Below are 115,343 nucleotides of genomic sequence, written 5' to 3'. Positions count from 1 at the left end.
CCTACGGTGCCAGATATAATCGGCGACCAAAAGGACCACCATGATCCACGTCTGCTCCCTCGCCGCCCTGCCTGAAACCGTTCGCCTCACCGGGGCCAGCCATGTGCTGACGGTGATGGCCAATGTCGAGCAGGTGGTGCGGCCGTTGTCGGTGCTGCCGGCCAATCATCTGAAAGTCTCGATGGATGACATCACCGAGGAACTGGACGGCTTCGTTGCGCCCTCGGAAGGACATATTGAACAGGTGCTGAACTTCGTCCGCGGCTGGGATCGCAGCGCGCCACTGGTCGTGCATTGCTATGCCGGCATCAGCCGCTCCACCGCGAGCGCCTTTGCCGCGGCATGCTTGCTCAATCCGCATCGCGACGAGATCGAGATCGCGAAGAAGATCCGCGCGGCCTCGCCGATCGCCTCGCCCAACCGTCGCATCGTCGAGCTCGCCGATCGCGCGCTCCGTCGCGACGGCCGCATGCTGCGCGCGCTCGACGAGATGGGTCCGGGCGCGATGATGGTGGAGAGCCGTCCGTTCGTGATCGAGCTCGAATGACCTCGCAAAACGCCTTTCCCGGATGAGCGACAAGCTGCTGACGCCGATCGAGATCGGCCTGACTGCCGCGATCGTCGCGATCGAGGCCCACGAGCCGCTGATCCTCACCGCGCGCGGCAGCGACGGTCTGGCGGGCCTGCCCTTCGGCCCGTTCGATGCACTGACGCATCGCACTTTCGAGATCGGCCTGCGCGCCTGGGTCGAGGCGCAGGCGGGCTTGAGGCTCGGCTATGTCGAGCAGCTCTACACTTTCGGCGATCGCGGCCGTCATGCGGAGGCCGCCGATACTGGCGCGCATATGGTCTCGATCGGCTATCTCGCGCTGACTCGCGCCGCTGACAACGGCGTTCATGCGGCCGGTGCATCGTTCGAGCCGTGGTATCGCTTCTTCCCCTGGGAGGACTGGCGCGAGCAGCCGCCGGCGATCATCGCCCGCGACATCATTCCGGCACTCGCCCAGTGGGCCGACGAGGAGACGCCCGAGACGATCCGTGCGCTGCCGCGCAGAGATCGCGTGCGGCTCAATTTCGGCCTCGAGGGAGCTAGCTGGGACGAGGAGCGCGTACTCGACCGCTATGAGTTGCTCTACGAGGCCGGGCTGATCGAGGAAGCGCGGCGCGACGGCCGTCCTGCGGCATTAGCGCGCAAGGCGCTTCCTGCGCTTGGCCTCTCGATGCGGTTCGACCACCGCCGCATTCTCGCCACCGGAATTGCCAGGCTGCGCGCAAAGCTGAAGTATCGCCCTGTTATCTTTGAACTTTTGCCCGCCGAGTTCACACTCACGGAATTGCAGCACACGGTGGAGGCAATCTCCGGCCGGCACCTGCACAAGCAGAATTTCCGTCGCCTGGTGGAAAACGAGGCTCTGGTCGAACCGACCGGCGTGATGTCGACACAGACCGGCGGGCGGCCGGCAGCACTGTATCGCTTCCGCCGCGAAGTGCTCCAGGAGCGGCCGGCGCCCGGCTTGCGCGTCCGCTCCCGGCGCTAGGAGCATGACTCCGGAAGAGTGGAGACCCGCTTCTCCGATCAGGATCATGCTCGAGAGAGAAAATAGATCGCGCGATTGGGCTGATACGGCCGGTCGCCTGGAGGTCTTATGTTCGACGCCCCGTTCGACGTCTTCGCGGTGATGATCGCAATCGCCGCCTTCCTCATTGCATTGAAAGCGTCCAACCAGGCGACCGACCTGCGCCGACGGCTTAGCGTGCTGGAAGCCAACCTGCATGCGCCGCGGCCGATCCAGCCGCCCCCGCTGACGCCACAGCAGGCGATGGAGCAAACACCAGCGCCTGCCGCACCGAGCACGGCGGAGCCGCCCACACCTGATGTTGAACTGGCGCCACCGCTCGTCGCCGATCAGGCCGCGCCGCCGCCGATCGAAACGGATGCAACTCAGGCCGCGCCACCGCCGCCGGCCGCAGGGCCGGGTCTCGAAGAGCGTCTCGGCACCCGCTGGGTGGTGTGGATCGGCGGCCTTGCGCTCGCGCTCGGCGGCTTCTTCATGGTGCGCTATTCGATCGAGGCCGGGCTTCTCGGCCCCGGTGTGCGCGTCTTCCTCGGCGGCCTGTTCGCGTTTGCGCTGCTTGGCGCCGGCGAATGGACGCGGCGCAATGAGGGCATCGCCGAGATCCAGGCGCTGCCGATCGCCAACATCCCCGCGATCCTCACAGCCGCCGGCACGGCGGTGGCGTTTGCCACCGTCTATGCTGCCTATGCGCTCTACGATTTTCTCGCGCCCGCCACCGCCTTCGTGCTGCTTGGCCTCGTTGCGCTCGGCACGCTTGCTGCTGCGTTGCTGCATGGCCCTGCACTCGCCGGCCTCGGCGTTGTCGGCGCCTTCGTCACGCCGATCCTCGTCTCCTCGGACGAGCCGGACTATTCGGCGCTCTACATCTATCTGGCGATCGTCAGCGCGGCGAGCTTTGGTCTCGCGCGCATCCGGCTGTGGCGCTGGCTTGCGGTCACCACCATCGTGTTCGCATTGCTGTGGACCTTCCCCGGGCTGGACCACCGGGACCTGACCGGGCCGCACCTGTTTCACGTCATGGCTGGCTTCGTCCTCGCCGCGATGCTCGTCGTTTGCGGCTTCATGTTCGGCCCTGACATCGACGAAGGCCGGATCGAGCCGATTTCCTCCGGCTCGCTCGCTGCCTATCTGTTCGGCGCGATGCTGGTCGTGCTGGCGAGCTTCCATAACAATGTCGTGCTGATCTTCTTCACCATGCTCGTCGCGGCGACGCTGCTCGTTGTCTGGCGGGCGCCTGCCGCCACCGGCGCACTTGGCGCCGCGGCAGCCATCGTCTTCATCGTCTTCGCCAACTGGGCGGTACGTGCCAATCCGGACATGCTGGAGCTACCCGGCGGTCCCATGCCAGGCGTCGGACCGAACGCGACCGATGCCTCGGTGACGCTGCACCTGCTGATGGCGGCAACTTTCGCGGCGGGCTTTGGCATCGCGGGCTTCCTGGCGCAAGGGCGGTCGACCTCCGCGATCATTCCGGTGGTATGGTCCTCTGTCGCGACGTTCACACCCGTCGCATTGCTGATCGCCGCCTATGCGCGCATCGCGCATCTCGACCGCTCGATCCCGTTCGCGATCCTCGCCGTGCTGCTCGCTGCCGCCTTTGCCGCCGCGACCGAAGCGCTCTCCCGGCGCGAGAACCGGCCCGGCCTTGCGATCTCGATTGCCCTGTTCGCAACCGGCACGCTCGGCGCGCTGGCGCTTGCACTGACCTTTGCGCTGGAGAAGGGCTGGCTCACGATCGCGCTGGCGCTGATGTCGCTCGGCACCGCCTGGATCTCCATCCAGCGGCCGATCGCCTTCCTGCGCTGGCTCGCCGCGATCTTTGCCGCCATCGTCACCGCGCGCATCGCCTACGAGCCGCGTATCGTCGGCGATGCCGTCGGCACCACGCCGATTCTGAACTGGCTGCTCTGGGGCTACGGCGTGCCGGCGCTGTCGTTCTGGGCGGCGAGCCGCTTCCTGCATCGCCGCGGCGACGACGCGCCGCTGCGGATGGTGGAAGCCGCCGCGATCCTGTTCACCGCGCTTCTCGCCTTCATGGAAATCCGTCATTTCGCGACCGGCGGCGACACGGCATCGCCGCCCTCGCTGCTCGAATTCGCCCTCCAGGTCTGCGTGACGCTCGCAATGGCGATCGGGCTCGAACGGCTAAGGCTGCGCAGCGGCAGCATCGTGCACAATGTCGGCGCGATCGTGCTCACGGTGATCGCAGGCCTCATCAGCGTGTTCGGCCTCCTGCTGCTGGAGAATCCGTGGCTGCTCAGCAGCATCGACGTCGGCGGCCTGGTGTTCAATCTGCTGCTGCTCGGCTACGCGCTGCCGGCGGTGCTCATGCTGCTGCTCTCCTACGCGGTGGCAGGACATCGCCCCAAAGCCTACGCCAACACGATCGCGGGCAGCGCATTGGTGTTCGCCCTCGTTTACGTAACGCTGGAGATCCGCCGTTTCTATCACGGACCGGTGCTGCTCTACGGCGCGACGACGGGTGCCGAACAATACACCTATTCGATTGGCTGGCTCGGCTTCGGTGTGGTGCTGCTCGGCGTCGGGCTTTTGGTCAATTCGGAGCGCGCGCGACTGGCATCGGCCGTCGTCATCGCGCTGACGATCCTGAAAGCCTTCGTCATCGACATGTCGACGCTGACAGGCGTGTGGCGCGCGCTGTCGTTCATGGGCCTCGGCATCGTGCTGGTCGCGATCGGCTGGCTCTACCAGCGGATTCTGTTCCGCCGGCAGGCGCCGCCAGCCGTGACGCCGACGAGCGCGTGATGATCAGGCCGCGCGCACCGACTCCAGGAAGCTGGCGACCTCGACCTTGAGGCGCGTGCTGTCGGACGCAAGCGATTTCGCGGCTGACAGCACCTCTGTCGAGGCCGAGCCGGTATCGATCGCGCCGCGCTGCACGTCGGTGATGTTGGAGGAGACCTCCTGCGTGCCGACCGAGGCCTGCTGCACGTTGCGCGAAATCTCCTGCGTGGCGGCGCCCTGCTCCTCGACGGCCGCGGCGATAGCCGACGACACTTCGGACAGCCGCTCGATGGTGCCCGCGATCTCCTTGATCGCGCTGACGGACTCCTGCGTGGCCGTCTGGATGCCCGAAACCTGGAGGCCGATCTCCCCGGTCGCCTTCGCGGTCTGTTCGGCAAGCGCCTTGACCTCGGACGCCACGACGGCAAAGCCGCGGCCCGCTTCGCCGGCACGCGCGGCTTCAATCGTCGCGTTCAGCGCCAGCAGGTTGGTCTGTCCCGCGATCGTGTTGATGAGCTCTACGACGTCGCCGATGCGCGCGGCCGCCTGCGACAGCGCGTTGACGCGCTCGTTGGTGCGCGCCGCCTGGTCGACGGCCTCCGCCGCCATGCGCGCCGATTCCTGCACCTGCCGGCTGATCTCGGTGATCGACGATGACAGCTCCTCCGACGCCGACGCGACGGACTGGACGTTCGTGGATGCTTCCTCGGATGCCGCCGCAACCACGGTCGCGAGCTCCTGGCCGCGCTGCGCGGTGCCGCTCAACGTGCTCGCGGACGCCTCGAGCTCGGTCGACGCCGAGGACACGGTCTCGACGATCTCGCCGATCATGGCCTCGAAATTGCGTGTGATTCCGTCGACGCGGCGGGCTCGCTCGATCTTGGCCTCGGCGTCGCGCGCCGCCGCCTCGTCGGCCGCCTTTTTCGCGATCAGCGCTTCCTTGAAGATCTGCAGCGCATCTGCCATCGATCCGATCTCGGTTCGCGCGCCGCGATGCGGGACTTCTGCCGAGAGCTCGCCGTTGCCGAGCGCCTGCATCGGCCGGACGATCGAGGCGATGCCGCGCGAGACGTCCTGCACCAGGAAATAGGCGGCTGCAATCGCGATCAGCACCGACGTCACGATGATGCCGAGCAGAACACGGAAGGCGATGGTGTAGCTGTCGGCGGCCTTCCTGGTTTCCGCCTCGGCACCCTTGTTGTTGAGCTCGATGTCCTGCTGGAGCAGCGGATCGGCGGCCTGCGCCATCTTGGCGACCTTGGTCTGCAACAGCTCGTTGGCGTCGGTCGGGAAGTGGCCGACACTCTTGCGCGACAGCGTCATCACCTCCTGCACGCCATTCAGATATTCGGCCCAGGCCTTGGTCCACTGGTCATAGAGCGCACGCTCTTCGGGCGAGGTAATCAGGGGCTCATAGCTCTTGCGCGTCGTCTCGATACGCTCGCGCAACGACGCCATCCGCTTCTCGGCGGCCTCCTTGCCCTCGGCGCTGTCCTGCATCAGGTGCAGGCGGAGCGCGACCCGTAGCTCGTTGATGTCGGCGCGGAGCGATCCCAGCGCGCGGACGCTGGGCAGCCAGCTCTCGGAAATCTCGACCGTATGCGCGTTGATGGTCTGCATGGTGCTGATCGCCATCATGCCGACGCCGGCGAGCGCGAGCACCAGAGCACTCAGCACGGTCAGTATTTTCAATCGGATCGACAATTTCGACATTGCAATAATCCCGACAGATGGACGGTACGCAGGCGGACGCAGTCGTTACCGCTCCGATCGACAAAACGGACGATCGGATGGGTTCAGTTCGACAAATGCTGGCTGGTTCTTGTTGGGTCGAAGATGCACGCTGAGTTCCAAGCCACGGTTAATTTGAAACTCCGTAGTAATACGGCCCAATTGCGGGGATGATGCCTGCTTGGGTTTTCTGGATCGTTAACCCTGCGATTGTTTCGCTGCCGCTTTCCATCATAAACGCACGGCCGCCGCGGCAAAGCGCGGCGGCCGGAAGGGATCACTGGGGCTGCCGCTCAGACCTGCGAGGTGTGCCGAGCCCTCACGCGGCGCGCACGGTGCCGAGAAATTTTCCGACTTCGAGCTTGAGCCGGTTGCTGTCGCCCGCGAGCGACTGCGCGGCCGCCAGCACCTGCGTTGAGGCCGATCCGGTTTCGCCCGCCCCGCGCTGCACGTCGGTGATGTTGGATGACACCTGATGCGTGCCCTGCGCAGCCTGCTGCACATTGCGCGAGATTTCCTGAGTCGCCGCGCCCTGCTCTTCCACTGCAGCCGCAATGGTCGAGGAGATCTCCGACAGCCTTTCGATGGTGTCGCTGATGTCGCGGATGGCGCTGACCGACTCCTGCGTCGCCGTCTGGATACCGGAGATCTGCTGACCGATCTCGCCGGTCGCCTTGGCGGTCTGTTCAGCCAGTGCCTTGACCTCGGAAGCCACGACGGCGAAACCCCGACCGGCCTCGCCGGCGCGCGCCGCCTCGATGGTGGCGTTGAGCGCGAGCAGATTGGTCTGGCCCGCAATGGTGTTGATCAGCTCGACCACGTCGCCAATGCGGGTAGCCGCCTTGGACAATTCGCTGACGCGCTCGGTCGTGGTGCGCGCCTGGCCGACCGCCTCATTGGCGACGCGCGCGGACTGTTGCACCTGCCGGCTGATCTCGGTGATCGACGATGACAGCTCCTCCGTCGCGGAGGCCACCGACTGCACATTGGTGGAGGCCTCTTCAGACGCCGCTGCGACCATCGTGGTCAGTTCCTGCGCGCGCTCCGCAGTGGAAGTGAGCGTCGAAGCCGACGCTTCGAGCTCGGTCGCGGCTGAGGACACGGTGTCGACGATCTCGCCGACGGCGGCTTCGAAGCTGCTGGCGAGCTTGTGCATTTCGGCCTTGCGCTGCGCGGCGGCAATCTGGTCCTGCTTGATCTTGGCTTCGGCCTCCTCACGCGCCTTCTGCTCGGACACGATCTTGAACTTCTCGACGGCCTCGGCGACGCCACCGACCTCGTCCTTGCGACCGAGCCCCGGCAGCACCACGGAGAAATCGCCGCCAGCGAGCTTGTCCATGGCCACCGTGAGCGCGCGGATCGGCCGCGCAATGGTCGTGAAGGACATCAGCCAGGAGCAGATCAGGACAAGCGCGGCGCAGATGCCGACCACCGTTCCGATATGTTCGCTGGACGCCATCTCCTGAAGGGAGCCGGCGATCTCCTCCTCGCTCTTGTGTCTCGCGAAGTCGGCGATCTGGCCTGCCAGCCCGTCCATTTCGGTAGCGGTCGGCAATGTGATTTCGCGCGAGATGCGCATGCTCTCTTCGGTGAGCTTGGCGATACGGGCGGCATCTGCGCTCGTCGCGGCGATCATCTCGCTCCGGATCGCGGCGATCTGCTGCGCACCCTTCAGATAATCTGCGGAGAGATTCCTGAGCTTTTCGATCCGCGCGCGGTTTTCCGCAGACTGTGACAGCTTGAGCATCGCATCGACGGCGTTGCCCAGCGACCTTGACCGCTCGACCAGAGACTCGTTCGCCTTTTGCAATTCACCTGCATTGTTGCCGAGCCGAATATCCCGGACGGCGAGCTGCATGCTGCGCACCCAGAGCCTGGCTTCGACGGCATCCCGTGCCAGCTCCTGCTGCGCGAAGGCCGCCTGGTTGGAATGACGCACATTGCCGTTGCCTATGATCTGGCTTGCGATCATGGCGACGACCAAAAGGATACCGAATGCCGACGTCACCGCCAGCTTGGTACCGATCCGCAAATTCTGGACAAAGCTCAGCATGGGCACGTTTCCCGGATATGCGCGGCCAAGTCATTGTCGGCCACCCTCGGCGTTGATCGCCCTTGCCTAAAAGCTGAGCGCCGGGAATTCCGATTTGATTAACAGCGCGCGCCGGAAAACTACGGGAATTGAGGAAAACCTCTTGAAAATCAGCACGGAACGCGCGCTTAACAAGTTAACCACACGCGGCGGTAGGCCGCTCGGATTCTAGGCAGTGGAGCTGCGCTCCTTCACTGCCTCACTGGCCAGGCTGATGCGAAACACGAGCTGCTTGTTCTCGTCGAGGAGATCCATATGCCATTGCGCGTTGGGCTTCAGGCCGCGTGCGATGCCGCCAAGCAGGTTCGCGCAAACCTCCGTCATCTCGCTCCAGGCGGCCGCACGATTCTCGAATTCATAAGCGTGATCGGATGCGCCGCAATAGCGGCCGGTGCTGATCCGAAAGTAATACCGCGCCATCGTCGAACCCTCTTGTCGGGCCGCCCCCCCCCGCTGGCCGTCACGCAAGGCTTCGGCGCGAACGGCTACCAAGGCATGAAAACCGCCGCCCGTATGACTACGGCGCGGCGGCAAACACAGCTCGTCAGGTTTCAACGATAAACGGCGCGGAAAGCTTACGCGCCTGACAGGCAAAGCTCAGTCGGTCGAGCGGCGCAACTCGAGCGCGCCGTCATTCTTCGGCGCTTCGGGCTTCGCTTGCGACTTCACCGGCTCGATGCGGCCTGTCTCGACACGCGGCGTCTCGACACGTGCGGCAACTTCGGTTGCGGATGCGCTGACGGAGCCGGTCGTGCCCGGCGCGCGCAGCGATCGCGGCCGCGCCACCGCACGCGCCATCAGCATCTGATTGCCACCCTGGTGGTGGAAATCGCAATAGGCAAAGCCCATGCCCGAGACCGAGCCGCGGAAGCTGCGGTCATCGGTCTTTTCGAGGTTGAAGCAGGGTTCGAATGGAATGCCCTTGATCGAGGCGCAGACGTTCTGGCCACGAATCTGGAGCGTGTTGCCCGGCAGACGGATGTGGCGAACGGGACCGGCGCCCGAGAACTGCACGGCGCCTGCGGCGCCGAGATCGTCGAGGATGCGGCCTGCACCGCGGGTCCCGTCGAAACAGGTGAAGGCGAACACCTTGCCCGCCACGAACCGGCGCGCCTCGTCCGCGTTCATACTTCCTGCAATGGCCGGCGCAACCGTTGCCGCCGCCGTGACAGCTCCCAACACAATACGCGCAAGCATGCTCTTACTCCGACAACCCCAGTAGCGGGCAAGCCTGAACCCTTTACCCGCTGCTTACCATACTAACCGTGGCGACATTGAAGCAGCTTGGTTGGTAAAGTCTGAACGCCGTTAGAGAATTTTTACCACGATGCGGCCGCGGACCTCGCCCGCGAGAATCTTCGGCCCCCACTCGATGACCTGGTCGAGCGGAATTTCTTTAGTGATTTCAGCTAGTTTCGTCCGATCAAGATCGGACGCCAGGCGTTGCCAGGCCGCCTTCCGCGGCTCCGGCGGGCACATCACCGAATCGATGCCCAGAAGGCACACCCCGCGCAAAATAAATGGCGCGACCGAAGACGGCAGATCCATGCCGGCGGCGAGACCGCAGGCTGCAATCGCTCCGCCATACTTCGTCATCGACAGAAGATTTGCGAGCGTGGTCGAGCCGACACTGTCGACGCCCCCGGCCCAGCGCTCCTTGGCGAGCGGCTTTGCGGGCGAGGATAGCTCGTTGCGATCGATCACCTCGGCCGCCCCCAATTCGCTGAGATAGCCCGCTTCCGTCGCGCGACCGGTGGAGGCGATGACGTGATAGCCGAGCTTTGACAGCACGGCGGTTGCAACCGAGCCGACGCCACCGGCCGCGCCCGTCACCACCACGCGGCCGCTCTTCGGCGAGATGCCCTGCTTTTCCAGCCCCAGCACCGCGAGCATTGCGGTGAAACCGGCGGTGCCGATCGCCATGGCATCGCGCGCCGACAGGCCCTGCGGCAGCGCGACCAGCCAGTCGCCCTTCACCCGCGCCTTCTCGGCATAGGCACCGAGATGCGTCTCGCCCATGCCCCAGCCAGTGCAGACGACCTTGTCGCCCACCTTCCATTGCGGATGGGAGGACTGCTCGACGGTGCCGGCGAAATCGATGCCGGCGATCATCGGGAAGCGGCGCACCACCGGCGCCTTGCCGGTGAGCGCGAGGCCGTCCTTGTAGTTCAGCGTCGACCACTCGACGCGCACGGTGACGTCACCGTCCATCAGCTCGGCTTCGTCGAACTGCGTGAGCACGGCAGAAGTGCCTTTGTCCGCCTTGTCGATCCGGATCGCCTTGAACGTTGCCACGGCAAAACTCCCTGACTTGTTTTGGGGATGTTTAGCCGATCAGGCAGGCTGTGCAACCGCTCTGGCGACGGGTTTCTCCACGATCGGGAGATTGATCAGCGCGGACAGCACGCCGAACAGGATCGAGAGCCACCAGATCGGCGTATAGGAACCGAAGCGCTCGAACACGATGCCGCCGAGCCAGACGCCGAGGAAGCCGCCGACCTGATGGCTGACGAAAGCAAAGCCATAGAGGGTTGCGAGCCAGCGCGTGCCGAACATCAGCGCCACCAGCGCCGAGGTTGGCGGCACGGTCGAGAGCCACATCAGGCCGGACACCGCGCCGAAGGCGATCGCCGAGAACGGCGTGATCGGAAACGAGATGAAGGCGAGCGTTGCGAGCGCACGAATGAAATAGATCGTCGAGAGGATGTAGCGCTTGGGCAGATAGTTCTGCAGCCAGCCAACGCTCAGCGATCCCACCATGTTGAAGAGCCCGATGGCTGCGATCACCCAGCCGCCAACATGCGTGGAGATGCCGCGATCGACAAGGAACGCCGGCAGGTGCACGGTGATGAAGGCAAGCTGGAAACCGCAGGTGAAGAAGCCCAGTACGAGCAGCACATAAGAGCGATGGCCGAACGCCTCGGCGAGTGCCTTGGTGAAGGATTGCTCGTCCGCGGCCGTCGTGCTGGATGAGCTCGCAACGGGCGGCGTGGACAGCGCGAGCGAGAGCGGAACGATCAGCAGCATCAGGCCGGCGAACACCGTGAGCGCCTGCTGCCAGCCGAAATTGTCGATCAGCGCGACGCCGACGGGCGCGAACAGGAATTGCCCGAACGAGCCGGCCGCAGTGCCGGCGCCGAGCGCCAGCCCACGCTTCTCGGCCGGCAGAAGCTTGCTGAACGCCGACAGCACGAGATTGAATGAGCACCCGGCAAGCCCGAAGCCGACCATGACTCCGGCGCCGATGTTGAGCGACAACGGCGTCGAGGAATAGCGCATCAGCAACAGGCCGCCGGCATAGAGCACGGCGCCGACGCACATCACGCGAAACAGGCCGAAGCGATCGGCGACCGCGCCGGCAAATGGCTGGCCCAGTCCCCACAACAGATTTTGCAGGGCGATCGCGAGGCCGAAGACGTCGCGACCCCAGGAAAATTCATGGCTCATCGGCTGGACAAAGAAGCCGAGGCTCGAGCGCGGGCCGAAGCCCAGCATGCCGATGGCGCAGCCACAGAGAATGATGATCGCTGGCGTGCGCCAGGAAGAAGGTGAAGTAGGAGAAGTGGAAGAACGCGAAACCGGACCAAGGTCGCCCACGCTTGCCGACATGCATTTTCCCTTTTCTGCGGTTGGCGGGGTCCGGAATAGGTCACCTCGCCGGATTGGGTTAATGCATTTGCATGAAAATCCCAAGAGGGAAGCGAACATTGCAGCCCTGCAAATCGCGCGCGGAGTACGCGCACGGGAATGTGTCCGGATGAGTCTGGCGGCCGGCAGCCTCCCGTGCTATGTTTGATCTGCTCATATTGAGCATATTAACGTGAGCCGCCGACTCTTCTCCGAGCTGCGGATGTTGTCCGGCAAAAGCTGATGCGGCTCCCAAACCCAACCGGCCTCGAAAGGCCGGATTTCTAACAGCCCACATATACTCATATTGAGTATATTTGAACGGGAGGCTTCGATGCCAATCTTTGGAATTTACGGCCCCGACGATTTTGCCAAGCGGCCGCAGGGCCACACCGCTCCCACCGCACGCAAGCCCGTCGGCAATCGCGGCCCTGCATTACCGCGGCCTTTGCTGGAATGGACACCGGAGGTCGAGCAGGCCACGGCGCATCTCTACGAGCGGGTGAGGCACGTGATCCCGTCGATCGAGTGGCCGCTGATGGCGCCGGCCATCAATGCGATCAACGAGCTGAAGCAGGCGCGCGGCGCGGTGATCCTCGCGCACAACTACCAGGCGCCCGAGATCTTTCATTGCGTCGCCGACATCGGCGGCGACTCGCTCCAGCTCGCGGTCGAGGCGACCAGGGTGAAGGCCGACATCATCGTGCAATGCGGCGTTCACTTCATGGCGGAGACGTCGAAGCTGCTCAATCCGGACAAGACGGTGCTGATCCCGGATTCCCGCGCCGGCTGTTCGCTCGCCGCCAGCATCACGGGCGCGGATGTGCGCCTGCTGCGCGAAAAATTTCCCGGCGTGCCCGTCGTCGCTTATGTCAACACCTCGGCCGAGGTGAAGGCGGAAGTCGACATCTGCTGTACCTCGTCGAACGCGGTGCAGGTGGTCGAAAGCCTGCGCGCGCCGAGCGTGATCTTCCTGCCCGACCAGTACCTCGCAAAGTACGTCGCCTCGAAGACTGACGTGAAGATCATCGCCTGGAAAGGCGCCTGCGAGGTGCATGAACGCTTCACCGGCGAGGAGTTGCGCAGCTTTCGCGAAGCCGATCCGTCCGTGCAGATCATCGCGCATCCGGAATGCCCGCCTGATGTTTTGGCGGAAGCCGATTTCACCGGCTCGACTGCCCACATGATCAACTGGGTGCGCGAGAAGCGGCCGAAGCGGCTCGTCATGATCACCGAATGCTCGATGGCCGACAATGTGCGCGCCGAGCTGCCCGAGGTCGAGATGTTGCGCCCCTGCAATCTCTGCCCACACATGAAGCGCATCACTCTGTCCAACATTTTGGACAGCCTGCTGACGCTCAGTGAGGAGGTGACGATAGATCCCGCCATCGCCGAACGCGCCCGGCGTTCCGTCGAGCGGATGATCAATTTGAAGAACTAGCGCAACACACGAAGCCGTCGTCCCGGACAAGCGAACGAAGTGAGCGCTGATCCGGGACGACAGTTGAGTGAATGGAGACAGCCATGCCAAACACCATCCACAACCTCACCCGTACCACCGACGACGTCGTCATCGTCGGCGGCGGCCTCGCCGGGCTGTTCTGTGCGCTAAAGCTGGCGCCGCGACCCGTGACGCTGATCTCGGCCGCGCCGCTCGGACAGGGCGCATCAAGCACCTGGGCGCAAGGCGGAATCGCGGCAGCCGTCGGCGAAGGCGACAACCCGGAGGCGCATGCTGCCGATACCGTCGCGGTCGGCGGCGGTCTCGTCGATGAAGACGTCGCGCTCGGAATCGCACGCGAAGCAGCGCCACGCATTCACGATCTCCTCAGCTACGGCGTCCCCTTTGACCGCGATCTCGAGGGCAGGCTCGCCGTGGGGCGCGAAGCCGCGCATTCGGCCCGGCGCATCGTGCATGTGCGCGGTGACATGGCGGGCGCGGCGATCATCGCGGCGCTCAGCGAGGCCGTGCGGCGCACGCCGTCGATCCGTCTGATCGAAGGCCTTGTCGCCGAGGCGCTGCTGACCGAGGACGGCGCCGTCACCGGATTGCAGCTCCGCGACGCCAGCAATCCGGCGGCACGCCCCGTCATTATCGCTTCTCCCGCAGTGGTTCTGGCAACCGGTGGCATCGGCCATCTCTACGCCGTCACGACCAATCCACTGGAAGCAAGCGGATCAGGGCTCGCGATCGCGGCACGGGCCGGAGCCGTCATCGCCGATCCGGAGTTCGTTCAGTTCCATCCGACCGCCATCATGTCCGGCCGCGATCCAGCGCCGCTTGCGACCGAAGCGCTGCGCGGCGAAGGCGCAACGCTGATCAACGGCAAAGGCGAACGCTTCATGACGGCACGCCATCCGCTCGCCGAGCTGGCGCCGCGCGACATCGTCGCGCGCGGCGTGTTCGCGGAGATCGCGGCAGGCCGCGGCGCGTTCCTCGATGCGCGGGAAGCGTTGGGTGCGCGCTTCGCCGAAAGATTCCCGACCGTCCATGCAAGCTGCATCGCGGCAGGCCTCGATCCGGCAACGAAGCCGATCCCGATTGCGCCCGCCGCGCACTACCACATGGGCGGCATCGCGGTGGATGCCCGCGGCCGCACGTCCATCGACGGGCTCTGGGCCGGCGGCGAGGTCTCGTCGACTGGCGCGCATGGCGCCAACCGGCTCGCCTCGAACTCGCTGCTGGAGGCCGTCGTCTATGCCGCGCGCATCGCGGAGGACATCGCCGGCCGCGCAATCCCCTCACCGGCCCGGCCGCCGGAAGCGCTGGTGATGCCCCGCAATGCCGCCATCGACAAGCGAGCCGAGACCAGCCTGCGCGCCATGATGGCGGCGCATGTCGGCGTGATCCGCGATCACAACGGGCTTGCAGAGGCCGTGCAATATTTCGCGGCGCTCGAACGCGATGCCGGCAGCGTTGCGCTTCGCAACATGGCGACCACGGCGCTTCTCGTCGCAGCATCCGCCTTCACGCGGCACGAGAGCCGCGGCGCGCATTTCCGCTCCGACCATCCGGCCGAGGCGCCTGCCTTCGCAGAGCGAACCATGACGACACTCGCCGCGGCGATCGAGGTCGCCGAAGCGCTGACCGAACAACCTGCGCGGCGGGCGGCGCAAGCCATGATCGCCTGACGGAGACCCTTGTCATGACCCCAGCTTCCCTGCTCCATCCCGATGCTTTCCTGTCGCCGCTCGCGATCGATGAGGCCGTGCACCGCGCACTCGACGAGGATCTCGGTCGGGCCGGCGACATCACCTCGCTTGCGACGATCCCCGAGGCCAACACGGCTCACGCGATCCTGGTCGCGCGTCAGACCGGCGTGATCGCTGGACTGCCGTTGGCGCTGGCAACGCTGCTAAAGCTCTCCGACGCGGTCGAAGTGCAGGCCCACGTCCGCGATGGCGCGAAAGTGAAGGCCGGACAGCGCGTGCTGACGATCACCGGCGCCGCTCGCGCCATTCTCACGGCCGAGCGGACCGCGCTGAACTTCGTTGGCCGGCTCTCCGGCATCGCAACGCTGACGGCCGACTACGTCCGCCAGACCGAAGGCAGCAAGATGCGGATCTGCTGCACGCGCAAGACCACGCCTGGGCTGCGTGCGCTGGAGAAATACGCTGTGCGCTGCGGCGGTGGCTTCAACCACCGCTTCGGCCTGGATGATGCGATCCTGATCAAGGACAACCATATCGCAGTCGCCGGCGGCATCCGCCCCGTGCTGGAGCGCGCCCGCAGCCATGCCGGCCATCTCGTGAAGATCGAGATCGAGGTCGACACGCTGGCGCAACTGCGCGAGGTGCTGGACGCTGGCCTTGCCGATGCGGTGCTGCTCGACAACATGGATACCACCACGTTGCGTGAAGCTGTGAAACTGGCGGCCGGCCGCGTCGCGCTGGAAGCGTCCGGAGGTGTCACGCTGGGCTCGATTGCAGAGATCGCGGCCACCGGCGTCGACTACGTCTCGTCCGGCGCGCTGACGCACTCAGCGGCGAACTTCGACTGCGCGCTGGATATCGAGGCGTGAGCGCTATCGCCGCTCGGACGCGCCGAGCTCGGCCGAGCTCTTGGCTTCCAGCACGAGCTCGGCTGAGAGTGCGGCGGTCTGCGCCGGCGTGCCCCAGCTTGGCTCCTCGCTACCGTCGCCCCAGGCGCGCGGCCGGTAGAAGGTGTGCACGCCGAACTTGTACATCTTCTTCATCTCGGCGACCCAGGACGGGCGCACCCAATAGGCGTGATAGTGCGTCGACTTGCCGACCTCGGGCAGCCAGATCTGACCGTCGAGCGTTGCTTTCGCGATCTTCTTGGCGCGCTCCCACATGTCGGGCTCGCGGATCACGTCGGGATTGTTGTCGCAGGCGAAGGTGAACTGGCAGGCGAAGTGGCGGTATTTGTTCTGATAGACCACCCCGCAGACAGTGTCCGGATATTTGCCGGAGAACACGCGGTTCATCACCACCTGCGCAACCGCCATCTGGCCACGCACGGCCTCGCCGCGCGACTCGAAGTACACGGCTTCAGCCAGGCACTTCTCTGACTTGGCGCGCGACTTCTCGTCGAGGGCGAGCCGTTCGGCCGGCGACCTGACGCGCTGGTCGTCGGCGTTGACCTCGCCCTTGGGCGCAACGCTCTCGCCGCTCTCGGTTGCCGTTGCGACCTCCTCCGACGGCGGCGGCAGCGAGGCCATCACCTTCATGTCGGGGTCCGGCATCACGATCAGCGGCTCGGCGCCCGGCTGCCAGCTCTCCATGCTCTCGAGGCTCCCGCCGAGCGACGAGCTGCCGAAGAACAGGTTCGACGTCTTGACGCCGAAAGGATCGCGCGCCGGCGCGGCCGGGACTCCCTTCAAATCGTTGAGCGGCTGGCCCGCAAGCGGCAGCGCCGTGTCGCTTGCCGATGGCGCGCCCGAATATTGCGGCAGCGGCGGCGCGCGCAGCGCCTCCTCGAGTTCGGGATCAAGCGCGGCCGCGGACTCCGGCGACATCGCCTGCGGCAACGCAGCCGTCTTGGCGCCAAAGACCGAGCTGTTCGATGTGGCGGGATCCTGCACGGCGGGCGCCGCGGACGGCGCGGCCGGCTCAGCCGGCGCGGGGGTGGCCGTCGCGAGACGGTCGCCCTTTAGCGTGCGATCCACGCGCGGAAAATCGGCGGCCTGATAGCGCGGCGGCGTCTGGAGCGCCGGATTGCGCGAGATGCTGCCCGTGACGTCGCGATCGTCCAGGCTCGCGAGGCGGTAGCTGGCGCTCTGCGGAACCGAGGTTCCGATCGGACGGGCAAAGGTGTAGGTGGCGAGCTGGATCGAGGACGCCGCGGAAAATACCTGCCTCTGCCAACGCTCGGCGACGCCGGGTTGGCGCGCCAGCAGCGAAGCAATGTCCTGATATCCGGTCTCTCTCGGCATCAATGCGAAGATGCAGAGACCGATGCCGAAGGACGCGAACCGCGCGCCCTTCGGATGGTTACGCAACACAAACATCGATACGCTCACGCAACGCTTACGCTAGAGAAGATCGAACGCAGTGCGTCCGTGCAATTCGATCCTTTTTGTTGTTATCTAATTTAGGTTGCCGGGGAGTTAATCGACGTTGCGCGTACGCTACACTCAAGCAATCGCAGTTGTTTTCACGGTGCGATCGGGCGCGTTGGTAAATGCGACCTCACGCGAAGAGGTAAACGCCTCGTCAATGCATATGGTGAAGGAACTCTTCACGCGGCGTGTCATTACGGGACTTGGCTCAACAGACGCCGTCATTGCGCGCAACGTACTTCCACATAACCACTGTCATTCCCCGTGAAGGCGAAGGCGGGGAATCCAGTACGCCGCAGCTTCTCCGTGTACGTCACTGTCTCTGAAATACTGGATCGCCCGCCCCAGTGCGCAATTGCGCACGAGGCGGGCGATGACAGCGAGAGTATGGGACGCGCGCGCAACGATCTCGTCATTGCTTGCGAGCGCAGCGAAGCAATCCAGACTGTCTCCGCGGCGGGATTTCTGGATTGCTTCGCTGCGCTCGCAATGACGGAGTTTGCTGGTCCGTGTTGCGCGCCAATCGCCTGTCATTCCGGCGAGGTCCGCAAGACCGACCCCATCATGACGTTCAGCTTGCTCATAGGAGCAATTGCACCACGCTTCAGTGACGCGGCGACAGGCCTGCGATGACGAAATCGATCATCTGATCGATCGTGGGGCCCGGCTTGGTGGCACACTGGGCGATCATCTGAGGGTGGAAGAAGCGCATCATCGCGGTGCAGGCGCAAAGCGAGGCCAGCTGGAGGTCTGGCGCCTCGAATTCGCCGGAGGCGGCACCTTGTGCGATCATCTGGCCGATGATCGCGGCGATGCACTCCATATGGGCGACGCAGACGTCCCAGTCCTCCTGCATCGCGATCTCGACCATCTCATGCAGCTTGGAATCACCGACATAACGCTCGGTGTTCATGCGATGGATGGTCGTCAGAAGCTGACGGAAGCGGTCCCGCACCGGGCCGGGCTGAGCCACGATCCGATGCGCCTCCAGCTCGACCTCGCCCATCAGCGAGCGCGCCACGGCCTGATGAATCGCCTTCTTCGATTCGAAGAAGCGATAGACGTTGGCCGGGCTCATCCGCAGCTCTTTGGCGATGTCGCCGACAGTGGTCTTCTGGTAGCCGATCTGGCGGAACAGCCGCTCGGCCACCTCGAGGATACGCTCCCGGGTGTCGCCTTCGATATGTTCCGAAACCAGTGTCATCTGTCGAGACTCGTCAAAACTCACTCTTCATTTATTCAGCAGCTTCAGCAAGCGGAAATGCTGGCTCGGCATCGCTGCCATGCTGCGGTGCAGCTTCCGGCTGCTCGGCAGTTCCAGCCTCGTCGAGGCTCTTGCGGAACCAGAGGGCATAGAGGCCCGGCAGGTACAGGAGCGTCAGGAAGGTCGCAACGAACAATCCGCCCATGATGGTGATCGCCATCGGGCCCCAGAACGCCGAGCGCGACAGCGGGATCATGGCAAGGATCGCGGCGAGCGCGGTCAGCACCACCGGGCGTGCACGCCGGACGGTCGCCTCCACGATCGCCTCGCGCCGGGTCAGGCCATGGGAGACGTCGGTCTCGATCTGGTCGACCAGGATGACCGTGTTGCGCATGATCATACCGGCGAGCGCGATCAGGCCGAGCAGCGCCACGAAGCCGAAAGGCTGGTTGGCGACGTTGAGCCCGAGCGACGCACCGACGATGCCGAGGGGCGCGGTGAGGAACACCAGGATCAGGCGCGAGAAGCTCTGAAGCTGGATCATCAACAGCGTCAGCATCACCATGACCATCACCGGGAAGAGGATGAAGATCGAGGCATTGCCCTTGGCGGATTCCTCGAACGCGCCACCCGGCTCAATGCGGTAGGCCGGCTCGAGGTAGTCCTTGATCTGTTGCAGTTTCGGCGTGATCTGGCTGGTCACGTCGGGCGCCTGGACGCCGTCGACGACGTCGGAGCGCACGGTGATCGCCATGTCGCGGTTGCGCCGCCACAGGATCGGCTCCTCGTGGGAATACTCGATCTTGGCGATCTGCTGGAGCGGAACCGCAACGCCATTGCGCGAGGTGATGGTGAGATCGCCGACATGGGCGAGATCAAGCCGCTCGGACGGGATTGCACGGGCGACCACGCCGACCTTCTCGATGCCGTCACGCACGGTCGTCACCTGTGCGCCGGAGATCAGCATCGCGAGTGACTGCGAGACCTCCTGCGGAGTGAGGCCCATGGCACGCGCGCGGTCCTGGTCGACGACGAGCTTGAGATAGGGCGACTGCTCGTTCCAGTCGAGCTGCACGTCCTTGACGTTCTTATTCTGCCGCATGACGTCGCGCACCTGGTACGCGATCTCGCGCACCTTTTGCGGATCAGGTCCGATCACGCGGAACTGCACGGGGAAGCCGACGGGCGGACCGAAATTGAAGCGGTCGACGCGGACGCGGGCTTCGTTGAGCGCACCATCGGCCACTGCATTCTCGATCTTGGCCTTGACGCGCTCGCGCGCCTTGACACCCTTGGCAACGACGACGATCTCGGCAAAGGCCTCGTTCGGCAGTTGCGGATTGAGGCCGAGCCAGAAGCGCGGCGAGCCCTGCCCGACATAGGCGGTGTAGGTCGCGATGTCCTGATCATCCTTCAGCAGCTTCTCGGCGTCCTTCACCGCCTTTTCGGTGACGTTGAAGGCGGTGCCTTCCGGCAGGCGGAGCTGGAGGAACAACTCGGGCCGCTCGGACAGCGGGAAGAATTGCTGCTGCACATGGCCGAAGCCGACGATCGAGGCGACGAAGACGCCGACGGTCGCCACCACCACCGTGATACGGTGGTTGACGCACCACTGCACGATGGCGCGAAGGCCGCGATACATCCGCGTCTCATAGACCGCGTGCGGATCGTGGCTGTGATGCACCTTCATGTTGGGCAACAGCTTGACGCCGATATAGGGCGTGAAGATCACAGCGACGAACCATGATGCGACCAGTGCGATCGCCACGATCCAGAAGATGCTGCCGGCATATTCGCCGACCGCCGAATTGGCAAAGCCGATGGGGAGGAAGCCTGCGGCCGTGACCAGCGTTCCCGTGAGCATCGGAAACGCAGTCGATTCCCAGGCAAAGGACGCGGCGCGGATGCGGTCCCAGCCCTGTTCCATCTTCACCACCATCATCTCGACCGCGATGATGGCGTCGTCGACCAAAAGGCCGAGCGCGATGATCAGCGCGCCGAGCGAGATGCGGTGCAGGTCGAGCGACATCGCGTTCATGACGATGAAGACGATGCCGAGCACCAGCGGCACCGACAGCGCGACCACGATGCCGGTGCGCCAGCCGAGCGCGACGAAAGAGACGAACAAGACGATCGCGAGCGCCTCGACGAAGGAATGCACGAACTCGCCGACCGCGTGCTCGACCACGTTGGGCTGGTCGGCGATCAGCTCGACGTCGATGCCCTGCGGCACCGCCTTCATGAACTCGCTGGTCGCCTTCTCGACGTCCTTGCCGAGCTCGAGGATGTTGGCGCCCTTGGCGGTGACGACGCCGATACCGATCGCGGGCTTGCCTTCCTGGCGCACGACGAAGCTGGGTGGATCGACATAGCCATGCGTGACGGTCGCGATGTCGCCGAGGCGGAACACGCGGCCGTTGCTCTCGACCGGCGTTTCGGCAACAGCCTTGGCACCATCGAGCGCACCGGTGACGCGCAGCGGCACGCGCTGTGACGACGTTTCGACCGTGCCGGCGGGGGTCACGTTGTTCTGCTTGGCAAGCGAATCGAACAGCGCCTGCGGCGTGATGCCGAGGGTTGCGAGCTTGGCGTGCGAGAACTCGACATAGATGCGCTCGTCCTGCGTGCCGTAGACGTCGACCTTGGTCACGCCGGGAACTTTAAGGAGGCGCTGACGGAAACCCTCAGCGGTCTTCTTCAGCTGCGCATAATCGGCGCCGTCGCCGGTCATCATGTAGAGAATGGAATCGACGTCGGAGAACTCATCGTTGACGACGGGTCCGAGAATGCCCGACGGCAACTGGCCCTGAACGTCGACGAGCTTCTTGCGCAAGAGATAGAAAAGATACGGCACGTCCTTCGGCGGCGTGTTGTCGCGGAAGGTCACCTGCATCGCGGTGAAAGCTGGCTTCGAGTAGGTCTGCACCTTCTCGAAATAGGGCAGCTCCTGAAGCTTCTTCTCGATGGGATCGGCGACCTGGGTCTGCATCTCCTGCGCGGTCGCGCCCGGCCACATGACCGAGACGTTGACTACCTTCACCGTGAAGAACGGATCCTCGGCGCGCCCGAGCTTCTGATAGGAGAAGAAGCCGGCGACGCCGAGCACGATCATCAGGAACAGGACCAGCGTCGGATGGCTGACGGCCCAGGCCGAAAGGTTGAAGCGCTTCATCGCACTCTCCAGAGGTGACCTATTTCCAACCACCTGTTGAAACCCGCCATTGCGAGGTAGCGAAGCGATCCAGGGGGCTGGGCAGGTTCTGGATCACTTCGCCGCTTCCTCCGTCGCATTCGCGCGACGGCCGAAACTCACCTCGCAATGACGGAACTCTCTATTGTTTGAGCATGCCCCTTAAAACCGGGGTCATGCTCGTTCCGTCGTCAGAAAGAAAGCGAGGACACGATCCGGACTTTCTGGTTCGGATCTAGCTTTTGCACGCCGAGCGCGACGATCTTCGCGCCCTCTTCCACGCCACTGGCGATGACGACGTCGTTGCTCTCGTAGGATTTGACCACGACGGGCTTCAGCGTCACCGCGCCGTTGTCGTCGACGACGTAGAAGGACGGCTTGCCGCCTTCGTTGAACAGCGCCGACAGCGGCAGCCGCGCAACGCGCTCGGTCGCGGCATCCGACAGCGTCAGTGTCGCCGTCATGCCGAGCGCGACCTTGTCGTCAGCTTCCGGCAGCGAGAATTTAGCAAGGTAGGTCCGCGTGGCGGGATCGGCAGCAGGCGCGATCTCGCGCAGCCTGGCGACGTACTTCTTGTTCGGCTCCGACCAAAGAGTGACGCTGGCGACGCCCGACTTGGCGCGCCCGACCAGCGTCTCAGGGATCGCGACGACCGCTTCCTTCTCGGCAAAGCGGGCGACACGGATCGAAGCCTGGCCCGCGGCGACCACCTGGCCGGGCTCGATCAGCGTTGCGGTGACGACGCCGCGGGCGTCGGCATTGAGCGTCGCGTAGGAAAGGGAATTTTTGGTCAGTTCGACCGAGCGCTCGGCGCGATTCAATCGCGCGCGGGCCTCGTCGGCGGCGGCGCGGCTTGAATCCATCTGCGCGTCGGTGGTCCAGCCCTTGGCCTTCAGATCCTTGGCGCGCTGCTCGGCGGCGGCGGCCTGAGCGAGCACACCGGTCGCAGCGGTCTGCTCGGCCACGGCTTGCTCCGCCTGGAGCTTCAGATCAACTTCATCCAGTGTCGCGAGCGGCTGGCCCTCTTCGACCGTCTGCCCGACCTCGACCAGGCGCTTGGCGACCTTCCCGGCGACGCGGAAACCGAGGTCGCTCTCGATCCGGGGCCTGACGGTACCGACGAAGCTGCGCTCCGGCGTGTCGGCCTCGTAATGGGCGTTGGCGACCAGCACCGGCCGCGGCGGCTCGGCTTTTTGCGCCACGGTGTCATTGCATCCGGCCAGTGCCACGGCCATCAGGGCCAGCGAAGCACCTGCCAAGAGCCTGGAATAGCTCGACAAAATCGACCGGACGAACATCGGACACTCCTGCGGCTGTGTTCCGGAGAAATGTCGACTAATCACTGATAAAAGTCAATAATCGTCAGTCATCAGGAAAGCGTGATCGTTAAGGGATGGTAAGGAGGTAAAATCGGTCAAAGGGTTAGCTTTGGTGTGACGTCTGGTCGCGTAAGCGGCGCGCGAGAAGCTACGTCACGTCGGGAGTCATTCCGGGGCGCGCGAAGCGCGAACCCGGAATCTCGAGATTCCGGGTTCGGTGCTGCGCACCACCCCGGAATGACTTGATAAGCGGCCCCTCACCGCCCCCCTTCGGCAAACTCGTGCTCGCTCTCGTGGCCGCCGACAAACACCAGGATGCCGGCGATCAGAGGCAGGATCGCCAGGACCAGGAGGCCGGTCGAGGTCTGGCCCGTCGCTTCCTTGACCCAGCCGATCAGATAGGGCCCGGCGAAGCCGGCGAGGTTACCAATCGAGTTGATCAGAGCGATCGCGCCGGCGGCCGCCATGCCGGAGAGCCAGGCGGTCGGCAGGGTCCAGAACACGCCGAAGCAGCAGAATACGCCGATCGCGGCCACCGTCAGCGCCACCATCGTCAGGGTGGGATCGGTGAGATAGGAGGAGACGCCGAGTGCGACGGCGGTGAGCAGCAGCGGCGCGCCGACATGCATCACGCGCTCGCGCGTGGCGTCGGAATGCCGCGCCCACAGGATCATCGCGATAGTGCCGAACAAATACGGGATCGCGGTGACGAAGCCGGTCTGCGCATTGGTGAGGCCAAAGGCCTTCACGATCTGCGGCAGCCAGAACTGCATGCCGTAGAGCGCACCAACGAAGCCGAAGTAGATCAGGCTGAGTGCAATCACCTTCGGTGAGGACAAGGCTTCGCCGAGCGAGAGGTGTTTCACAGCCTGCTTGGCCGCCACTTCCGAATCAAGCCTGGCCTTGAGCCACGCCTTCTGCTCGGCCGACAGCCAGTCCGCCTTCTCCGGCTTGTCCGTGAGATAGAACCAGGTGACGATGCCGAGCAGCACCGACGGCACGCCCTCGATGATGAAGAGCCACTGCCAGCCCTGCAAGCCCAGCACACCGTCAAGCCCGAGCAGCAGGCCCGAGATCGGCGCGCCGATCACGGTCGACACCGGCACCGCGATGGCAAAGGCCGCGAGGAAGCGCGCGCGATATTCGGCTGGGTACCAATAGGTGAGATAGAGGATGATGCCGGGGAAGAAGCCAGCTTCGGCGACACCGAGCAGGAAGCGCAGGACGTAGAAGCTGGTGACGCCGTTGACCGTCGCCATCAGCGCCGAAATGATGCCCCAGGTCACCATGATGCGGGCGATCCAGCGGCTCGCGCCGAACCTCTCCAGCGCCAGGTTGCTCGGCACCTCGAAGATGAAATAGCCGATGAAGAAGATGCCGGCGCCCCAGGAGAAGATCAGCGGCGTGAACTTCAATTCCGCATTCATGGTCAGCGCGGCGAAGCCGAGATTCACGCGATCGAGGTAGGAAAAGAAGTAAGCCAGCACCAGGAATGGAATCAGGCGCCAGGAGATGGCGCGGATGGTCGAGGTCTCAATCGCGCTCTTGTTAGGGTTCTTGGCGGTGTTTGCGGAACCGGTAATGGTGGTGGTCTGGCTCATGGCGTCCCCCCTAGTTTGTTGCTTTTCTCAGCCTGAGGGCGGTTTTGAGCATCGCGGCGAAAGAGTCAATGGAGCGAGCAATGCATGGTACGCAATCGACCAACCCTGTTGCGCCGTTGCGGGTGCCGCTGACCCGCGCCGCCCTCGCCCTCATCGTGATCGCATGCGGCCTCTCCCTGCGCTGGTACGGTTTTCCGCTTGGGCTGCCGGCCTTCATCGTGAAATATGGCGGCTCGCTGCTCTGGGCGACCATGGTGTTTTTCCTGGTCGCAGCCGTGCTGCCGCGCTTGACGCGGACGCGAGTTGCGGTCATTGCGGCAGCGATTGCGATCGTCGTCGAACTGTCCCGGCTGGTGCATACGCCCTGGCTCGATGCGTTCCGCCTCACGACCGCCGGCGCGCTGCTCCTGGGGCGTATCTTTTCGCTGTGGAATATCGTCGCCTACGCGATCGGTATTGTGTTTGGCGCCTGGATCGACCGCCTCGTTGCGCTGCGTAGGATGGGTTAGCCAAAGGCGTGACCCACCGCGGTTCGTCCACGCGGAAGCTGAAGTGGTGGGTTAGCTTCGCTAACCCACCCTACCCGACTACGAACCCGCATCCTGCTCCGCCAATTGAAAGCAGGCAAAACGATCGAGTTCATCTTCGATCCTGTGCTTAAGCTCCTTGCGGCCGGCCGTCTTCTTGCCGTTGCCGACCCAGGTCCATTTCTGCATCAGGACTTTCTTGTTCTGCCGGTCGGCCTTCAAATCGAGCGCGGCGACGATCTCGTCGCCGACGAGCACGGGTAGCGCGAAATAGCCGAGCTTGCGCTTGGCCTTCGGCACATAGGCTTCAAAGAGGTGATTGTAGCCGAAGATGAGGTTGGTGCGCTTGCGCTGGATGATCAGGGGATCGAACGGCGAGAGGATGTGCACGAGATCCGGCGGCGCGCCCTTGCCGGGCTCCAGCGCTGACGGCGCTGCCCAATGCTCCTGCTTGCCCGCACCTTCCAAGGCGAGCGGCACGAGATCGCCGCGTCGGACCCGTGATGCGATCAGGCGCGCCACCGCCCTCTTGCTGGGCGCGTCGAGATGGCAGATCGAATCGAGGCTCACGAGCCCTTGCGACCGCAGCGCGCGGTCGAGCAGGTAGTTCATACTGTCCTTCGCGGAGGCCGGCTTCGGGAGCTTGTCCCAACCGAAATGGCGCGTCATCAGCTCATAGGTCTTGAGCATGCCCTGGCGTTCGCTGATCGTGACGACGCCGGTGTAGAAGGCGAGTTGCAGCGCCCGCTTCGAGGGCTTGCGGCTCTGCCACAGATGCTCCTTCTCGGTGAGGACGTCGTCCTCGATGTCGCGGATCGTCAGCGGGCCGGCTCGCACCAGCCGCATCACCTTGCGCATGTCGGCCGGTGTCACCGACGCATACCATTTGTGTCCGTCGCGCCGGTGCTCGCGCATTGCTGGCAGGAAGAAGCGGAAGTCGCTCGTCGGCACATAAGACAGCGCATGCGTCCAGTATTCGAACACGCTCCTGTCGACGCTCTGGGCGTGGCGCAGATCGGCCCGGCGATAGGACGGGATACGGCTGTAGAGAATGTGGTGATGACAGCGCTCGATGACGTTGATGGTGTCAATCTGCACATAGCCCAGATGGGCGATGGCATCGGCGACCGCTTGTGCGCCCACGCCGAAAGGCTCGCGGGTGTCGAGCCGCTGCGCGTGCAGCCAGATCTGCCGCGCCTGTGACGTCTGAAGCGGGAGTGGTTTGGGTGTGCGGGGCATTGCGAGCGCAATGTAGCGGGATTCGCAAGGAGGCAAAGAAACAACGGCAAAGAAAAAGCCGCACTGCCACCTGCTGACAGCGCGGCCGGACCCGGCACGAACGCCGGTGCGCCCGGCTCAAGGGCCGCGCTTCGATCCCTTGGCGCGGTCGCCGACGCTGCCGGTCGCGATATCAGGCTCGCAGGCGGCCCTGCCGCGGTCGGTCGCCTGGCAGCGATACACGCTGCCGGTCAGGCGGTCGACCAGCCACATATTGTCCTCGGTCACGCCTTCCAAGCCGACATAGCGATTGGTGAGACCTGTGACCAGTGTCGATAGCAGGATCGCGACGGCGATCATCGCCGCGCCAATGTAGATGGGCATTGAACTCTGCGAAGTCGTCCGATCCGGCGGGCCGCCACGATAGAACTGATACTCACTCGGCCTTGGCACTGTTCGGAACCGGCTCCCTTCGCGTGGCCAGCGTTTGTTCTGGGGTGAGGGAGTTTGCTAAGCGCCCATCTGGCCGATTTCTTGTTCGCAGCCGGGCCGCGCGACGACCGCTTTGCGACCATCGTCGAGCAAGGTTGCCAAAACGAAGAAGCGGCCCGGATCGGGCCGCCTTTGCTTCGCCTGTTTGCCTGTCAGCGGCGGCCGAACAATCCGCCCATCATGCCGCCGAAGAGGCCGCCGGGGCCGCCCATCGGGCCTCCCCCGCCGCCGCCGCCACTACTATAATAGCGTCGACCACCACCACCGGAGGAGCGCCTGCGCGCTGGCTCCTCGTCCGCCGACTCGGAGGAGGCAGAGCGGGTCGAGATAATCTCCGACTGCAGGGCCTTGTGCTGCAACTTGTTGAGGTAGCCGGTGGCGGGATAGCCACGCGCCGCCTGCCAGCGCTTGATCACAGAGCGGGTCTCTTCGTCGAACTTTCCGGTCGCCTTGACGTCAAAACCGAGCCCGGTGAGGCGGCGCTGCACGTCGCGGCGCTGATTTTTGTCGAGACCGATCTGGTCTTCGGTGACCTGACTGGCTTCCTCGGTAAAGGTGGCGGGATCGACCCCGGCCGTCAGGTTGCGCGTGGTGTTCGAAGGACCGTCCTGCAACGCCGCAATGCGAGCCAGGGCAATCGCTTTGAACGTGCCGTTCGGATAGTTGGTGAGATAGGCGTTGAGCTCTTCCACCTTGTTGGAATCCTTGATCGAGCGCCAGAACTCGAGCTCGACGTCGGAGCCCTGCTTGGTCGAAGCAGATGCCGATGCGCTCGGGCCATCGCCCTCCGCGACAGCCGGCACACCCACCGGATTGAGATAGACGTTGCCGGTGAGGTTGGTGTGCCCCCAGGGCAATTGCCCCTTGTTGGTCTCGTCGCTGACCTGGGCACGGACCTTGGTCATCGCCTGCTGGATCTCAAGGCCGGGCTGGGCAATGTTGGCCACGAGCGCGCGGGTAAACGGACTGTTGGTGCCGGCTTCGCCATCGAGAGCGGTCTGGCCAGGGCCGGTGGCAAACGCGATCAGCGTACCCTCGCCCGATTTCATCTCGGCAAGGCCGGTCTGCACGTTGACCGAGCGCGTCGCCTTGGCCGAACGAATCTTTGCCGCAAACGGGTTGTCACGGCAGGCATCCAGGAACACGAGCTTCACCTTGGCATCCGACATGGTCTGCTCGAGCGTGACGTCGACATTGATCGCCGCGCCCAGCTTGACGTCCATCTCGGATTTCAGGTCGGCGTCGATCGGTAACAGGTAATTGACGCCGTTCACTGCGATACCGTGGCCGGCATAGAAGAACACGGCCACGTCGGCGCCTTCACTCTTCTTGCCGAACTCCAGGAGCTTTGCCGTCATGGCGTCGCGGGTGAGGTTGGAGCCCTCGACGACATCGAAGCCGACATTGCGCAGCACCCTGGCCATCGCCTTGGAATCGATCGCCGGGTTGGGGAGCTGCGGGACATTCTTGTAGGCGGCGTTGCCGACCACGAAGGCGACGCGCTTGTCGGCGAAGGCTGCGTTGCCGCTGACGAGAAATGCTGCGATTGAAATTGCTGCGAACAAGAAGCGCATGATCATTCTCCCCTGATCCAAACTTCCTCGCTGCCCTCGGATCGACTTGAGCCGATCCGATAACAGCAATCTGATCCAGTCCACGGCCAACCACTGTGATCTGGATCACTCGGGGATTTCTGCTGCTCGAACCGAGCTGGACGACGCTGCGACGTCTACTTTTCGGGCTGCTGACACAGCGGCAATAACGGCGGGTGACGAGCAATGGCAGAAAGGACGAGCAATAGCAGAAAGAATGGACCCGCCGGCGCGAGGAGTCCAGCGGGCCCGAGTCCTGGCGCCGCAAACGATCCAAAATAGTCAACGGCCGATCAGCCGCGCTTTTTCGAAGCTCGAAAGAGACAGGCGTGCTTCCCGACCAACGAAGAGTCCCTCTCTAGTCGGTGTAGGTCGCCGCCACCAACCAACATGCGATTGGATGCTGGCCGGCTCCGGCGCTAGAATGAGGATCGAGATCAGTCCATTTCTGAATGTGATACGCATCACATCAGGGTGTTTGAACCGGACCTAGGCTCGCAGCATCAAATCGCTATCAGGCGTCACAGCGAGGATTTCAGACAATGACCCATTTCAACAAGCTTTTCGGATTAAAGGCGATTACCCTTTCGGCCGCGCTGTCGCTGACGGCAGGCCTGGCACTCGCCGGCGACAACAACATCACCGCCAACGAGATCCTGAATGCGCTGAAGTCGAAGCCCCTGACCCGCGGCCTGTCCACCGGTCCGCAGACCGAGACCGCGGATCGGGCCAAGGAGGCGAGCTTCCTGAATACCGTGCGCAACCGTCAGACCCGTTCACTCTCGATGGACGAGCGCGATCAGATCGCTGAGCTCGCGGCCAGCAAGCCGAAGATCGATCTGGAGATCCAGTTCGACTACAACTCGGCCAACATCGCCAAGACTTCGGTGGCCTCGGTGCAGGCGCTCGGCAAGGCACTTTCCGATCCGGCGTTGAAGGGCTCGACCTTCGTGGTCGCCGGCCACACCGACGCGATCGGCAGCGATCCCTTCAACCAGGATCTGTCCGAGCGGCGCGCCGACACCATCAAGAAGTATCTGGTGCAGAACTACAGCCTCAACGGCAGCGATCTGGTCACCGTCGGCTATGGCAAGACCAAGCTGAAGGACACCGCGAACGGCGCCGACCCGATCAACCGTCGCGTCCAGGTCGTGAACATGGAAACCAAGACGACCGCCTCGAAGTGATGGCGGCATCCAGTTCGAAAACCCGCCCGCCGCGCCCGCGGCTGGCGGGTTTCATATCCAGTTCTGGAAAAGCATCAGCCGGTTGAAGGTCTGCATCGAGGTGCCGACGAACGCCGCGGAGATCGGCAGCATGACGGCGAAGCCGATGGCTGCGATCGCGACATAGGCCCACAGCACCCAAGGCGGAATCTTGCCGCGTCGCAGCACGTAGACCAGTGCGAGCGAGGACGCGGTTGCGGCCGGCAAATAGTAGTAGATGAAGCCGAGCGTACGCGGCAGCAGTGCCCAGGCGAGATACGGGCCGAAATAGAATGCCGAGATGAGGAACGCATCCCAGCGGCGCGTGACGATGAAGTCGCGCAAAACGACCGCCAGCGCGAGCAGTGCCGGCCACAGCACCAAGGGATTGCCGAGGAAGACGACCGCGGAAATCCGGTCGTCGCCGACCTTGTCGAACAGAAACCACACCGGGCGTACGAGAAACGGCCAGGACGGCCACGAGCTCATATAGGTATGGCCGGCAATCGCGGTCGTGGTGTTGTCGGCGAAGATGCGCCGCTGGGCCTCGATCAGATCGGATGGCGATAGTCCATACAGCGGCAAGAAGGCCACAAGATAGAACACCACCGGCAGCGTGACGAAGCAAAGTGCAAAGTGCTGCGCCCTGAAATCGGGCCAGAGGTCGGGGCGATACCAGTCGGTCGGCTTCGCGTCGGCAAACAGCGTGTGCCAGCTCTGCATCAAACGGATCGCCGCGACGATGACGATGCAGGCCGCGAGCGGAAACAGGCCGCTCCATTTGCAGGCGGCGGCAAGACCGAACAATCCGCCGGCCAGCGCAAACAACCGGTGCGGCCGCTCTCTCCGAAAGCCATGCATGAAGGCCGCCGACGCCAGCAGGCCGAAGGCAAGCGCAAAGATGTCGAGCATCGCGATGCGCGACTGCACGAACAGCATCTGGTTGAAGAAGGCGATCAGCGCCGCCGCGATCGCGGGGCCTTCGGCCGAGAACAGCGCCAGGCCGCAAAGATAGACTGCGACGACCGCGAGTGCGCCGAACAGCGTTGCCGGATAGCGCCAGCCCAGTGAATTGTCGCCGAAGATCGCGATCGACAACGTTATCAGCTCCTTTGCCAGCGGCGGATGCATCGGATTGAGCACGGGTTTCGGCATGACCGGCTCGAGCATCTGCCGCGCAGCCGGCACGTAGTGCACCTCGTCGAACACGAACTTGTCCGGCGTGGAGACGCCGATCAGAAGCGCAAGATGCGCAACCAGGAAAATAACGACAGTGATAACTGCGCTACGCGACATAGGCGACGCAACAGTCACTTCGCGCTGTCGTTGTGGGGATGTTTTGCGTGGCAAATCTGCTTCACCGCGAAGAAAAATATCTTTGCTCAGCGCATTGAACGCATTCTGTCGCAGCTGTCACTAACCGTGACGCTCGTGCTGCGCTACTTGTGATAATTATACCACATCGCAAGCGAGCGCGATCCGGTACGATACAGGACACATCGATCGGCCATGATATGAATTTGCGAATTCGTATACTTCTTCCGGCATTGTTCTCGGCTCTCCCTTACGCGGCGTCCGCCGCAGACGCGCCGATACACGTCGCCGCACAAGCTCAGACGCGCGTCGGCGAAGCCGTGGTGATCCAGAACGAAGTGGTTCGCGTCGCGGCGACAGCGACACAGATCAACGTCGGCGACGGCATGCTGCGCGACGAGACCGTGCGCACCGGCGCCGACAGCGCGGCGCGCTTCGTCATGGCCGACAGCACCAATCTGTCGTTGGGGCCGAGCGCCACGCTCAAGCTCGACCGCACGGTCTTCAATGACGAGCACAGCTATCGCGACGTCGCGATCCGCATGACCACCGGCGCATTCCGTTTCGTCACCGGACATTCTGAAAAGGCCGCCTACAAGATCACGACGCCGCTCGCGACCATCGGCGTGCGCGGCACCACGCTGGACATCCTCTCGCAACGCGGCCGCTCCGTGGTCGTCTTGCAGGAGGGCGCGGCCAGCGTCTGCACGCTGGGCTTCCAGTGTGTTCAACTCACCCAGCCGGGCGACACCGCGATCATCACCTCGACGGGCGGCCGCTCCACGATCACCAAGACCAACTCGCCGCCCTGGACCTTTGCGGCGACCTGCACGGCTGCTGCCGGCCTGTGCTCGGTCAACCAATACGCCGACGCTGCGCCGACCATCACGCCCGCCGTCCATGACGACGGCATGCTGTGCGGACGGTGACGATGGCGAAGCTCACGATCCGCAATGCCATCTTTTCGGCTGCACTGACTGCGGCCACGTCGTTTGCACTCCTCACAACGCAGTTGCAACCGGCTGCGGCAGCGCAAACCTGCAACTCCGATAACGTCTGCTCGCCGACATCGACACCGACCCCGACGCCCACATCGACACCCACGTCGACGCCGACACCCACGCCCTCCCCCAGTCCGTCGCCATCGCCGTCGCCAGTACCGACGACGAACAGTCCGGGCACTGGGCCGACCGGAGCCGACTCCAGCGCCGGCTCGATCGGCGACCTCGCCAATCAGCGCTTCAACCAGATGATCACCAACCGGGTGCTCGGCTCGGTGCTGCTCGGCGTCAACGAGCAGGTCAATTGCAGCGACTGCATCAGCGCGTTCGGCTCGGCCGGGTCGTTCTCCGCCGGCGTCCACGGCCGCAAGGAGCTCACCAGCAACCTGTCGCTGCTCGCAGGCCTCGCCTACACTCAATACAATGAGGGCGGCTACCACGTCACCAGCGCGCCGATCGGCGCCTTTGCGCTGCGCTACGATTTCACCGACTGGGGCTCGTCACGCCCGTTCTTCGACATCGGCACGGTGCTCACGCCCTGGGAGAAGGTGCGCTACACCCGCAACTATCAGACGAGCCTCGGCGCAGTCACCGTGACTGGCTCGACCGACAGCTCGAACTATGCCGTCTACGGCCGGGCCGGCTGGATCACCCGGGTGTCGCCGCGCGACGAGGTCGCGGCCTCCGTCGAGTTCTGGCAGTTGTGGCAGCGGGTGTCCGGCTACAGCGATCAGACCGTCGCGCTCAATCCGTTCGATGCGACGATCGCTGGCGGTACCGACCGCACCAGTCTCGTCAAGCTCGGCGGGCAGTGGACACATCTGTTCGGCAGCACGGTGGAGGCCAACGTCAACGGCGGCTGGGTGCAGTCGTTCGGCGCCCATTCCGGCATCGTCGCCACCGTCACCGGCAACGGCACGGTGGTGCCGACCATGGGCAATCAAGGCTGGTTCGAATATGGCGGCCGCCTCGGCTTCCGCTTTGCGCAAGGGTGGATCGTCGACCTCTTCGCCAACGGCACGCTCGGTCCGCAGCCCGTCGGCAACACCATCCACGGCGGCTTGGGCTTGCGGATCAATTATTGAGATGCTTGACGTTGTCGGCGTAGTCGCGCGCTACCAACTCCGTTGTCATGCCCCGGCTCGACCGGGGCATCCAGTATTCCAGAGATAGCGGGTTTCATCACGACCGCCGCGGCATACTGGATCGCCCGATCAAGTCGGGCGATGACAGGCAGGATGTGGCGCGAACGCGCCGTCACGCCGCCGACTTGCCCTCATAGGCCTGGCGCAGCGCTTCGACATCGAGCTTGACCATTTTCATCATGGCCTGCATGGCGCGCTTTGCGGCGGCCCTGTCCGAACTCGAGAGAAACTGGAACATCGCTTTCGGCACCACCTGCCAAGCCACGCCCCAGCGATCCCTGAGCCAGCCGCACTGCTCTTCCCTGCCGCCATGAGCGAGGAAGGCCTCCCAGATGCTGTCGACTTGCGCCTGATCCTCACAATCGATCTACAGCGAAAGGGCGTGGGTGTACTCCATCTTCATTCCGCCGTTCAACGCAACGAGGCGCTGTCCGCCTAATGTGAACTCGACGACGAGCACTGAGCCTTCCTTGCCGGACGGATTGTCGGAGGCGTTGCGCTGGACCTTCAAAACCTTCGAATCCGGCATCAGGGAAACGTAGAAATTTGCGGCTTCCTCGGCGTCGCCGTTGAACCACAACCTTGGACATGGACAAAAACTCCTCTTTCGGGGCGAGTCCCGATCCGAGGACGATGGCGCGGCCGGCAATCCGACAGGCCGCGTGCATTTTTGTCAGGTCGCGATCGGCGTCGGCATCGTCAAAAACGCCCGCGTGGTGTGCCAGAACAGCGCCCGATTGATCGCCAGCACCACCGAATGCGCGGTTCCCGGCAGGATGACGAACTGCCGGTCGCCGTTCGGCAGCTTGTTGTAGAAGGCCTCGAGATCGGCGACGGTCGCGATGCCGTCGAACTCTCCGCGCAGCAGGAGCACCGGCGCGAGCACCTTCTCCGGGTCAACCACCGGCAGGTTGGCCGTCATGTCGAGGTAGGTGCCGGTCGGGATCTGATCGCCGAACTGAAGCTCGACCTCGGCGAGCGCGTCCATGACGGCGGGATCGCTGGTCCCTGGTTTGTCGCGGGTCGCGATCGAGCGGATCATTTCGCGGTCGCGCTTCCGCATGTTGTGGGTACGGTAATAGTCGACCTGCTCGGCGCGCTTGGCCAGCGTCGGCGAGCCCTCGCCCTTGTAAGTGAAGGCGGCGAACACCAGCCGGTCGATGTGTTCCGGCGCGACCATGGCGTAAGCGCCGGCACGCAACGCACCCGAGGACTCCCCCACGAAATGGAATTTCCTCTGCCCGGTTTCGCGCGTGATCACCTCGACCGCGGCCTTCAGATCCTCAACGCCACTTGCGATGTCGGAATTGCCGGAGGTGCGCCCCGACTTGCCGTAGTTCTCGTGATCCAGCGTCCAGCAGTCGAAGCCGTAGCGGGCGAACTCGTTCATGGTCGAGTATTCGCCCTTGCCTGGCACGCTGAGATCGAACACCCGCGAGGTGACGGAGGAGCCGTGCACGAACACCACGACCGGCCGCGCCGCCTCGCCCGCCTTCGGCGCGCCGAGCCGCTTGCGGTACATCCAAAGGGGCACGTCGCCTTTTTTCGCCCAGTATTCGCTGGACCAGATGTCGGCGAGTTGATCGGCGGCGCGGGCCTGCGGCAGTGCGCCAGCCAGCGTTGCCCCGAGCACACCGGCTCCTTTGATCAGACTCCGCCGCGGCAGTGAATGATCGGGCTTCACCATGGTGACCTCTCTCGCCTTGTCTGATGCAGGCTCCGGCGAAGCCTAGCAGATATGGACGAAAGCGTCAGCCGCGTTCTCCGTCATTGCGAACGCGAGGTGTTGGAGCGATGCTTCCTTCTCCTCTGTCATTCCCCGCGAAGGCGGGGAATCCAGTACGCCGCGGCTTCTCCGTATCCTCGCGCGGTCTCTGGAATACTGAATCGCCCGCCCCAGTGCGCAATTGCGCACAAGGCGGGCAATGACATCGAGAATGTGGGACGAACCTGCCGAAAGCTCGCTATTGCGAGCGCGGCGCCTAACTCAGACCGGTCACTTCGTCTCGTTCGGATCGCGGTGGACGGGGTCGATCCACAACACGGTTTCCGGCTTCTCGACCGGCTCGATGTCGAGATTGATCGCGACCGCCTCACCGTCGCTGCGCACCAGCACGCATTCCAGAACCTCGTCGGGGCTCGCGTTGATCTCCTGGTGCGGCACGTAAGGCGGCACGTAGATGAAATCGCCGGGGCCGGCCTCTGCCGTGAACTGGAGATGATCGCCCCAGCGCATGCGGGCCTTGCCCTTCACCACATAGATGATGCTCTCGAGATGGCCATGATGATGCGCGCCGGTCTTCGCGTCCGGCTTGATGCTGACCGTGCCCGCCCACAATTTCTGCGCGCCGACGCGCGCGAAATTGATCGCGGCCTTGCGGTCCATGCCGGGCGTCGAGGGAACATTGGGATCGAGCTGGTTGCCGGGGATCACCCGCACGCCGTCATGTTTCCAGCGATCGTCATGATCGTGATGATGGGAGTGCGTGTGGTCATGGCCGCTCATGTGTCTGCTTTCCATTGGTTCCGTGCGCCGCAAGCTAGCCAAAGCTGCGGCATCAAGCCATACCAAAATCGGAACGCTCTTAGGCGCCCAACGTTGTCCTTTCAATCAAGATAGGGAGATTTTCATGGGTAGCACGAGCGACAAGATCAAAGGCACCACCAATGAGGCGATCGGCAAGGCCAAGCAGGGCATTGGCGAAGCCACGGGTTCCGATCGCATGAAGGGCGAAGGCACCGTGCAGGAGATCAAGGGCAAGGGCCAGCAGGCCATGGGCGACGCCAAGGACGCCGCGAAGGAAGCGATCGATCGCGCCGCGGCGAACGCCAAGCGCACAACTGAGTGAGACGCGCGGGATCAAAACGAAAAGACCGGCCGCAAGGCCGGTCTTTTTGTTTTGCGCTGGTACCTGCCGTCACTTCACCCCGAGCAATTCCACGTCGAACATCAGGGTCGCATTCGGCGGGATCACGCCGCCGGCGCCGCGCGCGCCGTAGCCGAGCTGCGGCGGGATGATCAGCGTACGCTTGCCGCCGACCTTCATGGTGGCAACGCCCTCGTCCCAGCCGGCGATCACGCGGCCCTTGCCGATCGGAAACTCGAACGGCTCGTTGCGGTCGACGGACGAGTCGAATTTCTTGCCCTTCTTGCCGTTCTCATAGAGCCAGCCGGTGTAGTGCATCACGCAGATCTGGCCGGACTTTGGGGAGGCGCCAGTGCCGACGACGCTGTCGATGATCTCGAGGCCTGAAGCTGTGGTCATGGTTTTTCCTGCGGTCTGGGCCGATGCCGGGGTGGAGACGAATGCCGACGCTACGCCGATTAAGGTAATCGCGAGCGCCGACATGAGGGTGAGGAGTGCACGCTGGGCACGCTGCATAAGACACCTTCCGTTTGGAGCGGGAGGTGTCTAGCGCAACACACCGGGCGTGACCAGCCCTTATCAGGCCTCGATGTTTTCAAGCCGCACCGGCAGCTTGCGGATGCGCTGGCCGGTCGCGTGATAGAGCGCATTGCAGATCGCAGCATTGGTGCCGACATTGGCGAGCTCGCCGAGCCCCTTCACACCGGCGGGATTGATGCGGTCATCCTCTTCGGACAGCAAGATGACCTCGACATCAGGCACATCCGCGTTCACCGGCACGAGATAGTCGGCGAAATTGTCGTTGACGTAACGCGCGGTGCGCTCGTCGATCTCGGTGGCCTCCAGCAGCGCCGAGGACATGCCCCAGATCAGTCCGCCCATGAGCTGGCTGCGCGCCGTGCGCGGATTCATGATGCGGCCGGCGGCAAAGGCGCCGACCAGGCGCGGCGTGCGGATCTCATGGGTGAAGCGATTGATCCTGACCTCGACGAATTCCGCACCGAAAGCGTAGGCGATTCCGTCCTTCAGGCTGGGCCCGCCGACCAACCGAACGTGGCCGCTATGCATGGCCTCGAAGGCATCCGGCGGCGCGCCGTCCGGCTTCCACTCGCCATACTCCTCGATCACGCTGACGCCAAGCGCATCGAACGCCTTTTCGCGGTCGAGCGGCTGACCGCTAGCCGCAGCTTGCGTCGCCTGCGTCTGCCCCATGCCGACGGTCTCCTTGGCCCTGTCGGTGAGGCCTTCGTTCGGCATCAGCGCGCGGAACAGGCGCTGGCGCACCTTGTCGCACACCATCATCACCGCCGAGCACGTGCTGGCGGTCGAGTTCGAGCCCCCCGCGACCGGAGCCGGCGGCAAATCGCTGTCGCCGATATAGACGGCAACCTTCTCCAGGGGCACGCCGAGCCGTTCGGCCGCAGCCTGTGCGATCACCGTGTAGGCGCCGGTGCCGATCTCATGACCGGCGAGCTCGACGCGGGTGCGGCCGTCGCGCTGCAGGCGCACGCGCGCCGCCGATGGTCCCATCTGGGTCGGATAGCAGGTGGCAGCGCAGCCATAGCCGACAAGCCAATCACCATCCGCCATCGATTTCGGCCTGGCCGAGCGCTGCGACCATCCGAAGGCCTTTGCAGCCTCGTCGAAACAGGCCATCAGCGATCGCGACGTGTAGGGCTTGCCCCCGATCGGCTCGGTCGTGGTGTCGTTGATGCGACGCAGCTCGATCGGGTCCATGTCGAGCTTGACTGCGAGTTCGTCCATCGCGCTCTCCAGCGCGAACATATAAGGCACCTCCGGCGGCGAGCGCATGAATCCAGGCGTGTTGCGGTCGGCGCGCACGATCGAGACGAGGCTATCGACATTAGGGCAGGCATAGAGCCGCGTCGTCGTCTTGGTGCCGCCGACGCAATAGGCGTCGGGACGCGAGGAGACCTCGGCTCCCTCATGACGCAGCGCGACGAGCTTGCCGTCCCGGCTCGCGCCGAGCTGGACTTGATGGCGCGTCTCCGCTCGGTAAGTTGCAATGGTAAAGCCCTGGTCGCGCGTCGGCACCAGCTTGACCGGGCGGTTCAGCCGGCGCGCTATACTGGCGATGATCGCGGTGCGCGGCGTCATCGATCCGCGCGAGCCAAAACCGCCGCCGACGTAAGGATTGACCACGCGGACCTTGTCGGCATCGATGCCGAGCTGTTCGGCAACGCCGTTCTTCAGGCCGTAGACATATTGGCTCGGTTCATAGACGAGCAGATTGTCGCCCATCCAGACGCAGCTCGTCGTGAACAGCTCCATCGGATTGTGATGCTGTGTCGGCGTCTCGTAGGACGCGGTGAGCTTGACCTCGGCCTCGTCGAACGCCGTCGCGAAGTTGCCGACCTTCGGGTCTTCCTTGAACATCGCGTTCTGGCCCTTCGCGGCGGCCGCCGTCGTGCCCTGCGAATCGAACGTCGCCGCCGGCATCAGCGCGGTGTAGTTGACCTTGACGCGATTGGCGGCCTCGCGCGCCGCTTCGTAGCTCTCGGCAACGACCACCGCGACGATCTGGCCGTCATGGGCGATGTCGGCCGATTTCATTGGCTGGATCGTGGTCCCGGCATGGCCGCCGTTGGAGAACAGCTTCGACTCATTCAGCTTCGGCATATTCTGATGCGTGAATATCTCGACCACGCCGCGCACCCGCTTGGCATCATCGAGCTCAAAGCTGTCGATGCGACCCTTGGCGATCGCGCTGGTCACCAGGAAGGCATAGACCGGGTTGGCGAGCGGCATGTCGGAGCCGTAGGCCGCCTTCCCCGTCACCTTCGCAACGGCATCGTAACGCGGCACCGGCTGGCCCATATTGGCCTTCGGCTCGGGAGCAGCAGTGGTCATGGTCAGATCTCCATCGTTACGGCCTGCTGGAGCGCGCGAGCCATCACACGCCTGCCGAGCGCGATCTTGAACGCGTTGTACCGCCGGCCCCTGGCGTCGGTGAAGGCCGCCTCCGCGGCACGCTGCGCGAGGCCATCGTCGAACCGCTGACCTTTCATCAGCGCTTCCGCCTCGCGGGCACGCCACGGCACTGTGGCGACGCCGCCGAGCGCGATGCGCGCGTCACGAATCACGCCGTCCTGCACGTCGAGCGCGATCGCAGCCGACGACAGCGCGAACTCGTAGGACTGGCGGTCGCGCGCCTTCAGGTACACTGAGCGCGGCCAGCGCCCGGGAACCGCGAAAGCCGATATCAGCTCGCCCGCCTGCAACCTCGTCTCGATCTCCGGTGAATTGCCGGGCGGCTTGTGCAATTGCGCAAACGGCAGGCTGCGCGTCCCGGACTTTCCGGTGATTTCGACCGTCGCATCAAGTGCGATGAGAGCCTGAGCGAGATCCCCGGGATAGGTCGCGATACATTGGTCGGAGGTACCCAGCACGGCATGCATCCGGTTGAAGCCATCCATCGCCGCACAGCCGGAGCCCGGATTGCGCTTGTTGCAATTCTCGTAGGAAATGTCGCGGAAATAGCTACAGCGCGTGCGCTGCATGACGTTGCCGCCAAGCGTCGCCATGTTGCGCAATTGCGGGCTGGCGGCCAGCTTCAGCGAACTGGCGATGACGGGATAGTTGCGCTGGACCCCAGGGTTCGCGGCGACATCGGACATCTTTGCAAGCGCGCCGAGCCGCAGATTGTCACCTCCGAGGTCGATCGCCGACCAGCTCCGCGCCAGCGCATTGATGTCGACGACCGTAGCAGGCCGCATCACGTCAAGCTTCATCAGGTCGATCAGCGTCGTGCCGCCGGCGAACGGCTGCGCGGATGCCTGCGGCAGCGGGTTGTTCTCGGAAGCAGATGAGGCGAGCAGCGAGACGGCGGCGGCGGCGTCGCCGGCCTTGGAATAGAAAAAGGATCGCATGCGCCTAGCCTTTCATGATGTCGGGCGCAGCCTGTTTCACGGCCGCAACGATGTTGGGATAGGCGGCACAGCGGCAGATGTTGCCGCTCATATATTCGCGGATGTCCTCGTCGCTGCCGGCGTGCCCCTCCTTCACACAGGCAACCGCGGACATGATCTGCCCGGGCGTGCAGTAGCCGCACTGGAAGGCATCGTTATCGACAAAAGCCTGCTGCATCGGATGCAGCCGATCGCCGCTTGCGAGGCCTTCGATGGTGGTGATGTTCTGGCCTTCGACGGCGAGGGCCAATGTCAGGCATGACACCACGCGCCGGTCGCCGATCAGCACCGTGCAGGCGCCGCACTGGCCGTGGTCGCAACCCTTCTTGCTGCCGGTGAGGCCGAGATGCTCGCGCAGCGCGTCGAGTACGGTGGTACGTGCGTCGATGCGAAGATGCTTGTCCTCGCCATTCACGCGCAATGTCACATCGACCGGCAGCGTCGGGTCCGGCGCGGCAGCAGCTCCCGATCCTTGCGGTGCCGCACGCGCGGTCATCGGAACGAGCGTGCTCGCCGCCGTGCCCGCCATGAAGGTGCGACGATCGAAACCGGAACCTGAATTGTCGGACATGTCGGCCTCCGCCGCTTTCTAAAGAAAGCAGCGCACGCCTGCGCCGCTCATCGCCCCTTAACCGGGGGCGATGAGCTCCGTTCCTTCGTCAACTTTTCCTGATCGCGTGAGGAACCTCGCCTCGCGCATCGAGTCTCAATAGCCGAGCGCGCAGCCGTCCTTGCGCGGATCGGAGCCGCCGGTCAGCGTACCCTTGTCCCAGTCGATCCAGATTGCCTGGCAGCCGCCGAGCGGGCCGACGACGCTGGTGGTCTTGTGACCGAGCTTCTGCAGGCCCTCGACGACAGCGGCGGGCACGCTGTCCTCGAGCTGATAGACGCCCTCGTAATGCAGGCCGCGCGGCATATCGATCGCCTCCTGCACGTCGCAGCCATAGTCGAGGATGTTGGTCAGCACATGCGTCTGGCCGACCGGCTGATACTGCCCGCCCATCACGCCGAACGGCATGATCGCGCGGCCCGCCCTGGTGAGCAGCGCTGGAATGATCGTATGCAGCGGGCGCTTGCCGCCGGCGATGCAATTGGGGTGATCCGGCTGGATGCGGAAGCCGCCCGCGCGATTTTGCAGCAGCACGCCGGTCTTGTTCGACACGATCGCCGAACCGAAGGAGTGCGCGATCGAATTGATGAAGGAGCAGACGTTGCGATCCTTGTCGACCACGGTGATGTAAATGGTCGAGGGGTTCATCGGCGGCGCGACGTTGGGCAGGTCGAGCAGCCCGTCCATGCGGATTTTTGCGATGTACTCGTCGGCGAATTCCTTCGCGAGGATTTTTGCGACGTCGATCTTCATGTGGGCGGGATCGGCGACATGCATCTCGCGGATCATGTAGGCGATGCGCGCGGCTTCCGCCTCGAGATGGAATCGCTCGACGCTGAGCGGCGCGAACTTCTTGAGGTCGAACCGGGACAGGATGTTCAGCATCACCAGCATGGTGATGCCGGGCCCGTTCGGCGGGCACTGCCAGACGTCGTAGTCCTTGTAGGTCGTGCCAATCGGCGTGGTCACCTCGGTTGTATGATCAGCGAAATCGTCGAGCGTGTGCAGACCGCCGATTCCGCGCAGCGTCTCGACCATGTCCTCGGCGATTCCGCCCTTGTAGAAGGCGTCGCGGCCGTCCTTGGCGATCGCGCGCAACGTCTTGCCGAGCTCAGGTTGACGGATGACGTCGCCGGTCACCGCCGGCTTGCCGTGCGGCAGCAGATAGCGCTCGGTGTTGGTGCCGTTCTTCAGCTTCTCGAACTGGTTCTTCCAGTCGAAGGCGATGCGGGGGGCGACGACGTAGCCCTCCTCGGCCGCCTTGATCGCCGGCTGCGCCAAACGGTCGAAACCGAACTTGCCGTGGTCGCGCAGCACGGTCGCAAAGGCGTCGACCGCGCCGGGGATCGAGACCGCATGCGCCGAGGTCAGCGGCACGGAGTTGATCTTGCGTTCCAGATACCACTCGACATTGGCGGCCTTGGGCGCCCGGCCCGAGCCGTTATAGGCCGTAATCTTGCCCTCGCCGCGCGGTTGGATCAGTGCAAAACAGTCGCCGCCGATACCGGTCGATTGCGGCTCGATCACCCCGAGCAGCAAACTGCCCGCGACCGCCGCGTCCGCCGCCGTGCCGCCCTCGCGCAGCACCTCGACCGCCGCGAGCGCGGCCAGCGGATGCGAGGTCGCCACCATCGCGTTCTGGGCGTGGACCGTGGACCTGCCGGGGAAATGGAAGCTTCTCATAGCCTGTTCTGCTCTCTTGCCGCGGGGCGCGCCTACGCAGCGCCCTCTCGAAAATCCGGGTCTACATGACACATTCGGACCCCGCCGGGCAATGCTGGCATACCACGGAAATGGCTGCCATCCGCTGCACGAATGGGGCGCATTGCTGCGGGTTTTCTGGGCGGCCTTGGCCTGCTAAACGAGCCGCCATGACCCCTGAGAACACGGCTTGCAAGGTTGCTGCTTTCTATCAGTTCGCATCGCTCGCAGATTATCGCGGGCTGCGCGAGCCGCTGCGCGCGTTCTGCGCCGGCCTCGGCATCAAGGGCAGCGTGCTGCTGGCGCAGGAAGGCATCAACGGCACGGTCGCCGGCTCTGCGGAGGCGATCGATGCCTTCGCGCATGAGCTCGCACATGGCGACATGTTCGGCGGACGACTCGACAATCTCGAACTGAAATTCTCGACCAGCGAGGCGATGCCGTTCGGCCGGCTCAAGGTGCGGCTAAAGAAGGAGATCGTCACGCTCGGTGACGCCGCCGCCGACCCGACGCAGCAGGTCGGCACCTATGTAGATGCCTCCAAGTGGAATGCGCTGATCGCCGAGCCCGATACGCTGGTGCTCGACACCCGCAACGCCTTCGAGGTGGCGATGGGCACATTCGAAGGTGCCGTCGATCCCGGCATCAGGAGTTTTGGCGAGTTCAAGGACTTTGCCGCGCAGCAGCTCGATCCGGCAAAGCATCGCAGGATCGCGATGTTCTGCACCGGCGGCATCCGCTGCGAGAAGGCAAGCGCGCATCTGCTCGCGCGCGGCTTTGCCGAGGTCTATCACCTCAAGGGCGGCATTCTCAGATATCTCGAGGATGTGCCGGAGGAGCAAAGCCGCTGGCGCGGCGAATGCTTCGTGTTCGACGAGCGCGTCGCGCTCGGCCACGGCTTGCGCGAGCGGCAGAAGGACGCCTCCGCCGATGAATGAGATCAAGACCCTCAGCGAACGCATCGACACGCTCGAAGCACGGCTCGCCTACCAGGACGACACCATCGAGCAGCTCAACCAGACCATCACGGCGCAGTGGAAACAGATCGATGCGCTGACGCGGCAGATCGCAGCGCTGAACGAGCGTCTCCTGGAGGCCGAAGCCAATGCGCCCGGCCCCGCCAACGAGCGTCCGCCGCATTACTGAGGCGGGGGCCTCAAACTACTGCCCTGAAGCCAGCGGCAGCAGATTGGAGACCTCGACCGACATCACCAGCCGGTCGCGCCCGTCCTGCTTGGCGCCATAGAGTGCACGATCGGCCGCCTCGACGAGCGTTCCCGGCCCACCGGTTCGCTCCAGCCACGGTCGGCAGGTCGCACCACCGACCGAGGCGGTGACGCAGCCGGCGGATCCATTGGAGATATGAACGAGGCCCGCGGCCCGGATCGCCTGACGGATCCGCTCGCCGATCCGGGCGCAGCCGGCCGCATCGATGTTCGGCAGCAGCACGGCAAACTCTTCGCCGCCATAGCGCGCGGCGAGATCGCTGACGCGCCGAGCCTCCGCTGCGATGATCTTCGCCACGGTGCGCAGGCACGCATCGCCGGCCGGATGACCGTATTCGTCGTTGTAGGCCTTGAAGTGGTCGACATCGATCATCAACAGGCCAACGCTGGAGCGGTCGCGATAGGCCCTCGCCCACTCCTCGTTCAGCCGGTCGTCGAAGCAGCGCCGGTTGGCTAGCCCGGTGAGACCATCCTCGATCGCGAGCGTCTCGAGCCTGCTTTCCAGGTTCTTCTGCTCGGTGATGTCGCGCGAGATCGCAACCACGCCATCGATCGCACCGGTGACCTTGCGCGTGACGCGCATGGTCGATTCGAGCCAGATTTCGGACTTTTCGCGGTGCACGTTTCGATAGGTGACCCGCGCCTCCTCCGTCTCGCCGCGCTTCATCGCATCGACGATGGCCTGAACCTGCGGCAGGTCCTCCTGATTGATCCCGGCGAGCGCAGGCGTGCCGATCAATTGGTTGGCGCGCCAGCCGGTCACGCGGGCAGACGAGGGCGAGACATAGCGGAGCCGCTCGTCAAGCCCGATCCGGGTCACCATGTCGCTGGAGCCTTCGGCCAACAGGCGGAAATGCGCTTCCTTCTCCACCAGCGCCGCCGCCATGCGCTGGCCGCGTTGCAACTGCCGGACCAGCACCGCACCGATGATCGCAATCAACATCACCAGCGCCAGGACGTACAGCATGCGCGAAATGGCTGCCGCCCGCCAGGGCGCCAGCAATTCATCGCGATCGACGGTCGCGATCAGGAGAAGCGGAAAGCGGCCGCTGCGCTTGTAGAAGCTGACACGATCGACGCCATCCAGCAGCGACCTGAACTGATAGGCCCCGCTCGGCTGCAGCTTCGATTCGCGAAACAGCAGCCCATCGGCCACGCTGCGTCCGACGAACTTTTCATTGCTGGGATCGCGCGCGATGATGATGCCATCGCCATGCACCAGCGTGATGGAGCTGTTCCGACCGATCAGGAACTGCTGGTAGAAATGCGAGAGATAGTTGGCACTGATCGTCGCAAGCACGACGCCGCCAAAGCTGCCATCGAGCTTGTTGAAGCGGCGCGACAGCGTGACCACCCACTCGCCGTCGACCAGGCTTCTGATCGGGCGGCCAACATACGCCTCGCGCTTCGGCGAGAACCGGTGATGCCTGAAGAACTCGTCGTCGCTGAGCGTTGAAGTGACGGCGCCGGCGGATGTCAGCCAGTTGCCCTTGTCGTCGATGATGGCGAGGCTGTGAATGCGCTCGATCGCCTTCTTGCGGATTTCGAGGAGGTTGCGGAGCTTGGCGATGGTGGAGGGATCAGTGCCGTCCATTTCCAGGCGACTGACGACGCCCACGACACCGGAGTCGAGCAGATCGAGGCTGTCCTCGGCGTGCTGGGTCAGCGATCGCGCGAGATTCGCCATTTCCGTCTCGGTGCCGCGCAACAACGCGTCCCGCGAGCTCCATTCACGCCAGCCGCTGACGCCGAGGATGGCCGTGCAAGTGAGCACGACGAACGCGGCCGCCCGCAACGGCAGGCGGCTCAAGCCGGCTCTATAGCTCACAACGTTCATGCGACAGGACTCTCCGATGCCCGGAAAATCCGCCGCTTCCGTTATCGAAACCTGAAAAGCGCAGCGCAATTCGCCTCAAACTGCGCCGATTTACGTAGTCCTACGGTGCTCGCGATCGTCTGATCGCTAACGGCAGGTTAGCGCGTCGAGGGGGAAATCGGCCCGCGCGGGACGTTAGCTGAAGATCGCCTTAACCTTGTTCCACAGCGACTGGCTGTCCGCCTCCGCATCGGCCTTCGATGGCGTCGGCTGGGTGGCGCTGACGGGATCGGATGCCGGGAACGTATCGATCAGCCCGGCATCGAGCTTGGCATGGGTTTCGCGATCAGCGGCGAGCGCCTCGCGTGGATTCTCAGCGTGCTTGTCGTGCGGCGCGGGGTTGAATTTCTCAGCCATGGGCTCCTCCATTGGCCCGTCAACGTCGCCGCCTGCAGCGAGGTTCCGTCGTTCCGCTTGGCCCGGCGGGAGCGGCGGTGTATCAGGAACCGCAACATGTCCCAGGGATCATTCGTGCAGTCCTCGCCCGCAAAACCTTTCATCGACGTGCTCTCTGGCCAGCGGCAGACCGTTCCGCCGATCTGGATGATGCGGCAGGCCGGCCGCTATTTGCCCGAATATCGCGAGGTGCGCGCCAAGGCCGGCGGCTTCCTCGATCTCTGCTTCACGCCGGAGCTCGCTGCCGAGGTGACGCTGCAGCCGATCCGCCGCTTCGGCTTCGATGCGGCCATCATCTTCTCCGACATCCTGGTGATCCCCTACGCGCTCGGCCGCTCCGTGCGCTTCGAAGTCGGCGAGGGTCCGCGGCTTGAGCCGCTGGATGATCCCGGCAAGGTCCGCACGCTGTCGCCGCGCGCCGACTTCAGCAAGCTCGAGCCGGTATTCGAGGCGCTGCGCATCGTGCGCCGCGCGCTCGATTCGAAGACCGCGCTGATCGGCTTCTGCGGCGCGCCGTGGACGGTCGCGACCTATATGGTTGCGGGCCAGGGCACGCCGGACCAGGCGCCGGCGCGCATGATGGCCTATCGGCATCCCCAGGCATTCGCGAAGATCATCGACACGCTGGTCGAAAACTCCATCGACTATCTGCTCGGGCAACTCGCCGCCGGCGCGGATACGCTCCAGATCTTCGACACCTGGGCGGGTGTACTGCCGCCGGCCGAATTTGCGCGCTGGTCGGTCGAGCCGACGCGCCGCATCGTCGAGGGCGTACGCGCCAGGGTTCCGGATGCGAAGATCATCGGCTTTCCCCGCGGCGCCGGCGCGCAATTGCCCGGCTATGTGGAGGCGACCGGCGTCAATGCGGTCAGCATCGACTGGACGGCGGAGCCCGCCTTCATCCGCGAGCGCGTGCAGTCGCGCGTCGCCGTGCAGGGCAATCTCGATCCGCTGGTGCTGATCACCGGCGGCGATGCGTTGGATCGCGCCGTCGACGAGGTGCTGGCGAATTTCGCGACGGGACGGCTGATCTTCAATCTCGGCCACGGCATCCAGCCGGAGACGCCGATCGCCCATGTCGAGCAGATGCTGAAGCGCGTGCGCGCCTGACCGATCGTTGCCCTCTGCTGCGGCCGGGGTCGTGCGCTCCTGCCAAAAACTCGAAAACAACCCCATGCAAAGTAGAACAGCGTCGCGCGCCGATCGATTCGGTCCATCCGAAATCAATTGACACGTCGGGCAAAACAGGGGTACGATCCTATCATCGCACCGATAAGTCGCTCGGCGGCCAGTCTACCGCGGCCGGCTGCGCTCGATGATCTCGGCCGCACCCTTCGCCAGCAATTCAAGCCCGACCGCGCGGCCGAGTTCGCGCGGGCGAATTGCGGGTCCCGACCGCGAAGCTTCGATGATGGTGTTGCCGGAGAGATCGAGCACCGATGCGGTCAGCGACATCTGATCGCCAGAGATCGCCGAGAACCCCGCCACCGGCGAATTGCAGTGACCGTTGAGGACCCACAGCACCTCGCGTTCGGCATCGGCGCAGGCATGCGCAGCGGGATCGTCGATCGCGGACAGGATGCGCCGCGTCTGCCAGTCCTGCGCTGCACATTCCACCGCAACGATACCCTGCCCTGCCGCAGGCAACATCTCCGCCGCGGAGAATTCGTAGGCAATGCGGCTCGCAAGGCCGACGCGCTCGAGCCCCGAGCGCGCCATGATCAGCGCATCGGCGGGACCGACCGCACCGCCGTCGGGCAGCCGCTGCAGTTCGCGGTTGTCGAGCTTGCGCACGCGCGTGTCGGCGGCACCGCGAAAGTGAATCACCTCGGCCTCCGGAAACAGCCGATGCGCATAGGCCGCGCGCCGCACCGCGTTGGTGCCGATCTTGAAACCCTTGCCGCCCGACTGCCTGAACGCATCGAGCGAAACGCCCTCGCGCAGCACCAGCGCATCGTTCGGCGGATCGCGCGACAGCGTGGCGCCGATCACGAGGCCCGGCGTGTCCTCGTTGCCCGGCATGTCCTTGAGCGAATGCATTGCCGCCTGCAACTCGCCTGACAGCACCGCGGCGCGGATCTGTGCGACGAAGGCACCGCCCTTGCCGCCATGCGGCAGCAGCTTACTGGTCTGGTCAAGATCGCCCGTGGTGTCGAACTTGACGATCTCGACGTCGATGTCGGGCACGGCAGCAGCCAGGCGGCGCGCGATCTCTTCCGTCTGTGCCAGCGCCATCGCGCTCTTGCGCGTGCCGATCCGCAATCGAATAGCCAAGCCCAATGCTCCCTCTAGAGGCGCGGCTTACCGCGCATCCTCCAATATCATGTCGGAGGCCTTTTCGGCGATCATGATGATCGGCGCGTTGGTATTGCCTGACACGAGATCAGGCATGATCGATCCGTCGACCACGCGCAAGCCCTCGATGCCCCTCACCTTGAGCCGCTGGTCGACCACGGCGAGCGCGTCATTGCCCATGCGGCAGGTCGAGGTTGGATGATAGATGGTGCTGCCGCGCTGGCGGCAGAATTCCAAGAGCTCCGGATCGGTCGCGACCTTGAGTCCGGGATCTACCTCCTCCACCACAAAGGGCTTTAGCGCCGGCGCGTGCAATATCTTGCGCAGGACCTTCAGGCCCTCGACGTTCGTGGTGCGATCGGTCTCGGTCGACATGTAGTTGATGCGGATTTCCGGCGGCACCGTCGGGTCCGCGCTTCTGATGCGCAAGCTGCCGCGGCTTTCCGGACGGAGCTGGCACACCGAGGCGGTGAAGCCGGAAAAATCGTGCAGCTTCTCACCCATCTTGTCGGTCGAGAACGGCAGGAAATGCACCTGGATGTCGGGCGTGGCAAGCCGCGGGCTGGTCTTGAAGAAGACGCCCGCGGTGCCGGCAGCGATCGTCAGCCAGCCCTGCCGGAACAGCGCGTAGTGCACGCCGGTCAGCGTGCGTCGGATCGGATGGTTGATGGCGTCGTTGAGCGTGATCGGCTGCGAGCAGCGCATCACGATGCGGACCTGCATGTGATCCTGGAGATCGTGGCCGACGCCCGGAGCATCGAGCACGACATCGATGCCATGCCTGCGCAGCAGGTCGGCCGGGCCGACCCCGGAGAGCTGCAAGAGCTGCGGCGAGTTGTAGGCGCCGCTCGAGACCAGCACCTCCTTGCGCGCCCGCGCGCGGCGCAAGGCTGAACCTTGGCGATATTCGACGCCAACAGCGCGGCGGCCCTCGAACAGGATGCGGTGGCCGAGCGCCAAGGTTTCGATCTTGAGATTGCCGCGGTTCTTCGCGGGACCGAGATAGGCGACAGCCGTGGATGCGCGGCGGCCCTTGCGCGTCGTGGTCTGGAACAGGCCGACGCCTTCCTGCGCGGCGCCGTTGAAGTCGGGATTATAAGGCAGGCCCATCTCGACCGCCGCCCTGATGAAGGCCTTTGACAGGGGATCGGAGAGGATCAGATCCGAGACCGGCAGCGGTCCTCCGGTGCCGTGAAATTGATCGGCGCCGCGCGCCTGGTTCTCGGCCTTCTTGAAATAGGGCAGCACGTCGTCATAGCCCCAGCCCGCGTTGCCAAGCTGGCGCCAGCGGTCGTAATCCTCATGCTGGCCGCGGACGTATAACAGTCCGTTGATCGAGCTCGAGCCACCCAGCGTCTTGCCGCGCGGCTGGAACACTTGCCGTCCGTTGAGCTCGGGCTCCGGTTCGGTCTGGTACATCCAGTTGACGCTCTTCTCCTTGAACAGCCGGCCGTAGCCGAGCGGCACGTGGATCCAGATGTTGGAATCCTTCGGGCCGGCTTCGAGCAGCAGCACCGAATGCTTGCCGTTCGCCGACAATCGGTTGGCGAGCACGCAGCCGGCCGAGCCGGCGCCTACGATGACGTAGTCGAATTCGGGATCGGTCGAATGAGCGGGTTGCAGTTGGGCGGTCATGATTTTTCGGTTCTTATTGTTGTTGCCGGCGTTTCGGATCGAAGGTCCATAGCACACTCATTGCCGCAGACGCATCGCTTCGATCAGCGACTTGAACGCGCGGGCATATTCCGCGCCCGCCTTGGCGATGTCTGCTCTTCCGGCGCAGGCCACCGCGGCCTCCGTCACTGCGCCCAGCAACAGCCGCGCCAACGGCTCGATCGGCTGCCGCGCGATGAGGCCCGCGTCCATCGCGACCGCAAGCGCGCGCGGCATCTTGCCACCAAAATGCTGCGCGTCGATCTCGCGCCAGCGTTCCCAGCCGAGCACGGCCGGGCCGTCGCGCAGGATGATCTGGCCGGTCGGGCCCTTGGCTGTCGCGGCGAAATAGTGCTGCGTGCCGGCGACCATCGCGGCGAGCACGTCCTTCTCCGCGCGTGCCGCGCGGTCGATCTCGACAACGAGGTCATGCGAGACCTGGTCGAACACCGCAGCGAACACCGCCTCCTTAGTCTTGAAGTGATGATACACCGCGCCCTTGGCAACGCGCGCGCCGTCGGCGATGTCGTCCATGGTGGTAGCGACAAAGCCTTGTGTTCCGAACAGGCGGCGCGCCGCCGTCAGGATCGCCTCTGTGGTCGCGGCCCGTCGTTCCGCCTGCTTTGCCATGAATTCTGCTGTAGTCGAATTTCGCGGCTGCGGCCAGTTGACTTTTCGACTGACGGTCGGTATTTACCGACTATCAGTCGGTTTATGATCATGAGGTGCAGCCATGCCGAGCCGTGAGATTGTCGAAGCTTTTGCCAAGCACCTCGAGGACGGCGACTTCGTCGGAGCGATCGAGCAGTTTTATGCAGTCGACGCCGCCACCTATGAAAACCAGGCCGAGCCCATGGTTGGCCGCGACAAGCTCGCGGCCAAGGAACGCGGCGTGCTGGCTGCCTTCAAGGAGGTCAAGGCCGTGCGGCTCGGACCAAGCCTGATCGCCGGAGACAATGTCGCCACGCGCTGGAAATTCGCCTTCACCAAGGCCGAAGGTGTCACGCGCACGCTGGAGGAGATTGCGTGGCAGACCTGGCGCGGCGATGAGCTGATCGAGGAACGCTTCTTCTACGATCCGAAGCAGTTGGCGCGCTGACGCGGGAACCGCGGCCGGCATTTGTATCGATTTGTTACCGATACCGGCGGTTCCGTATGCACCCTGTGCCGCAGCGATGCCGACGCAGGCGATAATTCATAGTTCGTCAAAGGTTTGCAGCGAATTCTCGGACCTTGGGCCGAATATGAACGGTCCATGCTGCAGGCTCTGCAATGCCGTCCCGACTGACGTCCTATCTGACCAAGCTGTTCGCTGGCGATCTCGCCGCGTTCGGCGGCCCCGCAACCGACGACGCCGTCGCCGGCCACATCCGCGCGGAGCAGATGTCTCTCGTGCTCGGCTATTCCGTCGGCATCATGCTGGCCAATGCCTGCAATGCGGCTGTGCTCGCCATCGCGCTGTGGCATTCGCCCGACTGGAAGTTTGCCATGGCGTGGGCGATTGCGGTTGCGAACGCTGCGATCCTGTTCGGCGTGCAATCCCACAGCGCGCGCCGGATCACGAAGCCGCAATTCGTATCCCGCCGCGCCATGCACCGGCTGGTACGCAACGCGTTCGTCCTCGGCTCCGCCTGGGGCATCGTGCCGGTGGCGTTCTTCGCCAACGCCTCCACCGGCGGCCAGCTCGTCATCACCTGTCTGTGCGCCGGCATGCTGGCCGGCGGCGCGTTCGCCTTCGCCACCATTCCGATTGCGGCCATCGCGTTCACGACTCCCCTCTTCCTCGGCATCGGGATCTGTCTCGGCAGCGGCGGCGACCCCGCTTATCTGCTGATGGCGGTCCTGGTCGTGGTCTACGGATCGGTGCTGCTGCGCGGCGTGTTCGTCAATTCCTTCACCTTCATGCGACGCATCATGCGGCAGCTCGAAGCAGAGCGGTCCGTCCGCCAGGACCCGCTGACGCACCTGCCGAACCGTTTCGCGTTCAACGAGACACTCGATGCCGCCTTGAAGCGACTTGCCCTGTCCGGCGAGGAGTTCGCGGTACTGCTGCTCGACCTCGATCGTTTCAAGGAGGTGAACGACAAGTTCGGCCATCCGGCCGGTGACGAATTTTTGGTCCAGGTCGCCGGCCGCCTGCAACGCTGCACGCGGGCGGCCGAGCATGTCGCGCGCATCGGTGGCGACGAGTTCGCGCTGGTCATGGCCAATCTCACCCGGGCCGAGGACGCCCTGGAGATCGCAGAGCGATTCGTCGCGGCCTTCGCCAAGCCGTTCCTGATCGAGGGCCGCGAGATCATCGGAGGCACCAGCGTCGGTATCGTGCTGGCACCGCGGGACGGCGAGACGCAGCTCGACCTGCTCAAGCATGCCGACGCCGCGCTCTATCGTGCCAAGAAGTGCGGACCCGGCACGATCTGCTTCTTCGAGGCCGCCGACGACAAGTCGGCGCGCGATCGCAAGGCGCTGCAATCGGATCTCGAACTCGCCGTCGCGCGGGACGAGCTTTTCCTGGTCTTTCAGCCGTTCCTCAATCTCAGGGAGAACCGGATCACCGGCTTCGAGGCTCTTCTGCGCTGGAAGCATCCGGTGCGCGGATTGGTGCCGCCCAGTGAGTTCATTCCGATCGCCGAGGAAACCGGCCTCATCCACGAGATCGGCGAGTGGGTCATCCGGCGCGCCTGCGCGACGCTGGGGGAATGGCCCGACGATATCAGGGTCGCGGTGAATTTCTCCGCGGCACAGTTTCACAACACGAGCATTCTCCAGACCATCGTGAAGGCGCTGAGTGAGGCCAACGTCGCGCCCAGCCGGCTTGAGATCGAGATCACCGAATCGATGCTGCTGTCGAAATACGGCTCGGCATCGTCGATCCTGAACGCGCTGCTGCAACTCGGGATCACGGTGGCGCTGGACGATTTCGGCACCGGGTTCTCGTCACTGACCTATTTGCGCAAACTGCCGTTCAGCCGCATCAAGATCGATCGGTCCTTCATCAGCGACATGCTGGCGCAGCCGGACTGCGCCGCGATCGTGAAGTCGGTGATCGCTCTTGCGCGGGACTTGAACATCGGCGTGGTCGCCGAAGGCGTCGAGACGGCCGATCAGCTCGAATATCTGCGCCAGACCAATTGCGACGAAGTCCAGGGCTATCTCATCAGCCGCCCCGCCTCGGCCGAGCAGGCTTTGGCTCTAATCGACCCGAAGAAACAGCGGGCGACCTACGCGGCGTAGCCAACCTTGCGCTTTCGAATTTCCGTCCTCGTCCTTAAGGAGCGCGCCCGCATGTGTGAAAGAGTTCATATCTGTGGGTTGATATTCGGCTTACATTTTCTTTCCAAAGGCCAATTCTCGCCGGACGATCGCTGCCGCGCTCCCGGGGGATAGAGGGCAAGCCTGGGGAATGGTGCCATGCGCTATTTCTTCGAGGACTGTGCGTTGGACACTGACAGGCGCGAGTTGCGGCGCGGGCCCGATGTTGTGCCTACGACGCCGCAGGTTCTCGATCTGCTCGAATATTTGATCCGCAGCAGGGATCGCGTCGTCAGCAAGGACGATCTCATAAACGCGGTTTGGAATGGTCGGATTGTATCTGACTCGGCACTGACGACCCGGCTGAACGCCGTACGACGCGCGATCGGCGACTCCGGCGAGCAACAACGTCTCGTCAAAACATTTCCACGAAAGGGTTTTCGTTTCGTGGGAGCTGTACACGATGAGGATCGGCGCCCAGGAACCACGGTTGTCTCCCTCGCAGAACCGTCAAAGCCTGCCCGCGCAGCCGGGAACTCAGCGGTTTCGGTCGCAGATCTCTCTGAAAGAGCAGTGGGCAAACGGCGATTCCGTGACTGGCTGGGTCAGCTCAGAGGTCGCATGAAGCTCGTCGGCGGGGCGGTGGCGTCCGTTGCCACGATCGGCGCAATTGCCGGCGGCCTGATCGGTTATTGGAATGTCTGGAAGACGATCCGTACCGACGCAGTTCGGGAAGTTCAAAGGATCCAGGGACAACCGACAGTCAGGCCCGAGATCGCGACTCGTATCTCGCTCGTCGTGTTGCCCTTCGCGAACCTCAATAACGATCCAGAGCAGGAGCGCATTGCGGACGCCATTACGACAGATTTGACGACCGGTCTCGCGCGAACGCCCGCCACTTTCGTTATTGGACGCGAGACCGCCTTCACCTACAAGAACAAGTCGATCGATCTGAAGCAGCTCGGGACCGATCTCGGCATCCGCTGGGCCGTACACGGCGCGGTGAGACGCAACGGAGACCAGGTGCGGATCAACGTAACGCTAACCGATCTTCAGACCGCCCGCGACATCTGGTCAGATCGGTTCGACGGCGACCGAACAAATCTGACCGTCTTGCAGGAGAGCATCACGGCGCGGCTTCTCTGCATTGCGCACCTGCACCTCCGTCAATATGAAGCAGCCATCGAGCAGTGTAGCCGCTCGTTGAATATCGGCGCGAACTTTCAAGCCTACATGAGCTGATCTAAATCGCGTCCGCCCGCTGCAGCGTATCCACGGTGATGGTGCCCCCTACCGCGAAATACCAGACGTCCGTTGATCTTGCCTGGTCCGGAATACGCGGAACCCCGCCCTCCAGTTAGTAGCAATTTGCTGCAATTCGCAGAGCTTTACTCCCGGCGTCGGCGCATGCGGGTAAAGTAGCCGATACGCATGCAATAGAACGATGCACTCAAACTGCATCAAGACAGTCCCCAGAAATCGTGACGGATGCAGGACGCATCCGCGAAGGAGGTTTGGAATGCGCAAGACCATGATTGTTGTCGCAACCGCTGCTCTCGCCGTTGGCAGTACGTCGTTGTCGACCTCGGCATCCGCTTTTGGCCTCGTTCACCTCGGTGGTATCGGTCTCGTCCACCCCGGCGGTTTCGGTCTTATCCACCCCGGCGTCGGTCTCGTTCACCCCGGCGTCGGCCTCGGTCATTCCGCCTTCGGCTTCGCTCGCCTTGGCAGCGGCTACGGACCCATCCGCCTCGGTGGTAGCTTCGATGGCCGCCGCTTTGGTGGCGGGTCCTACTACGGCGGCTACGGCTATCGCGCTGCGCCTTACTACGCCGGCTACGGCGCGGCTGCGGCTATGGCGGCTTACGGCGGCTATGGCTATGGCGGCGAACCTTACTATGGCGGTTACGACTATAGTGGCCAGTCTTACTACGGCTCCTACGCCGATGACGGCGACTACGCCTATGCCAGCTCACCTTACGACGACGGCTACACCTACGGCTTCGCCCGCGGGCACCACTCGCGCAGCGCTCGTCACGGAGGCCGTTGAGCAATCTGGGCGGCATCGCATGGCGAACCGCTGCACCGCCCATGACCAACGTTGCCATGGGAGGTACGGCGGCACGCCTGCGGGCTCTAGATCGCATCCGCCCGTTGCAGCGTATCCACCGTGATGGTGCCCCGCGCGCGGGAGACGCAGGCGCAGATTTTCTGGTTCTCCTGCTTCTGATGGTCGCTGAAGAAGACGTCGCGGTGGTCGATCTCGCCCTCGACATCGACGACGTCGATCGCACACAGACCACATTCGCCTCGCTTGCAGTCGTACATCACCTCGTGGCCGGCGGCGTTGAGCACGTCCAGCATGGAGCGTTCGCGCGGGATCTCGAACTCCACGTCCGAGCCCTTCAGGCGCACGCGGAACGCTTCCGTGGGCAACGAGCCGCTGGAGCCGAAGGTCTCGTAGCGCAGATCAGCGAGCGGGCGCCCTGCACCTAGCCAGGCATGGCGCGCGCCGTCCAGCATGCGCATGGGGCCGCAGAACAGCGCCAGCGCGTCCGGCGGCAGGGAGGTGAACAGCGCATCGAGATCGAGCCGCCCGCCCTCGTCGCTGGCGTGGACAACCAAACGATCGCCCAGCAGCGCGGCGAGATGATCGAGATAGGCGGCATCGTGGCGCGAGCGCACCGCATAATGCAGGATCACGTTTACATCGCGCCGGATCAGCGCCTGCGCAGCACCGACGATCGGCGTGATGCCGATGCCGCCGGCGACCAGGCAATAATCCTTGCGGCTCCAGTCGACCGCGAGCAGCGACGATGGCAGCGTGACGTCGAGCCGAGCACCCGGCTGGAGCGACCACATGTAGCGCGAGCCGCCGCGGGAATCCTCGGCACGGCGAACGGCAATCCTGAAGCCACCGGGATCAGCCTCGCCGACCAGCGAATAGGACCGCGTCTCCGGCTGGCCATTGATGGTCACGCTAATGTTGATGTGGCTGCCGACCGGATAGGCGGCGCCGTCGAATTGATCCGGCAGAATCAGGAATTCGCGGATGCTTGGTGAGAGATCGCGCGTCTCGACCAGCGTCGCCGGAGTCCAGGTTTCGATGAATCGCATGGTACTCCCCTAGTCGGTTGCGGACTTGATCAGCGCGAGTGCCGGCAAGAGTTCCAGATGGGTCCGGTTGCGCAGCGCGAGACGCAGGTTTCGCACGGCGAGCCGCGCATGTTCGCGCATGATGGCTTCGGCGCGGGCGCCTTCACGGTTCTCGATCGCGTCGATCACGACTCGATGATGCTCCTGCCCGATGATCAAGATCTGCTGCGCCTCGGGCAGCGCCGATTGGGCCATCACGAAGCCGCTGGGCGAAGCGAACGGCAGCGCGGAGGCACGGTCGATCTGCCGGATCAACGGCGGGCTGCGCGACAATTCAGTCAGCAGCGCATGGAAGCGCGCATTGAGCGTGACATAGGACGAGAAGGCATCGACCGAGATCGGCATCTGGCGCAACAGCTCGTCGATCGCGGCGTGACACTCCCTGAGCGGCTCGAGCTCGCGCGCGGAAACGCCGCGCTCGGCGGCGAAGCGTGCGGCGAGCCCTTCCAGCGTGCCGCGCAGCTCGATGGAATCGAGGATGTCGCGCTCGGAGAACGCCTTCACCATGAAGCCGCCGGATGGGATCGCCTCCAGGAGGCCCTCCTCCTCCAGCCGCACCAGCGCCATGCGCACAGGCGTGCGCGAGGCGCCCGTGGTCTCGACCGCCTGGAGCTCGGAGATGCGCTCGCCGGGACGCAAAGACCCCGACAGGATCTGGTCGCGCAGCGCGAGCTGCGCCTTCACGGTCTGCGAGACGGAGCGGTCGACTTCGCGCTCGGCCATGGACCTACTCTGCGGCCTGCAGGTGTTGCGGCCCGTTTTCCTTCGCGACCATCTTGTCGATCAGCCGCCGCGACCACATCGCACCGGCATCGATATTGAGGTTGTAGAAGACGCGATCGGGATTCTCATCCATCGCGCGCTGCTGCGCCTCGAGGATCAGCTCATCCTCGTGGAAGATACCAGTGACGCCCTCGCGGATCTCGGTCGTGATCCGCTGATCATTGAGACGATAGTTGCGCGCGAAGGCCCAGAAGTAGTGGCAGGTCTTCTCGGTCTCGGGCGTGATGGTGTTGAGCACGAAACCGTTGACGCCCTGCGAGCGGTCGCCTTCCGGCGCGCCAGTGCCAGCCGGCGCCACGCCGACGTCGATGGCGACGGTGCACGGGGCTTCAAAGCGGATGATTTGCCAGCGGTCGACGAGGCCGGGCTTGCCGAGCTGCCTGGCCCAGAACGGCGGCGGCTCGATGTTGCGCATCCAGCGCGTCACCGTGACCGTCTTCTCGCCATGAGTGACGTCGAACGGCGCTTCGGCCACCGCCTCGTTCCCGATCGAGGAGCCGTGCACGAAAGTCTCGTGCGTGAGATCCATGAGGTTGTCGACCACGAGGCGATAGTCGCACTTCACATGGATGGTCTTGCCGTCGCCGGCCCAGGCCGGATCGTCGTTCCAATGCATGTCGGGAACGAGCGCGGGATCAGCCAGCGCGGGATCGCCCATCCAGAGCCAGATGTAGCGGTGACGCTCGACCACGGGATAGGCACGCACGCAGGCCGACGGGTTGATGGTCTCCTGCGAGGGCATGAAGGTGCAGCGGCCCTGCGCGTTGTATTTCAGGCCGTGATAGCCGCAGACGACGGTGTCGCCTTCCAGCCGGCCCTTGGAGAGCGGCACCAGGCGGTGCCAGCAGGCATCTTCCAGCGCCGTCACGGCGCCGTCGGCCTTCCGATACATCACCACGTGCTTGCCGCAGATCGTGCGCGGCAGCAGCGCCTGCTTTACCTCCGCGTCCCAGGCGGCGGTGTACCAGGCATTCATCGGGAAGGGTTTTGTCACCGGTCTCTCTCCCAAGGGTTATTGAATACGTTATGTATACAATAATAGAGAGGAAGAAAGAATTGGAGGTTTAATAATACCTCAATCTGGATTTATGTATACAGATCGGTCCAGAGAAGCCGCGGGCTCCGGCTCACCTCTCCCGCTCGCGGGAGAGGTGTAGGCCGCCTTCGGCGGCCGTACCGTTGGAAAACGCCAAGGCGAAAGCCTTGGCTATGGCGAAGCGCCGGGTGAGGCTGTCTCCGCCAAGGGATTTTCTCAGTAAACCTGAGACTATCCCGACGCGGACACCCTCACCCCACCCTCTCCCGCAAGCGGGAGAGGGATCACACCGTCGCTGTGGTGGGAGCGAGCCTCGCCCAGTTACGCCCCAAACACCCTTCTCAGCCCGGCCTGAGCCTCCTGCTGGATGCGGTGCAGGTGGTCGGTGCTGCGGAAGCTTTCGGCGTAGATCTTGTATACATCCTCGGTGCCGGAGGGCCTTGCGGCGAACCAGCCGTAGTCGGTCTCGACCTTGATGCCGCCGAAGGGCTGGCCGTTGCCTGGGGCCTTGCTCAGCGTGGCCCGGACGGGATCCCCGGCGAGGTCTTTCAAGCCGAGCTGCTCGGGCGTCACCGACTTCAGCACGCCCTTCTGGGCCGCGGTAGCCGCGACATCGATGCGCTCATAGTGGGGCACGCCGAGCTCGGCGGTGAGGTCGGCAAAGAGCTGGCTCGGGTTGCGGCCGGTCTTTGCCAGGATTTCGGCCGCGAGCAGCCCGAGGATGATGCCGTCCTTGTCGGTGGTCCACACCGTGCCGTCGCGCTTGAGGAACGATGCCCCTGCACTCTCCTCGCCGCCGAAGCCGAACGAGCCGGTGACGAGGCCATCGACGAACCATTTGAAGCCGACCGGGGTCTCGACCAGCTTGCGGCCAAGCTTCCTGGCGACGCGATCGATCACCGAGCTCGAGACCACGGTCTTGCCGATTGCGGCATCCCTGCCCCAGTCCGGCCGGTGCGCGAAGAGATAGGCGATCGCGGTCGCAAGATAATGGTTGGGGTTCATCAGTCCGCCGGTCGGCGTCACGATGCCGTGGCGATCCGCATCGGTGTCGTTGGCGAAGGCGACGTCAAAGCGGTCCTTCATGTGGATCAGGCTCGCCATGGCGTAGGGCGAGGAGCAGTCCATGCGGATCTTGCCGTCCCAATCCACCGTCATGAAACGGAAGGTCGGATCGATCGCCTCGTTCACCACCATCGCCTTCAGGCCGTAGCGCTCGATGATCGGATGCCAGTAATGCACGGCGGCGCCGCCGAGCGGATCGATTCCGATGTTGACGCCGGCCGATTTGACGAGCTCGAGATCGACGACATTGCCGAGATCGGCGACGTAAGGCGTGACGAAATCGAAAGCGTGAACGGAGGAGGATTTGCGCGCCTTCGCGTAGTCCATGCGCGCGACGCCCTTCAGCTCATCGGCGAGCAAGGCGTTGGCGCGTTTCTCGACGACACCGGTGACGTCGGTGTCGGCGGGACCGCCATGCGGCGGATTGTATTTGTAGCCGCCGTCCTCCGGCGGATTGTGCGACGGCGTGACGACGACGCCGTCGGCAAGGCCCGATGTGCGGCCCTTGTTGTAGGACAGGATCGCATGCGAGATCACCGGTGTCGGCGTGTAGCCGCCGGCCTGGTCGACCATGACGTCGACGCCGTTGGCGGCGAACACCTCGATCGCGCTGACGAGCGCGGGCTCGGCGAGCGCATGGGTGTCGATGCCGATGAACAAGGGACCGGTCAGCCCCTTCTCGCGCCGGTAGTCGCAGATCGCCTGCGTCGTGGCGAGGATATGGCCCTCGTTGAACGAATTCTTCAGCGAGGTGCCGCGGTGGCCCGACGTTCCGAATGCCACCCGCTGGGCCGGATCGGCCGTGTCAGGCTTGTTGGCGAAATAGGCCGTGACAAGCCTAGGAACATTGGCAAGCGCGCTCGGCGCAACCGGCTTACCCGCCGCGGGATCGACTTCTGCCACTGCAACTCCTCGTAACCTTCAAACGACAACCCCGAACACCATACCATCGGTCAGGCTGTCGCCAAGCCGCTTGCCCGACCGGTCAGCACCACGCACCAGCCGACGACCCGCCAACAACGCCCATCCACCGCGGGACGATCCATCGGCAGTGGCCGGCGGCAGGCAAATCCGGTGAACGTCCGTTCGCCGGATCGTGCGGCTCTGCTATGGTCTTTGGCGGTCACGGAGAAACATCCCGCCCATGCACCTCGCGCGCCGGCTTTTGCCCGTGCTCTGCTTGCTCGCCATCGCAGGCGCCATGGCTCGCGCGAAGGCTGCCGAGTTCTACACCGAGGATCTCCGCATCCCGATGGCAGCAGCAGGGCCGCAGGGGCTGGAGGCCTTCCTGGTGCGGCCTGCCGCGCCCAGGCGCTATCCGCTCGCTCTGCTGAGCCATGGCTCGCCGCGGGACTTCGACGACCGCGCGACCATGTCCGCGCACAAATATTACGCCATCGCGCTGGAGTTTGCCCGGCGCGGATTTGCCGCGTTGATCGTGCTGCGGCGCGGCTATGGCACCTCGCCGGGCGACCGGGTCGACAGCCTCGGCCCCTGTGCCCGTGCCGCCTATTTGCCGGCCACCGCGGTTGCGGTCGCCGACCTGCGCGCCGCGATCGATGCGATGGCACGGCGGAGCGACGTCACCACGACCGGGATGATCGCGGTCGGCCATTCCGCAGGCGGACTTGCCACCGTCGCATTGACCGCGCAGGCACCGCCCGGGCTGGTCGCCGCGATCAACTTTGCCGGCGGACGCGGCTCGTCCAGCGACAATTTCGTCTGCAATGCGGACGATCTCGTGCAGGCTTTCGCGACCTTCGGCAAGACCTCGCGCGTGCCGATGCTGTGGGTCTATGCCGCAAATGACCTGTTCTTCGCACCCGTGCTGGCGCATCGCTTCTACGACGCGTTCCGCAGCGGTGGCGGCAGTGCCAAGTTCATCGATGCGCCCCCTTATGGCGATGATGGCCACTATCTCTATTCCACCGTGACCCGCCCGCTCTGGACGCCGCTGGTCGACGCTTTCTTGCGCGAGCGTGGCCTCGGCAGCCGCGAGATGTTGAGTCCGCCGGATCCGCTGCCGGCGCCAGGGCAGCTCTCGGCCTCGGGCAAGGACGAGTTTTCGCGCTATCTCGCCAGCATCAATCCGCACAAGGCGTTCGCGGTCGCGCCCAGAGGCGCCTTCGGCTGGCGTTCCGGCCGCGCCAAGACCGACGACGCACGGCGCGATGCACTCGCGGCCTGCGCCAAATGGGCGACCGATTGCAGCCTCTATGCCGTCGACGACCGGCTCGCGAGCAGTCAGGCGGCAGCCGCGCGCTGACGCGTCTAAAGCGCGATGAGATTGGGATCAATCGTCATCGCGCCTTAGAGCCGTTCGCTGATTGCGAGCTTGTAGCCGACGCCAGTGACGGTTGCGATCACCGGCGTTCCGCTGCCGATCAGCTTGCGACGCAGCCGCGCCACCAGCGCATCGACCGTGCGCACATCGACCTCGGTCTGGCGGTTGCTGACGACCTCGATGAGGTAGTCACGGCTGAGCGGCCGGCCGTCTGAGCCGACGAGCGCGGCGAGCAGATCGAACTCGGCGCGGGTGAGCGCGACCGGCTTGCTGTCGCCGTCCATCAGCTCCCGGCGCATCAGATCGATGATCCAATCACCAAAAGCAATCGAGTTGTGGTTGCGCGCCGCCTTATGATCGATCGAGCGCCGCCGCAGCACGCTGCGCGCACGCGCAAGCAGGTCGCGCAGGTTGATCGGCTTGGTCACGTAATGATCGCCGGCGATCTCGAGCCCGAGGATGCGGTCGACGTCGGTGTCGCGGCGCGTGACGAAGATGATGCCGGCATTGCTGAGCGACTGGACCTCCTTGGCAAGTTCAAAGCCGTCACCGTCGGGCAGCTGAACGTCGAGGAAGACGAGATCGGTGCGGACGCGTAGCGCCTGGCGGCATTCCGCACAGGAGCCGGCACCGACGACGTTGAAATTGTTCTCGCTGAAATAACCAACCAGCATGGCGCGGGTCACCGGATCGTCCTCGACGACGACGATGCGATCCGGGCGACGTGCGTCCTGGGATCGCAAGTCCTGGGATCGCAAGTCCTGGGATCGCAAGTCCTGGGATCGCAAGTCCTGGGATACCGAGCCGGCCATCGCGTCAGCCTTTCCTTGAACGTTCGACGTCGTCGAAACGGTGCACAGAGCAGCCGGCCGCGCAGATATGCTCGCAACGCAATGCGTCGCGATGTGAACCTTCATTCACAATGCATTCGAAAGCCCCAGCGAACATGACGCGATAGTACGCCCCTCGGCGCGCGCAAACAATATCAGCGAGCGCAAGCATATTCCCTGGTAACAGGGAATTCTGCAGGGAAATGGGCCGCGGAAAGCCACCCAGGGTGTCTGCGAAATTTGCAGGAAGCACCAACGAATCCCGGCTCTTGCCGCCGCGAATGCGCGAAGCCGAAGCAGAGAAATTTCGGATCGCTTCAGGGAATGAGCGCGGCCTAAACAGGGAAATCGCCTCTGCGGGAGTAAGCGTCCATTTCTCACACCACTGCGCCTTGGCCTTGAGTTGGAAGGCTCGGCTCCATGCTGCCCCTTGGAGCGGAATTTGCCTCGGTAAGGCGATCGAGGAGCTTACCCGTGTAAAGCCGGCCCTTCTATTGCATAAAATCTTTCGGCCTAGAAAGACGGAGTTATCAATGAAGCTAACTGTACCGGTGTTATTTTAGGGAGCGCTTACGCCAACGATTGCCCCCCATTCCTCAAGTTCGTAAAACATAAAACACAGCTAGGTCAGCGTAACGACAGCCAGATCCAATGTTTTAGAGCTTTGACAGTCAAGCACATGCCTGTAATCACTTTTACGTCGGGTAACTGTCTCTTGTATAATCTCGGGAGAGACGCCTCACCGACAATTGGCCTGCAGTGACGGCGACCAAAGTTTCGGAAGATCGCTGCCAAATGAGAAGTTACAGTCCTCCAATCTTCGAAGCTGCAACCGCTTAACATCCAGCGTTAAGCCTGGGCAGATGGGCGGCCACACAAGATTAGATTAGACGCGGACTCATAGGCGCGGAGCCATAGCCTGATCGACGCAAGTTGCACGAAGGCGAGGTAGTTGGCGGCCAGTTTGTCGTAACGCGTCGCCACCCGACGAGACTGCTTGATCTTGTTGAAGAACCGCTCCACCTGGTTGCGAGCGCGGTAGAGATACGGGCTGAAGCAGATCGGATCGCTGCTATTGTGAGCCCGTCGCTTTGAGGGCCTTATGCGCAGCCAAAAATGACTGTCGACCTGTGGGCGTGCCGCAATAGACTGCGACGTGGGTCAGTATCTCCTTCAATTCATCTATCGTGACGCCTGTCCGCAAGGCTCCTCTTTCGATTTGTGAAACAGTTCACAACTGAACGAAAAGGCCCGCCAGCGCGACCGGGCCGCCTCGTGTTCATCGTTTCAGCCAACGGATTCATCGCCAGCCGCTGACCTTCCCGAACCCACGATACGCAGTAGCTCGCTGCCGTCGCCGAACGCTAGTGATCGATAATTTGCGAGCTGCTTTCGTCGGCGCTTTTGTGCCGACATGCGTAAGCCTGTCCGCCGAAAAAAACGCACAGCCCCCGGTCGCCGGCCGGTCAAGATCACCTTCGGCGAGATGCGCGACATGGATGTGCGCGGCGTCCTGGTCGATTGCGCGGACTATCGTTGCAGCCACAACGTCGCCTTGAGCGCGGATCGCTGGCCGGACTTCAATTGGGATAAACCTGAGGTCCCGACTATGGGATACCGTGAAACTTCCCGCCGGGGAGCGGCCCCAGCCCGGTCCACACAGACTGAGGCCGCCATGCTGCCGTTTACCGGGTGCCCTCCGATCGGATTAGAGGGAGGCCCAATCGGAACAAGCGGAGTCAGAACGACGCAAAGCTCCCAGCGCTCAAGCGCTATCCGCGGATCGCGGAGGCCGCGCTGAAGAACCGGCAGTTCGCTGAAGATCAATTACGTCCGATAACACCACTTCTCGTAAGTTATCTTAGCCGTGAAGCCAGCCTGCCCTTTCGACGCGCGGCTCGAAGTCCGCTTTGCGCCAACAGACGACATTCGACTGCAAGAAGTCGCAAGCGAAGTTCAACGGTGCCGCACTTCGGAATTTGGTCAGCGTTGCTGTCCCCTGTCACTCGATAGTCACAACCGACGAGAACTACGAGCCCGCCCTGTCTCGCGCCATGATTGTGGCGAAATCGACAGGATATGTTCTGCAAATAATACAAGCTCAGATTGAGCAAGCGGTTTTTTTGCGCGCTGCCATCCACAACGGTTTTGTTGTGGCGCCGGTTAGGACCTTTGTGCGTCCGAACTAATTCGAAGCGACCCGATCTCTCATGGTCGCATCGATTGGCGACATGTCGGCGGAGTTCAAATGCTTGATGCACGCTATGGCATGGTCCAGCCTGGAACGGCGAGGCGGCCGATGCGTAACCGGTATGGTCTCAAATGTGCAGGCGTGTCAGCGCGCGAGAGCGATCCATTGGGCTTGCGCGCGTGGCCACCCCGCCCCCGCCTCTGCGCATTACTCGCCGGGATTGCCTTGCTCGCCGTGTGGCTCTCAGCGCCCGCCTATTCGCAGGACGCGACTTGGGCGGGTCCTGGCAACAATTGGAACACGGCTGGCAACTGGTCGCCGAATACACAGGTGCCGATCGGCACCGCGACCTTCTCCGGGGCGACTCCGACGAGCATCAGTGTTTCCCTTCCCTCTTCAATCAACACGCTCGCGTTCACGGCCGCGGCCCCTGCCTATTCGTTTACCATCCTGTCGCCAAGCAATCTGTCGATCGACGGCAGCGGTATCGTCAACAATTCCTCAAATGCGCCGACCTTTATCACCGTCCCCGGTGCATCATTATTCTTCTTGAACAGCAGCACAGCCGCCAATGCCATTATCACCAACAACGGCGATTTGGGGTTCTTCAATTCAAGCACGGCGGGGACCGCGACCATCACAACAAACGGATTGATAAATTTTCTCAACACGAGCAGTGCGGACCACGCCACCATCACCGTCAACGCGGGCGGCAGGCTGGGCTTCAGGAATAACAGCACGGCGGCCAACGCCACGATCGTCAACAATGGATTGATCGACATCTTTGACAGCAGCACGGCTGGCAATGCCGTGGTCACGACCAACAGCGGCGCCACCACTTTCTTCCAGACCAACGGCAGCGGCGGTCAGGCGCGATTCATCACCAACGCGGGCGGCACTTTCGACATATCGGGCCTGACAAATGGCGGAACGACCGCGGGCTCGATCGAGGGCGCCGGAAACTATGTCCTCGGCACGAATACGCTGACGGTCGGTGGCAACGGTCTCTCGACCGAGGTCAGCGGGGTGATCAGCGGCAGTGGCGGCTCGCTGGTGAAGGTAGGCACCGGGACGCTCACCCTGTCGGGTGCCAACACCTATTCCGGTGATACGACGATCAGAGGCGGCACGCTTGCGGCGGGCGCCGTCAATGCATTCAGCGCGGCCTCCCATACCGTTGTGGAGACTGGCGGCACGCTCGCCCTGCAGGGCTTTAACCAGACTCTCAACAATGGCCTTGAGAACGCGGGAACAGTGCAGCTCGGGGTTCCAGGTGTAACGGCTCCCGGCACGACGCTGACTGTCGCCGGCAATTATGTCGGCGGGAACGGCATCCTCGCGCTCAACAGTTTTCTCGGCACCGATGGCTCGCCGTCGGATAGGCTCATCATCAATGGCGGCACCGCCACCGGCAGCACGGGGATTCTGGTCACCAATGTCGGAGGGCCGGGCATGCTGACCACGGCAAACGGAATCTTGGTGGTCAATGCTATCAACGGTGCCACGACACCCGGTGCCTTTACGCTTGCCAACCCCGAGCTGCGCGCGGGAGCTTACGACTATCATCTGTTCCAGGGCAGCCCTCCCACCATCAACGACCCGACCGTCGCGAATGATTGGTTCCTGCGCTCGACCTTCATCGATACGGGGCCAACGGAGCCGATTGGCCCCAATCCACCGCCGGAGCCGATGCCGCCGGGCGTCTGGCCGATCATCGGGCCGGAGCTTGCGACCTATGGCGTGGTGCAACCAATCGCTCGGCAGATGGGGCTCACTACGCTCGGCACCTTCCATGAGCGCGTCGGCGATGCGTCAGCCGACGCGGCGTGCTTGAATGCTGACCCGACCGGCGGCGCCGCCATCACCAAGGCTCCGCCCGTCGCTAACTGCCGGCAGATGGTCTGGGGCCGCCTGTTCGGCCAGCAGATCGACAACCACTACCAGGCCTTTGCCGATCCGCGCGCCAGCGGCCAGCTGGCTGGCATCCAGGCCGGCGCCGATCTCTGGCGCGGCAGCCTGATCCCGGGCCAAAGCGACACCGTCGGCCTCTACTTCGCCTATGGCAACGGCAATGTGGGCGTGAACGGCCTCGTCACCAACGCGGCGGCGACGGCCTATATCCTGGAGCACACCGGATCGGTGAATCTCAATGCCTATTCGGTGGGGGGCTACTGGACCCATTATGGCCCCGGCGGCTGGTACATCGACGTGGTGCTGCAGGGTTCATTCTACAACGGCAACGCGGCGACACAGTTTGCTAACCTGCCGATCAGTGGCACGGGCTTCACCTCATCGCTGGAGACAGGCTATCCGATCCCGCTGCCATGGTTGGGGCCAGGCTTCGTGCTGGAGCCGGAGGGCCAGATCATTTGGCAGCGGGTTTCCTTCGATGACGACAATGACGGTTTGGGTCCGGTCGCGCTGGGCACCACGTCCGGCGCCAGCGGGCGGCTCGGCCTGCGCGGCAAGTGGACCATCAACGACGCCGCAGGGCGGGTGTGGCAGCCTTATGTGCTCGCCAATGTCTGGCGCGACTGGGGCGGCAACGCGACCACGACGTTCGGCATCGACCCGGTGCCCTTGCTCGAGCAGGCGACGCGGCTGGAGTTTGCCGGCGGCCTCAGCGCGAAGATAATTCCCGGCCTCAGCCTCTATGCCCAGGCCGGCTACCAGTTCGCAGTGAGCGGCACCGACGGCGGCAAGCGCGACGGCGTCAAGGGCAACTTCGGCGTGCGGTACTCGTGGTAGACTCAGCAAGTCGCCTCACATCGCAGCCTGCTTTGAATCATGCGCTACGAACTCGCCGACCATGAATGTGTTGCCATCAAGCCGATGTTGCCGAACAAGCCGCGTGGCCTTGCTCGGGTAAACGACCGTCGTGTCCTCAATGGCATCTTCTAGGTGTTGCTCGCGACGGCTCCGTTGCAATGTGCTCGCCGTCAACGAGCTAAGAGTGGAACGCGGAGAATCTTGAAGCCCTTAATTTCAGGGAATGCCTCTGCCGCGTCGGGGGAAACTAGTTCTAATACTACGGCTTGCACGTCTCCGCTGATAAGTCGATCTAGTGAGGCGCCGTCGCCAACCGTAAGCAGAGCGTCCATAGCACCGACGGCCTCCAATGCGGAGCGGATGTCCTGTTCAACCGCGGACTGAGCCTTGTCGATGGCAACTTTTTGGCCCTTGAGCGCGGCGACCGATTTTACATCCGGTCGGGAGAGCAGGAGCACGACCAAAGGTATCGAGACCTTGACGTCGCCAGCTTTGGTCTCATCCGCGCGATCATTGCCCGGCGCCTTCGGGGTTTCGGCGTTCGTGATTTGCTCGGCGATCGCTAACGCAGCCACGATCAACTCCTGAGGAGACCTCTCTTTAGGAGGATTGCTGGTCTCCACGGTAGGCGGAGCATTTCCGGTTTCGGGAACAGGCGGAGACTCTGGAGTTGTGATGAGCCACGGCGGAGGGTTTCTCGGCTTTGGAGGAGGCAGCGCTTTCGGAGCCGCGGCGAGCGAGTCCCGAAAATCACGGGTCTTCTTCCGAGACTGCGCATCGACCGAGGTCGGCTCAACGCGCTTCGAAATGCGTTTGCGGGGAGCTTCCATCGACGCCTTGCCGACGGATGCGTTCGCGGCCCCCTTGGCAGAAGGCTGGCTCGCCTTAAGCGTCTGCCGGCTCCACGCCATGTAGGACTGGCATGGGAGGTTGCACGGCACCCCATCGATGTAAACGGTGCCAGGAGGGTCCAGCGGGTGAGCGAATGCCCCTCCAACAAGACCAACACTTACAAAGGCTACAATTGCCCATCGTTTCATTGAAATTACTCCTGTTACACAATTGAAATTGTCGTCCTCAATCGTTGCCGAGCGCGAAATAAAATCAGTGGCCGACGTGCGGACCGGGATGAATTGTGAGAGACGTTGACTTCCAATTCAGACCAAATAACGGCCTGACGCCAACGATCGCCAATCGACGTCTCCATGTATTGGTGCCCACCGCCACGCGGGCACGCCGTCGAGTTCACGCGAAGGAAACCTAACGCAATCTCGACGGCAACGTATCATGCCAACGTCGGGATCGGGACAAAAGACATCGGGCGGCACCACAATTTTGTCAGCTCGGCTGCAAGAAACCACCTGTTCGCCGGATCCGACGGCGGCACCGCACGTTGGGCAACCGTCTGCTCCCTCATCGCCACTGCCAAGCTCAACGACGTCGAGCCCTTCGCCTATCTTGAGGACGTGCCCCAGCGCATGTCCAACGGGCACCCTATGAACCGGCTCGACGAGCTCCTGCCCTGGAGCTGGCGACCAGCGGCCGCCGTCAACTGACACCACACGTGTCAGGAATGGACGCTTACAAGGTTACGCGCTCCGCGCGTTGATGCTGCCAAGCGCGTGGGCAGTTTTGACGAAATCGCGATCGAAGCTGATGAAGGCCTCGCAGCCTTCCGCCTTGGCCAAATGCAGGCCATCGGCAAAATCGACGCCCTTGCGCATCCAATCCAGCGCCTTCGCCGCTGCAACACTGTCTTCCAACGTGATGCGCGGCAGCCCGGCAAAATCGGTGAGGGCTTTGGCGCACTGGGCAGCGGAAAATCCATAGACGCTGCGGAGCACCCACTCGGTCTCGAGCAACACCGTGGTGCAGATGAAGACGTCATTGTTATCGATCAGCCTGCGGGCCTGTGCGGCCTGGGCGTGATCGTCGTTCACAAGGCCGTACGATGAGATTAGTATCGATGGCGAGCATGCCGCCGTTTCGCCTCGGCGGCGACCCCCGCGTCCATATCTGCAATCGACCTTGCCGGGCCCTCATAAGGCAACGACCCAAAGACGTCCTTCGGACGCGTGGCTGCGAAGGCGGGCTTCGCCTTCAGCAAGACGCCATCGGGGGTATCCTCCACCGTCAGCTCCGTCCCGGCGGGCCAACGCCGCTGGTCCCGGATCGCCTTGGGCAAGATCACCTGGCCCTTGCTCGATACGGTGGTGGTCAGTTTCGTTCTAGCAGACATCGGCTCTCATCCGGTAAGACGAAAGTAAGATAAGGCGAGAGGCCGGATGGCAAGGATACCGAGAGTCGCGAAGGCCAACACGGCCACCGTTCAGACATACGAGGATGAATTTCGCGGCCAATGGGGAGTGGTTTCGCGAAGTCACCAGGCTGAACGGCAGCGCGGCAGAACTAAAGTTCCGTGCGGTTTGTAGCGCCCCCTGCACCAGAATGCCGAGGCCGTAATAAGAGGGATAGCTTGTGCAGGCACGAGCCGGGTCTTAAGCTTCGATTGCTGCCATTGAAAGCAAGAGGAGACGAAAATGCGCGCTTTCGCTGCCTCGTTCTTCGCACTGGCTTCGCTAGTGCAGGCTCATGCCCAAGGCACCGCCGAGACGCCCAAAAGGCCAGACGCAGGCCTCAACAATATCTGCATGTACACGATACGCGGGTATCCGCGAGAGGTGCCGGCGGGCGTGAATATCTGTTGGCGCGTCGCATATCCGTATCTGTCGGAGTACGCGCTATTGCACTGTGACCCGAAAAACAACTTCCAGGAGATCACTACGGTGAGGCATGGCGATCCCCGATGTGAGCGATACGAGGATCGGCAATAGCCTGGGTCATGTTCGTGTTGACGTAACGAAGACTGTCATCGGACGACGTCCTTTGGCAGCGCGGCGATACGCTCGCCGGCATCGCGCAGCGTCAGGCACTTTGATCGGTTCGTCAAATGGGCGGCCCCAGCCCCGATCTGTCATTCGTTGCGTTTAGCGTTAGGGGGGACTTTGCTGTCTACAGTATGGAGCCGGACACAGGTCCCGCTTTCGTGCAGCTCGAGCCATCCGCGCTCGACCGCGTGCTTGATCCCTGCGCCGAACTCCGGGCCGCTGCCTTTCAACGTGTAGAGGAAAAGGGCATTGATTTTCTCTATGTGGATCCGGCAGTCCTGAACGACTTCGATGCCGGTGGCGAGCTCGATGAGCTTGCGCGCTGCGGCTTCCGGGTTAGCGAGGGGACGTTCGGCGTGAGCTTCATGAACCAAACCTAGCGCGATCGCGCATCGGGAAGATACTCATGATCGGCTCACTGCCGCCCCTCAGGATCGCGCCACGCCTGCCGCAAGCTTTGCAGATGAACCGCGGCTACAGTGTTCGGCTCCCGATCCGGGGATGTTCGCCGTTTGGAACGCTTGCTACCCCAACATGAGGATGTGTGTTCGGGTATGTTCCACTTGACGTATGCCTAAACCCTGCCCGCGCGACCTTTCGGATTTGCGCTCGCGAGGCAGTCGGAGCTGCTCTAGTCCTTGCTCTATTACGCGCAGATCCTCCTCAACCTGCTTCAGAGCCGGGCGCGGATTGATGCCGGACGCAGCTTGTAGGCCTCCGAGCAACTGGCGCCGAAGTTCACGCATCTCCTCCAATGCTCGGCGGTTCTTCAAACGTACATAAGCGGAAACGATCAATTCAACGGTGTTCGATGGCATGGGTGCTCCGAAAATACGCTTCCTGAAAGAGGCACTGTCGGGCTGGAAATACGGATCCCGACAGCGCGGTATTTTCTAACTGGGCACTGAAATCCCAGTTGATTTCGACTAGACAATGGTCATGCCACAGGTTTGTGACAGGCACGTCCTCGCGGGCAAATGAAGAGGCGCCAGCTCGGGGGGAAAGCTGGGGCCATCATCACGCAGACATGTACCTGACTATCAGGACCAGACGCCGAACCGGGAACCCGCTTCCGAAGCGTTCCCAAACGCGAACGCGCCGTGTGCGGTTGAACCTTCGCCTGGCCCATTCAGACCAATTGGTACCGGGATTTTTGCATCATCCCACCCGGGGCTGGACCGCCGCCGTCCGCGATAGATTTAAGCGGGCGGCGTTTTTGCTTTTGTCTCGAAGGGAGCGGCCCCGGCGCTCGGGGCTGGCAGAAACGCCGGAGCCGTCCACACGCCCGCCGCCGCAGTGCTGGACCGGAATCATTATTATATCGGCAAGGGTAAGCAGGGACGAGACAGCGCCAATGTCGCAATCTGCTTCCGCGCATTTAAGCCGCAAGGCGCTTTGACCGCAGCCGGTTGCAGGCGAGCGAGAACTGACACGTTTTGTTACTGTACAACCGACAAAGCACATTCAGGTTGTGTGGCTGAGAACCAAAGAAGATCGAAGCGAGGAGAGGTCTTCAAAATTTTGGGCCCAGCTCGAGGCGACTCAGAGCTGAGGCCAATTTTCCCGGGCCGACCGTAACATCAGCCCGGGCAGACAACATGCCTCACGGGGGCCACGATTGGGCAATCGGCCTACCTCGAATTTGCCGCATTAAAGCTGATCCTCAATCCAAGACTGCAGGCCGCGTTGGACGAGCGCGAGCCACCCTAACTTTTCGCAAAGGTTTCTATAGCCTTGATCCACGGCGGCATTCGTAGCGTCACCTGTTCGCTCGCAACAGCCCTTAGCGCTATCCTCCCAAATGGCCCGCCGACGAGAAACACTCCGGCGAGTGGATCTCCCTGGACTGGCGGCTCTGCCCCCGGATCGTCAAACGCGGCGTGGTGCATATCGCGCCGGGTATTCGTCGACTGCGTACCAGACCCCGCTTTTACGATGAACGTTTAGGTTAATTTCGAACTCGGATGGACGCTGATAAAGGCTGGATCATAGCATCGCCGGGTTGGAGCGGCACCGATCAATACTGCGGCCGCAACTTCAATGTTCGACGCGAGCCGCCGGGCCTTTCTGGCAACCGCATGCTAGCGGCCCAATCTATTTTGAAGATTGGTACAATGGATAGTTTGAACAAAGATCTTTCAGTGCTTCTAGCGTCTGCTTCGTTTGGTGGAACGATCGCCGCTGTCCGCCATCTCGCGAGATGCAATATCGACGTCGGCGTCCTATCGAGCCAACGCCTTGACGCAGCGGCATGGTCACGTCATGCGGCCCGCGTCTATTCGGCGCCGCCGGAAAGCAAGGGCCAACCGTTTCTTGAGCGGCTTGTTGCGATTGGCGCGGGCGATCCCGGTAAAATTTTGCTACCGACGTCGGACGAAACTGCCTGGATCTATACGGAAAACACCGAGCTTCTGGCTCGGTATTTTTGTATGTATCAGCCATCGCTTGCGACCTTGCAGCGCATTCTTAACAAGAAGCTTCTTGCGGATGCTGCAATCAACGCCGGCCTCACTGTGTTGCCGAGCTGGGACCCACGATCCATCGATGATGTCGCGAAGTTAGCGCCAAACCTACCCTATCCAATTCTTATAAAGCCCCGCACGCATGTTCACCGCCTAAGGAGCGACAAGGGGATAGTGGCCTATTCGTGCAGTGAGCTCTTGAACAAATACCAGCTATTTGTTGACAGCGAGCGGGACCGGGCGGCTGACAAGCCGCTTTTGGCTGATGCCCGCTTGCCTATTCTGCAACAATTTGTCCGAGTAGGATGCGAGGGAGTGCATTCGGTGACGGGCTTCATCGATCGGACCGGAGAGCTGTTTGTTAGCCGTAGCGCAACCAAGGTGTTGCAGCGATCCCAACCCATGGGGGTTGGACTTTGTTTTGAATCGCTGCCACCGGCCCCTGCACTTTCAGAGGCAGTTCGCCGCCTTTGCCGCGAACTAGAATATTTTGGAATTTTCGAGGTTGAGTTTGTTTTGTTTGATGGGCGGTGGGCGGTTATCGACTTTAACCCGCGCCTGTTCAATCAGATCGGGATGGACATCCGCCGAGGGATGCCGCTTCCTTTCCTTGCGTGCCTTGACGCTGTGGGCGACACCACATCCTTGCGCGATGCAGTCCGGAAGGCGCAGGCGCAGGATAATCAGCGAGTCGTCTTTTGCGATAGCTTTGCCGTGCGTGCATTCCTTTGTGCTCAGACCATCACAAGGCGAATGTCGTCCAAGGATCGCGCGTATTGGCGTTCCTGGCTTAGGAAGCACGGGGCCGATGTGGTCCATTACGCTGCAGACGGCAACGATCCACTTCCTGGAATCATCCATTCGCTCTCGCAGCTCCATCTGGGTGTCAAAGCTTTGCCGCGGTTCATGCGCTTGTCGGCGCTCGACGTCGCTTGGACGCCACGGGCAGTGATGCAGGAATTGTCATGAGCCGGGTCGCCGTCGCGATCATCGGAGCCGGTCCATATGGACTTTCGCTCGCCGCACATCTTTCGGCGCGTAAGGTAGAAAATCGCATTTTCGGACAGCCGATGCGATTCTGGTCCGATATCGCCGAGGCCGGCGGCGCGCGCTATCTCAAGTCCTTCTGTTTTGGAACCAATCTCTCTACACCGGCCCCGGGCTATTCCTTCGCTGATTATAACGAGCCGCGCGGTCTTGAGACGTTCGAGCCATGCTCGATCGCGAATTTCACGGAATACGGACTTTGGTTCCAACAACACAATGTGCCTTGGGTCGAGCCCGTCGAGGTTGAGCATGTTGAGCGGCAAAGCGACGGTTTTGATATCCTTCTGTCTGATGGAGAACGGCTCGTCGCAGACCGGGTCATAGTTGCAACGGGGTTGTCCGGCTTTGCGCATGTCCCGCCAGTGCTGGCATCCTTGCCACCTAATCTTGCAGTCCATACGTCCGGGGTGACCAGCTTCGCTGCATTCGCGGGGCGCGATGTCGCGGTGATCGGGGCGGGTCAGTCAGCGCTCGAGGCGGCTGCGTTATTGTGCGAAGCCGGCGCTCGGCCGCAGCTGCTCGTACGGGAGAGCTTGGTTCGCTGGCATGATCGCTCCTCACGCGAGCCTGGTCTCTGGGAGCGCGTGCGCTGGCCCGTCTCGGGGCTCGGCAGCGGGCTAAAAGCCAAGGCGCTGACCCAATTTCCCGGCGCGCTGCATCGAGTGCCCAGCAACTGGCGAACGCGGTTCGTCAACAGCCACCTGCCAGCGGAGGGGGCATGGTGGCTGCGCCACCGCGTTGAAAATCGGTTGCCAATCCATCTCAATGTAACTGTCGTCAAGGCGCGCGAAGTGTCCGGGCGCGTGGCACTGGCGCTGCGCGATGCAGGCGAACGTCGGCTGATGGTTGACCATGTCATCGCCGGCAGCGGTTATGACATCGATGTTGGCCGTCTGACGTTCATCTCTCGGGATCTGCGATGTGCGATCCAATGCCTTGGGCGCGCGCCGCAACTGAACGCTTACTTCGAGGCGTCGGTACCGGGACTTCACTTTGTCGGCCCCCCCTCCGCGATGAGCTTTGGGCCGCTCTTTCGCTTCGTGATCGGCGCCGAATACAGCGCGCGGGTGGTTTCGCGCCGTCTGTCGGCGCGAGCCGGCCTTCTTGCTGACCAACAATGGGCTTACTGGCGCCCGGCGCGCGCATCCCACCCGGATTGATCGTCGACGGCGGCATCGGAGAGGTTCTGCTTTGTCGGTGGCTGCACCTGCTCACGCGGCCATCAATGACCTCACAATTCCGCAATTACTGCGCGTCATAGGTGTGGACATCGATATATATCATTGAAAGCATCCACCGAAGGCGTGGATGATCCGACGCGAAAACATGGGCGGCATGCAACGATTGGCGCTCACGGCCGCTTCGAGCTATCCTCACACGACCAAGACCGTGATCATGGCGATTGGGGGCTGGGACGTAGGAACGGGAGTTTCGAGACGATCCGGTGATTGGACCTTTCGAACTACGGAGTGGCCAAAACGTTCCTGCCAACGCGCTCTGACGCGCTCCATGGCCACGGATTTATCCAGAGCCGGAGCTTGCTGCAGCAGCCCAGGCGAAATGCTTCGCGCCTCAGTCTTTCCCACGATCCAAGAAGAGTTTGGCGTCTGCGATAAACGCACGCGCATCGCCAGATTTCGATCTAAGAAGGTATGAAAGAAAGGCAGTCGTTTGCCGGCCGGCGCGGCGCGATATTGTCGAAGCCGCTCTAGTGTGGATTTACATTGGGTTCGGTCGCGCTGCATGCCTCGAGCACATCTGCGGGATCCTTTTTAACAGTGAAACGCATGCAGGCACTTCAGTCTACGTTGCGCAGGGGTTGGAAGTGGGCGTTCGGTAGACTGCAGGGGCCACCCCAGGTCCTGAAGCCAGCATCATTTGGCTCATACCTGCGGGGTGGCGTTGCCGCTATTCCAGAGCCGGCCGCGCTGCCGTGCTGGATGCACGAACAGGTGGCCGCCGAACTCGACTTCTTTCGAGATGGCATAACGCCCGCAAGGCTGGCGGCCGCCGAACCGTTCTACGCGCACGAATACCACAACCACTACGTCCACTATGCGGTGAGGACCGGCAGGCTGCGTTGCTTGACGTCGTCGCGAGGCTTCCCAGCCTACATCGCCGAGAGGTTCCGGACGATGAACCCGGTATTCGCGGTTCTGGCGCAGACCCTGCCAGACATCGACTTCGTCATCTATCTCGGGGACGGATTCGATGGGTGGTCGAAGGGCTGCGACGCGCCGGTCCTGACATTTTCCAAGCGCGCGGATGTCGACGAAAACGGACTCCTGATCCCCGATCCGCTCACCCTCGCGTCAGCCCGTCAACTGCGCGCCAACGTGAAAGCCGGCTGTGCGGCGTTCCCTTGGGATTCGCGCGAGCCGCTGGCCTTCTGGCGCGGCGCCACCACCGGCGGCCCATTCAATCTTGACAATTATCCGGAGGGGGTGCGCTTCCGACTGGTCGAATGGTCGCAGCGACGACCCGATCTTGCCGATGCGTTGTTCACCGGCTTCCACGATGCTTCGCCGGACATCGAGCCGATAGTGCGGACCAACAGCTGGCTCGGCCAGCCCGTCGGGATTCGGGATCACTTCCGCTTCAAGTATCAGGTGCTGGTTGATGGATTCACTTCACCCTGGCCCCGCTTCTTCTGGGTATTGCACGGCGATTCGGCCATCCTGAAACAAGAGTCGGGACTGCTGGGCTGGTTCGACGCCGGCGTCGAACCTTGGGTGCATTATATACCGCTCGCGCCGGACCTCGCCGATTTGGACGTGCGTGTCAGCTGGGCGCGAACCCATGAGCAAGAGGTGCGTGCCATGGTCGGGCGGGCCGGTCGTTTCGCCTGCGAGAGTCTCACCGACGCCTCACTGCTCGGCTATATGCGCCTGCTGCTCACGAGGTACGCCAGCCTGCTCAGGGGCTTCTGAGGCGCAAAAAGTCTGCCCCCGCTTCATGCAGTTCAGGCAAGTTCGTGTGCAACGGCACAAGGATCTCTTTCGCCCCGACTGGAACCGTTGCCGCCGGGGCCGAGGCATGCTGACCGAGCGGGTCCGCCACAGCGGCCGAGGACGGCGCCGATCAGCTTGCGACCTCCAAGCTACCGCATTTTCTACCTCTCGATCTGGCGGCCCACCAAGCCACCGCAATCAATGAGCAGAACGGTGCATCGCCGTCGAGGAGCTTTGCCGGAGCGCCCAGCGCGATGGGGCGAAAATCCAGAACGAAGCCAACTGACTGTGCATCACCCTCGCTCGAGGGCTAGCGAGCGAAGCGCCCGCCTCTGCAGGACCAAAGCGGCCCGCTCGTAGCGCTCAAGCCGTGCGAGTTGTTGCAATCGGGCCGGGAGGGGGCGCTCCAGCAGCGCGGCCAACATGTCGTGCCGCAAACTGCGGATGCGCAGCAGTGCGAACTTGGACCGTGCAAGCGCCACCGCCGCGTCCGACCCGATCTGAGGCCCGAGCCCCGACGCAATCGCGACCGCAAGATTTTCGGTCGCAGCTGGATCGCTGCTAACGCTGCGCGCCAAACCATGGCGCACCGCATTTTGGCTGGATTTGCTTTTTCCGCCCGCCGTTCTCGGGCCGGTGCTGCGTGTGGCGTTGCGGCGATTGGCTTCGATTTGTCGATGTGAGGCCATGCCCGGAGGCCTTTGGCTATCGCTCATCGCGACACCGAAAAATTCACTCCAAAATATTGTAAATTCAAGGTTTTTTAGGCCAGAAAGAGCAACAAATTTGCTGCAAAAGGACTGGCATTCCCGCGCAAAAGGAGCGTTACTGAATAGACCCGGGCGCAATAGACGGCCCCGGTATCTCCCCCCGCAGGTGCGGGGCTTTTGGCAGTGCGGCGACAAGCCGCGGTGCCAAACCAAGGGAGATACCGATGACCACGATTTCAACCGACGGCGCCGAGGCGCCCGATCGCATTGTCAGGTTTAACCCCAACGACCGACGCGCCTTTATCGGCGGCTCGGACGCGCGCGTGATCATGGGCGACGATCAGGACGAGCTCACTCGCCTGTGGCGGGAAAAGCGCGGCGAGATCGCGCCGCAGGATTTTTGCCGCAACCTGATCGTCCAACTCGGCATTGCCACTGAAGAGCTCAACCGCAGCTGGTACCAGGGCGCCACGGGGCAGGCGATCACTGACATCCAGAAGCGGGTTCGGCATCCCGTCCACTCCTGGATGGCGGCCACCCTGGACGGCATGATCGCAGAGACCGGCGCTGTGTTCGAGGCCAAGTTCATGCTGCCGTGGGCCTTCACCGATGAAGCCGCGGTTGAAAAGCATATGGCGCAGCTGCAGCACAACGTGTGGGTGGTCGCGGCACGCTCGGCCGTGCTCTCGATCATCACCGGCGGCGGCAAATGGGTCGAGACCACCGTCCATGCCGATCCGCTCTACCAGCACCTGCTGCTGACCGCGGAGAAGAAGTTCTGGCGCTGCGTGCAAAGCGGCGAGCCGCCGCTCCTTTTCGCCATCGAGACCCCGCGCCCACGGCTCGCCGCCGTCAAGGTCGTCGATATGACCTCTTCCAATCGGTGGGCCGATTGTGCCGCGACTTATCTGCGCACCCGGGACGCCCATGGCGAGCACGAGCTTGCCAAGGCGGAGCTGAAGAAAGTCATGCCCGAGGACGCCAAGGAAGCGTTTGGCCACGGCATTCGCGCCAAGCGCTCCAAAGCCGGCGCGGTCAGCTTTGATCCGGTTGAGATGGAGAGCGTCCATGCATCAGGCCAGTGAGCATATCGGGGCGATTGCGGCAGCGCTGGCCAAAGCGCAGGCCGAACTGACCAACCCGGAAAAAACCATGACTGCTCAGATCCGCTCGCCGTTCCTGCGCGATGACGACCGGACCTTCCGCTACGCCTCGCTGGCGAGCGGCCTCGACATCGTGCGCAAGACCCTGAGCCAGCAGGAGATCGCCACCATCCAGACCACCCGGGTCGAGGAAACCACCGGCCACATCCATCTCACCACCCTGCTCGCCCATTCCTCCGGCGAATGGATCTCCTCCGACTGGCCGGTCTGCGCCACCAGAGATGTCGAGGCGCCGCATCGCATGGGCGCAGCGCTGACCTACGCCCGACGCTATGCCTTGTTCGCCCTGGTCGGGATTGCCGGTGAGGACGATCTGGACGCGCCCGACGCGGTGGCCAGCCCGCCGGCCGCAGGGCCGCAAGCAGTCTCTGGCGCGAAGACTAAGCCGGCCAAGGGCGTGCTCAACCGTGCGCCGGTTTTGGGGCTGCCACAGTCCGCTGAGCTCCGGGAGCAGCTGTTGAGCCAGCTCGCATCCCTAACCCTCGGCAACGACCTGCTCGCCTGGGCCAAGGCCAGCCTGCCGCTCAAGAACACCCTGCTGGAGACAGATGCCCGCGTCGTCGAGGCCGCCTATCAGATTAAGCTTGAGGACGTCGCGCGTCCCGCAGCCGGCTTGGCCGACCAAGCGGCAGAGCAAGGCCTATCGCCAGAGCCGCCCTTGGCAGCCGTTGCGGACGCTGAGGCCGCGTTGCAGCGGTCGCTGCCGGTTAGCCGAGGAGACGGGCTCGCTTATCCCAAGGATCCGCCCCGCAAGCGCAGCAAAGCGCACCTGCTGTTTGTCCGGGAGCAGCCCTGTCTCGTCTGCCAGCAGACCCCGTGCGATGCGCACCATCTGAAGTTCGCTCAGCCTTGGACTCTCGGCCGCAAGGTCAGCGACGAATTCACCGTCCCCTTGTGCCGCGCCCACCATCAGGAGCTACACCTGCACGGCAACGAACGGGCCTGGTGGGCGAACCTGCAGATCGCGCCGCTGCCGGTCGCGCAGGACTTGTGGGCGGCGAGTCCGGTCGACGCTGTGACGACCGCCGCTATCATCAGCGCGGCTCCCGCACAGCTTGGACCGGAGGGCTCCCGATGAACGGTCCCTGTCAAACGGCGCAGCAGCTCACTGCCACCGCGCTGCCGATCGAGTTTGAAGTGCTCGCACCGCCGCCCCTGCTGCTGCCTGGCGAACGGCTTGATCACTATCAGGCGCTGCGGCAGGTGATCTTCGCAGACCTTGCGCCGCGATCCGCCATCGAGTGGCTGCTCGCCATCGACATCGCCGAGCTGTGCTGGGAAATCCAACGCTATCGCGTGTTGCGACACAAGCTTCTGGAGACCTATCGCCAAAAGGCGATTGAGGCATCGCTACGGCGCATCGACATGGTCGGGATCGCTCCCGACTTGGAAGATCAAGCGGAATACTACACGCTGCAAAATGCCTTGAGCTGGCGGGTTGATCCAATCGCTGCAAGCGAAATCGACGCGCGCCTTGCGTCCTGTGGCTTCGATGCGCACGCCATCACCACCGAAGTTTACGTCCAGGCGCGCGAGATCCTGGTCCTGTTCGAAGGCCTGCTCAATGCCGCACAAACCAAGCGCAGGTTGCTCCTTCGCGAGATGAGGAACCAACGCTTTACGGCACCAATGTATCATCGGCGATGAGATCCAATTCAGGTCCCTAACCCAACCGCAATCCGAAACGACAACGTCTCCTCAGACCCCGGCGCGATATGCATCACGCCGGGTTTGCTCGCAAATTCACCATCGAAACCTTGGGGGCTCGCATAACCGCGCCAAGGCTCGATGCAGAGGAACGGCGCCCCGGCAGGTTTTGACCAGACGCCAAGCTCGCGGAAGCCCGCCCATGACACCTCCACCCAGGGCCCCTGCGCCGCCGCGTAGCGAACGGATGGGCTCTCGAGGCAATCGAAGATGATCGCGTCATCGACGAACAGGGCTTCAGTGAGTGGGAGCACGCGGTGGTCGACCGGGCTTGGCGCCGAGGCGAATAACAACCCAGCTTCCAGCCGCCTGATCGGATGCGGTTCATCCCGGAAGAATGTCAGAGAATAGGCTTCCTTGCGCGCCCCGGGCGCGAGCGGCCAGTTGAAGGCCGGATGGCCGCCGACAGACGCCGGCAGCATCTCCCCGCCCGTGTTGACAACCTGAAACCGGACCTCCAGGCCGGCTGCGTCGAGGCTGTAGGTCACGACCAGCCGAAACGCGAATGGATAGATCGCCCGCGTCTCGGCATCGTCGCTCAGCGCGAGGACGCATTGCGTAGCACTTCGCTCGAGCCACACAAATCGCCGGTCGCGCGCAAAGCCGTGCTGCGTCATCCGGTACGCCTCGCCGCCATGGCGCAGCTCGTCATTCTTCAGACGGCCGACGATGGGAAATAACAGCGGCGCATGGCGGGGCCATTCCGCACCCGCCTGCCAGATGAATTCGAGGCCCGACTCGTGCTTCAGCGAGCACAGCTCGGCGCCTTGCGCCTTGATGGTCGCGCTCAAGGCGCCGCTTCGCAACGAGTGGGTGTCTTTCGTCATCTCTCTCATCTACGTCATCAATCTGCAAACGCTAGTAACGCTGATGCCGGCCGGACATCTGCTACGATGCAAGCCTCGGACGATCATTGGTAGACTTCCTTTCTTTCAGGAAGTCTACCAAAAATCTGTGAAGACAGGTAGGCGCAAGTCCATCGCGCTTTTTCTGGAGAACACCGTGTGCGAGTTACGACGCATGGTCTTGATCGGCATCGAGCTAGCTACTAGGACCGATATAGGAAATTGTTTTCATGAGGCGGCGGCATGGATGATCTTTGGCCCAGCATCGTCGAGACCAGGCGGGCCAGCGTTTCACCTTGGATGGAGGTGATTACACGGGATGTCCAACTATCGTCCAACGGAGCGTCGAAACCTACTACGCGATCGGTCAGCCGGACTATCTCGTGGCACTCGCCGTCACGCCGGATTCGCGCATCTTGCTGGTTCGTCAGTATCGTCCGGCAATCGAGCGGTTTTCACTGGAGCTGCCCGCAGGCTTATGCGAGCCGAACGAGGATCCATTCGCCGCAACCGCCAGAGAGCTGTCGGAGGAAACTGGCTATTTGACAAGTAGCGTCGAGCTTATTGGCAGGACAGCTACCTGCGCCAGCCGGATCACAAACTCGATGTATTCGTTTTTCATACGAACGCGCGAGCGCCGGCCCGACTTCGTCGAGGAGCCTGGTGTTTCCGTAAGTTCGGCGTCACCAGAGGAGCTTCGCCAATTGCTTCTGGCCGGTGAGTTTTGCGAGCAGACGCATTTGGGCGTGCTGGCTCTGGCTGCAGCCAGAGGATTGATCAGGCTCTAGCCGATGCGGATCTAGAATTTCAACAGAGGCCACGGACGAGAGATCGGCACGGGCTATCGCGGAGCGGCCGGACGGCTCGATAGATAGTCCTCATAGGCGCGCCTTACGCCCTCGGCCAGCGGGGTCCGCGCGCGCCAGCCGAGCTCCGTCAAGCGGCTGATGTCGAGCAGCTTGCGCGGCGTGCCGTCGGGACGCGACGTGTCGAAAACGATCTGGCCGCGATAGCCAACGATGTCGGCGACGACGCGGGCGAACTCGGCGATCGCAATGTCCTGGCCCGTGCCGATATTGATCAGCTCTGCGGCCGAATAGATCTTCATGAGGTAGACGCAGGCATCAGCCATGTCGTCGACATAGAGAAATTCGCGCCGTGGTGTGCCGGTGCCCCAAACCGCGACGCTGGCCGCGCCCGAGTGCTTCGCCTCGTGGAAGCGGCGGATTAGGGCGGCGACCACGTGGCTGTATTCGGGATGGTAGTTGTCGCCGGGCCCGTAGAGATTGGTCGGCATCACGCTGATGAAGTCGCGCTCGTATTGGCTGCGATAGGCCTCAACCATTTTGATGCCGGCGATCTTGGCGATCGCATAGGGCTCGTTGGTTGGCTCGAGCGGCCCGGTCAGCACCGAATCCTCGCGCAAAGGCTGCGGCGCGAATTTTGGATAGATGCAGGAGGAGCCCAGGAACATCAGCTTCTCGGCACCGTTCTGGTGCGCGGCGTGGATGACATTCGCGGCGATCGCCATGTTGTCGTAGATGAACTCGGCACGCAGGGTGTCATTGGCGACGATACCGCCGACCTTGGCGGCGGCCAGAAAGACGACCTGCGGCCGCGTTTTCGCAAACCAGTCGAACACCGCGGCCTGGTTGCGCAGATCGACCTCGCTGCGGTCGACGGTGACGAGGCGCACCTCCTCGAGTGCGAGGCGACGCATCAGCGCGGCTCCGACCATGCCGCGATGACCGGCGACGTAGACGCTTCTGCCCTTCAGCTCAAACGGTGTGGCGGCCACCAGCAGCCTCCCGCTTCGCGTCATCGAGATCGCTTGCCACCATCTCCTGCACCAGCTGCGCGAAGCTGCGCTTCGGCGTCCAGCCGAGTTGCGCGCGCGCCTTGCTGGCATCACCGACGAGGAGATCGACCTCGGTGGGACGGAAATACGTGCGATCAATCTTGACCAGCGTCTTGCCGCTCTTCCCATCGACGCCGGTCTCGTCGACGCCCTTGCCGCGCCACTCGATCCTGCGCCCGACCTCACCGAAAGCGAGTTCGACCATCTCGCGCACCGAGCGGGTCTCGCCCGTTGCGAGCACGAAATCACCCGGCTTGTCCGCTCGGAGGATCAGGTGCATGCCTTCGACATAGTCCCTGGCATGGCCCCAGTCCCGCTTGGCCTCGAGATTGCCGAGATAGAGCACCTCTTCCAGACCAACCTCGATGCGGGCAACCGCACGGGTGATCTTGCGGGTTACGAAGGTTTCACCGCGGATCGGACTCTCGTGATTGAACAGGATGCCGTTCGAGGCAAACATGCCGTACGCTTCACGGTAGTTCACCGTGATCCAGTAGCCGTAGAGTTTTGCCACCCCGTAAGGCGAGCGCGGATAGAACGGCGTGGTCTCCTTCTGCGGGATCTCCTGCACGAGGCCATAGAGCTCCGAGGTCGACGCCTGATAGAAGCGCGTCTCCTTCTCCATGCCGAGGATGCGGATTGCCTCCAAAAGGCGCAACACGCCAAGCGCATCGGCGTTCGCGGTATATTCCGGGCTCTCGAAGCTAACGCCGACATGGCTTTGTGCGGCGAGATTGTAGATCTCGGTCGGCCGGATCTGCTGCATCAGGCGGATCAGGTTGGTCGAGTCCGTCATGTCGCCGTAATGCATCCGGAACGGCACGTTCCCAAGATGCGGGTCCCGGTAGAGATGATCGACACGGGCAGTGTTGAACGAGGACGAACGTCGCTTGATGCCATGGACGACATAGCCAAGCGAGAGCAGATATTCCGAGAGGTAGGCGCCGTCCTGTCCGGTGACGCCGGTGATCAGAGCGACACGCTCAGCCATGTAGAACCTTGTTTTCAATCAAGCGGCTGGCCGACACCGACGGCCGAGAAAGCCGCCCCCCGACCGATCTTTCTTGGCCGCATCGGCCGACCAGGTCAACCCTGGGAACAGGTGAAAACCTCCTGGGCCGGTAAGGGCAGCCCGAAAGCCATTTGGGGCCGGGCAACGCAGCAGGTCGCGAAGCTGCGTTCGCACACCCTGGGCGGGTGAGCTATGCGGACCGACGTTATTCCGGATGGTTGACGGCGCTGACGAGCAGCGGGGGGCTCGAACCGGACACCGTGATCTCAACCGTCGAAGCCCCTTCGTCATGCCGGTTCTTGCCGACCACGTGGAGGGTGAACTTATCGCTCCCCGAAAAGTCCGGTTTTGCAAAATAGCGGAACCCGGGGCCGACCAGAACGATCTCGCCGCTCTTCGGCTTCTCCGTCACCTCAACCTTGTAGATCTGCATGGTCGACCAGCGCAGCCCCTGGATGCAATCGCCCCCCGGCGCGATGGTCATCGACCATTCCATGGTGTCGCCGGCAAGCTTGTACGGCTTGATGTCGCGCAGGCAGTTGGGCGTGGCGCAGGCCGCGGAGGCCGACGCAAAAAGGATCAACATTGCTGCGATGAATTGGCGTGACATTGGTTGGTCCCCCTTGCTTTGTGCGGCCGAGAATGGGGGATGGATATTGAATCATCGGTAAGTGCGACGAGTTGCCCGATACTCTTGGTAAATTGCCCGTTAGGGGTCGTGGCCGCCGGTGAGCGCAATTCCGCGATTCAGGCCCCAATTCGCCGTGCTTTGTCCGCATGAACCTCGAATCACTGGGTAACGCTGGCCTTCGGTCGAGGTCGCGGAGTTTGGGTGACCCGAGCAGCGCCGTCTCAATGTTGGGAATAATCAGGGCTTCGCCTCGCACATTCGCAATCTCGCGAACGTTCAAGCGGAACTTGCTTGGCCTTTTGGATTTGATCGATATCCACGAAGCGATTGGGTGATTTTGCGTGCTAGGTCTCGTTCTCCTCTTGTCGACAGCCGTGCTGTCATTCGCGGCCGGCTACGCTACGCGCACGGCAATCTCCCGCAAACGGCGCGAACGATATCGACTTTATGAACCTTACCTGAAGCCCACGAGCGCGAGCCAACCGCCGGCCTTTCTCATACGCTCTCCTACGAACTGGAATACACCTGTCGCATCTCGAAGATCCCGCGCAGGGTGATGAACCAAGGCGGAGCCGCATCATGGAACGAGCGCTCCACTCGCGTCGCCCAACGCCCGATCGAGGCAGGCGACCGCGTGCGCCAGTACTCCAAGCAGGGTCGCACCTTGGATGATCGGATCAGCTACCTGGCGCCTCGCACGATGCTATTCAGCCGGGGCATTGGCCTGTGACAGTTTCTTTTTGCGCGGAGATCGGCTAGGAGCTGGAGTCAAGAATCAAATTGGCAAATTTTGATGCAAATGCTTTCCTGGGTCGCCGTGGCCGTGACGTGTGTCGTGGTTCAGATCGTTGCTGCCGGATTGAGCCCGGCGGCAGCCGGTCCCAGCGCAGAGACTGCCAAGAAATGCGTGCACTATTCCTACCTGCTCTATCCCTATCAGCGCCCCGGGTCGGTGCGCATGAGCGGCGATCGCAACAATTATTTCAGGGATTGCATGGCGAAGGACGGCAACGTTCCGGAGCCACCTCCTCCGAAGCAATCGGGCGCGGCAACGGACAATTTTGAGCCGCTCTTCCTCGCCGGAAGGCGCGTCGTTGTGCTCGCGATGGATTATTGAAACGCGCCTCCATGCGCCCAGGCTTTGAGCCCAGCGCCCCCGATGCAGACAAGACGGCCGTGACGATCTCTGGCGTCATTGAAGCATTCGAGCGCAGGGAGGCGTTTCGAGGCATGGGCCAAGAAAGCCGTCCGGTAACTGCCCCCTTCTTCCCAAAAAAAACGAGATTGAAGGGCGAAATGCCAAAACAGGCGCCGCGCGAAGGGCGATAAGCGGCATAAAACTTGCGTCAAATACTCCCGTTAGACAGCGAAGGAAGAAACATTTTTGCGGAGTGACGCGTGCTTGGCCTGGTGATCCTGTTGTCGACTGCCGCGCTCTCTTTTGGAACGGGATACGCGACGCGGGCAGCGCTTTCGCGAGGGCGTCGCACGGAATACCTCAAATACGAGCCCTATCTGCCGGCCCGAACGCGCGAGCCGCCGGCCTTTCTCGTCCGCCCAAAAGCGGCCAGGCGGACTCCGTCTCGTCGCACATCCAACTCTGCCGGCTAAAGCAAAAGTGCCTCTTCGATGAACTTTCAGCCGGGGATGCTCGATGGCAGCCTTGAATTTATCCACTTGGCCGAATGACCACGGGATCTATAAAGTGCGCGGTCGAAGACTTTCATCATAAATCCCGAGTACTCCACCGGTAGGGCAACGACTAATCATGAATAGCACGCATCTGAACCGCCCGGCCGGGCATTCATTCCCGAGGACCAGGATCATTCTCAGCAACAACTGATCGTGGGGACCATAATGAGGATCAGACGCTGTGTATCGTAGATACTTGCTTTTCACGGTAGTCCTCGCGGGCTTCGTTGGGCTTGCCGGCGCAGGAACATGGAAATGGCTCAATCGCATCCAGATTGAGTCCTCAACCTATCGCGATAATAACGCGACGCAGCAAACCTTCCACGCTCGCGATGGCGCACTCCGTCTCACAAGGTTATTTCCGACCGATGCCACCGCTGTCCCGATATTCAATTGGGATCTCCGTCCCTCACCGGTGCCGGTTGAACTCGATGGAAAATCATTCATTGTTGTAGCGGCAACGAATGGAACCGTTGCCAGTATCGATCCAATCACAAGTAAGCTTCTCTGGGCCACGCGCCTACCGGCGCCGAGGGGTAGTCTGGTCCAGGTCGGGGCTACGCCAGCGCTTGCTGGCGACAAACTTGTGATCGTTTACTCGATCGACAAAAAAGAAGGCAACGAGGTGGTTCAATCACTCTATCGGGCTGCCCTATTGGATCTCAATTCAGGCAAGCTAGATTCGGATTTTCAGCCAATCGATTTCACTGCCGAAAAGCGCGAAGTACAGGGAAGGGGGATAATCAGATTCGCCCCGAAGTGGCAGATCTCACATTCCGATCTCGTCCATGTTGCAGAGCGACCTGACGAGCTTGGCATTGTCTATGTTGGATTCGGCGGTTCAAGAGAAGAAGGCCCCTGGCACGGCTGGTTATTTGAACTGGATCTCGATGCCTGGAAAGTAAAGAGCTCCGCTGCAATTCGCTCCGAACTAATAACCACGCCGGAGGCGGACTGTTCAGGCGCGGGAGAAACGCAAACAATTTGCGGAGGCGGAATATGGTCAGCAGCCGGCCCCCAAATCTATTTCGATCAAAAGGGGTATGAAATTCTAGTCCAAACAGGCAACGGCCGATTGGATCTTGCTCGAGGGAGCTATGCCCAGAGTCTCATGCGTATGAGGAAGGGATTAGCATTTGTACCCGCCTGCAGTGCAGTCGCTTGTGGCAAGACCAATCCCCAAGATCCGTCCAAGGAATGTCTTGAAACCTGCGACAACCTGTTCGTCCCGCGATTGCTTCCACAAGATCCTCCACTCGATCCAGAAGATGGCCGCTGCAAGGAAAAATCATTTCTCGAATGTCTTGCGGTGAGCGATTGGGACTTCGGTGCAAACGCACCGATCAGGATCCAATTGTCGTCGGGCACGGCGGTCTATGTCACGGCAGGCAAGGAAGGTGGAGTCTATCTGTTAGATGCAAAGCGAATGGGCATCCTCTACGATCGAAAGCCGGCAGTCGATTTATGCGGAGCGGTTTCCGATCCGTGCCAGGCAATATTTGAGGGGACTATGGCAACTCAACCCGTGCTCGGATGGATCGACGAAACGCCAGTCGTCGTCGTGGCAACATTTATGGCGGACGAAACACATCCCGCGGGCCTCGTTGCGTTCAAGGTCGTCGAGACGGACGGAACGCCGAGGCTCGAGCAGTTTTGGACTGCGCCGTCGAGGGATAGCCACGAGGCGGTGAAAATGTTCCGCAGCGCACCCACGAGAGCCTTGATTGCGGATTATCGGGGAGAGCCGATTGTCTGGCTTGCTGATCGCAATCCGGAGGGCCTCATCATTGGTGTGAGGCTGAGAGACGGAACGATTGTGGCTCGTGCCAAGACTGCCGGCACTCCAACGCCATACGTCAAGCCGCTTCTATTGAACGATGTTCTTTATATTGCGACTCAGCTGCCCGCAGCTAGAAACGGCGCCTGGCTCGAAGCGTACTCAATATCTCCGGAGAGCAAGCCTTGAGGCCTTGAGCGGCCACACGTGGGGCCAGTTCATCGACCGAGGGCTGCGAAACCGGTTTTCAGCTCGGGTTGCCATTTCCTGAATTTATCAAGTAGACGCTCGACAGGCAGAGTGGGGCGATCGATCATCAGATGATGGGGACCATAACTGACGATCAGGAGTCGGCCCGAGACGCACGCATTTTGCGGCTGACGTTCGGATTTGTGCTCATCGCGAACCTCGCCTGCAGCTTCTATGCCTCGATCGATGCTCGCGGCCTCTATCATGACGGCGTGTATTATTTAATCAAGATAGCTGATATCAAAGAGGTTTTTGTTCCGGGCCCGGCACGCACGACCATTGAGGCACTGAGGCAAACTCCCGTTGTCCTCCTATCCAGATTCACCGACCTGTCGCTATTTCAACTGGGGCAGGCATTTTCGTTTACTTTACTAATACTACCGACCGTGCTCTGCGCATTGTGTTGGCTCATCGCCCCACCCAGCCGGAAGGTTTGGATCCTATTTCCGCTCACCTACTTATTGGTCGGAGGCGCGCCGACCGCGATACATGCGATTGGAGAAGCCGCTCCTGCAGCCGGCTATTTCTGGATCTTGCTTTTCCTGCTTCTCTTCCGCCCACGCCACATCGCTTCGCAATTGCTATTCTTGCTGTTGTGCATTCCAGCATTCCAATTGCACGAAGCCTGCTTCCCGATGATGTTGGTTCTGCTCCTAGTCTGTTCGATAAGACTGCGGGGCTTGAACGACGTGCGAGAGCAGGTTTTTCTTGCTCTCAGCGCCATCTTGATTACGGCCATCATAATTTACGAGATTAGCTGGGTGCTGTATCCGCAATTTCCCGAGGATCGGGATGACAGCCTGGAAGCGCTATTAAAATTCCAATTCTTATACGTGGATGGTCATCTGAACGCGCCGCTGGTGACAGGAATATGTGCATTGCTGGCGCTTGCGACCACATCGATTGTCAACGCCACCGCGCCCCCTGGCGCGGCAAAGGTTTTCACCTGGACTATCGTCCTTGCATGGGTGCTATTTGCATTCACAACAGCAACAGCCACGCTGGTAATCGAGAGAACGTTTGCACCGCTCGCGCAGCTGGAGGCGCGTTATCACCCGGTGTTCGTGAGTGCCGCGCTGGGTATGGTGATGGTTTTATTGCTACGATTTCGCGTCCGTGCCTGGATGCGGCCCACGACCGTTTTCATCATCATTACGCTATGCGTGGCGCAAACCGTCGCTGATGTCGCGGGCACCCTCCGCTGGCATGCCTTCAAGGTCGATCTGCAGTCCCGGCTTACCAAAGCGCGCGGACTGATACCGTGGGAGGCCACACTACACACCGACGACAAGCGCGCGGACGTTAATTGGCATCTCATGGCGGCTCCATGGGTGATCCCGATAACGAGCGTCGTGTTTTCTATGAATGGCGTCGTCAATTCCTTGGTCGATCTGCCCATCGACATGATCGAACCGGACCGCCCAATCAATCCGCAGAAGCCCGATCTTTTACCGAAATTGCCTGGCGTCGATTACAGCCCCTACCGACAGTTTTATGTCGCGCAGAAACCGGCGACACTCCCATAATCGGCGGCCGCCGCTTTCTTCCCGCAAGACGAGAGACACAACGGCGAAACCCCAATCAGGTGCCGCGCAGACGAGAGTGCTTTAATGGCTTTGCCGGCATAAAACTTGCGTCAAATAGTCCCAGTAGACAGCGAAGGAAGAAACAATTTTGCGGAGTGTCGCCTGCTTGGCCTGGTGATGCTGTTGTCGACTGCCGCGCTCTCTTGGAAAGGGATACGCGACGCGGGCAGCGTTTTCGCGATGGCGTCGCACGGAATACCTCAAATACGAGCCCTACCTACCGATCCGAGCGAGCCGCCGGCCTTTCTCGTCCGCCCATCCGCGGATAGGAGGACTTCGCCTCCTCGCACATCCAACTCTGCTGCCGGCTAAGCAAAAGCGCGCTTTCGATAAGCTTCCGCCGGGGATCACGCAAGCCACGACTGCTGCCTGGAGCTCGCTGACTGCCACGCGCTCGCCAGACTTGGCAAGGTTCAGCGGCGAGACAAAATCGTCATCAACCGAAGATATGTCGGTGAAGCGAGCACATGATACAAAATTGTGCCATCAGATGAATATTTGGAGTTGCAATAGGCTGACGTTACCGGCGGGTCAGATTCGGAAGATGGGATCGATCCGGGGAGCCTCGGTGGAGATTCCCAGATGGTCTTTCGGTCCTTAACCGGTGCCCCCCATTAACCGCCAAAACCCACGAGTTAGGAACCTTGGGTCCGAAGCAACGTTAAGAAACACAATCTTTGGGAGAAAATCCTCGGCACTCCAATGCGTCTTCTTCTGGTAAGTCTTGACTGGCTATCCATCTCGCTCGGAACGCTGGCGCTTCGTCTAACGTACGGTTCCGGAACGTATCAAACCAAGGGGGCCGCAAGCCCGAAGCACGCGAAGTTCGACCGGCGTGAAGTGACGTCTCGCGAGGCAAGGAGCGACGGCGCATCACGAGCCGCTCCCTAGCACGGCGTCACGAATACGAATGCCCATCTCTACTTGCCGCCGCTGTCGTCGACCTTGCCCTCGTTCGCAACGCATTTGTTGAAGAAGGCCTGCTGATCGCGGCCCGTTCCCTTTGTGCTACCTGCGGCGGGATTTCCGGGCTCTCGAGGGGGAAACTGCTTGGCCATGAGTGCGCTGCACTTTCTGGCCACCTCGGCGGTGACGGCCGATGCGGGATCCGTCGCGGAGAATACAAGGAGAGCGACGAGGCACAGTGCGGCGGTTTCGGGTCGCAATCTGAAAAGCATAGTCTCACACTGAATTGACGCGTAGGACGCCTATCCTAGTTTCTTTTGGAGCATTTGGAACGCAGAAATCTCTGTGTGGTCACACCGAACATTCAAATCGGCATGAAGTGGCCGATCGAGAGGCTATCGGACCTTAAAACCGCTCGCGAATTCTGATCAGACAGAACAGCGATCGTCACTATGGCCCCACGGCAATAAGGCTGGTATCAAGGCTAGCCCTTGAAGAGACATGACTTTCCGGCCTGACTGAGGGACTTTGGCGGGGATGAGTTCGCGCGATTTGAGCACAACTGGTGAGGACGGAGCGGAGCCTGCCTCCGCCGAGGTTCAATTCGCCCTCGTGATTTCGCGCATGCTCGAGACGGTGCAGAACCATCCCGAGCACATGCGCCAGGTCGTCTATGATCTCGCCCGCTACAAGCTCGACGAGCAGTTCACCCACACGGATGTCCAAGATATTCGGCGATCAAAGCAGGCCCTGGAAACCGCGATCCGCGGGGTCGAGGAATTCTCGCAGCAGCAGGTCAGCATCCCGCCGCCGTCGGTGCCGCAACTGCCGGGCTCGAGCCTGGCAGCTGCTCGCCGACCGCCGATTCTGGAACTGCCGCCGGCAGCCGCAAGCACGAACATTGGGATTGGCCGCGGCCCCCTTAGAGCCCGCCACCGCTTCTGGTCCATCACAAGGCGAGCAGCCATTCTGCTACTTGTTGGCGGTGCGGGTGTGGTCGCCGCGCAGCAACGGGAGCGGCTCGCTTCGCTTGCAAGCTACTTCTCGCGCGACGGACGGCCAGCCGTCGCCACACCACCTGCGCCGGTAGCTCTTGCGACTGTCCGGCCCACCACAAGCACGCCGCAGCGTTCTCCCCTTCCGACCGACTACGGCGTCTATGCCGTGGTCAACGACCAATCGCTCGCTGAACTGACACTGTTGCCTGGGAGGCCACCGGATGTCCGCGTCGCCATCTCGGCTGCGTTCAAGGCTCCCGATCAGGCCGGCCTGCCGAATGGCAATCCGAAATTCATCGTGTTCCGTCGCGATTCAGCGAACAATGGCTTGGAGCGGGCCGAAGTGCGCGTCGTCGCCAAGATAGCCCGCGAATTCTCGGCGGAGGCGACGGGCAAAAAGCTGGGCGACAGCGACGACGCCTGGGTGATCCGCAACTTCTCCTACCCCTTCCGAGTGTCTCCTTTGCCCGACAGCCCGGAGATGTATGAGCTTCACAGCGAGGATCCTGCGCTGGAACTGCCGCCCGGCCGCTATGTGCTGATCCTGAAAAATCAGGCCTACTATTTTAAAGTGGACGGAGACATCATCGACCCGAGGCAATGCATCGAGCGGGTGGTCGCCACGAACGGCACCTTTTATTCCGCGTGCAAGAAACCGTGACCTCTTCTCAAGGGAGCAGCGAAGGTCTAAGTCCAGTTGAAGCGCAAACTCCACCGGATGGAGATCATGATGAATATCCTGAAGTGTTTGCTCATCGCGGCATTGGTTTCCACGCTCGCCGCTCCGACCTTGGCCCAAAATACCCAGCAAAGGAATACAACGGTCCGATCGCAGGGCTACACCACCGGTTCGCGCGCGCCGGTCGCCACTCAGCCCAGTAACAATCCTTTCCGGAATCCGATTGGGCAGGGTGTTCCGCCGGCCGCTTCGGCTAATCCAAATCTAAATAGTAATCGCACCAACGTCCCCCGCTAGGTTGCGGCTTTTCGGTTCGCAGAAGGGCGTGTTAAGCCATGCCCGTCTGCTAACATGCTCATTGCCGGTTGACATCCACCTCAAGAGAGGAGGCTCCGTCGACGTGCAGGGAAGTGCCGCTGATCTCGATTTTGAAATAATCCGAACTGCCAGCGGAATCCGCGAAATAGCGGAAAGACGGTCCCTCCACGATGAGGCGTCCGGCTTTTGGCGGTTCGACGATCGAGACCTTGTCGATCATGAGCGTCGACCAGCGCAGGCCCTGGATGCATTGCTCGCCCGATTTTATCTTGATCGACCAGCGAATGGTGTCGGACCTCAATCTGAACGCCTGAGGATGCAGGATACAGGTGCCTCCGGCAAGCGCCGCAGAACACGCCAAGGCCTGGACCAGGAGCGCGGCGATAATTCCTCGAAGCATTTTACCCCCGGTTTGAAATATTCCGTCAAACAAGGGATAGCTTTTACGCTGCTCGCAGCTCCAAAGCGAGAGCTGCGACGGGCCTCCTAAGCGTGCAGGAGGAAGCCATGAAGATCGATGAGGTCGATATGAGATGTGAGCTCGATATGAGCCGTCCCCTGCTCAAGAGCGCGATCGAAGTTCGGTGCGGTCGGTAAGCCTTGATCCTGTGCATGGTCGGCCGCGATCAAGGACTGAGCCGGACCAGCGACGGCGGTCCCGGCGAAGTTGAAGGCATCGCCAATAACTGCTGCAGCATGAATTGGCGTTAGAGGCGGCATAGAGGCCTTCGCAAAGTAAAAGTTGAACTGATCGACGGGCGGATCGATGACCAGAGTGCCTCCGCTTCCGTCGTTCGACAGATTGAACGTCGAATGGGTGTAGTCGCCGACCAGCTTGATTTGCGCCGTATGGTTTTGCGTGTCGGAGACGATAAGCACTCCGCCCAATGTGTCGCCAGAATAGGCAACCTTCGTGCCAGATCCGAACAAGATGTCCTTGAGATCGAGAATGTCCGAAGCCGACGGGTCTCCGTTGCCGGAGAGGCCATAGACCTTTCCGGTGAACTGTGAGGCGTGATCGAGCACCAGGGTGCCCGTCGCAGCGGCGAACATGACCGCGCCTGACACCGTGCCGGTCAACTCGAGCGTCGCGCCTGCCTCGATCGTCACCGCCTGGCTCATATTGCTCAGGCCAAGGACCGCCTTGCCGGAGATATCCAGCGCGGTTGATGCCGCGTTGATCACGCCATCGCCGTTGAGGTCCTGCAGGAAAGTGATCTCCAGGCCCTTCAACGTGCTGCTGGTCCCGGACACGTGAAGATAGGACGTCTCGTTGCCGTTGTTGTCCGTGGTCCAGATCGAATATTGACCGCTGCCGAGCGACCAGACGACCTGGTAGCCGGTCGCGGTCTTCTCGGCCCCGAGCGGGACGACATGGCCGGTCGGGTCGATCACCTGGACTACGCCGCCAAACTTCAGCTCGGCGTTGTAGCCGGTGCTCGCGGTACCGACATAGAAATTGTTGCCGATCTGGGCCAGGCCCGCCGAGCCGTTGGTCTCGATCAGCGACGTGGTGGCTGCCGTCGCTGCGGCTGGTGCCGCCGCGGCCGCTGGCGCGCCGATCACGCCATCGCCGTTCAGGTCCTGCTGGAAGGTCGTTTCCAGGCCCTTCAACGTGCTGCTGGTCCCCGCCACGTGAAGATAAGACGTCTCGTTGCCGTTGTTGTCCGTGGTCCAGATCGAATACTGGCCGCCGCCCAGCGACCAGACGACCTGGTAGCCGGTCGCGGTCTTCTCGGCCCCGAGCGGGGCGACATGGCCGGTCGGATCGACCACCTGAGCGACACCGCCAAACTTCAGCTCGGCATTGTAGCCATTGCTCGCGGTGCCGACATAGAAATTGTTGCCGCTCCTGATCAGGCTCGCCGATTCGATCGACTCAATCACCGTTCCGACGACCGGATCGAGCACGGCCGATAGATTGCTCAGGTTACCGGCCGCGTCCGTTGCGGTCGCCGTGAATGCATGCGACCCGTCGGAAAGCGATCCGGTGGTGACGCTCCACGTTCCATTCGACGCCGTGACCGCCGTCCCGAGAAGCGTCGTCCCCTCGTACAGCTTGATCGTGCTGCCGGCCTCCGCCGTCCCCGACACCACCACCTTGTTGGACGCGGCCAGCGTATCCGAGACGAGAACCGGCGCGTTGGGCGCAACTGTATCGACGATGACGTTCAAGGCGCCCGACACCGTGCTGACATTGCCGGCCGCGTCCACCGCCTTGCCTGTAAAGGCATGGGTCCCGTCAGTCAGCGTGCCGGTCGCAAACGACCAGTTGCCGCTGGCATCGACAGTGGCGGTGCCGATCTGCGTCGCACCGTCGGACACCAGGACCTTGCTGCCCGCTTCCGCCGTCCCGCTCAATGTAAGCTGATTGGCTTTCGCGATGCCGTCGCCTGCGATGTTGCTGTCCGGCGAGAAACTCGCAATCGATGGGGCATTTGGTGCAGTTGCGTCGATGGTGATCGTAACAGAAGTTGAAACGCCGCTGACATCGCCAGTGCCGTCTGTGGCAACCGCCGTGAACGAATGGCCTCCGTCCGCCAGGGCCGACGTCGAAAAGCTCCAGACGCCGTTACCATCAGCCGTCGCGATCCCGATCTCCGCTGTCTGATCGAATATCTTGATCGTTACTCCGGCTTGTGCCGTTCCGGTCAGGGTCAGCTGGTTTGCATTCGTAAGTCCGGCGGCGGTCGACGTGGTCGAGCCCGCGAGAGACATTGTCGGTCCTGTCAGCCCCGCCATGGTCATGGATGCGCCAGTGGCGGAGACGAACGCGTAATCGGACGATGACAGCTGCGTCACCCCGGCGATCCGGAAGCTATCGGTTCCACCCGCATAGTGAACGGTCCACTCGTCCCCGACATTTGTCAGATAAGCACCGGCGTCGTAACCCTTCAGCACCAGCTTGTCGTGCTCTGCTGTCGCACTCGTGAACACGTGGAAGTCAGCTATCGTGTCGTGGCCACTTCCGATGCCATAGATGAACGTGTCATTGCCGGCACCGCCGAACAGCCAATCGTCGCCACCGGCACCGTTGAGAACGTCATTCCCACTGGAGCCAGCCATCCGGTTCGCCAGATCGTTGCCGACGCCGGTAAGTCCTCCCGTCATCAGGGTAAGGTTTTCGACATTGGCAGGCAGCGTGTAGGATGACCAGGCCTGAACACTGTCGATGCCGCCGCCAGGATTTTCGATGATCTTCTGGTTTGGATTGCCGATGACGTAAGTATCGTCGCCGGTCCATCCCACTAGGGTGTCATCGGCGTTCACCGCCGTGATCTGATCATTTGCGGCAGTGCCGTAAACGATATGGCTGCTGGTCGAGCCGCTGATCCAGGACGTAATGGTGCCCCCCACCGGCAAAGTCGACGGCAGCTGGAAGTCGTCGCTGGTGAAGGCCGAGATCGTCGTGTTGCGAAAAACCAGCGTGTCCTGGCTGGTCAGCGCGAGATACACGTCGTTTCCGACCTGCGTCATCGCCGCCTTGATGTCGTCGAAGGACGTGAACGCAAAGCCGTTCAGTTGGACGATATCATGTCCCGCAGCTGATCCCGGCGTGAAGTCGGTGATGATGTCCGAACCGTCGCCAGAGTTGATTACGAACGTGTCGGCGCCCCCGCCGCCAGTCAGGATGTCATTGCCGAGTCCGCCGGTGATGATGTTGGCCGCATCGTTGCCGATGATGATATTGGCCTCGGAATTGCCGGTGCCGTTGATCGCGGCCGACCCTGTCAGCGTCAGGTTTTCGACATAGTCCGGCAGCTTGTACGACACCGACGACATGACCGTATCGACGCCGCCGCCGTAGCTTTCGACGACTTTGGCGCCGGGATCCGTGACAATATAGGTATCGTCGCCGAGGCCGCCGGTCATCGTATCGGCCCCGCCGGCGCCGCCGAGCAGTTCGTTGCCTGACGTTCCGGTCAAGGTGTCCGCATCTGCGGTGCCCGCAATGGTCGTCGTGGGAGCGCCGCTGGTCAGAAGCGTGTAGTTCGCAAGCGTGTATTCCGGCAGCTGATAGGCCTTGATGTAGTCAATGCTCATCTGCGCCGTCGCGCTGGAATCCGCGTTCCCGGCCCAGCTTCCACCCATCGCCAGGTTGGCGATCATGTACATCGCGGTGTTCATGTCGGACGGGGTCGCGACCTGTCCGACTTCGACCCCATCGACAAAATAGGTCAGCGTATAGGGGGTCCACTCCACACCAAAAGTGTGATCACCGGCCGCAAGATCGGAGGTATTCGCCCAATAGCCTTGATTCGACGTACTCGAAGAAACGAAGCCATAATGGGATAGGTCGGGATCCTTGCCCAGCGCTTCAAGCGCATCGAGTTCCGTGCCGAGACCATGCGTGTTGATCGGTAGCATCCAGAAGGCAGGCCAGGCGCCCTTAGTGTCAGGCAACGTCGCCTTCATCTCGAAGTAGCCGTAGGTCTGAACGAAGCTGTTCTCGGTCGTGATCACGCCCGATGAGAATTGATGATTGCCGACATAGGCAGCATCGTTCGATGGGATGGGCGCCGCCGTAATAACGAGATGGCCGTCCTGTATGGAGAACGGATTGAGGCCCAGCGGGCTCGGCGCCTTACTTCCTGGCAGGCCGGTGAAGCTGGGGTCGACATAGACTTCCTGCTCGCCGGAAAGCGTGTAACTTGCTGTTCCGCTCCAGGCGTAGTTTGTCTTCCAGGTCAGATGCGGATCCTGGCCCGCGGAGAACGAATTGAAATCATCGCCAAAGGTCTGAATCAATCCCGTAGGCGCCGTGACGATATTGATGTTGGCCGTCGTGAATTTCTGAACCTGTGTATTTTCAAGCGTTATCTTCTCGCCGTTGCCGAGCGACAGAACGACATCCGTGCCGACCTGTTGCATCGCCGCCGTGACGTCGGCGAGCGTCTTGAAGGTCGTGCCGTTGATCTGGAGAATGTCCCCACCGGCGCCGGTTTGAAAATCCGTGATGATGTCGTTGCCGTTTCCGGTCCGGATGACAAAGGTGTCGCTGCCGGCTCCGCCGGTGAGGACATCATTGCCCTTGCCGCCGTCGATCATGTTGTTGCCGGCGTTGCCGACGATGATGTTATCAAGATCGTTTCCGGTCGCAGGCGAGTTGTAACTTCCCCCAAGCGTCAGATTCTCGACATTCGGCGCGTTGACGAGACTGTAGCCGTCGATCATGCCGTCGTAGATGGTGTCGATGCCCTGACCGGCGAGTTCGACCACCTTCGTTTCGTGATTGTACATGAAGTACGAGTCGTCGCCGGCGCCGCCGATCAGCGTAACGCCATCTCCCATCGCCTGCAGCGAGTCGTTCGTCGCGCCCCCCGTAAGCGTCCCCCCGGCTCCGACCGTGGTCCACGCCGTATTCGGCGATGCGCTGACGGGCAGCGGATTGTCGAGGACGACGTTTGCCGCCGTGAGAGACGAGAGCGCAACGTTCTGCAACGTCAGCGTCTCGCTCGACGAGAGCGTGACGACAACGTCCGCGCCCATCTGCTTCGCGGCCGACATGAAATTTGCGAACGTTCCGAAACCGTAGTTCTGCACGCGAAGCACGTCTCCACCCGTGCCCGCTTGAAAATCGCTGATGGTGTCGGAGCCGTACCCTTTCGAAATAACGAAGAAGTCGCTGCCGGCGCCGCCGGTTAACAGATCGTTTCCGGTACCGCCGAACAGGATATCCGCGCCGGAAGTACCGTTGATCGTTAAGGCATAGGTCATGATGGTCGCGCGCTCTTGTTGCACGACGACCATCGAAGACAGGCATCAATGGCGACTTAGCCGTATGCGGACAATTTGAGATATGGGGCGATTCTCGAGCGACTCCGATAACGAGGCTTACCTTTACGAATCTTTTGGCCTTCACGATGCGCCGTAGATTTCCGGGCTCATTGCTTTGCAGCATCGGGGCGAACACCTCATCGGGCTGCGGTTACCCGGTTGGCCTGAGGACTTATCGCGGCAATGACACAGGCCGTCGTCGCTAACAGGAGCGGCCAAGTTGGAGCTATGTACCTCTCTAAACCACTCTCGACAGTTGCTGTCGCTAGATAGCTTAAGTGGACGCAGCCCGCCATGAGGAGAGCTTCCGGCCCCCCCTTTGCCCGCATCCATCGCCGTGGATTTCGACACAGCATCACGAGCATCAAAGCGTTTCCAAGCAGGAACGAGATGCTGAAACAGCGGACGATCCAAACCTTCACGGCGGCTCTAGGCTCCGGTATCACGTGGAAGTATTCGTCCGCGCCCATTTCGCTTCGTTCAAACGCTGAAAGGTACGGCAACGGTCCCAACGACCGATATGACGCTTCCAACGACTCCTGCTCGGACGGAGTTAAGATTCGAGGCATCAGCCATAGAGCTGTGTAATCCAGTGCTGAAAGGGACAGGTATTCCCACGGATCATTCTTGATAAACGAACCAGCCAAAGCGCCAGCGAGCTTGCCTTTTTGGTAGTCAGATGCTGGCTCCCATCCAGGAAGTTTCTCATCGAACTCCTGCCAAAAGACAAACCACCTCAAGCACTCATAGTATTGTCTCACAACCAGCATCTTGAGAATGGGATCATGAATCCTATCCAACGCCTGGCGAACTGGAGCCACTTCTTCCGCAATCCAGGCAGTCGATTCATCCGATGGTTGAACAGGTTTCGCAACGACTAGTCCGCGGCCGAGAAGACTCATACCTCCCCAGGATCCGATTCTAAACTGGCCGTTCCGCAGCTCATTGCTGCTGGCAGCAACCACGGCGCAGAACGCAACGGGAAGAACAAAGGCGAGGAACACTCTGCGAGTGCTGGAAAAGCCTACGCGCTTGAGCTGGATAAGCAAAAACACGACTACCGCAGGCACAATCGCAAGACCGATTGTCCTGGTTATACAGGCCAACCCGAGCAAACTCGCCGACCCGACCAGGAAGAGCAATCTGTTCCGCGCACCATACATGATGAGCAGCGCAATACCGGAGATGAGGCTCGCCTCGTAAAGAGGATCCGACATGACCTGAACAACATTACTGAACGGGCGCGCCAGGCTCGCGGCACCCAGCACAATCCAAGCCGCCACAACGCTCCGGGCCCTCCAGCCAATGACCAGTGCGAGAAGGAAATGACTTAGAAAGAGCAGCAACAGTTGAAAATGCGGCAGGTACGACAAATCCCCGACAATCGCCCGATAGGCATCGAGAAAGAGCGTATATCCATGCGGCCGATAGTCCGCGCCAGCGAGATAACCGGCGGAATCATTCCCCATTGATGGCTCTCGCGGCAACTCTCTGAGACGCCACAGCCAGATCCCTCCTTCCATAACCATCATGGCCAGCACCCAACGGCTGCAACTGCGCACCCACACGCGAAACTCAACGGAACATTCTTGCTTCATTGCCGCTCTATCTGATTAGGCAGGATTGTGGTCTCGTAGAATCTGATCTGGGACTCAATGAGGAGCTTTACCCTCGCGGGAGCCCGGCATGACGATCAACAATATTCTGGCAGTCAACCATCCCCCCCACGATGGATCAAAACGATCGAGATTGCTCCCATTCAAGGGTGCTTTTAATGATGGCATCGAGCGTGTCGAACATCGGAGTCCATCCAAGCTCGCATCTAACCAAGCTGGTGTCCGCTACAGCAGCCATAGGATCGCCAGCGCGACGAGCGGCCAGCCGTATTTTGAGTTTCGAGCCTGCGGCAAGCTCGACCGCGCGCAGAACCTCCAGAACCGAATAGCCATGACCATATCCGCAATTGACCGTCAGACTTGGTTCGCCGCTTCTGAGACGAGCGACGGCGAGGCGATGGGCGACGGCCAGATCCTTGACATGGATATAGTCTCGAATGCAGGTTCCGTCAGGGGTTGGGTAGTCTGTGCCAAAAATCTCGACAAGATCCCTCTTGCCCAAGGCCGCTTCGCTTGCAACCCTTATCAAGTGACTGGCTCCCATCGCAGCCTGTCCAACTCGTTTCTGTGGATCTGCACCGGCTACATTGAAGTATCTCAGAATGGTATGCTTCATGGCATGTACCCTCGACGCATCCTCCAGCATCCATTCTGACATTAGTTTGGAGCGTCCATACGGAGAAAGAGGTCGAACCGGATCGCTCTCCTTGACGGGCTGAAGTCCATCGAAGTTGTAAACGGCAGCCGTCGACGAAAAGATGAAGTAAGAGACATTTCCCTTGATTGCAGTCTCGATCAAGCTCCGCGTCTTACAGGTATTGTTCTGGTAATAATTGAGCGGTTTAGCGACGGACTCCGGCACCTGGATCGAGCCAGCGAAATGAATAATGGCATCGATCTTGTGCTCTGCAATGATGCTTTCCACGAGCATGTCATCGCCAACATCGCCAACAACTAACCTGGCATTCGGAGATACGGCCGCCTCCAAGCCAGTGGAGAGGTCATCGAGGACGATGACTGCCTCGCCCGCGTCGACTAACTCGTGGACCGTTTGGCTGCCGATGTAGCCTGCCCCGCCCGTCACCAGAATAGGCATTCGCAATGCGTCCTTTCAAATGGGGCTCGTCTGTTGCAATCACGAAACCTCGCGAAGGGCCCGCGCGAAGGTCTTACCATTCCAATCCACTACCTGAATTCTCGGAAGCAGAAATAAATCGGCGACCGGGCGACCGAGGCCCTTCTCTTCGGTGGAGCAGGCCCATTCAAAGCCGCAATCTCGTGCTAGACGCGCCGACTGTTCGTCGAATTCTCCATACGGATAGGCAAACCCCGCGACGCGGCGACCGCTCAACGCATCGCAAGCCGCTTTGCCCTCCGCCATCTCTCGCCTTTGCTCGTCGACCGATAGCGATGGCAGCACCGGATGGCTGATCGTATGGCCGCCGAGTTCGATCGAACCGTCAGCCAAAAGCTCCGCGATCTGAGCGGATGACATTGGGAAATCCTGTTCCGACGCGGGGGCCGCACCAATCTGCGAGCGCAATAGCGCCATCGTCGCAAGGATTTCGGCATTGGAACGCAGGCGAAGCTTCCCCCACACCTCCAGATAGGTCCTCTGTCGCTGCGTCTTCGGCCCAGTCCACGTTCTCCAGCTGGTCGCTTCGACATCCATGCCCGGGGGAATCCGAAGGCTCACCTCCTCGGCGCCGATCCTGACTGTCGCCTTGATCCCATCCGAGTTGAGCAGAATCATCCGCGCAAGCTCATCCCACCAGTATTCTGTGCGAGAGCCAACGGTCCCAGTAGCGAGGAATAGCGTCGCGGCAAGATCATACCGGTTAAGTATCGGCTTAGCGTTGACGAGATTGTCCACATACCCGTCGTCGAATGTTACGGCCACGGCATCGCGCGGAAGCACATTGCGTTTATAGCGGTCCACCAGCTCGGCGAGCGGCATCACGGTGCGCGAGGCTCGCAACAGCGCCATTTGCTCATCGAAGTGCGCGGCACTGACAGCCAATCCCCAAGGATCAATCCTGGGTTCAGCGACCCGATGATACATCAGGATGACCGGCTTTGGACGAAGCAGTCGGATCATGCGGATGACACGTTTGCGAACTGAGAACATGCCTGTTTGCCTACCGGTGGAGAACTTTGCGAACTCTACCCTTCACTCGACGCAACACCGGCCGCATGAAACGCGATAGAAGCCCGCCAATCCTGTCCAATATCTCGAATGCCCGATCCGAACTACGCAGCTCGTTCCTATGCTCAGGATAGGCCGCGAGGCTCCTGCGGAGAACTCTTTCGACATCCAAATAACGAACTCCGGTTTCGGATAGATATTCAGCAATCCATTCCAGAAATGCCTTTCTGGCAGAATGCGGCTCAAATCGACTATAGAGACCAGAGTCGGAGGCGACTGCGGACGTTGACGCCGGATGCTGGCGATAAACGGCTCTTGCGACGTTCGAAACCAGAACGGGATAGTGCAGGAACAGCCTCACCCAAAGAGTCTGGTCCTCGTAAAGCCTGAAGTCCTCGTGAAATCCTCCCACGGCCGTGATGGCGCTGCGGCGTATCAAAACACTACACGTGCATGGGACCTCTCCCTTCTGCAGGAGCAATACATCCCGGAGCAGTGTGGGTGGCCGGTGCAGCCGATTGGCGTGGGCGGACATGTCTTCAACCCAATCCCGCTGCTCTTCCCCGGGGTGCCACCAGCGGGTCGGCCCATAAAGCATCATGGCCGCGGGATGCGCCCGCATCAGCGAAACTTCTTCGGCCAGCTTGTCGGGATCGATGAGGTCGTCGGCATCGAGGAACGCGATGAACTCGCCCCTTGCGGCGATGATTCCTGAATTTCTCGCAGCGGCTGCGCCATGGTTCGATTTCGCGTCACGAATGATCAGCCGAATTCGATCGTCGACGTCCGCGGCAGCCTGAGCCATGGCCAGGCTTCGATCCGTCGATCCATCGTCGATCAACAGAAGCTCCCACGCCGGAAATGTCTGGTCACGAACGCTGGCGATCGCTTCGCCAATATGCGCTTCGGCGTTGAGGAACGGCGTGACGATCGATACAACTGGCGTCACGCCTCAGTCCTCATCAGATGAACTCTGCCCATCTTCATCCTTAGGACGTCGCACGAGGCAGCTATCAGCACACGAAGATACCTCTTCCAAGTTCTAACACCTACACTTGGCCGGCCGGCCAAATATTTGCCGACCCATCGCAAGAACCTAAGACGAGCAGTTGCGTCTTCGCCTGCGGCCTCAGAGACAGCACAAAGACTGTGCGGGTGCTGACGATACTTGGCCCATACCCGATCGGATACGAACACAGGAGCGTTCAACATTATTTTCGCGAAAAACGCCTGGTCCTCAAACATTCCTTCGAAATCAGGATCAAAGCCTCCGACAGCGACAGCAAGGTTTCGCGGCATCAATGCGTTGCACGTCGTGGGGGTCTGATAGACATTCAAAAGCAGGTTTTCGAAAAGGTGAGGCGGCGCGTAGGCTCTGTCCGGCACGACGCCGAGATCATAGTGAAAATCCTGCTGATCGCCCCGCGCAGGAGAGTACCATATCGTAGTTCTCCCATAGACCATTCCCAATGATGCGTCGGCTTTCAGAATCGCCAGTTGCTCCTCCAGCTTGTTCGGAAGCCAAACGTCGTCCGCATCGAGGAATCCGATGTACTTTCCTCGCGCATTGGCGACCCCGAGGTTTCTAGCCGAACCGGTCCCATGATTCTCGCCGTCCGCATGCTGAACAAGCCGAATCTGCTGGGGCCTCGCCGTGACGTATTCCTCGGCAATCGAGGCACTCTCATCGGTAGATCCATCGTCGACAACGATAAGTTCCCAGTCCCGCAGCGTCTGGACGACGATGCTATCAATGGCGTCACGCAAGAACTCCGCGCCATTGTAGACGATGATGATGGCAGACACCGTTGGATCAACCATGGGAGCGCAGCCGTCTGCAGGCCCGGCTGCGTGCGATTTCTCGTCGTCCTCGGGTCATTCAAATGCCTTGGTTAATCGCGCCATATCGCGAAAATGCTCCTCACCTATTTCCATGACGCGTTGGAATCGGTACTGTTGCACGCATGCCGAAGGTGAAAAATACTATGGATATCATACCGATAAGTCGGTCCTCCGCCAACGCCACCGTGCCGGGACAGTTAACTTGATCGATCGAATCCTGCGCGCCTTCTGGCCTGGGGTGACGGGCAGCCCGCTCTGGGAAATTTCTAGGCGCTATGCTTGGGCCGTCCCGGTGGTCGCGCTGTTGAGCTTTCTGGCGACCACGCTCGAGGGCCTGGGCATCGGTGTGCTCATTCCGCTGATGGGAACACTGCTCTCGACGCAGCCATCCGAGCCTTCGGGCCTCTGGGCCTCGATCACCAAATTGGCCGGCACGACCGATCCCAACGTCCGGCTCGCGCTTTTCGGGATGACTATCCTCGGCTTTGTGATCCTGAAGAGCCTCATCCAGGCCATCAACACCATGTTCATCGCCTGGATCGATGGCCGCGCCGGAAATGATATCCGGGCAGCGTTGTCGCTGCAACTATTCACCGTCGGATTTCCATTTTTCCTCGGTGAGGATCGCTCCCGGCTCTTAAATATTCTGTCGACGGAAGCCTGGCGCGTATCGGATGCGATGCGCTCACGCTTCAAGATCCTTGTCGATGCAGTATCAGCCCTAGTTTTCGCAGTACTGCTCTTGCTGATCAACTGGAAGCTAACGATTATCGTCGCTGTCGGAGCGATCGTCATCCGCACGATCCAGGTCAACTTCGTACGACGCGTCCAGATGATGAGTGACGAAGTATCCTCGTCAAACACGCGCTTGGCAGAGCGGATGGTACGCACGATCGACGCGATCCGTGCCATCCACATCTTCAATCAGGAGGAAAGAGAGCACAAGAATTTTGTAGCCGCCTCAGAAGAGGTGCGCCGCTCCCTATTTCAGATCGATCGAATATCCGCGATCGCCTGGTCGTTTCTCGAAGTAGCTCTGGCCATCTTGTTCATTGGGCTGTTGATCGGCGCCCATTTGGCTGGCACGCCGTTTCCGATACTCTTCACGTTCATGGTCGTTCTCTACCGCTTCCAACCGCTGATACGCAGCCTGAGCGGCGCAAACATAACGCTCGCCGCCACGGAAGCGTCCGTCAGGGAAGTTGAATGGTTGCTCACTCCGGCAGGCAAGCCCGCCCCGCCCTGTGGCGCGAACCTGTTTTCACAGCTGTCGGGACCGATCACCTTCGACAACGTTAGCTTCAGCTATGGTTCAGGCGGCAAGGCGCCAGCAATCCATCGCTTGAGCTTTACGTTGACTCAAGGCCGAACGACCGCGCTGATCGGTCGATCCGGCTCTGGCAAGAGCACCATCGTAGCCCTCCTTTGCCGCCTCATCGAACCCGATGAAGGACGCATTCTGGTCGGTGGCGGCCCACTGAGCAATCTAGACCCACGGAGTTGGCGGGCCCGCCTCGGCCTGGCTGGACAGGACGTTGACCTGATCGATGGCACGATCCGCGAAAACATCGATTACGGCGAACCAGGAGCTGATCTGACCGCGATCGCCGAAGCGGCGCGACTGGCCGATATTCACGAATTCATCGACGGTCTGCCCGATGGCTACAATACGCGCGTCGGCACACGCGGCCTGGGCTTGTCAGGAGGGCAGCGCCAGCGCGTCGGCCTCGCGCGGGCGTTCCTGCGCAGACCCGACGTCCTGATCCTCGACGAAGCGACGAATGCTATCGATGGCCTCTCTGAAGCCGCGATCCTTTCACTTATTCGCGACAGCGGCTGGAAGCCAACCACCTTGGTCGTGAGCCACCATGCTTCGACGCTTGTCTTCTGCGACGACGGTGTCGTGATTGATCGTGGAACTCTGGTCGAGAGTGGTCCGCTCCGAGAATTGGAGGCGAGTCGCCAAATGCTGTTCACTGCCACCGAAGCCGGGGGTCGTGAACGGTAATCGTAGCGGAGCACCTTGGCGCGCTGAAACCAAGACAGTCATGGTTCTGCCGTGTGCCTCGATGGACGTTCTTGGAGCCGGCGCAGTCTTCGCATCCTATCGCGGCCCACTCTGAGAGTAGTCACGTTCGCGAAAACCGACGTGCACTAATCGCCGCAGGGCCCCCGAAGCTATCGCGAGGGCTCTGATATTTTGCTCGTGCCACCAGCACCGGCAGCGCCGCAATCAGCGATCCAACGACGGTAGTCAGTTGTTTCGACGAGGAAGCCATTTTCGAGTAGTTCGTCCACCGCCTGCAGTCTGCGGGCGGATGCTCTCTTTAGCGCAAGTTGCGGCCGGCGCTTAAGGCCGTTGAGGTATGAGACGTACTCGTCGGTCGTCAAATAGCCGTAGCGACCACTTTCAACCGCCTCGGCGACCTTCGTGTAGAACGATGCCACAAAAGGAAAGTGCAGAAGCACTCCAGAGATGTCAGCCAGTCGCGCGTTTAGTGCGTGATGCCAAGTCACGAAGGGTCTTAATTTTCCGTCCATCCGAAAGAGCGAAACTTTCGAGAGCCCATTACTCGTCCCAAAGATGGCCTTTCGAATACCGCCGCTGTGCGACATGATGGCCGGGTTTGAAACCACTCCGAATGAGTATGGAATCTTCTCAATATCGGACAGATCATAGAAAGGATATTGCGAGCAGAGATCCTGGCCTGGCTCGATCTTCGCATCCGACAACGGGCGATCGCTGAACATGTCGAGCATTTGGGTCACGACAGCATTGAAACCTCTGCCGTTCAGATAGCGTACGAAATCCAACAGGGCGATCTTGCGCGACCGGGGAAAGTCGAACTGCTCGTCCACGTCGACGCACAGACACCAGCGACCGCGGCAATATCGCTCGGCGAGGTATCTTTTCATTGTATTCTCATACGCGTGGTACGGCGCATAAGTCCTCAGCAGAGTCACATCGGGCTGCTGCGACAGAAAGTCGACGGATTGGTCGGTGGATCCGTTGTCGAGGATGACAAAGTTCCTGATGCCCAGAGCCCGGTGGTGAAAGAGAAACGACTCGAGCCAAGGCCCGCCATTTCGCATTACGCTGATGACGATGACGTCGTCAGGCCGGGAATGAAGCTCAACAGGCCCACTGAGATGCCTGACACGGAATGGCAATAGCAGACCCCTCAACCCGAACTGGACAGCGTCGATCTTGTTCACGCGTCCGACAAGGGAACGTAGTCTATCCAGAAACATGGTAGGATCTGTTTTTCATAGAGAGTGACTACTACGGCAGATACCCTGGGATCAGCCATGGGCGCGCAGCCGTCTCCACGCCCGACGAGGAAATTGCTGCCACCCGGGGGGCTTCGCGGCCCTGATGTTAATTGTTACCGGAAAGCAGGGATCATATTCAGCCAACTTTTCGGCATCAGCTTCTTCCGCCGCAAGTCCCTGCAGAAAAAGCGTTGCGGCGTAGACATTGCCGTCGCTGTCGACATCCACATATTTCTTCCCGAAGACATCGGCAAACAGGCGACGCGCCGATGCTTCGGTCAGCGACCAATACCAGTCCTTGCCCCACGTCCCCCGATCGATCCTCGTAATTCCTGGCACCGTGACGAGCGCCACGCCGCCCGGCCGAAGTGCACGATACATTTCGCGAACGGCGGCACCCATGTCGTAGATCAGATGCAGCGTTTGGGTGACCACGAGGCAATCGAATGCCTCGCCTGGTAGGATGCCTTTCTGGGAAAGATCCCCGACAATGGTGGCCGCCGGGTTTCCCGCCGCAACGAACAGGACGTCTTGCTTGGTGATCTGCTCAGCCCCAAAACGCCTGGAGTAAGTGTCATCTCCGATCTCGAGAACGCGTCCACTGATCGAGGAACGATTTCGGCGCAGGAAGTCCTCAATATAAATCCGGTCGATTGGTGTTCCCCGATCAAAGCCAAATTCATCGCTGATCGGAACGGTGCGCGCGAGATCAGCTATATCGACCCTTGCCAGGCCCGGAGGCGCAGCCACTCCTGGCGCCTTCCACCCACTGTCCATCATTGACCTGTAGTAAGTCCGCCAATGCTGCTGCCCGCTACGCCAGGCCTCCGCAAGTCTTGGCGCTTTCGAGGCGAACGGCCATTGCCGATCGTGGACCTTCGTCACCCAAGCTAGCATCCGGCAAAGGTCATTCGACATGTTGGTGCCGTGTTGACGGTACTCTGCAACGATTTCCTGACGCACGGCGATCGGATAGCGCTGCGCGAGCCTGAGATAGACGTCGTAATCTTCGGCCCGAAGCAGGCTGATATCGAAACCGCCGCATTCGAGCAGGCGTTCGCGAAAATACGTCACCGTTGCGTGCATGCCGATGTGATTTCCGTAAAGCAGATCACGGTAGTCCAGCGACGCTGGGGGCCGCATGTCCTTGCCGACGGGCTGACCGTCAGCATCGACGCGCCGATGCCCGCCAAATGCGAATGCGCACTCGGGCCTTGCCTGCAGCGCGGCGAGGCCAGCCTGTAGCGCGACTGGCAGAAGTCTGTCGTCGGCGTCGAGAAAAACGATCAGCTCCGAGCTCGCGGCCTTGAGACCATTGTTTCGGGCTGCAGCAAGGCCCTGGTTCGATTGCCGAATGAGTCGAACGTGATCGTAGCGTTCCACCACCGTCTCGGGCGCATCACTTGATCCGTCGTCAACCACGATGACTTCATCGGCTGGATGCACCTGCAACAGGATGCTGTTCAGTGCGTCGGCAAGAAAGTGCGCCTGGTTGTAGACGTTGACGATAACGGCAATCCGGTAGGCCACGGACTCAGTGTCTGACTGTGAAAGCTCGCGCGTCATCTCTCGTAGTCCCCTGGTCATTCAACTGCCCCCTCGGTCATTCCACAGGCGATTTATCAGCGGTCGCCGCCTCTCGACCGGCGTGATCGGTCAACCAGCGCCGGTAGTTTGTCGAGTCGACTAGGAAACCATTGTCCAGCAGCTCGTCCACCGCTTGCAGTTTCCTCGCGGATTCCCGCTTGAGCGTTAACTGCGGCTGCTGCTGGAAGCCGTCCAGATACGATACGTATTCGTCCGTGGTCAGATAACCGTATCTCCCGCTCTTCACCGCTTCAGTGACCTTCGCCCCGAACGAATCGACAAACGGGAAATGCAGAAGGACGCAGGAAATGTCCGCCAGGCGTGCATGCAATACGTGGTGCCACCAGGCGAACGGCCTGATTGTTCCATCCATGAAGAAGAGCGACACTTTCGAAAGACCATTGTTGGTTCCAAAAACGGCCTTCCTGATGCCGCCGTGATGCATCTTGATCGCCGCATTGGATACCTCGCCGATTCCGTATGGCGTCTTGACGATGTCAGAAAGGTCGTAAAAGGCATACTGTGCTCTGAGCTCGCCATCCTGGTCGATTCGCGCTTCCGAAACGGGTCGGTCGCTGAACATGTCCAACATCTGGGTCACGACTGCATTGAAATCGTAGTCGCGCAGATAATGAATAAGCGACGCCAGTCCAATCCTGGTCGATCCCGGGAAATCAAACTGTTCATCCGCGTCGACGCAAAGACACCAGCGACCGCTGCAAAAACGCTCTGCAAGATATCGTTTCATCGTATTTTCATACGCGTGATACGGCGCGTCAGTCTGCAGCAAGGTGACGTCAGGCTGCTGCGACAAAACCCGAACCGAGCCGTCAGTAGACCCGTTGTCGATTATGACAAAGTGCCTCACGCCCACCTTGCGATGGTGAAAAAGAAACGATTTGAGCCATGCCTCGCTGTTTCGCATGACACTGATGACGATCACGGCGTTAGCATCGCTGTGGATCTCGAGCGGACCGTGAAGGTGCTTGATTTTGAAAGGCAGAAGCATACCCCGGAGACCGAATTGAACGATATCCAATTTGTTCAACCGTCCTACAAGGGATCGAAATCTGCTCCTGATCATGACGCTAACCTAGTCTTTTACAAATCGATTGGGAGATACGGGGCCGGCGCCCGCGATCTGACGCTCAAGAGCGTCTCGTCGAACCTTGGCATGAGAGCAGGAAAAGCCGCTGATACATGCTCGTCCCTTCTCGGTCACGCGCGAACTCGACGATCGCGCCATCGCAGCGCGGTCTCGATGATGAAATCGATCTGCGAGTACTGGGGTTGCCAGCCAAGCTCCCGTTCCGCCTTGGCGTAGGAAGCGATGAGCACCGGTGGGTCGCCTTCGCGCCGCGGACCGTACCGCACCGCCGGGGCGCTCGCGGCAATACGACCAACTGTCTCCACCAGTTCAAGCACGCTCGTACCGATACCGGTACCGAGATTGAAGGCGTGAACTCCGCCCTGCCCCATCAGCATCTCGCCGGCCAGCAGATGTGCCTGGGCGAGATCGCTCACGTGAATGTAGTCTCTGATCGCGCTGCCGTCGGGCGTTGGAAAATCCGTCCCAAGGACGGTGAAAGAACGCCCCGGACTGCGGGCGGCTTCGATCACCAGCGGAATGGCGTGGGTCTCGGGTTCGTGACACTCACCGATTTCTCCGCCCGGATCACAACCTGCCGCATTGAAATATCTGAGGGAGACCGAGGCCATGCCGTAGGCGCTGCCATAGTGTTCAAGCATGCGCTCGATGATCATTTTCGTCCACCCATACGGATTGATCGGCGATTGCGGATGGCTCTCGTCGATCGGCACGTCCTGAGGAATGCCGTAGCTCGCGCATGTGCTGGAGAACAGAATGCGGCCAAATCCGGTTGCGCGCATCGTTTCGAGGAGCACGAGCGTACCGGCTGTATTGTTCGAGTAATACAGCGCGGGATCAGTCACCGATTCACCCACATAGGCCAGAGCCGCAAAGTGCGCCACCAGATCCGGCTTGTGCGTTTCCAACGTGCTGCGCAGCCGCGCCTCGTCACGAATATCGCATTCAATCAGCGGTCCCCACCGGACGGCCTCTCGCCATCCACGTGAAAGATTGTCAAGAGCGATGACCCGCCATCCGGCGTTGGCGAACGCCTTGCAGCAATGCGACCCGACGTAGCCGGCGCCCCCTGTGACAAGCACGGTTCTCGTCATGCTGCACTATCGCGCAGCAAGTCGTCGAAATATGCGATCGTCTTGCCAAGACCGTGGCGCAGCTGAACAGATGGCGACCAGCCGAGCGTATCGCGCGCCCGGCTGATGTCGGGCTGTCGCTGCCTCGGGTCGTCGGCGGGAAGTGGCATGAACTCGATCACCGACTTCGAACCGGTCAGCTCGATGATAGTCTCGGCAAGTTCCATCATTGTGAACTCGACGGGGGTTCCGAGATTGATTGGGCCGGTGATCTCATCGTCCGTATCCATCAGGCGGACGAGGCCGTCAATCAGATCGTCGACATAGCAGAAAGAGCGGGTCTGCTTGCCGTCGCCGTATATCGTGATGGACTGACCGGTAAGGGCCTGCACGATAAAATTCGAAACCACCCGGCCGTCGTTGGCCTGCATGCGCGGGCCATACGTGTTGAAGATGCGCGCGACCTTGATCGAGATATCGTGTTGACGCCGGTAATCGAAAAACAGCGTCTCCGCACAACGCTTGCCCTCATCGTAGCAGGAGCGCGGACCAATGGGATTTACCCTACCCCAATAGCTCTCGTCCTGCGGATGCACCTCAGGATCTCCGTAGACTTCCGAGGTTGAGGCCTGCAGGATTTTCGCCTTAACTCTCTTTGCTAGGCCGAGCATGTTGATTGAACCATGCACGCTGGTCTTCGTGGTTTGCACCGGATCGTATTGATAGTGGATAGGGCTGGCCGGGCAAGCCAGATTGTATATTTCGTCGACCTCAACATACAGCGGGAAGGTTATGTCGTGCCGCATCAGTTCAAAGCGAGGACACTTTAGAAGCTCGCGCACATTGCCCTTGGAGCCTGTGTAGAAGTTGTCCACGCAGAGAACTTCGTGTTCTGCGCTAAGCAATCTCTCGCACAAGTGGGAACCCAAAAATCCCGCGCCACCAGTGACTAATATTCTCTTTCTCTGAAGCGTCAATGATGTAACCCTCTGAAATTACGTGAAGTTTACTCTTCCGAGCTGTAAGTCTCGCAATCCAGTAGGCTTACAGATAAGATTCTAACTAATTTGGCAGGCCGGTACAGTTTAATCAAAATAAAGCATTAAGAGTAGTTGTGCGCCCCCCTCACCACTCAGCCAATCGATTGGTTTCGGTAGTTGTGCCGGCGTTCAACGCCGAAAACACTATTCGTGAGACCGTTAGCAGTGCGTTGAATCAGACTTACCGCAATCTCGAAGTCATCATCGTCGATGACGGCTCCACTGACCGGACTAAGAGAGTTGCCGCGCAGCTCACCCAGGATGATCAGAGGGTTCGCTACGTTTATAAGGACAATGGCGGAGTAGCGTCAGCTCGCAATCACGGAATTTCCGAAGCGCTGGGTGAGTTCGTCGCTACTCTCGATGCTGATGATCTCTGGTATCCGACGAAGCTTGAGCGGCAGCTTGAGCGATTCGAACAGAGCGGACCAGAAACTGCGCTGGTGTATGCGTGGTGTTGCTGGATCGATGACCACGGCAACGTCACGGGCTCGGCCCCACCGACGCGGCTGGAAGGAAATATCTTTGCGCAGATGTGTCTGGGTAACGTCGTCATCAGCGGTAGCAACGCGCTCGTCAGACGAGGAGCACTGATTTTCGCAGGAGGGTTCGACGAGTCGCTTCGTTCTCGTGGCGGACAAGGCTGCGAAGACTGGAAACTATATCTCCAGATTGCAGAGCGATACGCCATAGCATTGGTGCCCGAATATCTTGTTGGATATCGCATCTCGCCCGGCTCGATGTCCGACGACGTCCAACAAATGATGCAATCGAGGCGGCTGGTAGAAGCGGAATTCGTCACTGCTCACCCGGGGCTGGCCCTACAGTTTGCGCGCGGCCGGGCGATACTCGCACGTTCGCTCGCGCTGCGTGCGATCGATCGCGGCCAAATTGGCGACGCAATCGAATTGCTGACCAGTCAATCACGGGGGCGGCTGACGACGGGCATTGCTACCTTGGCGTGGTTACTCGGAGGCTTGGCTCGGCGTTTGCTAAGGTGGATGAGACGGGACAATTCGGCCGCGAACAGCAGGTTTCTGCCCCTGCGCTGAAGCTTCCACGTAGCCGACTAATTGGTTAGCAGCAGCCTGAATATGGTTTTGCCCCAGCCCGGCATGCGCTAGCAATCGTCTGGATACTCCGGTCGCAGCCCGACAGACGCCTTAAGGCTTTTCAGGCGCAAGCTCATCGGTCGGATAGAAGCGAGCCTGGCGGGCCTCTGCCAAGAGCCTGCCCGTCGCAGACTTGGCCACTGCTGTCCATTGGTACACGTCGGGCCGGCAAGGGCCGAATGTTCGAATGCTTCCAGCAGGCACAACTCCGCTCGCAGGCATGGGCACTTCCTCCCCGCCCATTTCCCTCGCCCCTTGGGTTAAGGTCAGCAACAATAACTTCGCGTCGGCGGGAACATTGCGAAGTCGAATCTCGGGATTCGGAAAAAGCGTGACGCACCCCGTTGTGCCCTGCCAAGAGAAATCTATGATCATCATCGGATCAGCTGCAACAGAGCCCGACATCGAGATCCAGGCGACGAGTAAGGCCCAACAAAACTTGGACGACATAATTCCCCCTGACGAACAAGAAGTTCAACAAGACAAACAGAAGCTTGGCATCGCCGCACACGGAACGACCTGCGGGTCAAGACCTATAGAGAGGATTTCCTCTCCAGCAGGACCTCAACAGAAGTTGAAATCGACGCGCCGTTCAACAATGAAGCTTCTTCTCCAGTGGGTAGCGCTAAACATCGAGAATATTCTAGTGCTCTGGTCGGCGATCGGTCTTCATCTATTTGGGATGAGCCCGCGAACCACGCGCTTCCAAAGCGGCTTGGGCGGACGCCAAGCACCAACACAATGATGTATCGCGAAAGTTTCTTCCGTGGAGAAAGGGCCTTCTCGATGGGTAAGAACTACGGGCGGATAGAGATGAAAATCCTCCCTAAGGTGTTGCTCTTCTACCCGATACTGAAAGCCAAAGCCACCAGCTGCCACCTGGGCCAAGATTCTGCTTACGATCGTGCGGTCCTGCGTACCGTCGGGTTTGATAAAGGAACGAGTGTCGTAACGTTCAATGCAAGCTTCGACCCAAGGGTGATTCGGTTCAGCGCCCACGATAGCGCCTTCAATCGCAATTTCTTTGATTTTGGGCCAGTGCTCGATTGACGAGAACGCACGATGCTTGAGGAAGCGATCAAAAGGCTTGAAGACTTCAACGTCAGAATCCAGATAGACTCCTCCCTCTAGCGCGAGCGCCTTGAGTCGGATGTAATCCGATGCGAATGCCCATGCTCGAACCGCGAGCGCCTCACGCACAAATCTCGCATCAAAGGACGACACTCTTTCCATATTCCACCGGACGATCTCATAGTCCGGCATGTGGCGTCGCCAACTCTCGATACAACGTCTATTGAGTTCTGGGAGCTCATCATCGCTGAGCCAGATGTAATGGATTCGACGAGGAATGCGTTGGGAAGATGACATCGATGATCGGACCTACGTTTTCGTATCAGCAAGTTCTTGGCGGCGTTCGTCGCTGGATAGTCATGCTCTCTGATAGTCGTCTTCAATCCGGATGATATCGTCCTCCCCGAGATAGCTGCCGGTCTGAACCTCGATCAGCTCCAGCATGATTTTACCGGGGTTCTCCATTCGGTGCACGGCACCCATCGGGATATAGATCGACTCGTTCTCGTGCACCGTCTTGACGGTCTCGTTCACGGTGACCCGGGCCGCGCCGCGGACCACGATCCAGTGCTCGGCGCGATGATGATGCTTCTGGAGCGACAGCCGCCCGCCAGGCTTCACCACGATGCGCTTGACCTGATGGCGCTCACCATTGTCGACCGACTGATAGCTGCCCCAGGGACGATGCACCTTGAGATGCTCCTCGGTGACCTTCGGGGCCACCGTCTTGAGCTTCGTCACGAGACGCTTCAGGCCGTTGGCATCCTTCTGGCGCGAGACCAGCACGGCGTCGGCGGTCGCCACCACGACGAGATCGTCAACACCTTCGAGCGCGACCAGTGCAGAATCGGTCGTGACGTTGCAATTGCGGGAGTCTTCGAACACGGCGGTGCCGTGCGCGGCATTGCCTTGGGCGTCCTTCTCCGAAAGTTCCCACACCGCAAGCCAGGAGCCGACATCAGACCAGCCGCAGGACACGGGAACGACCGCGGCACGTGCGGTCTTTTCCATCACCGCATAGTCGATCGAGATCGCCTTCGCAGAACCAAACGCCTTCGGCTCGAGCGTGACGAAGCCAAGATCGCGGCCGGCGTTCGCGACGGCCTCGGAGACCGCCTGCACGCTCGTCGCATCGAACTTGCGATACTCGTCGAGCAGAACAGCGGCCGGAAACATGAAGTTGCCACTGTTCCAGAG

The 115,343-nt window shown here is 61.8% G+C and carries 95 protein-coding genes and 4 pseudogenes; 37 read left to right on the top strand and 62 right to left on the bottom strand.

Annotation, left to right across the window (positions count from 1 at the left end):
- Positions 1–40: 40 nt before the first annotated feature.
- From Q3C01_RS10410 to Q3C01_RS10400, 3 genes are all read left to right on the top strand, one after another.
- The gene (locus tag Q3C01_RS10410; RefSeq protein ID WP_458145232.1) at positions 41–547 is read left to right on the top strand and encodes a tyrosine phosphatase family protein; all 507 of its coding nucleotides are present in this window, start codon (positions 41–43) and stop codon (positions 545–547) included.
- A 22-nt stretch (positions 548–569) separates the two neighbouring features.
- Entirely contained in the window at positions 570–1,538 is a 969-nt protein-coding gene (locus Q3C01_RS10405) for an NUDIX hydrolase (protein WP_458145231.1), read from the top strand.
- 108 nt (positions 1,539–1,646) lie between these two features.
- Positions 1,647–4,343: a DUF2339 domain-containing protein gene (locus tag Q3C01_RS10400; protein ID WP_458145230.1), complete on the top strand. Its 2,697-nt coding sequence runs from the start codon at positions 1,647–1,649 to the stop codon at positions 4,341–4,343.
- 3 nt (positions 4,344–4,346) lie between these two features.
- Here the strand turns inward: Q3C01_RS10400 and Q3C01_RS10395 are convergent, their stop codons facing one another.
- The 6 genes from Q3C01_RS10395 to Q3C01_RS10370 all read right to left on the bottom strand — a co-directional run bounded on the left by Q3C01_RS10395 (position 4,347) and on the right by Q3C01_RS10370 (position 11,754).
- Positions 4,347–6,035, bottom strand: a complete 1,689-nt coding sequence (locus Q3C01_RS10395; RefSeq protein WP_458145229.1) for a methyl-accepting chemotaxis protein — start codon at positions 6,033–6,035, stop codon at positions 4,347–4,349.
- A gap of 337 nt (positions 6,036–6,372) precedes the next feature.
- Complete coding sequence (locus Q3C01_RS10390) at positions 6,373–8,106, bottom strand: methyl-accepting chemotaxis protein (RefSeq protein WP_458145228.1); 1,734 nt, start codon at positions 8,104–8,106, stop codon at positions 6,373–6,375.
- Between the two features lie 207 nt (positions 8,107–8,313).
- Positions 8,314–8,700 carry a DUF6894 family protein gene (locus Q3C01_RS10385; RefSeq protein ID WP_458145227.1) on the bottom strand — a complete coding sequence of 129 codons (387 nt, stop codon included), beginning with the start codon at positions 8,698–8,700 and terminating at the stop codon, positions 8,314–8,316.
- Between the two features lie 42 nt (positions 8,701–8,742).
- On the bottom strand, positions 8,743–9,342 hold the full coding sequence (locus Q3C01_RS10380) for a hypothetical protein (protein WP_458145226.1): 600 nt from the start codon (positions 9,340–9,342) through the stop codon (positions 8,743–8,745).
- A gap of 111 nt (positions 9,343–9,453) precedes the next feature.
- Positions 9,454–10,440 carry an acrylyl-CoA reductase (NADPH) gene (gene acuI / locus Q3C01_RS10375; protein ID WP_458145225.1) on the bottom strand — a complete coding sequence of 329 codons (987 nt, stop codon included), beginning with the start codon at positions 10,438–10,440 and terminating at the stop codon, positions 9,454–9,456.
- Between the two features lie 39 nt (positions 10,441–10,479).
- Positions 10,480–11,754: an MFS transporter gene (locus tag Q3C01_RS10370; RefSeq protein ID WP_458145224.1), complete on the bottom strand. Its 1,275-nt coding sequence runs from the start codon at positions 11,752–11,754 to the stop codon at positions 10,480–10,482.
- A gap of 352 nt (positions 11,755–12,106) precedes the next feature.
- Between Q3C01_RS10370 and nadA the strand changes: the two genes are divergently transcribed.
- The 3 genes from nadA (at position 12,107) to nadC (ending at position 15,794) form a co-directional block, all read left to right on the top strand.
- Positions 12,107–13,213 (top strand): quinolinate synthase NadA, encoded by a 1,107-nt coding sequence (gene nadA / locus Q3C01_RS10365; RefSeq protein ID WP_458145223.1) that lies wholly within the window; start codon positions 12,107–12,109, stop codon positions 13,211–13,213.
- Between the two features lie 83 nt (positions 13,214–13,296).
- The gene (locus Q3C01_RS10360; protein ID WP_458145222.1) at positions 13,297–14,904 is read left to right on the top strand and encodes an L-aspartate oxidase; all 1,608 of its coding nucleotides are present in this window, start codon (positions 13,297–13,299) and stop codon (positions 14,902–14,904) included.
- Positions 14,905–14,918: 14 nt separating this feature from the next.
- Positions 14,919–15,794: a carboxylating nicotinate-nucleotide diphosphorylase gene (gene nadC / locus Q3C01_RS10355; protein ID WP_458145221.1), complete on the top strand. Its 876-nt coding sequence runs from the start codon at positions 14,919–14,921 to the stop codon at positions 15,792–15,794.
- A gap of 3 nt (positions 15,795–15,797) precedes the next feature.
- Here the strand turns inward: nadC and Q3C01_RS10350 are convergent, their stop codons facing one another.
- The 5 genes from Q3C01_RS10350 to Q3C01_RS10330 all read right to left on the bottom strand — a co-directional run bounded on the left by Q3C01_RS10350 (position 15,798) and on the right by Q3C01_RS10330 (position 24,608).
- A complete protein-coding gene (locus Q3C01_RS10350) occupies positions 15,798–17,243 on the bottom strand; it encodes a cell wall hydrolase (protein WP_458145220.1) in 1,446 nt (481 codons plus the stop codon).
- 655 nt (positions 17,244–17,898) lie between these two features.
- Complete coding sequence (locus Q3C01_RS10345) at positions 17,899–18,498, bottom strand: TetR/AcrR family transcriptional regulator (protein WP_458145219.1); 600 nt, start codon at positions 18,496–18,498, stop codon at positions 17,899–17,901.
- Positions 18,499–18,529: 31 nt separating this feature from the next.
- Positions 18,530–21,670 (bottom strand): efflux RND transporter permease subunit, encoded by a 3,141-nt coding sequence (locus tag Q3C01_RS10340; protein ID WP_458145218.1) that lies wholly within the window; start codon positions 21,668–21,670, stop codon positions 18,530–18,532.
- Between the two features lie 209 nt (positions 21,671–21,879).
- On the bottom strand, positions 21,880–22,986 hold the full coding sequence (locus tag Q3C01_RS10335) for an efflux RND transporter periplasmic adaptor subunit (RefSeq protein WP_458145217.1): 1,107 nt from the start codon (positions 22,984–22,986) through the stop codon (positions 21,880–21,882).
- Positions 22,987–23,264: 278 nt separating this feature from the next.
- The gene (locus Q3C01_RS10330; RefSeq protein WP_458145216.1) at positions 23,265–24,608 is read right to left on the bottom strand and encodes an MFS transporter; all 1,344 of its coding nucleotides are present in this window, start codon (positions 24,606–24,608) and stop codon (positions 23,265–23,267) included.
- An 80-nt stretch (positions 24,609–24,688) separates the two neighbouring features.
- Here Q3C01_RS10330 and Q3C01_RS10325 point away from each other — a divergent pair, with 80 nt between their 5' ends.
- The gene (locus tag Q3C01_RS10325) at positions 24,689–25,117 is read left to right on the top strand and encodes a ribosomal maturation YjgA family protein (RefSeq protein ID WP_458145215.1); all 429 of its coding nucleotides are present in this window, start codon (positions 24,689–24,691) and stop codon (positions 25,115–25,117) included.
- Between the two features lie 78 nt (positions 25,118–25,195).
- On the opposite strand, the gene Q3C01_RS10320 is transcribed toward Q3C01_RS10325, so the two are convergent.
- From Q3C01_RS10320 to Q3C01_RS10310, 3 genes are all read right to left on the bottom strand, one after another.
- Positions 25,196–26,374, bottom strand: coding sequence for a winged helix-turn-helix domain-containing protein (locus Q3C01_RS10320; protein WP_458145214.1), 1,179 nt, complete (start codon positions 26,372–26,374; stop codon positions 25,196–25,198).
- Positions 26,375–26,491: 117 nt separating this feature from the next.
- Positions 26,492–26,737: a hypothetical protein gene (locus Q3C01_RS10315; RefSeq protein WP_458145213.1), complete on the bottom strand. Its 246-nt coding sequence runs from the start codon at positions 26,735–26,737 to the stop codon at positions 26,492–26,494.
- Positions 26,738–26,997: 260 nt separating this feature from the next.
- Positions 26,998–28,419 (bottom strand): caspase family protein, encoded by a 1,422-nt coding sequence (locus Q3C01_RS10310; protein ID WP_458145212.1) that lies wholly within the window; start codon positions 28,417–28,419, stop codon positions 26,998–27,000.
- Positions 28,420–28,979: 560 nt separating this feature from the next.
- Between Q3C01_RS10310 and Q3C01_RS10305 the strand changes: the two genes are divergently transcribed.
- Complete coding sequence (locus tag Q3C01_RS10305; protein WP_458145211.1) at positions 28,980–29,624, top strand: OmpA family protein; 645 nt, start codon at positions 28,980–28,982, stop codon at positions 29,622–29,624.
- Positions 29,625–29,675: 51 nt separating this feature from the next.
- Here the strand turns inward: Q3C01_RS10305 and Q3C01_RS10300 are convergent, their stop codons facing one another.
- Positions 29,676–30,938 carry a phospholipid carrier-dependent glycosyltransferase gene (locus Q3C01_RS10300; protein ID WP_458145210.1) on the bottom strand — a complete coding sequence of 421 codons (1,263 nt, stop codon included), beginning with the start codon at positions 30,936–30,938 and terminating at the stop codon, positions 29,676–29,678.
- Positions 30,939–31,156: 218 nt separating this feature from the next.
- Between Q3C01_RS10300 and Q3C01_RS10295 the strand changes: the two genes are divergently transcribed.
- Positions 31,157–31,885, top strand: coding sequence for a FecR family protein (locus Q3C01_RS10295; RefSeq protein WP_458145209.1), 729 nt, complete (start codon positions 31,157–31,159; stop codon positions 31,883–31,885).
- 2 nt (positions 31,886–31,887) lie between these two features.
- A complete protein-coding gene (locus tag Q3C01_RS10290) occupies positions 31,888–33,042 on the top strand; it encodes a hypothetical protein (RefSeq protein ID WP_458145208.1) in 1,155 nt (384 codons plus the stop codon).
- A 172-nt stretch (positions 33,043–33,214) separates the two neighbouring features.
- Here Q3C01_RS10290 and Q3C01_RS10285 read toward each other — a convergent pair.
- From Q3C01_RS10285 to Q3C01_RS10275, 3 genes and pseudogenes are all read right to left on the bottom strand, one after another.
- A pseudogene (locus tag Q3C01_RS10285) lies at positions 33,215–33,682 on the bottom strand (VOC family protein).
- Between the two features lie 93 nt (positions 33,683–33,775).
- Positions 33,776–34,789, bottom strand: a complete 1,014-nt coding sequence (locus Q3C01_RS10280) for an alpha/beta hydrolase (protein ID WP_458145207.1) — start codon at positions 34,787–34,789, stop codon at positions 33,776–33,778.
- A 309-nt stretch (positions 34,790–35,098) separates the two neighbouring features.
- The gene (locus Q3C01_RS10275; RefSeq protein WP_458145206.1) at positions 35,099–35,608 is read right to left on the bottom strand and encodes a cupin domain-containing protein; all 510 of its coding nucleotides are present in this window, start codon (positions 35,606–35,608) and stop codon (positions 35,099–35,101) included.
- A 124-nt stretch (positions 35,609–35,732) separates the two neighbouring features.
- Here Q3C01_RS10275 and Q3C01_RS10270 point away from each other — a divergent pair, with 124 nt between their 5' ends.
- Entirely contained in the window at positions 35,733–35,951 is a 219-nt protein-coding gene (locus Q3C01_RS10270) for a CsbD family protein (RefSeq protein WP_458145205.1), read from the top strand.
- A 69-nt stretch (positions 35,952–36,020) separates the two neighbouring features.
- Here the strand turns inward: Q3C01_RS10270 and Q3C01_RS10265 are convergent, their stop codons facing one another.
- The 5 genes from Q3C01_RS10265 to ggt all read right to left on the bottom strand — a co-directional run bounded on the left by Q3C01_RS10265 (position 36,021) and on the right by ggt (position 42,191).
- Positions 36,021–36,485: an FKBP-type peptidyl-prolyl cis-trans isomerase gene (locus tag Q3C01_RS10265; RefSeq protein WP_458145204.1), complete on the bottom strand. Its 465-nt coding sequence runs from the start codon at positions 36,483–36,485 to the stop codon at positions 36,021–36,023.
- A 63-nt stretch (positions 36,486–36,548) separates the two neighbouring features.
- Positions 36,549–38,840 (bottom strand): xanthine dehydrogenase family protein molybdopterin-binding subunit, encoded by a 2,292-nt coding sequence (locus Q3C01_RS10260; protein ID WP_458145203.1) that lies wholly within the window; start codon positions 38,838–38,840, stop codon positions 36,549–36,551.
- 2 nt (positions 38,841–38,842) lie between these two features.
- Entirely contained in the window at positions 38,843–39,859 is a 1,017-nt protein-coding gene (locus tag Q3C01_RS10255) for an FAD binding domain-containing protein (RefSeq protein WP_458145202.1), read from the bottom strand.
- A gap of 4 nt (positions 39,860–39,863) precedes the next feature.
- A complete protein-coding gene (locus Q3C01_RS10250; protein WP_458145201.1) occupies positions 39,864–40,469 on the bottom strand; it encodes a (2Fe-2S)-binding protein in 606 nt (201 codons plus the stop codon).
- A gap of 135 nt (positions 40,470–40,604) precedes the next feature.
- Positions 40,605–42,191 (bottom strand): gamma-glutamyltransferase, encoded by a 1,587-nt coding sequence (gene ggt, locus Q3C01_RS10245; protein ID WP_458145200.1) that lies wholly within the window; start codon positions 42,189–42,191, stop codon positions 40,605–40,607.
- Positions 42,192–42,379: 188 nt separating this feature from the next.
- On the opposite strand from ggt, the gene trhO reads away from it, so the two are divergent.
- On the top strand, positions 42,380–43,147 hold the full coding sequence (gene trhO / locus Q3C01_RS10240; protein WP_458145199.1) for an oxygen-dependent tRNA uridine(34) hydroxylase TrhO: 768 nt from the start codon (positions 42,380–42,382) through the stop codon (positions 43,145–43,147).
- On the top strand, positions 43,140–43,355 hold the full coding sequence (locus Q3C01_RS10235) for a SlyX family protein (protein WP_458145198.1): 216 nt from the start codon (positions 43,140–43,142) through the stop codon (positions 43,353–43,355). The genes trhO and Q3C01_RS10235 overlap by 8 nt, the downstream gene beginning before the upstream one ends.
- Positions 43,356–43,370: 15 nt before the next feature.
- On the opposite strand, the gene Q3C01_RS10230 is transcribed toward Q3C01_RS10235, so the two are convergent.
- A complete protein-coding gene (locus Q3C01_RS10230; RefSeq protein ID WP_458145197.1) occupies positions 43,371–45,272 on the bottom strand; it encodes a sensor domain-containing diguanylate cyclase in 1,902 nt (633 codons plus the stop codon).
- Between the two features lie 174 nt (positions 45,273–45,446).
- Positions 45,447–45,668 (bottom strand): hypothetical protein, encoded by a 222-nt coding sequence (locus Q3C01_RS10225; protein ID WP_458145196.1) that lies wholly within the window; start codon positions 45,666–45,668, stop codon positions 45,447–45,449.
- A 96-nt stretch (positions 45,669–45,764) separates the two neighbouring features.
- Here Q3C01_RS10225 and hemE point away from each other — a divergent pair, with 96 nt between their 5' ends.
- Positions 45,765–46,817 (top strand): uroporphyrinogen decarboxylase, encoded by a 1,053-nt coding sequence (gene hemE / locus Q3C01_RS10220; protein WP_458145195.1) that lies wholly within the window; start codon positions 45,765–45,767, stop codon positions 46,815–46,817.
- A gap of 183 nt (positions 46,818–47,000) precedes the next feature.
- On the opposite strand, the gene hemC is transcribed toward hemE, so the two are convergent.
- The 3 genes from hemC to Q3C01_RS10205 are packed head-to-tail and all read right to left on the bottom strand — an operon-like array spanning position 47,001 to position 50,285.
- A complete protein-coding gene (gene hemC / locus Q3C01_RS10215; protein WP_458145194.1) occupies positions 47,001–47,981 on the bottom strand; it encodes a hydroxymethylbilane synthase in 981 nt (326 codons plus the stop codon).
- A 27-nt stretch (positions 47,982–48,008) separates the two neighbouring features.
- A complete protein-coding gene (locus Q3C01_RS10210) occupies positions 48,009–49,637 on the bottom strand; it encodes a GMC family oxidoreductase (RefSeq protein WP_458145193.1) in 1,629 nt (542 codons plus the stop codon).
- 57 nt (positions 49,638–49,694) lie between these two features.
- A complete protein-coding gene (locus Q3C01_RS10205; RefSeq protein ID WP_458145192.1) occupies positions 49,695–50,285 on the bottom strand; it encodes a TetR/AcrR family transcriptional regulator in 591 nt (196 codons plus the stop codon).
- A gap of 103 nt (positions 50,286–50,388) precedes the next feature.
- On the opposite strand from Q3C01_RS10205, the gene Q3C01_RS10200 reads away from it, so the two are divergent.
- The 4 genes from Q3C01_RS10200 (at position 50,389) to Q3C01_RS10185 (ending at position 54,957) form a co-directional block, all read left to right on the top strand.
- Entirely contained in the window at positions 50,389–50,754 is a 366-nt protein-coding gene (locus tag Q3C01_RS10200) for a nuclear transport factor 2 family protein (RefSeq protein WP_458145191.1), read from the top strand.
- Positions 50,755–50,927: 173 nt separating this feature from the next.
- A complete protein-coding gene (locus Q3C01_RS10195; protein WP_458145190.1) occupies positions 50,928–52,889 on the top strand; it encodes a putative bifunctional diguanylate cyclase/phosphodiesterase in 1,962 nt (653 codons plus the stop codon).
- 177 nt (positions 52,890–53,066) lie between these two features.
- A complete protein-coding gene (locus Q3C01_RS10190) occupies positions 53,067–54,149 on the top strand; it encodes a winged helix-turn-helix domain-containing protein (protein WP_458145189.1) in 1,083 nt (360 codons plus the stop codon).
- A 277-nt stretch (positions 54,150–54,426) separates the two neighbouring features.
- Positions 54,427–54,957 carry a hypothetical protein gene (locus tag Q3C01_RS10185; RefSeq protein ID WP_458145188.1) on the top strand — a complete coding sequence of 177 codons (531 nt, stop codon included), beginning with the start codon at positions 54,427–54,429 and terminating at the stop codon, positions 54,955–54,957.
- Positions 54,958–55,043: 86 nt separating this feature from the next.
- Here Q3C01_RS10185 and Q3C01_RS10180 read toward each other — a convergent pair whose 3' ends face one another.
- From Q3C01_RS10180 to pgm, 4 genes are all read right to left on the bottom strand, one after another.
- Positions 55,044–56,024, bottom strand: coding sequence for a PDR/VanB family oxidoreductase (locus tag Q3C01_RS10180; RefSeq protein ID WP_458145187.1), 981 nt, complete (start codon positions 56,022–56,024; stop codon positions 55,044–55,046).
- A gap of 9 nt (positions 56,025–56,033) precedes the next feature.
- Entirely contained in the window at positions 56,034–56,786 is a 753-nt protein-coding gene (locus tag Q3C01_RS10175) for a GntR family transcriptional regulator (protein WP_458145186.1), read from the bottom strand.
- Between the two features lie 4 nt (positions 56,787–56,790).
- Positions 56,791–57,840, bottom strand: a complete 1,050-nt coding sequence (locus Q3C01_RS10170; RefSeq protein WP_458145185.1) for an aromatic ring-hydroxylating dioxygenase subunit alpha — start codon at positions 57,838–57,840, stop codon at positions 56,791–56,793.
- Between the two features lie 363 nt (positions 57,841–58,203).
- The gene (gene pgm, locus Q3C01_RS10165) at positions 58,204–59,850 is read right to left on the bottom strand and encodes a phosphoglucomutase (alpha-D-glucose-1,6-bisphosphate-dependent) (protein WP_458145184.1); all 1,647 of its coding nucleotides are present in this window, start codon (positions 59,848–59,850) and stop codon (positions 58,204–58,206) included.
- A gap of 241 nt (positions 59,851–60,091) precedes the next feature.
- Here pgm and Q3C01_RS10160 point away from each other — a divergent pair, with 241 nt between their 5' ends.
- A complete protein-coding gene (locus Q3C01_RS10160; protein ID WP_458145183.1) occupies positions 60,092–61,213 on the top strand; it encodes an alpha/beta hydrolase family protein in 1,122 nt (373 codons plus the stop codon).
- A gap of 44 nt (positions 61,214–61,257) precedes the next feature.
- Here Q3C01_RS10160 and Q3C01_RS10155 read toward each other — a convergent pair whose 3' ends face one another.
- The 5 genes and pseudogenes from Q3C01_RS10155 to Q3C01_RS10135 form a co-directional block, all read right to left on the bottom strand.
- Complete coding sequence (locus Q3C01_RS10155) at positions 61,258–61,974, bottom strand: winged helix-turn-helix domain-containing protein (protein WP_458145182.1); 717 nt, start codon at positions 61,972–61,974, stop codon at positions 61,258–61,260.
- Positions 61,975–62,910: 936 nt separating this feature from the next.
- Positions 62,911–63,120 (bottom strand): annotated as a pseudogene (locus Q3C01_RS10150) (hypothetical protein); the annotation flags it as partial.
- 13 nt (positions 63,121–63,133) lie between these two features.
- The gene (locus Q3C01_RS10145; RefSeq protein ID WP_458145181.1) at positions 63,134–63,265 is read right to left on the bottom strand and encodes a carboxymuconolactone decarboxylase family protein; all 132 of its coding nucleotides are present in this window, start codon (positions 63,263–63,265) and stop codon (positions 63,134–63,136) included.
- A 1,241-nt stretch (positions 63,266–64,506) separates the two neighbouring features.
- On the bottom strand, positions 64,507–64,671 hold the full coding sequence (locus Q3C01_RS10140) for a hypothetical protein (protein ID WP_458145180.1): 165 nt from the start codon (positions 64,669–64,671) through the stop codon (positions 64,507–64,509).
- Between the two features lie 15 nt (positions 64,672–64,686).
- On the bottom strand, positions 64,687–65,088 hold the full coding sequence (locus Q3C01_RS10135) for a hypothetical protein (RefSeq protein ID WP_458145179.1): 402 nt from the start codon (positions 65,086–65,088) through the stop codon (positions 64,687–64,689).
- Here Q3C01_RS10135 and Q3C01_RS10130 point away from each other — a divergent pair.
- Positions 65,063–67,000: an autotransporter family protein gene (locus Q3C01_RS10130; RefSeq protein WP_458145178.1), complete on the top strand. Its 1,938-nt coding sequence runs from the start codon at positions 65,063–65,065 to the stop codon at positions 66,998–67,000. The two genes, Q3C01_RS10135 and Q3C01_RS10130, sit on opposite strands and share 26 nt — an antisense overlap.
- Before the next feature lie 39 nt (positions 67,001–67,039).
- Positions 67,040–67,147 (top strand): annotated as a pseudogene (locus tag Q3C01_RS10125) (IS5/IS1182 family transposase); the annotation flags it as partial.
- Positions 67,148–67,191: 44 nt separating this feature from the next.
- Here Q3C01_RS10125 and Q3C01_RS10120 read toward each other — a convergent pair.
- Entirely contained in the window at positions 67,192–68,061 is an 870-nt protein-coding gene (locus Q3C01_RS10120; RefSeq protein ID WP_458145177.1) for a substrate-binding domain-containing protein, read from the bottom strand.
- A 312-nt stretch (positions 68,062–68,373) separates the two neighbouring features.
- Between Q3C01_RS10120 and Q3C01_RS10115 the strand changes: the two are divergent.
- A pseudogene (locus Q3C01_RS10115) lies at positions 68,374–68,577 on the top strand (transposase domain-containing protein); the annotation flags it as partial.
- 33 nt (positions 68,578–68,610) lie between these two features.
- Here Q3C01_RS10115 and Q3C01_RS10110 read toward each other — a convergent pair.
- Positions 68,611–68,961, bottom strand: coding sequence for a type II toxin-antitoxin system VapC family toxin (locus Q3C01_RS10110; protein WP_458145176.1), 351 nt, complete (start codon positions 68,959–68,961; stop codon positions 68,611–68,613).
- A 17-nt stretch (positions 68,962–68,978) separates the two neighbouring features.
- Positions 68,979–69,260 carry an AbrB/MazE/SpoVT family DNA-binding domain-containing protein gene (locus tag Q3C01_RS10105; RefSeq protein WP_458145175.1) on the bottom strand — a complete coding sequence of 94 codons (282 nt, stop codon included), beginning with the start codon at positions 69,258–69,260 and terminating at the stop codon, positions 68,979–68,981.
- A gap of 807 nt (positions 69,261–70,067) precedes the next feature.
- Here Q3C01_RS10105 and Q3C01_RS10100 point away from each other — a divergent pair.
- Complete coding sequence (locus Q3C01_RS10100) at positions 70,068–70,289, top strand: hypothetical protein (protein ID WP_458145174.1); 222 nt, start codon at positions 70,068–70,070, stop codon at positions 70,287–70,289.
- A 144-nt stretch (positions 70,290–70,433) separates the two neighbouring features.
- On the opposite strand, the gene Q3C01_RS10095 is transcribed toward Q3C01_RS10100, so the two are convergent.
- Positions 70,434–70,727, bottom strand: coding sequence for a hypothetical protein (locus tag Q3C01_RS10095; RefSeq protein WP_458145173.1), 294 nt, complete (start codon positions 70,725–70,727; stop codon positions 70,434–70,436).
- A gap of 1,146 nt (positions 70,728–71,873) precedes the next feature.
- Here Q3C01_RS10095 and Q3C01_RS10090 point away from each other — a divergent pair.
- The 3 genes from Q3C01_RS10090 to Q3C01_RS10080 all read left to right on the top strand — a co-directional run bounded on the left by Q3C01_RS10090 (position 71,874) and on the right by Q3C01_RS10080 (position 76,348).
- Positions 71,874–73,340 (top strand): ATP-grasp domain-containing protein, encoded by a 1,467-nt coding sequence (locus Q3C01_RS10090; RefSeq protein WP_458145172.1) that lies wholly within the window; start codon positions 71,874–71,876, stop codon positions 73,338–73,340.
- The gene (locus tag Q3C01_RS10085; protein WP_458145171.1) at positions 73,337–74,578 is read left to right on the top strand and encodes an NAD(P)-binding domain-containing protein; all 1,242 of its coding nucleotides are present in this window, start codon (positions 73,337–73,339) and stop codon (positions 74,576–74,578) included. The genes Q3C01_RS10090 and Q3C01_RS10085 overlap by 4 nt, the downstream gene beginning before the upstream one ends.
- Positions 74,579–75,370: 792 nt before the next feature.
- Positions 75,371–76,348 (top strand): glycosyl transferase family 90, encoded by a 978-nt coding sequence (locus Q3C01_RS10080; protein WP_458145170.1) that lies wholly within the window; start codon positions 75,371–75,373, stop codon positions 76,346–76,348.
- 314 nt (positions 76,349–76,662) lie between these two features.
- On the opposite strand, the gene Q3C01_RS10075 is transcribed toward Q3C01_RS10080, so the two are convergent.
- On the bottom strand, positions 76,663–77,085 hold the full coding sequence (locus Q3C01_RS10075) for a hypothetical protein (protein ID WP_458145169.1): 423 nt from the start codon (positions 77,083–77,085) through the stop codon (positions 76,663–76,665).
- 218 nt (positions 77,086–77,303) lie between these two features.
- Between Q3C01_RS10075 and Q3C01_RS10070 the strand changes: the two genes are divergently transcribed.
- The 3 genes from Q3C01_RS10070 to Q3C01_RS10060 are packed head-to-tail and all read left to right on the top strand — an operon-like array spanning position 77,304 to position 79,889.
- Positions 77,304–78,164, top strand: a complete 861-nt coding sequence (locus tag Q3C01_RS10070; protein ID WP_458145168.1) for a YqaJ viral recombinase family protein — start codon at positions 77,304–77,306, stop codon at positions 78,162–78,164.
- Positions 78,148–79,320, top strand: a complete 1,173-nt coding sequence (locus tag Q3C01_RS10065) for an ERF family protein (protein ID WP_458145167.1) — start codon at positions 78,148–78,150, stop codon at positions 79,318–79,320. Before Q3C01_RS10070 ends, Q3C01_RS10065 begins: the two co-directional genes overlap by 17 nt.
- Positions 79,317–79,889 carry a hypothetical protein gene (locus Q3C01_RS10060; protein WP_458145166.1) on the top strand — a complete coding sequence of 191 codons (573 nt, stop codon included), beginning with the start codon at positions 79,317–79,319 and terminating at the stop codon, positions 79,887–79,889. Before Q3C01_RS10065 ends, Q3C01_RS10060 begins: the two co-directional genes overlap by 4 nt.
- A gap of 8 nt (positions 79,890–79,897) precedes the next feature.
- Here Q3C01_RS10060 and Q3C01_RS10055 read toward each other — a convergent pair whose 3' ends face one another.
- Positions 79,898–80,776, bottom strand: a complete 879-nt coding sequence (locus tag Q3C01_RS10055; protein ID WP_458145165.1) for an aldose 1-epimerase family protein — start codon at positions 80,774–80,776, stop codon at positions 79,898–79,900.
- Positions 80,777–81,048: 272 nt separating this feature from the next.
- Here Q3C01_RS10055 and Q3C01_RS10050 point away from each other — a divergent pair, with 272 nt between their 5' ends.
- Positions 81,049–81,582: an NUDIX hydrolase gene (locus Q3C01_RS10050; protein ID WP_458145164.1), complete on the top strand. Its 534-nt coding sequence runs from the start codon at positions 81,049–81,051 to the stop codon at positions 81,580–81,582.
- A 53-nt stretch (positions 81,583–81,635) separates the two neighbouring features.
- Here the strand turns inward: Q3C01_RS10050 and fcl are convergent, their stop codons facing one another.
- The 3 genes from fcl to Q3C01_RS10035 all read right to left on the bottom strand — a co-directional run bounded on the left by fcl (position 81,636) and on the right by Q3C01_RS10035 (position 84,274).
- Entirely contained in the window at positions 81,636–82,592 is a 957-nt protein-coding gene (gene fcl, locus Q3C01_RS10045) for a GDP-L-fucose synthase (RefSeq protein ID WP_458145163.1), read from the bottom strand.
- Positions 82,573–83,643, bottom strand: coding sequence for a GDP-mannose 4,6-dehydratase (gene gmd / locus Q3C01_RS10040; protein ID WP_458145162.1), 1,071 nt, complete (start codon positions 83,641–83,643; stop codon positions 82,573–82,575). The genes fcl and gmd overlap by 20 nt, the downstream gene beginning before the upstream one ends.
- Positions 83,644–83,869: 226 nt before the next feature.
- Positions 83,870–84,274, bottom strand: coding sequence for a hypothetical protein (locus tag Q3C01_RS10035; protein ID WP_458145161.1), 405 nt, complete (start codon positions 84,272–84,274; stop codon positions 83,870–83,872).
- An 814-nt stretch (positions 84,275–85,088) separates the two neighbouring features.
- Between Q3C01_RS10035 and Q3C01_RS10030 the strand changes: the two genes are divergently transcribed.
- The 3 genes from Q3C01_RS10030 (at position 85,089) to Q3C01_RS10020 (ending at position 89,539) form a co-directional block, all read left to right on the top strand.
- A complete protein-coding gene (locus tag Q3C01_RS10030; RefSeq protein WP_458145160.1) occupies positions 85,089–85,412 on the top strand; it encodes a hypothetical protein in 324 nt (107 codons plus the stop codon).
- Between the two features lie 756 nt (positions 85,413–86,168).
- Complete coding sequence (locus Q3C01_RS10025) at positions 86,169–87,953, top strand: hypothetical protein (protein WP_458145159.1); 1,785 nt, start codon at positions 86,169–86,171, stop codon at positions 87,951–87,953.
- Positions 87,954–88,084: 131 nt separating this feature from the next.
- Complete coding sequence (locus tag Q3C01_RS10020; protein ID WP_458145158.1) at positions 88,085–89,539, top strand: hypothetical protein; 1,455 nt, start codon at positions 88,085–88,087, stop codon at positions 89,537–89,539.
- A gap of 980 nt (positions 89,540–90,519) precedes the next feature.
- Here Q3C01_RS10020 and Q3C01_RS10015 read toward each other — a convergent pair.
- Positions 90,520–90,657 (bottom strand): hypothetical protein, encoded by a 138-nt coding sequence (locus tag Q3C01_RS10015; protein WP_458145157.1) that lies wholly within the window; start codon positions 90,655–90,657, stop codon positions 90,520–90,522.
- A 472-nt stretch (positions 90,658–91,129) separates the two neighbouring features.
- On the opposite strand from Q3C01_RS10015, the gene Q3C01_RS10010 reads away from it, so the two are divergent.
- Together Q3C01_RS10010 and Q3C01_RS10005 are read left to right on the top strand one after the other, a co-directional pair.
- Positions 91,130–92,164: a hypothetical protein gene (locus tag Q3C01_RS10010; RefSeq protein ID WP_458145156.1), complete on the top strand. Its 1,035-nt coding sequence runs from the start codon at positions 91,130–91,132 to the stop codon at positions 92,162–92,164.
- 66 nt (positions 92,165–92,230) lie between these two features.
- Complete coding sequence (locus Q3C01_RS10005; protein WP_458145155.1) at positions 92,231–92,479, top strand: hypothetical protein; 249 nt, start codon at positions 92,231–92,233, stop codon at positions 92,477–92,479.
- 58 nt (positions 92,480–92,537) lie between these two features.
- Here the strand turns inward: Q3C01_RS10005 and Q3C01_RS10000 are convergent, their stop codons facing one another.
- The 7 genes from Q3C01_RS10000 to Q3C01_RS09970 all read right to left on the bottom strand — a co-directional run bounded on the left by Q3C01_RS10000 (position 92,538) and on the right by Q3C01_RS09970 (position 103,861).
- Positions 92,538–92,933 (bottom strand): hypothetical protein, encoded by a 396-nt coding sequence (locus Q3C01_RS10000; RefSeq protein ID WP_458145154.1) that lies wholly within the window; start codon positions 92,931–92,933, stop codon positions 92,538–92,540.
- 53 nt (positions 92,934–92,986) lie between these two features.
- Entirely contained in the window at positions 92,987–98,218 is a 5,232-nt protein-coding gene (locus Q3C01_RS09995) for an Ig-like domain-containing protein (RefSeq protein WP_458145153.1), read from the bottom strand.
- Positions 98,219–98,415: 197 nt separating this feature from the next.
- Positions 98,416–99,876 (bottom strand): hypothetical protein, encoded by a 1,461-nt coding sequence (locus Q3C01_RS09990; protein WP_458145152.1) that lies wholly within the window; start codon positions 99,874–99,876, stop codon positions 98,416–98,418.
- A 136-nt stretch (positions 99,877–100,012) separates the two neighbouring features.
- Positions 100,013–100,990 (bottom strand): UDP-glucose 4-epimerase GalE, encoded by a 978-nt coding sequence (gene galE / locus Q3C01_RS09985; protein WP_458145151.1) that lies wholly within the window; start codon positions 100,988–100,990, stop codon positions 100,013–100,015.
- Between the two features lie 39 nt (positions 100,991–101,029).
- Entirely contained in the window at positions 101,030–102,022 is a 993-nt protein-coding gene (locus tag Q3C01_RS09980; RefSeq protein WP_458145150.1) for a polysaccharide deacetylase family protein, read from the bottom strand.
- A 10-nt stretch (positions 102,023–102,032) separates the two neighbouring features.
- Complete coding sequence (locus tag Q3C01_RS09975) at positions 102,033–102,989, bottom strand: glycosyltransferase family 2 protein (RefSeq protein WP_458145149.1); 957 nt, start codon at positions 102,987–102,989, stop codon at positions 102,033–102,035.
- Positions 102,986–103,861, bottom strand: a complete 876-nt coding sequence (locus tag Q3C01_RS09970) for a glycosyltransferase family 2 protein (RefSeq protein WP_458145148.1) — start codon at positions 103,859–103,861, stop codon at positions 102,986–102,988. Before Q3C01_RS09970 ends, Q3C01_RS09975 begins: the two co-directional genes overlap by 4 nt.
- 223 nt (positions 103,862–104,084) lie before the next feature.
- On the opposite strand from Q3C01_RS09970, the gene Q3C01_RS09965 reads away from it, so the two are divergent.
- Positions 104,085–105,890 (top strand): ABC transporter ATP-binding protein, encoded by a 1,806-nt coding sequence (locus Q3C01_RS09965; protein ID WP_458145147.1) that lies wholly within the window; start codon positions 104,085–104,087, stop codon positions 105,888–105,890.
- A 170-nt stretch (positions 105,891–106,060) separates the two neighbouring features.
- On the opposite strand, the gene Q3C01_RS09960 is transcribed toward Q3C01_RS09965, so the two are convergent.
- The 5 genes from Q3C01_RS09960 to Q3C01_RS09940 all read right to left on the bottom strand — a co-directional run bounded on the left by Q3C01_RS09960 (position 106,061) and on the right by Q3C01_RS09940 (position 111,900).
- Positions 106,061–107,098: a glycosyltransferase family 2 protein gene (locus Q3C01_RS09960; RefSeq protein ID WP_458145146.1), complete on the bottom strand. Its 1,038-nt coding sequence runs from the start codon at positions 107,096–107,098 to the stop codon at positions 106,061–106,063.
- Positions 107,099–107,185: 87 nt separating this feature from the next.
- Positions 107,186–108,721, bottom strand: a complete 1,536-nt coding sequence (locus tag Q3C01_RS09955) for a glycosyltransferase (RefSeq protein ID WP_458145145.1) — start codon at positions 108,719–108,721, stop codon at positions 107,186–107,188.
- A 37-nt stretch (positions 108,722–108,758) separates the two neighbouring features.
- A complete protein-coding gene (locus Q3C01_RS09950; RefSeq protein WP_458145144.1) occupies positions 108,759–109,781 on the bottom strand; it encodes a glycosyltransferase family 2 protein in 1,023 nt (340 codons plus the stop codon).
- A gap of 179 nt (positions 109,782–109,960) precedes the next feature.
- Positions 109,961–110,944, bottom strand: a complete 984-nt coding sequence (gene galE, locus Q3C01_RS09945) for a UDP-glucose 4-epimerase GalE (RefSeq protein ID WP_458145143.1) — start codon at positions 110,942–110,944, stop codon at positions 109,961–109,963.
- The gene (locus Q3C01_RS09940) at positions 110,941–111,900 is read right to left on the bottom strand and encodes a UDP-glucuronic acid decarboxylase family protein (RefSeq protein ID WP_458145142.1); all 960 of its coding nucleotides are present in this window, start codon (positions 111,898–111,900) and stop codon (positions 110,941–110,943) included. Before Q3C01_RS09940 ends, galE (Q3C01_RS09945) begins: the two co-directional genes overlap by 4 nt.
- A 182-nt stretch (positions 111,901–112,082) precedes the next feature.
- On the opposite strand from Q3C01_RS09940, the gene Q3C01_RS09935 reads away from it, so the two are divergent.
- Positions 112,083–113,015, top strand: coding sequence for a glycosyltransferase family 2 protein (locus Q3C01_RS09935; protein WP_458145141.1), 933 nt, complete (start codon positions 112,083–112,085; stop codon positions 113,013–113,015).
- A gap of 111 nt (positions 113,016–113,126) precedes the next feature.
- On the opposite strand, the gene Q3C01_RS09930 is transcribed toward Q3C01_RS09935, so the two are convergent.
- The 3 genes from Q3C01_RS09930 to Q3C01_RS09920 form a co-directional block, all read right to left on the bottom strand.
- Positions 113,127–113,525, bottom strand: a complete 399-nt coding sequence (locus tag Q3C01_RS09930; protein ID WP_458145140.1) for a hypothetical protein — start codon at positions 113,523–113,525, stop codon at positions 113,127–113,129.
- A gap of 219 nt (positions 113,526–113,744) precedes the next feature.
- Positions 113,745–114,443 carry a glycosyltransferase family 32 protein gene (locus Q3C01_RS09925; RefSeq protein WP_458145139.1) on the bottom strand — a complete coding sequence of 233 codons (699 nt, stop codon included), beginning with the start codon at positions 114,441–114,443 and terminating at the stop codon, positions 113,745–113,747.
- A 60-nt stretch (positions 114,444–114,503) separates the two neighbouring features.
- On the bottom strand, positions 114,504–115,343 hold an 840-nt coding region (locus Q3C01_RS09920), incomplete at its 5' end, for a mannose-1-phosphate guanylyltransferase/mannose-6-phosphate isomerase (RefSeq protein ID WP_458145138.1).

The organism is Bradyrhizobium sp. UFLA05-109 (assembly GCF_054185165.1).
Note: the sequence above shows the minus strand (reverse complement) of the source record. Positions and strands in the feature narration are given on the sequence as shown.

What these genes read in the sequence shown, in the direction of transcription:
- Q3C01_RS10410 (WP_458145232.1), top strand. Translation starts at nt 41, where the DNA reads ATGATCCACGTCTGCTCCCTCGCCGCCCTGCCTGAAACCGTTCGCCTC.
- Q3C01_RS10405 (WP_458145231.1), top strand. Translation starts at nt 570, where the DNA reads ATGAGCGACAAGCTGCTGACGCCGATCGAGATCGGCCTGACTGCCGCG.
- Q3C01_RS10400 (WP_458145230.1), top strand. Translation starts at nt 1,647, where the DNA reads ATGTTCGACGCCCCGTTCGACGTCTTCGCGGTGATGATCGCAATCGCC.
- Q3C01_RS10395 (WP_458145229.1), bottom strand. Translation starts at nt 6,035, where the DNA reads ATGTCGAAATTGTCGATCCGATTGAAAATACTGACCGTGCTGAGTGCT.
- Q3C01_RS10390 (WP_458145228.1), bottom strand. Translation starts at nt 8,106, where the DNA reads ATGCTGAGCTTTGTCCAGAATTTGCGGATCGGTACCAAGCTGGCGGTG.
- Q3C01_RS10380 (WP_458145226.1), bottom strand. Translation starts at nt 9,342, where the DNA reads ATGCTTGCGCGTATTGTGTTGGGAGCTGTCACGGCGGCGGCAACGGTT.
- Q3C01_RS10370 (WP_458145224.1), bottom strand. Translation starts at nt 11,754, where the DNA reads ATGTCGGCAAGCGTGGGCGACCTTGGTCCGGTTTCGCGTTCTTCCACT.
- nadA (WP_458145223.1), top strand. Translation starts at nt 12,107, where the DNA reads ATGCCAATCTTTGGAATTTACGGCCCCGACGATTTTGCCAAGCGGCCG.
- Q3C01_RS10360 (WP_458145222.1), top strand. Translation starts at nt 13,297, where the DNA reads ATGCCAAACACCATCCACAACCTCACCCGTACCACCGACGACGTCGTC.
- nadC (WP_458145221.1), top strand. Translation starts at nt 14,919, where the DNA reads ATGACCCCAGCTTCCCTGCTCCATCCCGATGCTTTCCTGTCGCCGCTC.
- Q3C01_RS10350 (WP_458145220.1), bottom strand. Translation starts at nt 17,243, where the DNA reads ATGTTTGTGTTGCGTAACCATCCGAAGGGCGCGCGGTTCGCGTCCTTC.
- Q3C01_RS10345 (WP_458145219.1), bottom strand. Translation starts at nt 18,498, where the DNA reads ATGACACTGGTTTCGGAACATATCGAAGGCGACACCCGGGAGCGTATC.
- Q3C01_RS10340 (WP_458145218.1), bottom strand. Translation starts at nt 21,670, where the DNA reads ATGAAGCGCTTCAACCTTTCGGCCTGGGCCGTCAGCCATCCGACGCTG.
- Q3C01_RS10335 (WP_458145217.1), bottom strand. Translation starts at nt 22,986, where the DNA reads ATGTTCGTCCGGTCGATTTTGTCGAGCTATTCCAGGCTCTTGGCAGGT.
- Q3C01_RS10330 (WP_458145216.1), bottom strand. Translation starts at nt 24,608, where the DNA reads ATGAGCCAGACCACCACCATTACCGGTTCCGCAAACACCGCCAAGAAC.
- Q3C01_RS10325 (WP_458145215.1), top strand. Translation starts at nt 24,689, where the DNA reads ATGCATGGTACGCAATCGACCAACCCTGTTGCGCCGTTGCGGGTGCCG.
- Q3C01_RS10320 (WP_458145214.1), bottom strand. Translation starts at nt 26,374, where the DNA reads ATGCCCCGCACACCCAAACCACTCCCGCTTCAGACGTCACAGGCGCGG.
- Q3C01_RS10315 (WP_458145213.1), bottom strand. Translation starts at nt 26,737, where the DNA reads ATGCCCATCTACATTGGCGCGGCGATGATCGCCGTCGCGATCCTGCTA.
- Q3C01_RS10310 (WP_458145212.1), bottom strand. Translation starts at nt 28,419, where the DNA reads ATGCGCTTCTTGTTCGCAGCAATTTCAATCGCAGCATTTCTCGTCAGC.
- Q3C01_RS10305 (WP_458145211.1), top strand. Translation starts at nt 28,980, where the DNA reads ATGACCCATTTCAACAAGCTTTTCGGATTAAAGGCGATTACCCTTTCG.
- Q3C01_RS10300 (WP_458145210.1), bottom strand. Translation starts at nt 30,938, where the DNA reads ATGTCGCGTAGCGCAGTTATCACTGTCGTTATTTTCCTGGTTGCGCAT.
- Q3C01_RS10295 (WP_458145209.1), top strand. Translation starts at nt 31,157, where the DNA reads ATGAATTTGCGAATTCGTATACTTCTTCCGGCATTGTTCTCGGCTCTC.
- Q3C01_RS10290 (WP_458145208.1), top strand. Translation starts at nt 31,888, where the DNA reads ATGGCGAAGCTCACGATCCGCAATGCCATCTTTTCGGCTGCACTGACT.
- Q3C01_RS10280 (WP_458145207.1), bottom strand. Translation starts at nt 34,789, where the DNA reads ATGGTGAAGCCCGATCATTCACTGCCGCGGCGGAGTCTGATCAAAGGA.
- Q3C01_RS10275 (WP_458145206.1), bottom strand. Translation starts at nt 35,608, where the DNA reads ATGAGCGGCCATGACCACACGCACTCCCATCATCACGATCATGACGAT.
- Q3C01_RS10270 (WP_458145205.1), top strand. Translation starts at nt 35,733, where the DNA reads ATGGGTAGCACGAGCGACAAGATCAAAGGCACCACCAATGAGGCGATC.
- Q3C01_RS10265 (WP_458145204.1), bottom strand. Translation starts at nt 36,485, where the DNA reads ATGCAGCGTGCCCAGCGTGCACTCCTCACCCTCATGTCGGCGCTCGCG.
- Q3C01_RS10260 (WP_458145203.1), bottom strand. Translation starts at nt 38,840, where the DNA reads ATGACCACTGCTGCTCCCGAGCCGAAGGCCAATATGGGCCAGCCGGTG.
- Q3C01_RS10255 (WP_458145202.1), bottom strand. Translation starts at nt 39,859, where the DNA reads ATGCGATCCTTTTTCTATTCCAAGGCCGGCGACGCCGCCGCCGCCGTC.
- Q3C01_RS10250 (WP_458145201.1), bottom strand. Translation starts at nt 40,469, where the DNA reads ATGTCCGACAATTCAGGTTCCGGTTTCGATCGTCGCACCTTCATGGCG.
- ggt (WP_458145200.1), bottom strand. Translation starts at nt 42,191, where the DNA reads ATGAGAAGCTTCCATTTCCCCGGCAGGTCCACGGTCCACGCCCAGAAC.
- trhO (WP_458145199.1), top strand. Translation starts at nt 42,380, where the DNA reads ATGACCCCTGAGAACACGGCTTGCAAGGTTGCTGCTTTCTATCAGTTC.
- Q3C01_RS10235 (WP_458145198.1), top strand. Translation starts at nt 43,140, where the DNA reads ATGAATGAGATCAAGACCCTCAGCGAACGCATCGACACGCTCGAAGCA.
- Q3C01_RS10230 (WP_458145197.1), bottom strand. Translation starts at nt 45,272, where the DNA reads ATGAACGTTGTGAGCTATAGAGCCGGCTTGAGCCGCCTGCCGTTGCGG.
- Q3C01_RS10225 (WP_458145196.1), bottom strand. Translation starts at nt 45,668, where the DNA reads ATGGCTGAGAAATTCAACCCCGCGCCGCACGACAAGCACGCTGAGAAT.
- hemE (WP_458145195.1), top strand. Translation starts at nt 45,765, where the DNA reads ATGTCCCAGGGATCATTCGTGCAGTCCTCGCCCGCAAAACCTTTCATC.
- Q3C01_RS10210 (WP_458145193.1), bottom strand. Translation starts at nt 49,637, where the DNA reads ATGACCGCCCAACTGCAACCCGCTCATTCGACCGATCCCGAATTCGAC.
- Q3C01_RS10205 (WP_458145192.1), bottom strand. Translation starts at nt 50,285, where the DNA reads ATGGCAAAGCAGGCGGAACGACGGGCCGCGACCACAGAGGCGATCCTG.
- Q3C01_RS10200 (WP_458145191.1), top strand. Translation starts at nt 50,389, where the DNA reads ATGCCGAGCCGTGAGATTGTCGAAGCTTTTGCCAAGCACCTCGAGGAC.
- Q3C01_RS10195 (WP_458145190.1), top strand. Translation starts at nt 50,928, where the DNA reads ATGCCGTCCCGACTGACGTCCTATCTGACCAAGCTGTTCGCTGGCGAT.
- Q3C01_RS10190 (WP_458145189.1), top strand. Translation starts at nt 53,067, where the DNA reads ATGCGCTATTTCTTCGAGGACTGTGCGTTGGACACTGACAGGCGCGAG.
- Q3C01_RS10185 (WP_458145188.1), top strand. Translation starts at nt 54,427, where the DNA reads ATGCGCAAGACCATGATTGTTGTCGCAACCGCTGCTCTCGCCGTTGGC.
- Q3C01_RS10180 (WP_458145187.1), bottom strand. Translation starts at nt 56,024, where the DNA reads ATGCGATTCATCGAAACCTGGACTCCGGCGACGCTGGTCGAGACGCGC.
- Q3C01_RS10175 (WP_458145186.1), bottom strand. Translation starts at nt 56,786, where the DNA reads ATGGCCGAGCGCGAAGTCGACCGCTCCGTCTCGCAGACCGTGAAGGCG.
- Q3C01_RS10160 (WP_458145183.1), top strand. Translation starts at nt 60,092, where the DNA reads ATGCACCTCGCGCGCCGGCTTTTGCCCGTGCTCTGCTTGCTCGCCATC.
- Q3C01_RS10120 (WP_458145177.1), bottom strand. Translation starts at nt 68,061, where the DNA reads ATGAAACGATGGGCAATTGTAGCCTTTGTAAGTGTTGGTCTTGTTGGA.
- Q3C01_RS10105 (WP_458145175.1), bottom strand. Translation starts at nt 69,260, where the DNA reads ATGTCTGCTAGAACGAAACTGACCACCACCGTATCGAGCAAGGGCCAG.
- Q3C01_RS10095 (WP_458145173.1), bottom strand. Translation starts at nt 70,727, where the DNA reads ATGCCATCGAACACCGTTGAATTGATCGTTTCCGCTTATGTACGTTTG.
- Q3C01_RS10090 (WP_458145172.1), top strand. Translation starts at nt 71,874, where the DNA reads ATGGACGCTGATAAAGGCTGGATCATAGCATCGCCGGGTTGGAGCGGC.
- Q3C01_RS10085 (WP_458145171.1), top strand. Translation starts at nt 73,337, where the DNA reads ATGAGCCGGGTCGCCGTCGCGATCATCGGAGCCGGTCCATATGGACTT.
- Q3C01_RS10075 (WP_458145169.1), bottom strand. Translation starts at nt 77,085, where the DNA reads ATGAGCGATAGCCAAAGGCCTCCGGGCATGGCCTCACATCGACAAATC.
- Q3C01_RS10070 (WP_458145168.1), top strand. Translation starts at nt 77,304, where the DNA reads ATGACCACGATTTCAACCGACGGCGCCGAGGCGCCCGATCGCATTGTC.
- Q3C01_RS10065 (WP_458145167.1), top strand. Translation starts at nt 78,148, where the DNA reads ATGCATCAGGCCAGTGAGCATATCGGGGCGATTGCGGCAGCGCTGGCC.
- Q3C01_RS10060 (WP_458145166.1), top strand. Translation starts at nt 79,317, where the DNA reads ATGAACGGTCCCTGTCAAACGGCGCAGCAGCTCACTGCCACCGCGCTG.
- Q3C01_RS10055 (WP_458145165.1), bottom strand. Translation starts at nt 80,776, where the DNA reads ATGACGAAAGACACCCACTCGTTGCGAAGCGGCGCCTTGAGCGCGACC.
- gmd (WP_458145162.1), bottom strand. Translation starts at nt 83,643, where the DNA reads ATGGCTGAGCGTGTCGCTCTGATCACCGGCGTCACCGGACAGGACGGC.
- Q3C01_RS10035 (WP_458145161.1), bottom strand. Translation starts at nt 84,274, where the DNA reads ATGTCACGCCAATTCATCGCAGCAATGTTGATCCTTTTTGCGTCGGCC.
- Q3C01_RS10030 (WP_458145160.1), top strand. Translation starts at nt 85,089, where the DNA reads ATGCAAATGCTTTCCTGGGTCGCCGTGGCCGTGACGTGTGTCGTGGTT.
- Q3C01_RS10020 (WP_458145158.1), top strand. Translation starts at nt 88,085, where the DNA reads ATGATGGGGACCATAACTGACGATCAGGAGTCGGCCCGAGACGCACGC.
- Q3C01_RS10015 (WP_458145157.1), bottom strand. Translation starts at nt 90,657, where the DNA reads ATGGCCAAGCAGTTTCCCCCTCGAGAGCCCGGAAATCCCGCCGCAGGT.
- Q3C01_RS10010 (WP_458145156.1), top strand. Translation starts at nt 91,130, where the DNA reads ATGCTCGAGACGGTGCAGAACCATCCCGAGCACATGCGCCAGGTCGTC.
- Q3C01_RS10005 (WP_458145155.1), top strand. Translation starts at nt 92,231, where the DNA reads ATGATGAATATCCTGAAGTGTTTGCTCATCGCGGCATTGGTTTCCACG.
- Q3C01_RS09995 (WP_458145153.1), bottom strand. Translation starts at nt 98,218, where the DNA reads ATGACCTATGCCTTAACGATCAACGGTACTTCCGGCGCGGATATCCTG.
- Q3C01_RS09990 (WP_458145152.1), bottom strand. Translation starts at nt 99,876, where the DNA reads ATGAAGCAAGAATGTTCCGTTGAGTTTCGCGTGTGGGTGCGCAGTTGC.
- galE (WP_458145151.1), bottom strand. Translation starts at nt 100,990, where the DNA reads ATGCCTATTCTGGTGACGGGCGGGGCAGGCTACATCGGCAGCCAAACG.
- Q3C01_RS09980 (WP_458145150.1), bottom strand. Translation starts at nt 102,022, where the DNA reads ATGTTCTCAGTTCGCAAACGTGTCATCCGCATGATCCGACTGCTTCGT.
- Q3C01_RS09970 (WP_458145148.1), bottom strand. Translation starts at nt 103,861, where the DNA reads ATGGTTGATCCAACGGTGTCTGCCATCATCATCGTCTACAATGGCGCG.
- Q3C01_RS09955 (WP_458145145.1), bottom strand. Translation starts at nt 108,721, where the DNA reads ATGACGCGCGAGCTTTCACAGTCAGACACTGAGTCCGTGGCCTACCGG.
- galE (WP_458145143.1), bottom strand. Translation starts at nt 110,944, where the DNA reads ATGACGAGAACCGTGCTTGTCACAGGGGGCGCCGGCTACGTCGGGTCG.
- Q3C01_RS09930 (WP_458145140.1), bottom strand. Translation starts at nt 113,525, where the DNA reads ATGTCGTCCAAGTTTTGTTGGGCCTTACTCGTCGCCTGGATCTCGATG.
- Q3C01_RS09925 (WP_458145139.1), bottom strand. Translation starts at nt 114,443, where the DNA reads ATGTCATCTTCCCAACGCATTCCTCGTCGAATCCATTACATCTGGCTC.